This is a genomic window from Pseudoalteromonas sp. 10-33 (genome assembly GCF_001469195.1).
Classification (GTDB): Bacteria; Pseudomonadota; Gammaproteobacteria; order Enterobacterales; family Alteromonadaceae; genus Pseudoalteromonas.
Genome location: NZ_LOFI01000024.1, coordinates 230,686 through 335,229, shown reverse-complemented (window position 1 = coordinate 335,229; position 104,544 = coordinate 230,686). Strand labels below are relative to the sequence as shown.

Sequence of the window (104,544 nt, the reverse complement as noted above, 5' to 3'; positions counted from 1 at the left end):
GACATCGATAAGCCATTCATCATGCCTATCGAAGACGTTTTCTCAATCCAAGGTCGTGGTACAGTTGTAACTGGTCGTGTTGAAGCGGGTATCATCAACGTGAATGACGAAGTTGAAATCGTTGGTATCAAAGAGACTACTAAGTCGACTTGTACTGGTGTTGAAATGTTCCGTAAGCTTCTTGACGAAGGTCGTGCTGGTGAGAACATTGGTGCACTATTACGTGGTACTAAGCGTGAAGACGTTGAACGTGGTCAAGTACTAGCTAAGCCTGGTTCAATCAACCCACACACTACATTCACTTCAGAAGTATACGTACTTTCTAAAGATGAAGGTGGTCGTCATACTCCATTCTTCAAAGGTTACCGTCCACAGTTCTACTTCCGTACAACTGACGTAACAGGTGACGTACAGTTACCAGAAGGCGTAGAAATGGTAATGCCTGGTGATAACATCAAGATGACAGTAACTCTAATCGCACCAATCGCGATGGATGAAGGTCTTCGTTTTGCTATCCGTGAAGGTGGCCGTACTGTAGGTGCTGGTGTTGTAGCAACTATCGTAGAGTAATAATTAACGTTTAAGTTAATTAATACTAAAAAAACCCGAGCTTAGTCTCGGGTTTTTTAATGCCTGTAATTTGCCTCACGTGAAGGTGGAGCTTTTACCTCAGGCGTAGGTGCTTTGTAGCAACGTTCAATGAGTAATATTTAGCGTTTAAGCTTTTAATACCTGAACAAAAGTGATTAGTTTTCAGTTGTTTGACCCGGATAAATATGTGATCTTTAGTGCGTTTTAATAAACGAACTTACCTCGATTAAAAGCTCACAAAACTAGCCGCTTGATATGTGTATTTGATAAGGTAGGGTGTCACTTATTAGAGGGGTCTTCATGCTAAATAAACTAATATTTACTGCAAAAGAAGTTAGGGATAACGAGGCACTGGCTGCTAAAAATAGCCATTGTGAGTTATTTACCCTCATGCAGCGCGCTGGGAACGCTGTATTCAACGCTTGGCAAGACTTTAATGCACAGCATACGTTAGTTGTTGTAGGACATGGTAATAACGCTGGGGACGGTTATATTAGCGCGAGCCTAATTAAGCAAGCGGGTAAGCGAGTAACTTTGTGTGCCGTTAACCCTGAAAAAGCACTAACAGGAGATGCTGCAAAAGCGTTTAAGTTATGGCGTGATGAAGGCGGTGAAGTTAATGCTTATACGAGTGAGTTATTAAACCGAAGTGATTTAATTATAGATGCGATGCTAGGTACAGGGATCACAAGCTCGGTTCGCGATAATTTTGCTAAAATTATTAATGAAATTAGCGCCAGTAATAAACCTGTATTGAGTATAGATGTACCCTCAGGTATCAGCGCAGATACTGGCCAACCTTTAGGTATTGCTATACAAGCAAGTAAAACAATAACCTTTGTTGCTATTAAGCAGGGGCTAACAACGGCTATAGGTAAACAACATTGCGGGGAGTTAATATTTGACGATCTAAATATTGGACCTGCATTTTTTGAGCTCGCTACTTAAAGCGGCACACTTATAAATATTAAGAGCTTTAAAAAGCTTGGTGCGCGTAACCTAAATAGCCATAAAGGAACTCATGGTAAACTCCTCTGTGTAGGCGGCAATGAGGGAACGGCCGGTGCAATCCGATTAACCAGTGAAGCTGCACTTAGAGCAGGAGCGGGTATGGTAAAAGTATATACGCATTCAAGTTCTGTAGTACCTGTAAGCATTGGTAGGCCAGAATTGATGGTAAGCAGTGGCGACCTACAACAAGCGCTTGAATGGTCTAGTAGTGTGGTAATAGGGCCCGGCCTTGGGCAAAATAAATGGGCACAACACACGTTTGAAGAGGTCATATATTATTGCCAAACTAATAGCATACCACTGGTTATTGATGCCGATGCGCTAAATTTATTAGCTAAACAAACCTCATCTTACACGTTAAAGCAATGCGTACTTACACCACACCCAGGAGAAGCATCAAGGCTATTAAGTGTAACGACTCAGGAAATTGAATCTAATAGATTTGAAAATGCCCGACTGTGTGCAAAGCGCTATAATGCGACTTGCGTATTAAAAGGTGCAGGCACCTTAATTGATAATGCAGAAAACACGTGGGTGTGTGAAGACGGCAATCCGGCACTGGCCGTGGGTGGTAGTGGCGATGTACTAACTGGTATTATTGGTGCCTTACTGGCTCAAGGTTTAAATATTGATGAAGCCGCGCGCTATGGTGTAACACTGCACGCTAAAGCCGGTGATATCGCCAGTGAGCGAGACGGGCAGCGGGGTATGCTACCCTCCGATTTATTTAGCATAGTAAGACGGCTGTTAAACTGACTTTCATTAGATTAGTGTTTAGTCACTTTGCTTAAAAGCTTGGTCAGAATGAGATCTTTTTCTGCCTGAAGGAGTTTATCTTCCGTCGCTGCTTTTTCAATATTAGAAAACATCTCTAGGCGCTTTACTTTTTCATAGGCGAGCTCGCTTTTATTGAGCTCACTAACCAATACAGGTTTTACTACCCCAAAGTTAGGGTCCTCAATTTTATTAAAATCAAACTCTGCATCTAAATACTCACCGTAAGGTACGTTGTAAATAACAGCTATCCAGAGTTTTTTTTGATTTTCATCGCGAGAGTCTAACCAATGTGTTTTCGGAACTAAAATATCAGCCGAATAATAAATATCATCATAGAAAAAGTCACCATCAATTCTAAAGTAAGCGAGTGACTCTCCTTTATTGTCAGCCTGTTCTATTTCGGCCGTCAGTAATTCTTTTTTACTACCGCTTAACTCAACAAAATCTTCTTTGCTTATCCCTATATAAGGGTTTTTAAATTTTTTACGTTGCTGCATTTAGTAATTAACTTCATAAATTATTAATAATAAATGTACAGTGTTTCGCAAGTACTTGTCTATTGTTAGCTAATAAACGTAATCATTTATTCTATTTCTTCATCCGGCGGGTCGCCTGAGTCTTCTTTACGTTTTCTTTGCTCTTGTTTAGCTTTTTGAACATTTTCGTAGGTAGGTGGCGGAATAGGCATCAATGAGATAAACGGGAAAAACGCTAAAAATAGATATGCCCCTTTTGACATGCTTTTGCCCCACATTATCATTTTTAACAAAAGCCAAATAATTAAAAGCAGCAATGCCGATACTATGGTTACAAGCACCGTAAAAAAAGTAATTCCATTACTATTAAGTATGTCCATGGTGATGTTTTTTTTGCTTACACGTTATTACTACATGGTTGTAAATTAGACAATATCAATAACAAGTGTACTAAAAAGCAAAAACCCAGCAAAAGCTGGGTTTTTATATAAGCAAGGTGCTTAAACGGTGATGATTACATCATGCCGCCCATACCACCCATTCCGCCCATGCCACCCATATCAGGTGCACCAGCAGATTCATCTTTAGGGATTTCAGCAACCATAGCTTCGGTTGTGATCATTAGTCCCGCAATAGAACCTGCAAACTGTAGTGCAGAGCGCGTTACTTTAGTTGGATCTAAGATACCCATTTCAATCATGTCGTTGTATTCGCCAGTTGCTGCATTGTAACCGTAGTTACCTTCGCCGCCTTTAACTGCGTTAATAACAACAGATGCTTCATCACCAGCGTTAGTTACGATTTGACGAAGTGGGGCTTCCATTGCACGAAGTGCAACTTTAATACCGTGGTTTTGATCTTCGTTGTCGCCAAGTAGTTCAACTAGCTTGCTAGCTGCACGTACTAGGGCAACACCGCCACCAGGTACTACGCCTTCCTCAACCGCTGCGCGAGTTGCATGTAAAGCATCTTCAACACGGTCTTTTTTCTCTTTCATTTCAATTTCAGTCGCAGCGCCTACTTTAATTACTGCAACACCGCCGGCAAGTTTAGCCATACGCTCTTGTAGTTTTTCTTTATCGTAGTCTGATGTTGCTTCTTCAATTTGTGCTTTAATTTGAGCAACACGACCGGTAATGCCTTCTTCTTCGCCAGCACCATCGATAATAGTTGTATCGTCTTTAGTGATAACAACGCGCTTAGCTGTACCTAGGTCTTCAACCGTTGCTTTTTCAAGCTCAAGGCCAATTTCTTCTGAAATAACAGTACCGCCAGTTAATACAGCAATATCTTGTAACATTGCTTTACGACGGTCGCCAAAGCCAGGTGCTTTAACAGCTGATACTTTAACAATACCGCGCATGTTGTTCACTACTAATGTTGCAAGTGCTTCGCCTTCAAGGTCTTCTGCAATAATAAGTAGTGGCTTACTTGCTTTAGCAACGGCTTCAAGCGTTGGTAATAGCTCGCGGATGTTCGATATTTTTTTATCTACAAGTAGAATAAATGGGTTATCTAATTCAACGGCGCCTTTTTCAGCGTTGTTGATGAAGTAAGGAGATAGGTAACCACGGTCAAACTGCATGCCTTCTACAACATCTAGTTCGTTTTCAAGTGATTGGCCTTCTTCAACGGTAATAACACCTGTATTACGGCCTACTTTTTCCATTGCCTCTGCAATGATGTCGCCAATTTCTTTATCAGAGTTAGCTGAAATAGTACCTACTTGAGCGATAGCTTTAGTATCAGCACAAGGAACTGAAAGCGCTTTAAGTTCTGCAACAGCCGCAATGACTGCTTTGTCGATACCGCGCTTAAGATCCATTGGGTTCATGCCTGCAGCAACCGCTTTAAGGCCTTCATTAACAATAGATTGTGCAAGTACTGTAGCGGTAGTTGTACCATCGCCTGCTGCATCATTTGCTTTAGATGCAACTTCTTTAACCATTTGCGCGCCCATGTTTTCAAACTTGTCTTCAAGTTCGATTTCTTTTGCTACAGATACACCATCTTTGGTGATCACTGGAGAGCCAAACGATTTATCTAGTATAACGTTACGGCCTTTAGGACCTAATGTAACTTTTACTGCGTTTGCTAGGATGTTTACGCCCGTTAGCATTTTAGCGCGTGCGTCGCCTGCAAAAAGTACTTCTTTAGCTGCCATGTTTTAAATTCCTCTAAATTCTTAAATATGTGTTAAACGAAAAGTAGGCTTAGCCCACAATGCCTAAAATGTTGTCTTCACGCATGATCAGGTACTCTTGACCTTCGATCTTTTCAGTTTTCTCAACATATGAGCCAAATAACACAGTGTCACCGGCTTTTACTTCTAAGGCTCTAACGTCACCGTTATCTAAAATACGACCATTACCTACGGCTACGACTTCTCCGCGAGTTGATTTTTCAGCTGCAGAGCCAGTTAATACAATACCGCCAGCAGATTTTGTTTCTTCTTCTAGACGTTTAACGATTACGCGATCTTGTAAAGGACGAATGTTCATGTTTTTTAGTTCTCCTAACAGTTTCTGAACAGTACAGAAAAAAGCTTTTCTAATTTGCATTCATTAATGGGGGTAGAGTGAAAAATTCCAAGAGAAAAAATGATAATTTTTTAATCTTTTCGTTCAAACTCACCATCAATGGTTGTTGGTTGTTCGGTTTGATGTTGGTCACGCATTGAATGGGGTTGTTGAGTATAAGGTGAAGCGCCTTGTTGCATACCCGCACTCATTCGTACAGTTGCTTGACTTGCAAGGCCTGCAGCTAATTTATTACGAATTGCAGGGGTTAATAAAAGTAAGCCAAAAACGTCTGTCATAATGCCTGGCGTTAACAGTAGTACACCGGCAATAATAACGCATATTCCCGTAAATAATTCTTTAGCAGGCATTTGGCCTTGCGCCATTTGCGTTTGCGCATTTTGTAGTGCGCCCATGCCTTGTTGCTTAACCATTTTAGCGCCTAAAACTGCAGTAATAACAACCAATGCAATAGTCGCTACACCGCCTATTACGTCGCTGACTTGAATTAACAATGCGATTTCGATAATAGGAATGATAATAAACAACACAAATAAAAATCTAAACATAATGCTCTCTAAATAGGGTACTCGTAAGAGTTGATGAAATATAAGTGAGGGTTGATAGGTCTCTTTTCAAGTTTAATGAGTAGGTAGTGTCATTTAACTGGATTTCTACACATTGGCTTACCTATCAGATACTATGAAGCTAGACATCGTTCAACAAGTAAAGGTTCATAATGAATACACAATTTAAATTAATTTTTACTACCTGTAAAAACGAAGCTGAAGCACGCATGCTTGGCAAAGCCTTGGTAGAAAAAAAGCTGGCTGCGTGTGTAAATATTTTACCCGAAATGTCTTCTATTTATATGTGGGAAGGTGAGGTGAAAGAAATGACAGAAGTTAAAATGCTAGTGAAAACCAAAACAGAGAAAATGAACGATGTGTTTTTAACGATAAAAGCGATGCATAGTTACGAAGTACCCGAAATACAAGTTATTGACATAACAACCGGAAACTTAGCTTATTTTAATTGGATGGATGAGGTATTACATTAATGCGCTTTTTGTTTTTGCTATTAGTGACATTATTAATAGCCCCTGCGAAGGCTACACCAAATAATGTGCTTAACGATTTATTAGCGCCCACGCAGCAAACCTTTTTACCGGTAACACAAGCGTTTGAGTTTGACTTTGATCAGCAAGGCCGCACCTTGTTTATTGGGTGGGATATTGCGCCAGGTTACTATTTATATAAACAAAAAATAGAAATACTCGCTAAAGACGCCAGCATTGAAGTAGGAAACTTAGGTGATGGCGAAATTATCGAAGATGAATTTTTTGGTAAAACAGAGGTATTTTTTCAAAGCGTTAGTATTATCAGCAAACTGAGTAACGTCAATGAAGGCGCTGTAGTAAAGGTGCGTTATCAAGGCTGCGCTGAGGCTGGGCTATGTTACCCGCCAGAAGTTATCTCAATTCCATTAAGTGTTATTGCGGGCGAGCAATCGCAAAGTGCAGCACCGTCTAGTACCGCAAGCGCATTAACCTATTCAACATCGCAACCAGATGCCGCAGCACTCAAAAAAGACCTTACTTTTACAGAACAACTCGCTAGCCAAAGTTTAGCGATTAATTTATTGGTATTTTTTGCAGTGGGGGTTGGGCTTGCTTTTACGCCGTGTGTGTTCCCAATGTTTCCTATATTGTCGAGTTTAATTGCAGGGCAAAAAAACTTATCAACTAAAAAAGCCTTTGCACTTTCGTTCATATATATACAAGGTATGGCGGTAACTTATGCGGCGCTTGGATTAGTTGTTGCAGCATTAGGTGGGCAAGTACAGGGGTATATACAGCATCCCTACGTACTTATTAGCTTTAGCTTATTATTTGTATTACTGGCTATGTCGATGTTTGGGTGGTACGAAATAAAACTCCCTAGCAGCATGATGAGTAAGCTCACGCAGGTAAGTAATAATCAAAAAGGCGGCAATTATGTTGGCGTATTTTTGATGGGGGTATTATCTGGTTTAATTGCATCCCCTTGTACCACGGCGCCGCTATCAGCCGCTTTATTATACGTTGCGCAAAGTGGTGACTACTTAGTGGGCGGCTTGACGTTGTATGTATTGAGTTTAGGGATGGGGCTACCTTTATTATTGCTTGGTACATCGGGCGGTAAATTACTGCCTAAAGCGGGTGGTTGGATGGAGCAAGTTAAAACGTTATTTGGCTTTGTGATGTTGGTAGTTCCGCTAATATTATTAGAGCGCTTGGTCAGTGCCAACATTATATTACTTATGGCAGGTATATTGGCGTTAGCTGCTGCTTTGTACTTACACCATTGGCAAAGTAGTCAACAGCAAAGTAAATTAAAAACAGCGCTATGGTTCGCGGCCATGTTGTTGGTATTTACTGGCTTTAGCTTAGCTAAAGACTATTTTTGGCCTGTACAAATTCAAGCAAGTTCACAAAACAATGAGTTTAAACACGTTGCCAATTTAGCCGAGCTAAAAGTCGCGATTGCTGACGCAAATAAACAAGACCGACTTGTTATGGTCGACTTGTATGCCGACTGGTGTGTGGCATGTAAAGAGTTTGAACATTACACCTTTCCTGATGAAAGAGTGCAAAAAGAGTTTAGTCATTATCAGTTAATCCAAATCGATTTAACTGAAAGTGACAGCAAAACCATAGCGCTAATGGAAGAGTATGACGTATTCGGTTTACCGAGTATTTTATTTTTTAATACTCAAGGACAAGAGCTAAGTGCGTTGCGTGTGACGGGCTTTTTAAATGCTGACGATTTTGCTAAACATCTTGCTACAGTGCGTGCCAGCGCACAATAATAGTGCAATAAAGCCACTTAAGTTTACTAAGTGGCTTTGTTCTTCATACCTTTCAAAATGTACCCATAATAGTGATTGGACCAGTATTTTGCTGTTATTTACGTCGAAATCACTATAATACCCAGCTAACGTGAGAAAATGTTGCAATTTAGCTTTTTTATGCTTAGTTTAAAGTGAAAAAATAGCTGGCAATGGCTTAACTCATTACTTAGAGGGTATATCGCGTATTATGGCTGCAAAATTAAAGATTTTAGTTGTTAATGGTCCAAATTTAAACATGCTAGGAAAGCGCGAACCAGAAAAGTACGGTACGCAAACACTTAGCGAGATTATGAGCGAACTAACAGATACCGCTAATAGTCTGAATGTTGAACTTACGCACTTTCAAAGTAATGGTGAGCAAGCGCTCATAGAACGAATTCATAATGCTTGGCAAGTGGTTGATTTTATTATTATTAACCCCGCAGCATTTACGCATACAAGCGTTGCATTACGTGATGCATTGTTAAGTGTTGATATTCCGTTTTATGAGGTGCACTTGAGTAATGTGCACGCACGTGAAGCTTTTCGCCATCATTCTTATTTTTCAGATGTGGCACAAGGCGTTATATGTGGATTAGGTGCAATGGGTTACCACGCAGCATTAAATGCAGCAGTTAACCGGTCGCAAAACGCAATTTAATTTTAAAAATTAACACACTAACAAACTAACAGGCGGGTCGTGTAATGGATATTCGCAAGATAAAAAAACTGATCGAATTAGTAGAAGAATCGGGCATTGCTGAGCTAGAAATCACTGAAGGTGAAGAGTCAGTACGCATAAACCGTAATAACATGAGCGCGGGTCCAGCTTACCCACAATTTGCTCCACAACAATATGCACCAGCTCCTGCACAGCAGGCTCCAGCTCCAGCAGCACCTGTAGCAGTTGAAGCAGCACCTGCTGCACCAACGGGTCATCAGGTTAAATCACCTATGGTTGGCTCATTTTACTCAGCATCTTCTCCAGAAGCACCTGCTTACGTAGAAGTGGGCTCTAAAGTTAATGTAGGCGATACTTTATGTATCATTGAAGCCATGAAAATGATGAACCAAATTGAAGCTGATAAAGCGGGTACTGTACGCGCAATTTTAGCTGAAAACGGCGAGCCAATTGAATTTGACCAACCTCTATTCATCATTGACTAATAGCATAACGTAAAAGGCCAACTCTAATGTTAGATAAAGTAGTCATAGCAAACCGAGGTGAAATAGCACTTCGTATATTGCGCGCCTGCAAAGAGCTTGGGATCAAAACGGTTGCTGTTCATTCAACGGCGGATCGCGATCTTAAGCATGTATTGCTTGCAGATGAAACCATCTGTATTGGTAAGCCATCAGCAACAGAAAGTTATTTAGATATACCGCGCATTATTGCTGCGGCCGAAATAACTGATGCGGTAGCGATTCACCCAGGTTATGGTTTTCTTGCAGAAAACGCAGATTTTGCAGACCAAGTTGAGCAAAGTGGTTTTGTATTTATTGGGCCAAAAGGCGACACAATTCGCCTAATGGGCGATAAAGTATCTGCTATTGCCGCAATGCGTAAAGCTGGCGTTCCATGTGTACCAGGCTCTGATGGTCCTGTAACAGACGATAACGAACGCAACATGCAAATTGCTAAGCGCATTGGTTATCCGGTTATTATTAAAGCCGCTGGCGGCGGCGGTGGCCGTGGTATGCGTGTAGTGCGTAATGAAGCTGAATTAGTAAATTCAATTTCGTTAACGCAGCAAGAAGCTAAACAGTTTTTTGGTAATGGTATGGTTTACATGGAGAAATACCTTGAAAACCCACGTCATATCGAAGTACAAGTGCTAGCCGACGGACAAGGTAATGCGGTTCACTTAGGTGAGCGCGACTGTTCAATGCAGCGTCGTCATCAAAAGGTTGTTGAAGAGGCTCCTGCACCAGGCATAACAGCTGAAACACGTAAGTTTATTGGCGAGCGTTGTACACGTGCATGTATTGAAATTGGTTACCGCGGTGCGGGCACGTTTGAGTTTTTATACGAAAACGGCGAGTTTTATTTCATTGAAATGAATACCCGTATTCAAGTTGAGCACCCAGTAACAGAAATGGTTACAGGTATCGACTTGATCAAAGAGCAGCTAAAAATAGCAGCGGGTCAGCCATTATCGTTCACGCAAGACGACGTCGTTATTCGTGGTCATGCCATTGAGTGTCGAATTAATGCTGAAGACCCTGAAACGTTTATCCCGTCACCGGGTAAAATTACGCGTTTTCACCCAGCTGGTGGGTTAGGTATTCGATGGGACAGCCATATTTATGCTGACTACACAGTACCACCGCACTATGATTCGATGATTGGCAAGCTAATTACTTACGGCGAAAACCGTGATGTGGCTATTGCCCGTGCACGCAATGCACTAAACGAATTAGTAATCGATGGGATTAAAACAAACACGCCTTTGCATAAACGTATTCTTGCAGATGAGAATTTTCAAAATGGTGGAACTAATATTCACTACCTTGAGAAAAAGTTAGGTTTGTAATCTTCCTAAAATATAAAAACCGGCTTAGGCCGGTTTTTTTATGCCTGAAACTTCAATTTATCGCCATAAATAAATAATCTGGTATGATTAGCCAATATGCGCTTTTAAGTTAATTTTGAGGTAGTAATGACCCGTAGTTTTGAATCTCATTTAAATGATGAACTTGCAACTGTTGCAATGGGTAACCAAGTAGCAGCGATTATTGAGCAAGGTGCTGTGATTTATTTACATGGTGATTTAGGCGCTGGTAAAACAACGTTTACACGTGGTGTAGTGCAAGGCTTTGGCCATACAGGCAAAGTTAAGAGTCCAACTTATACACTGGTTGAACCTTACGAACTTGAGCGTGCTAACGTGTATCACTTTGACTTGTATCGTTTAGGTGATCCAGAAGAACTCGAATTTATGGGAATACGCGATTATTTTTCACCACAGGCTATTTGTGTTGTAGAGTGGCCGGAAAAGGGGGGGGAATTTATTCCTGTGCCTGATTTAGATATAACGCTAAGCTATGTCGGTGACGAGCGTAAGATTGTGTTCAAAAGTACCAGTGAACGTGGTGCAGCAATTGTCGATAAACTAAAAAAATAAATAATAAAATAGTGAAGGCAGTAATTATCAAATGAATCGAGGCGCAGTTAAACTCTCAGTTTCTCTTATGGTTTTTATCATGAGTTTTTCTTTGTGGGCACAAAACACGATAAATAGTGTGCGTGTGTGGCCATCTCCCGATAGTACACGCGTTGTATTTGATTTAGACGATAAACCCGATTTCAGTTATTTCATGCTAAAAAACCCAAGCCGCTTAGTAGTTGACCTAGAAAACACCAAAGAGCTTAAAGTACTACCCGGTGTGCCACCTAAGCACCAAATTGTTAGCAAATTACGTTACTCAAAGCCCAAAAATAAGCAAAGCGTTCGTTTAGTCTTTGAGCTAAGCGCACCCGTAAAACCAGTGCTATTTGCGCTTGCGCCTACTGGGCCATACAAAAATAGGCTTGTGGTTGATTTATATAATAAGAGTGAACCTAAGGTGGTTCCTTCACCTGCACAAAAAGCCGCTAAAAAACGCCAACTTAGCCAAGAGCGAGATATTGTAATTGCTATTGATGCAGGGCATGGCGGTGAAGATCCTGGCTCAATAGGGCCATCTGGTACATATGAAAAGACGATTACATTGCAAATTGCTAAACGTCTTGAACGAATGATCGACGCTGAACGAGGCATGATTTCGCGAATGGTACGAAGCGGCGATTACTTTGTAAAACTTAATACACGTACACATCGAGCTCGTCAGAAAAAAGCAGATTTTTTTGTATCTATTCATGCTGATGCATTTACAAGCCCAGGCCCTAATGGTGCATCCGTTTGGGTTTTATCACTGCGTAGAGCCAACTCTGAAACGGCCAAATGGATAGAGGATAAGGAAAAACACTCTGAGTTACTGGGAGGTGCGGCTGATGTAATCAAAGATGCCGCTAACGAGAAATACTTAGCGCAAGCATTGCTTGATATGTCGATGGATCATTCAATGAAAACCGGCTTAAACGTTGCCGAAGAAGTGGTTAAAGAACTTCGTAAAGTTGCTAAACTTCATAAAAAAGACCCGCAGCATGCTAGTTTGTCTGTACTTAAGTCGCCTGATATTCCGTCTATTTTGGTCGAAACTGGGTTTATATCTAACCCTCGAGAAGAAAAATTACTAAAAAGCCCAAATCATCAAGAGCGTTTAGCAAAAGCGATATTCACGTCCATTAAAAATTACTATTTGAAAAATCCACCGGATGATTCGTTGTTTGCAAAACTAAAATCGCAATACCCCACCAAACATAAAGTACGTCCGGGCGAGTCTTTAAGCATGTTGGCAAATCGCTATGGGGTGAGCATTAGTAAAATAAAAAAAGTAAATAAGCTGAGCTCAAACACGCTTTTTATTGGTCAAGAGCTCGACATACCGCAAAGTTAATCACATAAATCAGCATGCAGTTTGCTAGGAAATATCATGAATATTGAAATACTACCCGCTCGTTTAGCCAACCAAATTGCCGCAGGTGAAGTGGTTGAGCGCCCAGCGTCGGTAGTAAAAGAGCTTGTTGAAAATAGCCTTGATGCAGGTGCAACGCGTATTCAAATTGATATAGAGCGTGGCGGTCATAAGCTAATTCGTATACGTGATAATGGCTCTGGCATAGGTAAAGAAGAGCTCACACTGGCGCTTTCCCGTCATGCAACAAGCAAGCTAAAGTCACTTGATGATTTAGAAAATATTTGCTCACTGGGTTTTAGAGGCGAGGCATTGGCCTCAATTAGCTCAGTATCGCGATTAACACTCAGCTCCAAACCTAAAACTCAAGACGCTGCGTGGCAAGCATTTGCAGAGGGTCGTGATATGGCTGTACAAGTTAAGCCTATTGCCCATCCTGATGGTACAACGATTGAGGTGAAAGATTTATTTTTTAATACCCCTGCACGGCGTAAATTTTTACGTACCGAAAAAACAGAGTTTACCCATATAGATGAGCTTATTAAGCGCATAGCGCTGAGCCGGTTTGATGTATCGATTACGTTGACCCATAACGAAAAAGTAGTTAGGCAATACCGTGCAAAAACAGATCCCGCTCAAGCAATAACGCGTGTTGCACAAGTTGCAGGTAAAGCGTTTGCAGAGCAAGGGCTCCATATTCAATCTGGAGAAGCTGGTTTACAACTGCATGGCTGGGTTTTACCGGTTGGCTCAGCTAATACAACGCAGTACACGTATGTAAATAATCGTATGATGCGCGATAAGCTAATATTACACGCTATTCGTCAGGCGTTTGAAGAAGTGAGTGGGATACAAGAGTTACCTGGGTTTGTGATTTATATTGATATTGACCCACGCCAAGTTGATGTAAATGTGCACCCAGCAAAACACGAGGTACGTTTTCACCAAGGCCGTTTAGTTCACGACTTTATATTGCAAGCTATTAAGCAAGTTGTAGTGCCATTACAAGGTGAGTTTGACAATGAAGCAGTAATGACAACGGATGAGCATTTTCCTCCCTTTACTCATGCTGTGCATTCGTCAACATTTAAAGACGAAGCCAGTGGCAATTTCGACTATCCTAAGTCTCAGTTACAACCAAGTTATTCAGCTAGTTCGGGCTCATCAGGTGCTACTGGGGCTAAAAAGAGTGGTGGTGAGTACAGGGCTCCATCCAGTGCAAACCATCAAGACGTGAATGCGTTTTATCAGGGAGTGAGTGAACAACACGCAGCACACTTTGATGCGGTGGCGCAAACCGCTCAGCAAGATTCATTAGCACCTAAGCAAAGTACTATGAATAGGGTGTCTATTATTAGCCTGAATGATGGAAATTGCGTTTTTGGTGCCCAGCAGCAACTTTATTGCTCACATTTTAAATACGTCATGGTCGATGATTGGCATGAACAAATTAAGGAGCAGGGGAGCCTTGAAGGTAAAGCATTGTTATTGCCTGTACGGGTTAATTTATCAAAAGAGGATTGTTTACTAATAGAAGCACAGCAATCGTGGTTCACGCTGCTAGGTTTTGAATTAGTAATTGAAAAGCAATTTGTTATGGTTAAAAAATTGCCCTCATGCTTGTATTTACTTGATGTAAGTAATGCCATTGACGAACTGCTCAGTGCATGTAAAAAATCGCTTGAAAACATAGAGAGCTGGTTAAAATGGCAGGCTGAATGTATACCGCCGCGCTTTTATGCAAGCAATGTATTTATAACTCAACAAATGCGCTTACAAAATAATCCGGAAACTATTGAACGCTTGCGTGAAAAAGCAGTTAAAATAGAGCTAAGTCAGTATTTAGCGCAATTAAATTAGGGTGTTCGTGTTGAGTCAATTACCAGTTATATTTTTAATGGGTCCCACTGCTGCAGGTAAAACAGCATTGGCTATTTCTTTGTGTGAACACTTAAATACAGAGATAATCAGCGTCGATTCAGCATTAGTGTATAAAGGTATGGATATTGGCACTGCAAAACCTGATTCAGAAGAATTAGCTCGCGCTCCACATCATCTTATTGATCTGCTTGACCCGAGTGAAACGTATTCTGTTGCAGATTTTAGACGCGATGCTATAAAAAAAATTGATGAATTTCATCAACAAGGTAAAGTACCTGTATTAGTTGGAGGTACAATGTTGTACTTCAAAGCACTTATAGATGGTTTATCGCCTTTACCTGAGGCAAACCCGGCTATCAGGGCTCAACTTGAGTCAGAGGCTAGTGAGTTTGGCTGGCCACATTTGTACCAAGAACTAGTAAAGGTAGATCCACAAGCGGCACAAAAAATGAGTGAAAACGACTCGCAAAGAATTAACCGTGCGCTAGAGGTATATCGATTAACCGGTAAAACAATGACTGAACTGCAAAAGCAAAAGCAGCCGCCTTTACCGTATACTTTTCATCAATTTGCCATTGCGCCGCAAGAGCGAAGTGAATTACACCAGCGAATTGAAGAAAGGTTTAAAATAATGATAGATCAGGGGTTTGAAAATGAAGTTTCGGCCTTATATCTACGTAAAGATTTACACCACAATATGCCTTCTATTCGTTGTGTGGGCTATAGACAGATGTGGGATTACCTTGCGGGTGAAGTAAGTCATGATGAAATGGTATTTCGAGGTATTGCAGCAACTCGGCAATTGGCTAAGCGTCAATTAACCTGGTTGAGAAGTTGGCCTGATGTTACTTGGTTAACAACCGGCGATGAAGAAAACTTGCATCATGTAGTAAGTTCGCTAAGCTAGTAGTAGTTGGATATGATTTAGCTTTATTAAATGAGTTCAGCCACTTAATTATAATAACACCTAGAACGAAGGAAGAATAACATGGCAAAAGGCCAATCGTTACAAGACCCATTTTTGAATGCACTACGTCGTGAGCGCATTCCAGTATCAATCTTTTTGGTTAATGGCATAAAATTACAAGGTAAAATCCAGTCATTTGATCAATTTGTTATTTTACTTGAAAACACGGTAAACCAAATGGTTTACAAACACGCAATTTCAACAGTTGTACCTGCTCGCGCAGTCAACTTCCAAGGTGTTCAAGGGAGCGATGACACTGAAGAACCAGAAGCTGGAAACTTTTAATTAGGAGCGTAATGCTTGTTTGACCGCTATGAATCCGGCGAACAGGCAATTTTAGTTCATATCGACTTACCTAAAGAAGGAGATCGTGAAGATCTTCATGAATTAGAGATGTTGGTATCTTCTGCTGGTGTTAGTAGTTTGGCGGTTGTGCAAGGCAGCCGTCAAGCACCACATCCGAAACTATTCGTCGGTACCGGTAAAGCAGAAGAAATAGCTGAGATTGTCAAAATCCACAATGCAGATGTCGTTATTTTTAATCATCAACTCAGACCGTCACAAGAACGCAACTTAGAGCGCGTTTGTCAGTGCCGTGTGCTTGATAGAACGACCCTTATTCTTGATATTTTTGCCCAACGTGCACGTACCCATGAGGGTAAATTGCAGGTTGAATTGGCACAACTTCGTCATATGTCTACTCGGCTGATCCGAGGTTGGACTCACCTTGAGCGTCAAAAGGGTGGTATTGGTTTACGTGGGCCTGGTGAAACTCAATTAGAGACCGATAGGCGTTTATTGCGCGTACGTATTCAAAGTATTCGTGCACGACTACAAAAAGTGGCTGTCCAGCGTGAGCAGGGTAGACGCGCGCGTAATCGTAATGAAATTCCAACGGTATCGTTAGTTGGTTACACCAATGCGGGTAAATCTACATTATTTAATCGTATAACGGACTCTGAGGTATATGCTGCCGACCAGCTTTTCGCGACGCTTGATCCAACACTGCGTAAACTGGAGTTGGGTGATGTTGGTCAAGTGATTTTAGCTGATACCGTGGGCTTTATTCGTCATTTACCTCATGATTTAGTGGCTGCATTTAAAGCTACATTAACCGAAACACGTGAAGCCGATTTACAGCTACATGTAATAGATGCTGCTGATTCGCGAATTAAAGAAAATATTGAGCAAGTGCAATCGGTGCTTAAAGAGATTGAAGCCGATGACGTCCCGCAGCTATTAATTTATAATAAAATTGATGCGCTTGATAATGTTGCTCCGCGTATTGATCGAGATAGTGAAGGCCAACCTATAAGAGTATGGTTGTCTGCACAAACAGGTGAAGGGTGTGAATTACTAAGCGAAGCCATTAGTGAGTTGCTTGCTAAAAAAATGTTTAGTGAAACGCTTTTGCTAACTCCTTTATATGGGCGTTTAAGGGCTTCACTGTTTAGTTTAAATGCGGTGCATGAAGAGCGATTTGATGAACAAGGTAATTGGCTGCTAGATGTTAGGATGCCAATGGTTGAATGGAATCGCTTAATTAAAGAATTTGGCCCTGAAATTGTTGGTTTTATCAACTAAGACTAAAAATTGACGTTTAAATGTCGGTTTTTGTATGAGAAACGCGGTAGATTTGATAGATTTAACACAATTTCCTAATTTATTTAGATAACAATGGAGTATAGCTATGGCCTGGAATGAACCGGGTAATAATGGCAATGACAAAGATCCGTGGAGCAATAAAGGCGGACGTGATCAAGGCCCACCTGATTTAGACGAGGTGTTCCGTAAGTTTAGTAACAAGTTCGGCGGCTTATTTGGCGGTAAAAAATCCGGCAATGGAAGCGGTGGCGGACTTGGCGGAGCCGGTATTTCATTTATCCTCATTATCGCTGCCATTGTGTGGGCGTTAAGTGGTATTTACACGGTTAAAGAAGCCGAACGTGGTGTTGTTTTACAATTTGGTAAGTATGACCGAATTGCTGAACCAGGCCTGCGTTGGAAAATGACATTTATTGAAACGGTTATCCCAGTTGATATTGAAGCTGTTCGCTCATTGTCAGCGTCTGGTTTTATGCTTACTGAAGATGAAAACGTGGTAAGCGTTGAGTTTCAGGTGCAATACCGTGTTATTGACCCATACCTTTACAAGTTTAGCGTAACGAATGCTGATAGCAGTTTAGAAGAAGCGTTAGATAGTGCACTGCGTTATGTTGTTGGTCATGCAAAAATGGACCAAGTTTTAACCAACGGCCGTGAAGTGGTGCGTCAAAATACATGGGATGAGCTTAACAAGGTAATCGAACCATATAATCTTGGTTTAATTGTTACTGATGTTAACTTTAAAGATTCTCGTCCACCGACTGAAGTCAAAGATGCGTTTGATGATGCGATTGCAGCACAAGAAGATGAAGAACGTTTCATCCGTGAAGCAGAAGCATATGCGCGTGAAATTGAACCGCGTGCACGTGGTCAAGTAACACGTATGACGCAAGAAGCTGAAGGTTACCAAGAGCGCATTACATTAGAAGCACAAGGTGAGGTTGCTCGTTTTGAGAAACTATTACCGGAGTATCTAGCGGCTAAAGAAGTAACCCGCGAACGCTTATACATTGATGCAATGGAAGAAGTGTTAGGTAGTAGTTCTAAGGTGTTAGTTGATGTGAAGGGTGGTAATAACATGATGTACTTACCTCTTGATAAAATCATGGAAAAGCAAGGCACAGCAACACGTGTTGCACTACCAAGCTCAAGTGACATTCAAGACTTAAGAAACAAAGTAAATACATCACGTAATAGCACCGTTAATAGCAGCAATGACCGCTTTAACAACGATCGCTTTAACTAAGGGAGATAAGCATAATGAAAAATTTTAGTTTAGTAATATTACTAGTTGCCATTGTGATGTCTTTCTCGTCGGTATTTGTTGTACCTGAAGGGCAAAAAGCAATTGTGCTATTGTTTAGTAAAGTACAAAAAGATAACGATGATCAAGCGGTTGTTTATGGCCCGGGTCTGCATTTGAAAGTCCCATTTTTTAGCCAAGTACGTCGTATTGATGCGCGTATACAAACGCTAGATGGTACGCCGGATCGCTTTGTTACGAGTGAGAAAAAAGACTTAATTGTTGATTCGTTTGTTAAATGGCGCGTTAATGACTTTAGTGCTTTTTACCTGCGTGCCCGTGGCGATAAGCAATATGCTGAAACGCTACTTGAGCAAAAGGTTAATAATGGCCTTCGTACTAACTTTGGTACACGTACAATTCGTGAAATTGTATCGGGTGAGCGAAGTGAGCTTATGGAAGAGGCATTAGTTCAAGCATCTGAGAGTGCTCGCGAGTTAGGTATTGAGGTGCTTGATGTACGTGTTAAGCAAATTAACTTACCTCAAGAAGTAAGTAGTTCAATTTATCAACGTATGCGCGCTGAGCGTACTGCTGTTGCTAAAGAACACCGCTCTGAAGGTCAGGAAAAAGCAGAGACTATTCGTGCAAGCGTTGACCGTCGAGTAACGGTTATGCTTGCAGACGCTGAGCGTAATTCTCGTTCAGTGCGTGGTCAAGGTGATGCAGATGCTGCGGCTATTTATGCAAATGCGTATAACAAAGACCCAGAGTTTTTTAGCTTTGTACGTTCTTTAGAAGCGTATAAGAAAACATTTAAAGGTAAGCAAGATGTTATGGTACTTTCACCAGACAGTGACTTCTTCCAGTATATGAAAGGCGCTAAAGCGCAGTAGACTATATTTTTACTTTTAAAATATAAAGCCTCGCACATGCGGGGCTTTTTGTTAAATACAATCTAGAACTTTAAATCACTGTTATATATGTGGTTATTTACTCATATTTTAATTTAATAATTCTTCGCAGAAAAAATAAGCTGAACAGGGGTGATCTTTACTTGGGTTTTCTGGTAAAATCTCGTCCTAATTTTCTCTAAGTGAATTTACAATGGGTAAAAACGTTGTTGTATTAGGCACCCAATGGGGTGACGAAGGTAAGGGTAAGGTAGTTGACCTCCTTACGGACAAAGCATCTTTAGTAGTTCGTTATCAAGGTGGCCACAATGCAGGTCATACTTTAGTTATCGAAGGTAAAAAGACGGTTCTACACCTTATTCCATCGGGTGTATTACGTGACAATGTTAAATGTGTGATTGGTAATGGTGTTGTTTTATCACCAGAAGCGCTAATGAAAGAAATTGGCATGCTTGAAGAACGTGGCGTACCAGTACGCGAGCGTCTTTTGATAAGTGAAGCATGTCCGCTAATTTTGCCTTTCCATGTAGCATTAGATGTAGCCCGTGAAACTGCTCGTGGCGATAAGCCAATTGGTACAACTGGCCGTGGTATCGGTCCAGCGTACGAAGATAAAGTAGCACGTCGTGGTTTACGCGTAGGCGACTTATTTAATCCAGAATTATTTGCAGCTAAACTAAAAGAAGTACTTGAATACCATAACTTCACATTAGTTAATTACTACAAAGTAGATGCTGTCGATTTCCAAAAAACGTTTGATGATGCAATGGCTGTTGCAGATATCTTAAAAGCAATGGTTGTTGATGTAACTGAGCTTTTAGACCAAACACGTTTAGCAGGTGAGCACATTTTATTTGAAGGTGCGCAAGGTACATTACTTGATATTGATCATGGTACTTACCCTTACGTAACATCTTCAAACACGACAGCTGGTGGCGTTGCTACTGGTGCTGGTTTTGGTCCATTAAACCTTGATTATGTGTTAGGTATTATTAAAGCATACACAACACGTGTTGGTTCAGGTCCTTTCCCTACAGAGCTATACGATGGTCTTGATAAGCAAGATCCGGTTGGTAAGCACTTAGGTGATAAAGGCCATGAGTTTGGCGCAACAACAGGTCGACTTCGCCGTACTGGTTGGTTAGATGCTGTAGCAATGCGTCGTGCGGTTCAAATCAATAGTATTTCGGGTTTTTGTTTAACTAAGCTTGATGTTTTAGATGGCTTAGAAACACTTAAAATCTGTACTGGCTACCAGCTTGAAGATGGTACGGTTACAAACGTAACACCATTAGCTGCTGAAGGTTACGAGAAAGTAACACCAGTATATGAAGAAATGCCAGGTTGGTCTGAGAATACCGTAGGTGTAACTTCACTTGAAGGCTTACCAAAAGCTGCAATTGATTACATCAAACGTATTGAAGAAATCACAGGTGTTCCAATTGATATTATTTCTACCGGTCCAGATCGTGTAGAAACTATGGTACTTCGCAACCCATTTGCGTAATAACCTAAAATGTAAAAAAAGCTGCTTAATGCAGCTTTTTTTGTATCTAAAATTCACCTTGGAACGATCTTTGTATATTATTTGGTAAGATTATTTTTGCACGTGGTGAATATGCGTCTATTTTTAAGAAATTCAGTATTAGCTGTATCGTTAGTGCCAATATCTTTATTTATATCTTCCAATACGTTAGCGGATGAATCGCCTGCCGCAGTGCCGTTATACACTGAATCAGAGCTTATTGCGCTTATAAATAAAAATGCACATTTGCAGCGAGTAAAGGCAGATGATTGCCAGCTAGTTCAAGATATTGAAGCGCGAGCCAATAAAATGGCATTGCCTTCGTATCAGTTTTTATATGGCGACATGCTTGCTTATAACGTGTGTGTTGAGCGAAACGTAGAGCTAGGTGTGTATTATATGAGAAAGTCTGCTGAGCAAGGTTTAGCGGCAGCGCTTGAGCAGTTAGGTCGCTATTACGATACTGGAAGGTTAGTACAGCAAGATAAAGCAATGGCAATTACCTATTTACGCGAGGCTTCAGCGCAAGGTAATTTAAAAGCGCAGCTGCGATTAGTGAAGTTGTTTAATGATGGCTATGGTAGTCCACGCGATTTTGAAGATGCGTACCGCTGGTTATTTAATTCTATGGTGGCAGATAAAGCAACGCATAAGAAAATTGAAAGCGCCCTAACGAAGCTGGCGCAAAAAATGCCAAATAGTGTCGTAGAGCGTGCACGGTTACCTATGTAATAGCAATCTGCAGTAAACCTTAATTAAGCGTTACTGTAAATCTAACAAAACAAAAGCCCTAACATAATTAGGGCTTTTTTTGTGGACATTACTTTATTTAACTTTGTTCTTTGTCTTTAGGCTGTGGATCTTTTAACAACGACATTTTAGGTGGTTGCAACGCAACAATTCGCTCACCTTCTTGTGGTGGTTTTTCCATATTAATTGTAAATGGTGTTACTTTAGCTGGTGTATCGTCATCGCTGTCTTTATCCCCTTTAAGAATAAACAAAGGGATGGCCTCAGGGTTCATTTCTTGGTATTGCTCCCAACTAAACTCATCTGAAATACGTGTAGCACTTACTTTTCCGCCTTTAGCAATCACGCTGCTTAAACGAGCATATGAGCCTTCATCACCAAATAAAATTTGACGCGATAAAAAAGTTGCACTGTCTTTGTTGGCTTTAGCATGTGTTGTCGATGAGCGTAGCGAAAACACGTTTTTTTCATTGAGTAAATGAGAAAAGTATTGCACACCTAACGCATTATGGTGACGGTTTGGTGAAAGCGCTAAAACACTTCGAATAGTGGTGAGCGGTAAGTACCGTTCAGCGTGCTCTGATTGTGGGTTACCGTAGTAGCAAGGTAGGCCATCCATACGCGCCATTTTGCAGTTCTCCCAGGCTGGGTCTGAAAGGTGTACAGGAATATTTTGCTCTTTCAAACCACGTCCTATTGCACGTGACACATGGTTAGCCCCAATGATTAATATAGTATTAGGCGATGGTTGGCGCACACCGAGTAGCTTAGCCACAGGTATAGCCGTTAGGCTTTGTAGTACCACAGTGATAATAATAACGGTAAATATAAGCGGGACTATTTTTTCTGCATCGGCCACACCTGCTTCCATCATACTCAGCGCAAACACCGAGCCAACTGCTGCGGCTACAATACCCCTTGGTGCAATCCAGGCGAGCACTAAGCGAGATTTAATTGGCAGGTCTGTACCAAACGTTGAGATAGCAATACATAAAGGGCGTGCTACGAATAACACAATTGCTAAAAATATAAATACATCACTGTCTAACATCATTAAATCGGAAAGCTGTAGACGGGCTGCGAGTAAGATAAACAATGTTGAGATAAGTATCATCGACAAGTCTTCTTTAAACTCTAAAACAGAATCTATTTCTAAGTCGTCTTGATTAGCAAGCCAAATGCCAAACACAGTAACTGCCAGTAAACCTGACTCGTGGCTTAAGTAATTTGACACAGAAAAACTGATTAATACCAGCGCTAAAATACCAAATTTATGTAATTCAAACGGTAGCCACTCACGGCGCATTAATTGGGTTGTCACCCAGCCAGCTACAACACCTATTGTTAAGCCAACACCCACTGTTTTAACTAAGGCGATAACAGTATGGCTTAATACTTCTCCTTGCCCAACAAGCATGACAGCTTCAAAAACCAGTACAGCAAATAATGCTCCGATTGGGTCAATAACAATTCCTTCCCAGCGTAAAATGCGGTCTATGTCTTGAGTAGGGCGCATGGAATTTAATAACGGTGCTATTACTGTAGGGCCCGTTACAACCAAAACAGCGCCGAGCACCGCAGCAACTCGCCAATTGAGCTCAAGTAACCAATAAGCACTTAAACTAATAACAACACAGGTTGCAATCATACCAATGGAGCAAAGGTTTCTGACTACTTTACCAATCCCTTTTAGCTCTCTAAAGTGAAGAGTAAGAGCACCTTCAAATAAAATAACAGCAACACTCAATGACACAACTGGAAAAAGTAAGTCGCCTAAAAGTGCGTCAGGGTCTAAAACACCACTAAATGGCCCAAGTAACAGGCCAGTGAGCAATAAAAAAAGAATAGCGGGTACTCTAAATGCCCAGGCTACCCATTGGGCAAGCACAGAGCAAAGTGCGATACCGGCTATGTAAATTGCTGACATAGATTAAGAATTCCTTATTATGATTTTATTTAAAGTATAACGTTATTAATTGTTATTAAAGGGGTATACACGGGAAAATCAACTATTGCTAATTAATTTTAGCCGTTTATAAAATATTAGTACGTATTAATTATGGTTAGCGTATCTAAATATTTTATAAATTATCAATAATCGTTTCTATCTCATTGGTTTAAAATTGAAAATCTCTAATTTTAAATGTTTTATAATGTGGTCGTTTGAATTTTAGCCTTGATCTTACCCTCTTATTTAGCGTATTATACTTCGAGTTCGAATGATTAGGTATCTAATTAAATTGTTTAGAAAATAAATTCACCGTTAATATTACGGTCATATTTACTAGGTATAATCGTTATTTAGAAGCTAGTTTAGTATTAGAACATCAAAAATATAATTTATTCGATTACTTGATACGGTTTATCTCAGCTATATAAAGTTTGAGTTGAATTGATATCTTTCAATGTTTAATCCCCATCGTGGCGGTTAAATCTCGGTCCTATAGTCTTCACCCTATCTGTTGGTGTACCAGACTTTAGAGGCTCTATGTATGTTGTTAATAGAAAAGCCACCAAGGCTTTTTACAGCGATGCATAAACAACACTTTTTAAACTTTCTTATAGGCACTACTTTCATAGCAAGGTATCTGCTTTTTTATATCTGAGCTTAAATTTAAAACATTACTTTTAGATTTCGGCTTTCTTGTGTGCGTTTAAAAGTGTTGCCAAAAACACAAATTCGAAGCTGCATTTACGGGTAGCTATTTAGTTTAGCTCATTAACACTGAGCACAGATAAAATGGAAAGTAGAAGACTTATGCAAAAGTTAAATTGGCGACGCATTGTATTAAAAGTAGGTAGTGCACTAATTGCACCAGATCAAGATGGTTGTCGTTCTCGTTACATACTTACTATCGCACAGTTTATTGTTCGTTGTCGTGCTCGCGGCATTGAAGTAATTTTAGTTTCATCAGGTTCGGTTGCAGCGGGCTCGCATCTATTTCCATCAGACCAACCTCGTTCAGTTGTATTAAAAAAAGCAATGGCCGCTGCTGGTCAAACTGAAATGATTGCTATGTGGGACCGCTTTTTTGATTTTCCATCTGCTCAGCTTTTGCTAACTCATGGTGATTTGCGCGACCGAGAGCGTTACCAAAGTATTCGTGAAACCGTTTTTACATTATTAGAGCATGGTGTTTTGCCCATCATAAACGAAAATGATGCGGTAACTACCGATGATCTAAAGGTAGGTGACAACGATAATTTATCAGCAATGGTTGCAGCAGCCGCGGATGCAGACGCTTTACTGATTTTTTCAGACGTAGATGGTTTATACGATAAAAACCCAAATCTTCATGACGACGCTGTCTTATTACCTGAAATAAAATCAATTGATGATTCAATCTACGCCATGGCAGGATGTGCTACTAGCGCGGTAGGCACTGGCGGTATGAAAACTAAAATAGAAGCGGCAGAAAAAGCAACATCACACGGAATTGCAACGTATATAATTAACGGTTTTAAAGAAGAGACATTTAATCGATTATTAGAGGGTGACAACCCAGGCACGATATTTTTACCATACGAAAAACCAATGCAAGATTCGGTGCATTGGATGACACACACTGCGAATGAACAAGGTGAGGTTGTGGTAGATGGAACATTTGATGAATCAATCGAAGGTGAAACAGGCATAATTCGCGGCGATGAAATTGTTGAAGTGCATGGTGAGTTTGCAATTGGCGACACCATATTGGTTAGAAGTGAAGACGGTACGCGCTTGGCCAAAGCGACTGCAAATTACAGTAGTTGTTTGTTGAATTTTATTGCAGACAACGAACAAAGTGAATTTAGTGAAAAAATGCAGGACTCTATCGGTCCTGTTATTTCAGAAAAAGATATCGCATTATTGGAGAAGTCATGAGTTTAATTACGGATATTTCGCGTCAGGCAGCTAAAGCTGCAAACACACTTGCTTTACTCGACACCGAGACAAAAAACCAAGTATTAATAGAAATGGCTGCGGCATTAAGAGAGCAAAAAGCATTTATAATTCAAGAAAATGAAAGTGATTTAAGCGCTGCGCGCGACAACAATTTACCTGCGGCAATGGTTGATCGTTTAACACTGAACGATGAACGCATAGAGTCGATGGCTGAAGGCATCGAAGTAATAGTGAGCCTTGATGATCCAGTGGGTCAGCTTCGTGAAATCACCGAACGACCTAATGGCATAAAAATTCGTAAAATGCGTGTGCCACTTGGTGTTGTTTGTATGATTTATGAAGCACGTCCTAATGTGACAGCAGATGCTGGTGCATTGTGCTTTAAATCAGGTAATGGGGTCATTTTACGCGGTGGTAAAGAGGCGCTTAAAAGCTCACAAGCGATTGCCAGTGTGATGCACAGTGTACTTGAAAAGCACAACCTACCAGTTTCATTAATCTCAGTTATTCCAGATCCCGATCGTGCGCTTCTTATGGAGTTGATGCAGCAACGCGAGAGTATTGACTTAATCATTCCTCGCGGCGGTGAAGGTTTGATTAACTTTGTTACCGAAAACAGTACTATTCCTGTTATTCAGCATTACAAGGGCGTTTGTCACTTGTATGTCGATAAAGATGCTGATCTAGAGGTTGCGATTAATTTATTACTTAACGGTAAAACACAACGAACGGGTGTATGTAATGCACTTGAAGGCTTGGTTGTACACGAAGATATCGCCGATGAATTCTTAAACCTGTGTGCTGTAGTGCTTCGTCAGGAAGGTGTAAAGATCAACGCAGATAGTTTTGCGGCTAAATACTTTGATAATGCAACGGTGTTGGCTGACAATGAATTCGGTGAAGAATACCTTGATTTAGAGATTGCGATACGCGTAGTGCCTACATTTTCAGCCGCGGTTGAGCACATTGCGCAATTTGGCTCAAATCATACAGAAGTTATTTGTACTAAGAACCAAGCCGCAGCTGAGTTGTTTCAGCGCAGCGTAGATGCGTCAGTCGTAATGGTAAATGCATCATCTCGTTTTTCTGATGGTTCGCAGTTAGGATTAGGCGCAGAAATTGGCATTGCAACGTCTAAGCTTCATGCGTACGGTCCTATGGGACTTGAATCACTTACTACAGAAAAGTATTTAGTGAATGGCGAAGGTCAAGTTCGCGAATAAATTTTATATTAATTTAGCAAAAAGCCGAGCATAGCTCGGCTTTTTATTTTAATCGCAAAAATCATTTTAATTTAGCTAGCCAATCGTTTACTGGCTCAGGTTTATGCAAATGATAACCCTGTAGTATCACCTCCGGATATTCCTGCAGTAAATCGAAGTGCGATTGGTTTTCGACACCCTCTGCAACAACGTCTAATTCAAATAAACGTCCCAAACTCACGATCATATCTATTATTAGTTTGTCATTTTTATTTGTTGGCGCTTCGAGCACAAAAGAACGGTCTATTTTAAGCTCTTGAATTGGTAATTGCTTTAAATATGTGAGGCTTGAATAGCCAGTTCCAAAATCATCAATTGATACTTTTACACCCAATTTTTTGAGGTTATGCACAGCTTCAATAGCAGAGTCCATATTATTTAGTAGCGTACCTTCAATAATCTCTATAGTGAGTTGCGACGCAATAACATTATTAATTGTTAGCTGTTCAACTAAAAAGGCTAAAAAGCGTGGCTCATGGAAATGTCGACCACTTATGTTTATTGATAAACTTAAGTGAGGGTGCGTTTGATTAATCTTAGCTAATGTTTTTAAGGCATTTTCACATACCCAGCAATCTAAGTCATAAATAACGTCAGACTCTTCAGCAATAGAAATAAACTCACTGGGGCTAATAAAGCCTTTCGTTGTGTGTTTCCAACGAAGTAAAACCTCAGCTCCTTTTAAAATTTGATTACTATCATATTGGGACTGTAAATGAAGTGATAACTCGTTATAAGCGATTGCTTTACGTAGGTCTTGCTCAATTTCGAAACGTCTTTTTGCTTGTTCACCAAATGAGGTGTCAAAAAATGTAACTCGGTTACCCCCTTTCTCTTTTGCTTTATAGCAGGCAGCTTCACAGTTTCTGATAGTCTCAATAGCGCTTTCCCATTGCCCATGTTGCGGGAATATATACATACCAATACTTACTGTTAGGCTAACCTCTTGCAAATCAACAAAAAAAGGTAGTCTTACGGATGTAAGAATTTCTTGTGCTTTTTTCTCTGCAATAATTTGAGCCCTTGCTCTGCCAATGCCTTTATCTAGGACTGACAACGTTGCAAAGGCATCGCTTCCCAAGCGGGCAATAATATCACTATTATCAGTATTTTCATGGATACGCTTCGTTAGTTCTTTTAGGACATGGTCACCGGCTAGCAGGCCCATTCCATCATTAAACGAGTGAAACCCATCTACATCGATAATAAAAATATAGGCAAAATTTTTGTCAGTGGAACAGTTTTGTAATTGCTGCTCTAACTGCTTTAAGAAGCTGTTACGGTTAGGTAGGGCGGTTAATTCGTCATGCCAAGTTAAGTAATCTATTCGCTCCTGAGTCACTTTTAGGCTTGATATATCGCTAAACACACCGATGTAGTGATCGTTGGTATCGTGTTCATTTTTTACAAGGCTTAACGTTAGCAGCTCAGGATATAACTCACCACTTTTGCGTCGGGTAACTAACTCACCACTCCAGTAGCCGGCTTCACTTGCGTGTTGCCATACTTGTTCAAAGTTTATATTTGGCTGATTATTTTGTTTGATATCGTGAATATGCATATTTAACGAATCAGCTTCATCGTAACCCGTGATGCGGCAAAATGAAGGGTTAACCGCGATTATTTTGCCTGCACTGTTGGTTATCACAACACCGTCAGCTGTACTCGTTAGTGCATGAAAAAAGAGTTGATGTTTAGATGATAGTTGTTTTAATTCTTTTTCTCTAACATCGAGCTCCATCGCTAAAGATTCTATTTCAAGCAGCTTGTCATGTAGGTCAAAGTTTTTCTCTATTAATCGGTCTAGCATACCTTGTGCTGTGATGTGCGTTCGGATACGAGCCCTAACTAATGCTAATTTATAAGGCTTGTGAATATAGTCTATGGCCCCCATAGCAAAGCCTTTTTCTTCTGACTCTTCTTCTGTCAGTGCGGTAACAAATATAATGGGGATCCCTTTAGTGCTTGGTTTGCCCTTTAAAATATTACATACTTCATAACCATTCATTCCCGGCATCATTATGTCGAGTAAAATTAAATCTGGGCGGGTAGACTCTATAAAGGTTAGTGCCTGCTCCCCACCTGTCGATATTCGAACATCGTAGTCGGTTGAAAGCCCTTCTACCAAAATATGTAAGTTACTTGGTTCGTCATCAACAATTAGAATTAAAGGCTTTTGTCGCTGCGCTTTTTGTTCACTTTTATTTGTGGTGGAATAAGTTAAATGCACTATTAATCCTTTTTACATAGTATTTAAGTTCTGGATCACTCAATCATTAATGCTTTGTGTCTGCTTTATATCTTTCAATAATCGAAATTACAGACGGATAGTCGAAATTATTAATCGCTTCTATTAGTTTTGATAAGCCGTGTTCAGTATCATAACTATTTGCTTCTAAATGCCTTTTTAGGTCGCTTGGAATAGGACGAGACGCTAATGCTAGTGAGTGAATCTCATTTATCACTACCAGCTCATCTTCGAGATTGTGTCGTTTCGGCTCTATTTTTTCCAAATTGAGTGTCGCTAATAATTCTTTAATAGAAAAAAGCGTTGCTGCCAAATTTTCTTTTAATAAATCTATATTAAGCGAGTTTTCCTCAAGTAGTGCTTTTTCAGTCTCTAATGCACATTTTTGCAGCTTTTCTAGCCCTAATGTACCCGCTAACCCCTTCAGTGTATGCACCGTTCGCTTTAAAGTAGCAACATCATTATTGTTTATTAATAAATCAGCCTTCGCTGAAAAGTTATTATTACCATCTATAAACCGAGTAAGCAATGTCATGAGTAAGGTTTCATTGTTATCAACGTTTTGCTTTGCTTTTACTAAATTTATTGTTTGCAAATTATCTCTACTTTTTAGGTGTTTATCTAAGCTTTCGTAAAGCGCGTCAAATACAATGGGTTTAACCAAAAAGTCATCCATACCTGCATCAGCGGCTGCTTTTTTATCTCTGGGCTCTACAGCAGCACTTAAAGCAATAATAGGCATATTGTAACCTTTAGCTCTTAGTTGTTTAGTGGCTTCAAGGCCGTCCATATGGGGCATTTGTATATCCATAAATACAATGTCAAAGTGTTGAGCTGATACTTTATCTATAGCGTCTAGCCCATCGTTTGCAATTGTTGTATTAAGGTCAAATTTACCTAGCATTGCAGAGGTTATTTCTTGGTTAAGTTTGTTATCGTCCACAACAAGTGCTTTAAAATCAGTTAGTTTTGGCATGACTACCTTTGCAGGTAAAGGGTTATTTTTGCCAGCAGTGTTATTAATTAATTGCTGTTCTGCAATGGTGAATGGAAGAGTAAATAAAAACTCACTTCCTTTTCCAAGTTCGCTTTTTACTTGTATGTCACCACCTAATAATTTGGTTAGCTGTTTGCTAATCGTTAGGCCAAGCCCTGTGCCTCCGTACTTTCTTGTTGTACTTGAGTCGCCTTGAGCAAATGATTCAAACACCCTATCAGATTGGGCTTGCGTCATACCAATTCCGGTATCACTAATGCTAAAGCGCAACTGTACTTTGTTTTCTTTTTGAAAAATGACTTCTATGGTTAATGACACCTCACCCTTATCGGTAAACTTAATGGCATTACCAATGCAATTATTAATTATTTGATTTAGCTGTATAGGATCGCCCAACAGAGTCAAGTGTCTGTCGGCATGCACAACACAATTTAGAGCTAGTCCTTTTTGTTGTGCATTAATCGAAAATAAATCTTCAACGTTAGATACGATCGTATCGAGTGTAAAAGGAATTTTCTCAAGTTTGACGTTATCAGAATCGAGTTTTGAAAAGTCTAAAATATTGTTTAAAACTTGCAGCAGGCTTTGCGCACTAGAAAATGCTTTTTTAGCATATTGTTCCTGCTTTGCTGGCATATCGCTTGTTTGTAGCAGCTGAAGCATGCCCAATATTCCGTTCATAGGAGTGCGAAGTTCATGGCTCATATTGGCTACAAAATCTATTTTTGTTTTATTGGCTCTGTTTGTTTCTTCTATTGCACGTGTAAGGTCTGTATTCATTGCTGCCATTTTTACATTTAAAGCGCGTGTTTCATCAAGTAATTGCTTCGTTTCCTCACTTTTTAAATAAAGCGTATTTGCTGCTTTTAGCACAGATGCAATTTCGGTTAGCTTTGCATGCTTATTTTTTAGTTTAATCGGCTCACCTTCATTCATACTATTAAGTAACAGGGTAAGCTGTGAAATAGGCTTGATAACAAAGGTAAAAATAAAATAACAAAGGAGTAAAAGGATAATTAAAATTAAAAAGGTAAACAGGCTGCTTTGCTTAGTTTTTTTTGTTAATTCGTTATTAAACTGTAATTTAGCCAAGTTTAGCTTTTCTTCTTCAGCGCTTTTAATTTTATTAGTTAGGTATAAAAGTTCGTTTTCGATCCCTGTAAGCACTACATTTACAGAGTACGTATAACTGCGAGTTAGAAGTATTAGTTGGTTATGTGTTTTTTTTAAATTAATTGTTTTATCAAGCAAGGAGTCATTAATAGCTGACATACGGTTAATTTTTGTGTGCAAAAACTCTAGATTTTGCTTCACATTTTGAGCTTCATCAAAATTAGGTTTATAAAGGTAGCTGACAGCTGCATGCTTTAGGTTACTAATTGTTAGTAAAATATCATTGTAGAGAATTTTTTTATCTTCATTTGATAGTGACTCAAGTGCCATTACCTTTTTTTGTAGCTCTTCAATGGGCTGTTTAAATCCAGATGAGTATATTTGCTCGCGCTTTTGTCTGTTAATAACTACCTTTTCAAATGTTGTTTCATAGTTTTTTAGGTGCTCGCTGAGGCGGGTAAGCATATTTTTATATTCAGGGGTTTTGTCTAGCGTGTTTAATGTTAATTGCCCTAAATGAATATTTGCTTGTCCTAAATATGTTTTAAACTTTGCAATATTATTTTTATTAGCGTCATCAATAAATGAAACTGCATGACTTTGTATGGCGATGACATCTCTTTCCAGCTTCACGACAGCTTCACTTTTACTGATAGCATTGTTTTGAATGTTTTGCAGGCTGGTTAACGACTCTTGCAAGTGGTTAAATAAATAACTTTGTAAAAGAAGCAGTCCAGCTAGTACCGCTAAGGTCGCAATTATTTTTGATTTAATAGAACGCATTAGCGACTTATTAACTCATACCACTTTTGTAAACTGTAGTCGTAGGTTGGCATAACGGTATTCCATACTGCAACGTTACTGAAGCGTTTAGTATAGCTTCCACCATTTCTTTGCTCGCCTTTTCTTACAGCAATATTGCCATTTGTTTCGAGTAAATCAGTGTTTGCGGTTTTGCCGTCATACCAATAGTCCCATTCATCCTGTGAAAGTAGTGGTTTAGAGCGTTGTGGGTTACTTATGTAATAACCTTGACGAGCAATAAAAGCACCGGGCCAGCCAGATAACCACCAATTCATATAATCATAAGATGCGCCCTTTACACTATCATGGGTTTGTGACGACAAGCACATTACACCATGCCAGCCTCTGTAGCCTTCTTTAGGTGCTGCAAAGCGCACATTTATGCCTTGGCCATTTAGCGCAGATACCGCAGGAGAAAACATACTTTCAATATGAACGCGTTCATCTTTCATATACTGAACAGATTCAGGCACTGAGTTCCAATAACCGCTAAAGTGGCCTTGGCGTTTGAGCTCAAGTAGTACCTTAAATAAGTTATCCAATTCAATACGAGTCATTGCCCCTATATTGTTAATTTTCACAAGCCCTTTAGCTTTAGCAGCAAGCGCTAAGTCAAATAAACCAATGGTAGGCGCATTTACAATACCTACTTTTCCTCTGTGTTGCTCATCCAGTAACCATCCCCAACTTTCAGTTTCATAGGCAATTCCGGGTTTAATAAATTTAGTGTTATAACCAAAGGAGTCTACGTTGTGAACGTAGGGTAAAAAGCTTATTAAGTCGCTTTCTTGCTCACTGAGCGTGCCATCGGGTTGTACATTTAATATTTTAAAGGGAGCGTCGCCGGCGCCAATATTGGCGTTTTCTGACAGCTTACCTGTTTTTGTGAGGCTATTTATTTCGTTAAAATAGGTAAGGCGTTTTTTTTCTATGGGCTGTATAGAGCCTGCGTTCCACAATACATTAATACTGTTTGACCACTGTTCGTATAAATCAAATGAACTAGGGTCCATTGATGCTCTTTGTAAAACTGCGGCACTGCCAGCGGGCGTAAATTCAATATTAATGCCTAAATCACTCATGGCTTGCTTACGAATCGCATCTTGTAACGTTACATGCGTCCCTAGCACTCTTATAGTTGTTTTATTACGAGCAAATACATAAGGAGCGTGCGTTATTGCTCCTGCAGTTAAGCCTATAGCTGCAAGTTTTTTGAGTGTTGAGCGTTTTGGAGAGTCCATGATTAACCTAAGGCATTAATAGATATACAAGTATGTATAGCTAATAATTGATAAACACTCAAGCTAATAGAGATAGATAAAAAACAAAATAAAATTAATGAATTAGGGTATTTCGAAGTAAAGATTATATCTAAGAAAAGAGTAGGAAAGTGGTGGAGCTAAGCAGGATCGAACTGCTGACCTCCTGCGTGCAAGGCAGGCGCTCTCCCAGCTGAGCTATAGCCCCACATTCCTAGTTTATGTAAAACATAAACGCTTGGCTGCTGAGTTCCAAGCGGGACGAACTTTAAGTTTTTTTATAAATTTGGTCAAGTATTTTTTCGCTAATTTTCACTGTTTAGATAAATTTTTGATAGACTCGGCTTAATTACTCATTAAAACGACAGAAAATAATGAAAAAAAGTTTTTTTGCACTGGTAGTTTTACTTTCGGGGTGTGCGTCAAATGAAGAGCCGCCTTTTGAAATAAACAATAAACAGTTTTTTGAAAAACAAGACGAGCAAGGAAATAATGTATTTGCTTATGTTGTATCGGTTAAAGCTAAGCACCGTGAAAACTTTAACCTTGATCGTGGACGCAATAACAGGCCTTCTCGCAGTGAGGTTAAAGAATATATTGAGCAAGAACACTTTGAAGAGTCGAGTGTGTTAAAGCTTAAGTTAGAAGACAGGGCCGTTGAATTATTAAAGCAAGAGCTTAAAACGCGTGAGTATTGCGCTAACAAACATGAAATAACAGAGGTTCTATGGCGAGATCTCAGTGTGCAACTAAGAGGGCGCTGTTTGTAACTATGTTAGCGGACAAAACAAAGTTAGAGGCGTGTTTAGCGCATTTAGATATCAATTACGAGGTTATTGAACATCCACCTTTGCATACTAGTTTAGCAGCTGATGAATTATTGCTTGAACGTCCAGGTACACGCTTAAAAAATTTATTTTTGCGTGATAACGAAGGTAAACGTCATTTTTTAGTTATTACAGTTCATAATAAGCAGTTAGATCTAAAAGCGCTTTCAAAACAGCAAGGGTTGTCGCGTTTAGGGTTTGCTTCAAGCGAGCGTTTAGCAACCTATTTAAAAGTTGCGCCAGGGTGCGTATCAATGCTTGCGTTACTTAACGACAAACAAAGTGCGGTAACCGTATGGTTAGATCAAGATATTTGGTTTGGAGATCTATTTCATTGCCACCCATTTGAAAATACACAAACGTGGATTTTGAACAAACCAGACTTAGAAGCTTTTTTTGAATACACAGCACATCAACCGCGAGTTATGTTTTTACCGTCAAAGTGAGCCCAAATCACAAGCAATAATCCGCACAAACACATAATAAGCAGGGTTAGCATAAAGGGTGTTTGTCCGTATTTTTGGTATACCACACCTGGTAATAACGAGCCAATGGCACCTCCACTGTAGTAAAATGAAACATACCCTCCGTTTGTCACGCTTGGTGGTGCCTTACTTATTTTATTAACCAGTGGGGCTGCGGTTGAATGAATAATAAACATAGCCGCACAAAATAGCGTGAATGCAGTTAAAAAGACGCCAAGCTCGTGGCTCATGAGCACAACAATACTCAGGCTGTAAAAAATGAAGGTCGCCCCTAATACGTGCCAAGCTGAGGGTGCTTTTTTTAATAGCCAAGGCGTGGCAATAGAAGCCAAGGCTCCAATTAAATAGCCACTGTAAACCAAACCAATATCACGCGTGTTTGTAATTAAAAATGTAGCTTGCAGTATAAATGGCAAATAATTAAGTAAGGCTGCAAAACAAAAAAACATACAAAATACAGCGCCATAAACTTTTAAAACAGGGCCCTCCTTAAGTTGTTTGATGTAATCTAGAGGCGATTTTTGAGCGTGAGTACCAATGTTGTTGAATTTATGGGGCTTAATTAGCATAGCTAAATAAACAAGCATAAAAGCAATTAAGTAATAAAAGCTTTGCCAATGCCATAAGTCGCTAAATAGCGCAGCAAGTACCCTTCCAAAATAACCGCCTGCAATACTGCTGCCTATATAAAGAGTCATGTTTTTTTGAAGTGTATCAGCGGTGAAACTGATTCCTATAAAGCTGGTCATGGCGGTTAATGCTGCAGGAAGGGTAAGGCCTTGTAAAAATCGTACTAATAGTAAGAGCTCAAAACTTGGTACCCAAATAAATAGTAAGCAGCTAAAGCCCAGTACTATCATTGCAATACGAAGTATTTTTAAAGGATTTTGTTTGGCTAGAAACAGGCCATACACTAATGGTGCAATAGCTAAGGGCAGCATTGTTGCCGTCATTAAGCTGCCTGCTGTGGCAGGCGATACACCAAACTCACTAGCAAATAGGCCGAGTAGAGGCTGAGGGGCGTAAAGCACGAAAAATATAACAACAGAGCAAGCAAGTAGGTGAATTAAGCGCATTATTTGGCTTTTAGGTAACTAGTTGGCCTTTTTATTGTATTAAAAATCCCCCAGAATTGATAATTAAAAAGTACGCTGTTGTGCCATATCATGCTAAGTATAAAGGAGTTTATTAGATTAATGTCGATAGCGCTGTTATTTAAACTCGTAGGTGATTAAAATAACGCTAATACTAGTTTTTATTGGAACAATGCCATGGGTTCATTACAAGACCAATTGCTGCAAGCAGGGTTAACAACATCGCATAAAGCTAAAGTTGCTAAATCAGAAAAACGTAAGCAACAAAAAAAACAGAAAAAAGGGGCAACAAGTAACCCTAATGATCTGCAAAAGCATATTCAACAAACTAAGCTTGAGCAGCAAAAAAAGGCGGAAGAGTTAAACCAAGCCCGCCAAGTGACTTTAAAACAGCGTGAGCAAGAAGCGCGTGTTAAGCAAATTTTAGAACACAACAATCAAGATGCTATTCGTGGTGAGCGAACCTTTAATTTTACTTACGATAAAAAAGTAAAAAGTATTGAAGTGAATGAAAAAACTCAAAAAGCATTGTCGGGTGGTCGTTTAGCTATATGTGTTCTAGAGGGGCAGTTTTACGTATTAGAAGACGAGCCAGCACGTAAAGTGGCTGAAGTAGACGAAAAATACATTGTTTTTCATGTTGAACCTGAAAACAAGCCTAAAGATGAGGACGACCCATACGCAGATTTTGAGGTACCAGACGATTTAGTTTGGTAACAATCAATTAAGCGTCTGCTCATTTTTGTTTGCTAAACTAGTTTTAGGTAAATAGAAACGAGCTAGCAGTGCAGGGTTAAGTTGATCGTCTAGCATCGTTTCTAACGTATGCTTTTTATTTGATTATTGACTACAATCAATTGAACAGTTTTTTCTAACCGTCAAAAAGAAGAGTAAATACAATGAGCAAGATGAAAACACTACTACTAGGCGCGGGCATTAGCTTAGCCGCAAGTTTCTCGTTTAATGCAGCTGCCGCTGATGGTGCCGCATTATACACTGCAAAAAATTGTCAAACCTGTCATGGTGCAGATGGTAAAGCACCAATCATGGGTATGTATCCTAAACTTAATGGTCAAAACAAAGATTATTTAGTTGCACAAATGAAAGATATTAAGTCGGGTGCACGTAATAATGGTATGTCTATGGCTATGAAGGCAATGGTTGCTACCGTAACTGACGAAGAGTTTGAAGCTATTGCAGACTACTTATCTAAAGTAAAATAACTCAAAGTAGTTATTAACCCTTTAAAAAACAGCCACACAAACGTGTGGCTGTTTTTGTTTGTTGATTGCTATAAAACGCAGAGTGTTTTAGACTTCTAAACATCTATTCGCATTCATTATCTGCGTATTTTAAAAGGTTTATTATGTTTGATTTACCCCAACTTGATTTAAAAAATAAAGTGTCTGCTCAAGAGTGGCAACTACGTGTCGATCTTGCGGCATGTTACCGGCTAGTGGAGCATTTTCGTTGGGGAGATTTAATTTATACGCATTTATCGGCTCGTTTGCCCGGGACTGACCATTATCTAGTTAACGCTTTTGGGTTAACATTTGACGAAGTAACCGCGTCAAACTTAGTTAAGGTTGACCTAAACGGGAATATAATTGACGACACTCCCTTTAGCATTAATCCTGCTGGTTTTACTATTCACAGTGCAATACATGAAGTAAGAGAAGACGCGCATTGCGTTATTCATTTACACACCAAAGAAACCATTGCTGTGGCTACCCAAAAAAAGGGTTTATTGCCATTGAGCCAGTATTCAATGTTTTCGTTACCGTCGCTTTCATATCATGGTTACGAAGGCCTCGCAGTTAATGATGATGAGCGCAAAGTACTACAGGATGACTTAGGCTCAACTAATCATATGTTATTAGTTAACCATGGTGGTTTAACGGTAGGCCCGACTGTAGGCGATGCGTTTATGCGTTTTTACGACTTACAGCGCGCCTGCGAAATACAACTAGCGCTGCAAGCTAGCTCGCAAGAAGTTATTCCTGTACCTCAACCCATTATCGACAATATTTATAATCAAGCCAACGTGGTACACAGCGGCAGCACTGGAGGCCAGCTTGCTTGGCCTGCGATGCTACGAAAAGCATATCGGCTTGATCCCAGTTTTGCAAAATAACCCGAACAGGTTAATAAGGAATTTTTATGAAGGTAAATCGCGTAGAAGTATTTGATATTCACTGTCCAGAGCGTCCAGCGTGGACACCTGTATTTGTTCGCATCCATACTGATGAGGGCATTAGTGGTGTGGGTGAAGCTGGTCTTGCTTACGATTTAGGCCATAGCGCAGCCGCCGCCATGATCAAAGAAATGGCAGATGCCTTTTTAATTGGTCACGACCCGTTTCAAACAGAAAAGCTGTGGTCTCGTATGTTACGAGAAAGCTTTTGGGGTTTAGGTGGTGGACCCGTTGTGTACGCTGCAATGAGTGCTATTGATACCGCGCTTTGGGATATTAAAGGTAAAGCGCTTGGGTTACCGGTCTATCAATTACTGGGTGGTAAGGTTAACGATAAACTTCGTACTTATGCATCGCAACTGCAGTTTGACTGGGATAGCGAATTTAAAGCACTAGTACAGCCACAAGAGTATGCAGAGGCGGCATTAAAAGCCATAGCAGAGGGTTACGATGCAGTAAAAGTAGATCCAATTCAATACGATAAAGACGGTAATACGTATTACGATCGCACTAATATTATTTCACGCCCAGAAATGAAGTTATACCGCGCGCGTATGCAAGCTATTCGTGAAGCCGTGGGCGATGAAGTCGATATTATTTTTGAATGCCATAGTTTACCGGGTGCCACATCAGCTATTCAAATTGGTGAAATAGCCGAAGAATTTGATTGTATGTATTTTGAAGAGCCTGTGAACTACCTAAATCACTCGTTGCATGCCAAAGTAGCAGATAAAGTTAACGTACCCATTGCGGGCGGTGAGCGCTTGTACAACCGCTGGGGGGTTCGTCCTTATTTAGAAGATCAGAGTATTGACGTGCTTCAGCCAGATATAGGGTTATGTGGTGGTTTTACTGAAACTAAAAAAGTATGTGATTACGCCGATATTTTTGATGTACGTATTCAGGCGCACGTGTGTGGTGGACCTGTTGCGACAGCTGCATCGTTACACCTAGAAACCGCTATTCCTAACTTTTTGATTCATGAGCATCATACTTATGCGATTAAAAAGTGGAACCGTGAATTGTGTTTACAAGATCCACAACCTAAAAATGGTTTCTTTGAAGTGTCTGAGGAGCCGGGGTTAGGTATTGAGTTAAACGATGAAATTGTGATGCGTTCGCAACGTGTAGAAATAAAATAATAACTAAGCTTTGTCGCAATTTAAAAAGCCGGTAAGTGACTATTTACTTACCGGCTTTTTATTAGCAACATTAAGGTCATTCGTTAATTACGCACTCAACATCTTTGAGCTCTCGCGTGGCTTTGCTATCTACGTGGCGTATAAAGCATTGTTTATTTTTTATCATCAGTTCAAATTGGTCGGGCGGATTAAGCTGATGACTTTTTATAATGTTATTTTTGTTTAGATTCCCCAGCGTAACTACACTATTTTTTGTAAATACATCGTCAGCTAACGTTATGTTTTGCATATTCGTAATGGTACTAATTACTTTGTTAACCGCGCTTTGATTAGGTGCTAAAAGCAGCGCATGTTGTAATTTAGGGGTTGGTTCAGCGCGTTGCGACACACAGCCAGTTAATAAGGCGCACCAGGCTAAGCTCACAATGAATAATGTGTATTTCATAAAACCTACGCCATTTTAAGCATAATAGAATTTAAATATAACGACTTTTACTTACAATTGGTAGTAGTGCATTGCATTTGCGTAGCTGAGCTTATGCCATAGGCTATGGCTTTTACACAGCGCGTAATGCCGATGCCATAGGGCATTGTAATGAGTGTTTATTTGGCATACAGGAAAGTTACTAGCAAACATAATACGCTGCTCGCCAAAGTGTTGTAAAAGCCATTTAAAGCATGCTTCTTGCTGTGCTTGTGTCAGGCTTAATAACTCAAAGCCAGAAAATTTAATAGCAATGTTTTTATGTTGGGCGAGTAATTCAACGCTTTGTTGCCAAGAGGCTAAGTCATCAGGCAACCCTGCATGATTAAGAATAATTTGTAGATGAGGTAATTGCTTTGCACAGTGAGCAATATGATTAGCTACGCTAACGTTGTGTAGTTCAAATTGCGCTTCAAAATGCAGTTTATTTGTCGCTAATAAATCAAGATTATGAATACAACGAGGGCTTTTTAGCCTTATAGCATCATCGCCTTCGGTTATATCTCTAATGCCACATAGGCTCGAATGCGCCAGCGCATCGAGCGCGTCACTAAATTGCTCAGCAAGCGCATCTATTTGGTTAAAACTAATGGCTTTAAATGGCATTTCACTTAAATGCTTGCTTAGCCAATTAAGTTCATTGATAGGGGCCGAATTATCAAAGCCTGCTTCTATGTGTACAAGGCCTTTTAATTCAAAGTCTGTACTATTAATAAGCTTTTGTGCGCTAACAAGTTTTTTTATTTTGTCTAAATTGGGCCATGCTGGTGGGTTTTTGCCTTGTAACCAAGTGTACTGACCATCAAGTAAATTAAAAAAATGAACATGCGGGTCAATTATCTTGGTACTCATTGGGCTGTATAGCCGCCATCAATACTTTGTAAACTACCAGTAATAAAGCTTGCGTCGTCACTTGCTAAAAAACTCACAAGAGCGGCTACTTCATCGGCTTGGCCTAATCGGTTTAGCGGTTGCAGGCTGGCTTCTTCTGCCACTATATCGGCTTTGTTTGCACCACTTTTATCGCAGTAAGCGTCAATTGCGTTATGAAATAAAGGGGTTTCAATTGTGCCTGGGCACACTGCATTAGCACGAATGTTAAAGCGTGCGTAATCAAGTGCCGTGGTTTTTGCCATAGAGGCGAGAGCATGTTTAGTAAGGTTGTAGGCAAATGAATTTTGCTTAGCAATTAATGCTTGGTCAGACGCTATTAATATAATAGAACCCGCATTATTTGCTTTCATACAGGGTAGTACACTTTGTACAGCCGCGTAGGCACCTTTTACATTAAGCGCAAATAGCGCATCGAGCGTTTGCTCATCAGTGCTTTCTATATTTGCGCTTAGGTGTTTTCCAGCATTAGAAACCAGTACATCAATACGTTGAGATTGTTTATATACCGCTTTGATAGAGCGTCGAACAGCATCCACATCACTTACATCGCAATGATGAAAAACGCCCACATCGCTCGGTGTGATATCAAGGTTGTGAACCTCATAGCCACTACTTAGCAGGCGTTTTATTACCGCTAGGCCAATCCCTTTCGTTCCACCTGTTACAATTGCAACTTTTGACATACGGGTTCCTTTTTAGCTAATTAGTGAGCGTGGCCACAGCCGCCTTCAGCATGAACATGCCCATGCGAAATTTCTTCGCTAGTTGCTTCGCGTACCGATACAACTTCTACATCAAATGTCAGTGTTTTACCTGCAAATGGGTGATTTAGGTCACAATCGGCATTAAAACGACCTACTTTAACAATCGTCACCTGATGACGGCCTTGGTTAGACTGAACCATAGCAGTCATGCCTGGCTTCCATACTTTAACATCGCCTTGTAAGTGCTTAAGTGGAATACGTTGAATTAAGTCATCAACACGCTCACCATAAGATTCACTTGGCTCAAGCGTTACACTAAATTTTTCGCCAGCGTTTTTACCCTCAAGGGCTTTTTCTAAACCAGGTAACATACCTTCGCTGCCATGAATGTAGCTAAGTGGCGCATCATTTACACTACTTTCAATTTGTTCACCCGCTTCACTGAGTGTGTAGTGAAACTCTACTGCCGAATTTTTACTAATTTGCATGCTGTTCTCTTTAAAATAACTATGTTGGGGCGTGATTTTACGCGAAATAGATTGGTTTATAAACTTAACGTGGTTGATTTAGTGTTTTTTGCAAATCGTGTAGTAAATCTTGTTTGATTGGCTGCGCTTGTGGTTTTTCTGCTTGAGGGATATAAAGCACTAACTGACGGCCGGGTTTTAAAATGCTGGATGCCGACAGTTTATTCCATTTAGCCAAATCGCTATGTGGTACATCGTAAAGTTGGCTAATGCTCCACAGGCTATCACCGGTTTTTACGGTGTAGTCTATTTCTATGGTTGGGATAGCAATGTCTTCTTGGTGTTCTAAATAAGGGCTTATTTTGTAATCTATAGTTAAGGAGCTTGGTAGGGTTTTGGGTTGCCCAACCAGTAGCTTTTCGCCTACGCCAATAAAGTTGTTGGTTTTGTTATTGAGTTGTTTTAGCATTTTTACCGACATGCTAAAGCGTTTGGCAATAGCATAAAGTGTGTCGTTTTGTTTTACTCTGTATTCACCTGCAAAATTAGATTTAAAAAACTGACTTTTTAGTAATGCTTCTTGGCCTACTGGTAGCAATAAGGTATGTGGCCCGTTTGGCGAGCTTTGATTTTTTAAATACCCTTGGTTTATCGCATGCAGCTGCTTTGAACCAATACCTGACAGCTTGGCAATAACCGAAAAATCGAATTGCTGGCCTATATTCATTTGAGTGGTGAGTGGTTTATAGGCAAGTTTTGGCTGCTTCATGCCTTTTTGTGGGTGCTTAACTAAATAACTTAAAGCGAGCAATTTTGGCACGTAATCGGCGGTCTCTTTTGGCAAGCTTAGCGACCAAAAGTCAGTGCTTTTTCCTCGTTTAGTGTTTTTCTCTATGGCCCGTTTTACGCGTCCTTCACCGCTATTATAGGCTGCCAATGCATGTAGCCAATTGCCGTTAAAACGCTTATGTAAATAGCTCAAGTAATCAAGTGCCGCATCAGTAGAGGCTAATACATCTTGGCGACCGTCGTACCATTGATCTGACTTAATACCAAAGTGATATGCTGTCGCCCCTACAAGTTGCCATACCCCAACGGCTTGTTGCGATGAGGCAACTGTGGGCCTAAAGTCACTTTCTACAAAAGGTAGCAGTGCTATTTCCATGGGTAGGTTTCTTTGCTCTATTTTTTTTACTATGTGATATAGATAGGGTGCTGCACGCTTACTTACCGTGGTTAGGTATTTAGGCTGTTTTAAATACCACTTAATGCGTTTTTTTAAAGCCCGATTTTGATAAACCGTAAAGTGTAAGTTGTTAGCAATGTGCACCCATAAGTCAGTCGTTTTTGGTGGGCGCTTTTTTACAACTCTATTTTTGACCTTTAGTGGCGTGCTTTGTTCTTCAATAAGAAGTGCTTGTTGCTTTTGGGGGATCGGTTCATCTACGTTTTGGTGATTAGCGTAATCAGGCTCAAAATGTGTAAATATTTGAGGTGCCTCTGCCTGCTTTTGCTCAGTTGATTCACAACCAAACAAAAAAAGTACTAAAAAGCATAATATCAAACTGCGCATAGTGATCACTTGAATAAATTCCTTTTATTATTTTAACACAATCCGTTGTGTTGGGTTATTCCGAGCTTTTAGCGCGATTGAGTCCTGCTTGTAAAAAAAACTGGCTCGACTTTTGGTTTAATGTGTTTTGTTGATAAGGAGCAAGCACATTTTGTGGAAAAGATTCGATGAGTGCTTCACTTGTTAGGTTTTGATTACTTTTGACGTGCTCAGTCAGGGCATTTAAGAATGCGAGTGGTTGCTTAAGTTGTTGTTTATTTAGAGTATCACCATGGCCTGGTATAATGAGTGATAGCTTTTCATTACTTATGTATTGTTTAAGCAATGTTTGCCAGCTTTTAAGTTCACCGTGGCCTGGGTAAGGCAGCCAATCAACAATATCACCACCAATTAACGTGCTCCCATTGTTTGTAGTAATGGTTAAATCACCCGTAGTATGCGCTTTGTGTGGTGTGATATTTATCTCAAAGTTCCCTAAATTAAGCGTTTTACTTACTGCTAATGCTATTTTTGGTGGATTAAGCTTATATTCGCGCCAGCGAAAAAGTCGTGCTTTAGCCAGTTCTAGCTTTTCTCGCCATGCTGTTTGTTCTTCTTTGGGAATTGAAGCTAAACGCTGATAACTCAGTTCAATGCTTTTTTCATAGCTGTCGAGTTTATCTGTGTAGGCTTTTTGGTAGGTTTTAAAGTCTGCGCTCACTTGCTGGTGGGTAATAAGTTTGGCATTAGGATAAAAGTGTTGAATAACTGCCATGCCCAGTAAGTGATCGTCATGATAATGGGTTGCAACCAAATAACAAAGAGGCGTTTTAAGGCGTTTTTTTAGTTCAACAACAAGTTGTTCAACACCTGCAAAATTTCCACTGGTATCTACTAGTAAAGCGCATTCATCACCCTCAATTAATACTTGGTTAGAGTCGTAAAATCGTAGAGCGTCTTGTTGTTTTAAAAATTGGATGTTGTTGTTAATGGTTTGCCAGCTAATGGCTGCATTTGAATTGGCTGTGAAAAAAAGTAAACCTATTATTAGGAATATATATTTTAACGATGAGTGAATACCAGGTAAGGAGTACTTCATTAACTATCTCTTGCAGGCCAATTATTACCCTAATGATAAACAAAAAGCGCAGGTTGCGCTTTTTATTTTTTTTGTTTTGGGTCACTTGCCAAATGTTGACTCAGTTTATCAACAAGCTGGTCTTGATGTTGCTGCTCAACAGTTGCTTGTGTTTTTGCTTCAAGCAAATCGTGGCTTAAATTAAGTGCTGCCATAAGCAATGCTTTTTGATCGTTTCGAACGGTTGAACGCTGTTTCATTTGTTCAACTAAGTCGTTTAGATTTTTAGCTGCTGCTATCAATGCCTCTTCTTGTCCTTGCGGACAAGCAAATTGCTGCTCTTTACCTAGCAACTCAACAGTGACCCGCTGGTTTTGCAGCTCAGACATTAGCTAGCCTGTTGTGCGCTTTGTAATTTATCTAGTAAGCCAGATAACGTTGTGCTGGCATCTTTTTGCTTTTCTTCGTTTTCAAGCGCTTCTAGTTGTAAAAGTTCATTATCATCAGCGAGTTTACTATTTTGCTCTTTTAAGCTAGCAACATCAGTTTGTAATTGATTATTGCGTTCAATAAGTGAATCGATCAGTTGTTCGAGTTGTTGAAGAGTAGTGTTGTCCATAAGGCGCTCATATAACTGTAATTAATGTCTTGCAAATGTAAAGCAAAGTGCATTGATTTACTAGCATTTACGCCAGTTTTAGCTGATTTTTCTTCTTTGTTAAGGGATAATTCATACAACGTGCTTTTTTGTTCAGAAATGGTTCATTTAAGCGCCCCTTATCCGAGGCGTTATTGGACTTTGCGGATTGAAATTTGTTAAAACTAGGGGCTATTTAATCGTGGCGCGAGGTTTGTAACCCAGTGGACTCGATAACTGCTCCTGCGTTATTCTACTGAGTTACATTTATGCAAGAATAACCACACTATGTAGGTTCTACCTTGCCTGAAAATCCAATAGGCTGCTGCAAATTAAACCTTGAAAGGTTAACAGACCCTAGTGCAAGTTGCTAAAGCCCAGTGCTTATGGTTCACTTGCGATATTAAATTGCGTATGGCGAAAATAAAATAATGCTTAGTTACAGACACTCATTTCATGCGGGTAATCCGGCCGATGTTCTTAAACACCTTGTGTTGGCTCAGGTCCTTAAATATCAAACAATTAAAGATAAGCCGCTTGATTACATTGATACGCATTCTGGCGCCGGTTTTTTTGAACTTGCTGCAGCTGATGCCCAAAAAACGCAAGAATATCAAGACGGTATTGAAAAATTGTGGACTCACACAAGCCAGCATGAAGCACTTAACGAATACATTGAGCTAATTAAATCGTTCAATAATACGAGTGACCTCGATTTTTATCCGGGCTCGCCAAAAATTGCTGAACATTATTTACGCCGCCAAGATAAAGGCTGGTTTTTTGAATTGCACCCGCGAGACTTATTGCTTTTAGAGGATAATATGCAGGGTAAGCGTTCTATTCGAGTGCGCGGCGAAAACGGGTTTACCGGTTTAGTTGGGTTACTGCCACCTGCATCACGCAGGGCATGTGTATTAATCGACCCGCCATACGAAGTTAAAGATGATTATGAGTGCGTTGTAAAAACATTAGTTAGAGCGCATCAACGATTTGCAACGGGTACATACATGATTTGGTATCCGGTTGTTGACCGAGAGCGCATTAACAACATGGAGCAGGGTTTAATTGACTCCGGTATGCGAAATATTCAGTTATTCGAGTTGGGAACTGAGGCTGATACTGACGTCCATGGTATGACTGCATCCGGTATGATAGTGATTAATCCGCCATGGAAGCTTAAACAAACTATGGATGCGGTATTACCTGAGTTAGTTTCGTTACTAAGTAAACCAAGCGGCTTTTATAGGTGCGAGCAACTCGTTGACGAATAACGACTATTCATAAAAATGCCCAGCATTGCTGGGCATTTTTGTACTACTGTATTACTTTCGGTTAAAACCGAAAATAGTGTTAATGATTTTGCATTTACTTTTTTACAAATTTAGTAAGAATCACAATTCGCTGGCCATCAACTCGCCCTTCAATGTGCTCTGGGTTACTGGTTAAACCAATATTGCGTACCGCGGTGCCGCGTTTTGCTGTAAGACTACTGCCTTTTACATCCAAGTCTTTTATGAGTGTCACGGTATCGCCAGCTTGAAGAACCACGCCATTACTATCGATATGCTTAACGTCGTCATCTTCTGCAAGTGCTTTTTTAGCCCAAGCCAAGGTCTCTTCTTCAAGGTATATCATGTCTAGAGCGTCTTGTGCCCAACCGTTATCTGGCGCTAAGCGCGATAGCATTCTATAGGCAACAACTTGAACCGCAGGTGTTTGGCTCCACATGCTGTCGTTTAAACAGTGCCAATGCGTTGGAGTGATTTCGACGGTGTTTTCAATTTGTTCTTTGCATGTTTTGCAAGTGTAAATGCATTTGTCTGAATGTGTTTCGGTTACAGGTGGAACTTCATAAACAGATAAGTCATTGGTAGCTGTACACAATTCACACTGGTTATTGCTGCGTTCAATTAAGGCTTTTTCAATACTCATAGGACTACTTTTTTGGTGGGTTAATATTTTTGCATAGTATAACTCAGCGCACTGGGTGTGTGTTATAAATCCCTTAGTTTTGTATGGGTATATCTTGCATGTATTTTTTAGCTGCATTTGTTATGTAGCCGTTGCCATGTAGATTTTTTATTGTTTTATTAATAACCGGCAATAAGTGTTTGTGTTTACTCAATAAGCGAATTCTTAAAAAGCCATGAGAATATTGAGCACCAAAACCCATACTCAAATTTAGCTGTTGTGACCAATATAAGGCAGGTAGTTTACTTATAATGGCAACATCGACTCTTTTACGAACAAGCGCTTCCATGAGTTCTTTTTCTGAGGGGAAATCCACTCGATTAAATGAATCAGCACTATGGTAATAATACCCTAATACGGTGCCTACATTTTTACCTGTTAGATTTGAGATGTTTTTCCATTTGCTTGAGTTTTCGGGCAAGGTTACAAGCATTTCGGTGACCGTAATTAAAGGGTCTGAAAACACATACATGGTGTTATTGCGCTCGCTTTGGGGTAGCCAATTAAGCGAAATAACATCAAAGTCTATAATGCCTTCATTAAGATATTTGGTGATTCGTTTTGTAGGTAGAGGTTCGTGATAAGCAGATATGTTGGCATCAACAAGGACTTTTTCAATGATTTCAGGTAATACGCCAGGGTGATCTGGGTTATTTGTGTAATAAGGGTAGTGACTCCCAGATGAGCTAATATTGTATTTTAACGTATTCTGTTTTTCTGTTGCCAAAGTAGAAAGCGAGCATATTGCACAGCACGTTATTAGTAACCATTTCAAACTAGTCAAACTTCCTCCTTAGCTAAGAAATTTTTTACTAGTTTTATTTACTTTGCATAGTATTGCAACGATTAAGATATTTTTACTATACTTTTAGTATCCAACATAGATTAGACTCAAAGGAGTAAGCTTAATCTTATATAACCTTATAGGCGAATTATATTGAACGTGTCTGATACTCCATCGCTAACACCTACTTTGACACAATATGTTGCTCGGCAACCAATATTTAATGCCGAAAAAGCAGTGTTTGCTTACGAGCTACTTTACCGAAACTCAGCAAATAATGCGTTTCCTGTCGGTACGAGTGATGAGCACGCAACCAGCCGTTTGTTTTTTAATACTCTGATGCTGGTTGGCGCAGAAAAGCTCACTGCCCACCAACTTGCTTTTGTGAATCTTTCTACAGATGCCTTGTTAGATGAATTCCCTAAATTATTAAACCCAGAGCATACTGTCATTGAGATTGTAGAGCGTACGGTAAATATTGCAGCGGTTGCCAGTCGTATTAAAGCACTAAAAGCTCAGGGGTATGTATTTGCACTGGACGATTATGACGGCGATGAAAAATGGGAGCCTTTACTCGCCCTTGTTAGCTACATAAAAATTGAAGCTGAAGAGCCTATTATTAAAACTAACATGCGGGTTAAAAAGTTAAAACGTAGCTACCCTCATTGCAAAATAATTGTAGAGCGAATAGAAACCTACGATCAGTTTATAAACTTACGCGATGCAGGGTGTGATTATTTTCAGGGGTTCTTTTTTGCTCGCCCAGAAATGCTCACTTACAGTGGAGTCGACCCTTCAAAAGTTACCGTTTTCGAACTCCTTAAAGCAATAGCAAAAGAATCGATATGCTTTGAAGAAATTCATCAGCGTGTAGCGAAAGATGTAGGAATAACGGCGCGAATTTTACGTTTAGCAAATGCGCGCTCTGGTAATAGTAATTTAGTTATCACGTCTATATCGCAAGCTGTTGTTTATTTAGGTGAGGACGTAATTCGCCAATTTGTGCGCGTATTAGCTGTTAGCGATTTAGGAATAGATAAACCCACAGAGTTAACTAAATTTGCTCTTGTACGCGCTCGGTTAATGGAACTTATATTAACAGAAACAAACAAAAATTTATCTCAGCAAGGTTACTTGGTGGGGTTGTTTTCGATGCTTGATGCAATATTAGATATTGAGCTAGCAACTATTGTAAAAGAGTTTACGCTTGATAAAAGCATAACAGATGCTTTGCTAATGCAAACCGGTTTGTTGGGTGATTGTTTATTGCTTACAAAAGCGATTGAAACTAAAAATTGGCCAATGGTTGAAACACAACTTAAGCTGGTTAACCCAGAGATAGAAATAGAAAAAGTATACAGTTTTATATTAGAGTCAATGCTTTATAGTGATGATGTAATAGAAGTTATGAGCGAATAAGATGCGTAATTTTTTATCTGTTGTAAGTGTTGTTATTGCTTTATGTTTGTTATTTCCGGGTATTACAAAACCAGTGCTAACAATTGAGGGAAATATTGATAAATCAAAACTTGCCCAAGCGGGTATTGAAATGTTAGCAGAAGAAGGCGATGGCCGAACGCGCAGTATGCTAATGATGTTTTCAAACATGTTGGGGCTAGATAAGTTAGAAGGCGAGATTAGCGCCTATAGCAAAACGCAAAGTATTTACGGCACTATTAAAGACCTAGCAAATAATAATAATTTGCTTGTTGCTATCTTGGTTGGTCTTTTTTCAGTGGTGGTGCCAAGCCTAAAGTTATTATTACAGCTACTGTATTGCTGCTTACCAGTGAATGGACTTAAGCAAGTTTGTGGCAATATTGTGTGTGCGCTCAGCAAATGGAGTATGGTTGATGTATTTGTAATAGCATTAATTGTTACGTATTTAGCAGGCAATGCACACGCTAAAAGTGGTGAATTACTTGTTATGAATGCACAGTTTGGTGAAGGGTTTTGGTACTTTGGAGCCTATTGTCTATTTGCAGTTACTGCCAGCTATTTAATTAAAACTCAAACCAAACTACATAACACGCCCTAAATTATTTGTAGTCGTTTATAAGTTACTTTAAACTCTCTTTTTTTGATTGGGGTATCATTTTGCAACGCATGTACACTATTTTACTTACGCTTACTTTACTGCTCACGTTTGTGGGTCAGTCTTTTGCGTCTGTAGCAAGTGAATGTGAAATGCCTCATCAGTCTAATGCTCACGTTAATATGCATTTGGGTAATACCAGCGAAGGGAACAACAGCGCTCACCATACCATGATGCAAATGGATTGCTGCGATGACGAGGCGACGGCTCAAAACGAATGCAGTTGCCCCGTTAATGGCTGTGCCGCTAACTCAATGCTTAATGTTGATATTTTATTGGTGACTGCAGTTATTATTACTGAAAAAGTGAATACGCCCGAATTAAGTGCTCAAACAACCTCTCCCAAATCACTTTACCGCCCTCCTATGTTTGCTTAAATAGCAGGATAGGTGTGTCTAAATTTTATGAACCTCTAGCTGATTTTGACCCTTTGAAAACGTGATTAGTTTTCATATTCGGTGCGGCTGATATAAACACCTTTCTTGCCAATTTAAATTTTTATTAATTTTTAAATGGAGCAAGCGATGAATTACGCTTTGAAAATAAACGCAGTGCTATGTTGTTTGACTTTGTTCAGCGGTGCGGCGAATACCCAAGAAGAAAACACGAAAGGCGCAACGAATGAGTATAACTCACAGAAAGCGCTAAACTTATCTCACGCCCTTAGTTATGCACTTGAAAATGATCCGTGGCTATCTGCAAGCCGCCACCAAGAGCAAGCCGTTATGGCTCAGAGTATTATGGCGGGCACTTTACCCGACCCAACACTCACGTTTGGTCTGATGAACTTACCAACAAATGGTTATGCGTTTGATCAAGAAGGGATGACTCAATTTAAAGTAAGTGTAAGTCAAAAGTTTAGTCGCGGTGATAGCCTAGCACTCAAGCAAATGTCACTTTTGCAGTCATCGCAGCAATACCCATGGCAGCGAGCTGATAGGTTAGCTCAGGTAAAAGCGATAGTTACCGAGTTTTGGCTAAATGCTTATAGGGCACAGCGCAGTATTAACTTAATAGAGAAAGACAGAGAGTTATTTACTCAGCTTATTCAAATAACTGAGGCCAGCTACGCAAGTACACAGGGTAAGACACGCCAGCAAGATATTATTCGGGCTCAGTTAGAGCTTACCCGCTTAGAAGATAAGCTACTCACACTTGAGCAACAACTTCACAGCGCTAAAAATCGGCTTGCGCAATGGTTGCCCATAACAATGTTAGAAAAACCTTTAGATGGTAAATTTATAACCCCTCCCGCGCTTACTAATTTTAATACACTTGAATTTAGTCAACTTATACGATTACTTATGGCTCACCCAGCCATTGTAGCCATAGAGCAAAGTGTATTGGCCAAGCAAACACAAGTGCGCCTAGCTAAACAAAGCTACCAGCCACAGATAGGGATTAATGTGGGGTATGGCTATCGAGCAGACACACCAATGGGCCAATCAAGGGCCGACTTACTTTCAGTGGGGGTAAGCATTGATCTACCTTTGTTTACAGATAACAGGCAAGACCAACAAGTTAAATCGGCTATATCGATTGCGGAGGCGACTAAAACACAAAAAAGAGTCGCTTTGCAAAAACTCAAAGGTATGTATTTTAAAGAATATAGTCAGCTATCTCAGTTACAAAAGCGAAATACACTATATCAAAATACGTTATTAGTACAAATGGCTGAGCAATCACAAGCAACCTTAAATGCTTATACGCGTGATGACGGTGACTTTTCTGATGTGATGCAAGCACGTATTAGTGAGCTAAATGCCAAAATTGACGCACTTAATATTCAAGTAGATAAACACATTATTATTGCACGGCTAAATTATTATATAAGCAGCTTAGACTCCCAAGTTATGGGCGAACTAGTAGGGGATGCAGCCTGATGAACGCTAATTTAAAACTATTAATTGCCGCTGTTGTAGGTGCAGGCTTTTGGGCTGGTCTTACGCAAATTACATTTAATGAAAAACCGGCAACTACCGAAAAACACCCCTTGTATTGGGTTGCACCCATGGACAGTAATTATAGGCGTGACGCTCCAGGCCTCTCTCCTATGGGGATGGATTTAGTGCCTGTTTACGACGAAGCTAGCAATAGCGAAAGTGAAAAAAGGGCAGTTACTATTTCGCCTGTGGTAATTAATAATTTAGGGGTGAAAACCACAAAAGTGCAGTTAAAAGCACTGCAAACTAATATTAATACACTGGGATATGTGCAATATAACCAAGATGAAATGACGCATATTCATCCTCGTGTAGAAGGGTGGCTTGAAAATTTATACGTAAAAGCGCAAGGCGATAAAATCAGCGCAGGCGAACCTTTGTATACTTTGTACTCACCGCAGCTGGTTAATGCACAAGAAGAGTTTTTATTGGCAGTAAATAGAAATAACAATGTGCTAATTCGTGCTGCAAAAGCACGATTAGAGTCGTTAAATGTATCTGCTGAATTTATCGAGCGCTTACAAAAAAATAAGCAAATAATGCAAAATATTACCTTTTATGCGCGTCAAAGTGGAATTGTTGATGAGCTGAATGTGCGAGAAGGTTTTTATGTAAAGCCAGGTACGTCAATGATGAGCATTGCTCAACTTGATGAGGTATGGGTAGAAGCTGAAATATTTGAGCGCCAATCGTCGCTTATTAGTGTTGGCTTGCCGGTAACCATGACTCTTGATTATTTAAAGGGAAAAGAATGGCAAGGGCAGGTCGATTATATTTATCCTGCGCTCGATGCTCAAAATAGAACACTTCGGGTCAGACTCCGGTTTAAAAATAAAGACCTTAAGCTAAAACCGAATATGTTTGCCCAGGTAGTTATTCATACAAAGGTGAGTAAGCCTCAGCTTGTAGTACCAAAAGAAGCTGTAATTCGTACGCAACATCAAAACCGCGTAGTTGTCGCATTAGGTGAAGGGCGCTTTAAATCTGTTGAAGTACAAGTAGGGCAAACAAACCTTAATGAAACGGTTATTTTGTCAGGTGTGATGGCAAACGAGAGTGTGGTCACATCTGCACAATTTTTAATAGATTCTGAGTCGAGCAAACGCTCAGACTTTAAGCGAATGGAGATGTCAGCAGCTCATGCTAGTAACGATGTTGCCTCTCAAAGTGCAACTGTAAATGGCGTTATAAATGCAATAGATGCACCAACTCGAGTTGTAAATATTAGCCGCGAAGCTATTCAAAAATGGAACCGAGGTCCAGCAACAATGAACTTTGTATTAGCACCGCATATAGAGGTTAACTCTCTTGTGAAAGGCCAAACCATTAATTTCACATTTAGCATTATAAATGATGATTTTGTGATCACCGCTTTAAACAATGTTGAAATAATGGATCACTCCTCAATGCAACATATGATGGACGAGGAAGTAAAATGATTGCTGCTGTTATTCGCTGGTCTGTCTATAACCGGTTATTTATATTATTGCTTACATTAATTTTAGTGGGTGGTGGTGTGTTTGCCGTTAAAAATACGGCAGTAGATGCCTTGCCCGATTTATCGGATGTGCAAGTTATTGTAAAAACATCGTATCCGGGGCAAGCACCCCAAGTGGTACAAGACCAAGTAACCTTTGTGCTTACTACTGCAATGTTATCGGTACCAGGGGCAAAAACGGTAAGAGGTTTTTCATTTTTTGGCGACTCGTATGTTTATATTATTTTTGACGACAGCACTGATTTATATTGGGCGCGTAGCCGAGTGCAAGAATACCTAACACAAGCTGCAAACCGTCTGCCTGAAGGCGCAACGCCAGAACTTGGACCCGATGCATCGGGCGTAGGTTGGATTTATTTATATGCATTGGTTGATAAAACAAATAAGCATGACATAAGTCAGCTAAGAAGCTTACAAGATTGGTTTTTAAAATTTGAATTACAAACCGTACCGGGTGTTTCTGAGGTTGCCTCTGTAGGGGGAATGGTTAAGCAGTATCAAGTAAATGTCGATCCTACTAAGTTACGTGCTTACGGCATTCCGTTGAGCCTCATTCAAACTGCAATAGAGCAAGGAAACCAAGAGACTGGCGCCTCTGTTATTGAAATGGCCGAAGCGGAATACATGGTTACCAGCACAGGTTACATTAAAAGTGTTGCCGATTTAGAGGCTATTCCATTAGGTACTAATGCAAACGGTACCGCTTTGCAGTTACGCGATGTCGCAAATATTCGACTTGGTCCCCAGATGCGCCGTGGCGTAAGTGATCTTAACGGTGAAGGCGAAGCTACCGGTGGCATTGTTGTTATGCGCTATGGTGAAAATGCACAAAAAACCATTGAACTGGTTAAGGCCAAGCTCGAATCGCTCAAAAAGGGACTGCCCGAGGGCGTTGAGATTATTCCCGTTTACGATCGCTCAAACTTAATTAACAACGCAATAAATAATCTGACTAGCAAACTTGTTGAAGAACTTCTTGTTGTAGCGCTTGTGTGTGTTGTGTTTTTGTTTCATATACGCTCATCTTTGGTGGCTATTATTACTTTACCGCTGGGTATATTAACGGCGTTTATTGTAATGTATTGGCAAGGAATTAACGCTAACATTATGTCTTTGGGCGGTATTGCGATTGCCATAGGGGCAATGACCGATGGCGCCATAGTTATGATTGAAAATATGCATAAGCATATGGAAAAAACACCACTGACTGATCAAAACCGTTGGCAAGTCGTTATTAAAGCGACAAGCGAAGTAGGTCCTGCGCTGTTTTTTAGTTTATTAATTATTACCGTCAGTTTTTTGCCTGTCTTTATTTTAGAGGCGCAAGAAGGGCGAATGTTTTCACCTCTCGCTTACACTAAAACTTATGCTATGGCGGCCTCAGCAGGGTTAGCGATCACCTTAGTGCCTGTATTGATGGGCTATTTTATAAGAGGCAAAGTAATACCTGAAAATAAAAATCCCGTTAACCGTTTGCTTGTAGCGGCTTATCGCCCTTTGCTCAGCTGGGTGCTTAATTACCCAAAAACAACGTTAATATTTGCTTTAATTATGACCATGATTGGCTTTTACCCGCTGAACAAAATAGGTAGCGAGTTTATTCCACCACTTGATGAGGGGGATTTAATGTATATGCCCACTACATACCCCAGTATATCAATAGCTAAAGCTCGAGAGGTTTTGCAGCAAACAGATAAATTAATCGCAACCGTGCCGGAGGTTAAAACCGTATTTGGTAAAGTCGGAAGAGCCGAAACTGCCACCGATCCGGCCCCACTGACAATGATTGAAACGTTTATTCAACTCAAACCCAAAGACGAATGGCGAGAGGGAATGACACTTGAAAAACTCAAAGCCGAACTTGATGCATTAGTTACGTTTCCTGGTTTAACTAATGCGTGGGTTATGCCGATTAAAACACGCATAGACATGTTGGCAACCGGTATTAAAACCCCTGTAGGTATTAAAGTGGCAGGTCCGCAGTTAAGTGAAATCCAAAAAATTGGCGAGCAAATAGAAACACTACTTGCTGATATTGAAGGAACCGTCTCTGTTTATTCTGAACGAGTTGCAAGTGGACGTTACGTAAAAATTAATATAAATCGCGAAAAAGCAGCGCGTTATAATTTAAACATAAGCAATATACAGCAAGTTATAGCAACGGCAGTTGGCGGTAAAAATGTAACACAAACAATAGAGGGGCAGGCTCGTTATTCGGTTAACTTGCGTTATCCGCAAGTTTTTAGAGATTCACCTGAAGCCCTTATGTTATTGCCCATTGTGACGCCACAAGGACAGCATATTGCACTTGGAGATGTCGCTAATGTATTTATTGAAAATGGTCCGTCTGGCATTAAAAGTGAAAATGCACGTTTAAATGGTTGGGTTTATATTGATATAGATGGCGTAGACATTGGTCGCTATGTTGAAAGCGCGAGAGCCGTGCTAAATGAACGTTTGATACTGCCATCGGGATATTCTATTTCATGGGCTGGGCAGTATGAATATATGCAACGTGCAAAAGAGAAGCTCACCTACGTAGTGCCTCTCACCTTGGCCATTATTGTTGTGCTGCTCTATCTTAATTTTAAAAGCTTTGCTGAGGTAACTATTATTATGTGCACACTGCCATTGGCTATGATAGGGGGTGTATGGCTCATGTACCTTGAAGGCTTTAACTTTTCAGTCGCCGTAGGGGTCGGTTTTATTGCTCTGGCCGGTGTCGCGGTAGAGATTGGGGTGATTATGCTGGTTTACTTAAATCAGGCATATCAAAACATGTGCTTAACAGCTAAGCGAGCTGATAAACCACTTTCGTTAGCTCAGTTACAGCAAGCAATTATTGAAGGTGCCGGCTTACGTGTTCGCCCTGTAATGATGACGGTGGCTACTATTGTTATTGGTTTATTACCTGTGCTTTATGGAACGGGTACCGGTAGTGAAGTAATGAGCCGAATTGCAGCGCCTATGGTGGGGGGAATGGCGAGCGCGATATTGTTGACCTTATTGGTTATTCCTGCGGCTTACTTATTATGGAGAAAAAAGGCCATTAAGTAACAGTGATAGGGTAATGATTTATCATTGCCCTATAAAAATTACTTATCGTTTGTAAGTTATTCTACTAATTTACATTTTAATCTATCTATAAGTTTTAACTTATTGTTTTAAAATGCTTTTTTGTTGGCATGATTCAAGCAACCTGTAACTTATCAGTTAACTAAGTAAGGAATGCACATGCAAGTTAAAACAATTAAAGAGGTATACGACTGGACCGTATTATTTCATACGCAAATGGCGGCTAATTTTCATAGCGTTAAACCAATACTTGATGAGCGTAATGCCATGCTGGTGGATTATTACCTTAATTACGAAAAAAAACTCGCTGAAGATTTAGTGGGTTTCAAAGCGATTACCGAAATTAACACGCTCGACACATTTTGCTATGAGTACTTTGCCAGCAACCCCGAACTTATTACGTTTAACGATATCAGCAAAGATAAACAGTTAGATGAAAAAGCAATTCAAAATTACTTATCGGGCCAGCATCAAAAAGTGATTGCGCTTTACGGTTACCTGCTTGAACGTGCAGAAACGGAACATGCTCAAGAGAAGCTAGCGCAGCTACTAGAGCTTGAAAAGCAAGGGCTTAAACAAATGATGCAAAGTACAAATCGTCATATGGATATGTAGTTACATCAGGGGAAGTAAAAACAAGCAGGGTATAAATGCCCTGCCATACACTTTTTTAAATTCTATTATGAGCAGTTAAGACTTATTCCGACCTTTTTTAAATAACGTTGTTCTAGTGCTAAGTCAGCGTGCAGCAACGTATGTTCTTGCAAATAGTTATCATGAAACTTAATGAAAAGCCCCGTGCTATTGGCGCTAATATCCATATTAGGCTGCTGGCTTGTTTGTCGCTTTTGATTAAATAAAATGGCTAATCGCAAAATAGTAACAAGCTTAGTGACATGTTGCTGTGCGATAGTTGTAAACTCTGGTAGTTCATCTAATTTAATTTTTTTACGGTAAAATCGAATTAGCGAGCTTAATATGAGCTGTTCCTGCTGAGTAAAACCAGGAAGTTGACTGTTTGCCACAATATAGGCACTGTGCTTATTAATTCCTGAAGAGTTTATAGATAACCCAATCTCATGTAATTTTGCCGCCCAGGTTAAAAGCGCTGTGTCGTCATTATCATTAAGTTGCCATGCCTTACCAACTCGCTCGTAAATCCAAAGTGCAGTGTTTGCAACCCGCAAAGCATGCGGTTTATCAACTGTATATCGTTCACTTAAGTTATTAATTGTGTTGCTACGTATATCTTTATCAGCCAGCTTCTGCTGCATTTCGTGAAGTAATCCCTCTCTTAAAGAGAAATCACTATACGTAAGTTCGCCAATCGAAAATTCTTTAAAGACAGCAATAAGAATGGCAAGCCCTCCACATAGGCTTTGCTGACGCTCAGGGGTTAACCCTTCAATACAGATATTATCGATGTGTTTAGCGGCAATACATTGTTGTTTAAGAGTAAGTAAATCCTCAATATTTATAAATGCTTGTTGTGGATTTTGTGCATTCACCATGGTTAATATTGACTTTATAGTGCCCGACGTACCAATTACATTTTGCCAGCCCTCGCGAATGTAGTTAGCATAAATAACTTCGATTTCTTGTTCTGCTTTTGTTTCAGCTCGATTAAAGCGCTTGGCTGTAATAGCTCCATCACTAAAAAATTGTTTTGTGTAGCTAACACAACCCATATTTCGACTAGTAAGCAGTTTATGCTTAAAGTGTTTGCCAATAATAAGTTCGGTACTGCCTCCGCCAATATCGATAATAAGGCGGTTTTCTTCATTATGAATATAATGAGCCACACCCTGATAAATAAGCCTAGCTTCTTCTTGCCCGGGGATCACGTCAATATGAAATGGAAAAACGTTACTTGCTTGGGTTAAAAAGGCATGAATATTTTTGGCGCGCCTAAAAGTGTAAGTCGCAGCTACTTTTACATTACTAGAAGGAAAGTCTTCAAGTGTATTTGCAAACTGTTTAAGTACACGTAGCGCACGGTCTATCGCATCTTGGTTTAGCCTTAATTTATCGTCTAGGCCATCAGCTAAATAAACACGTTGTTTCTCTTTATGCAAAATTTGCAATGTGCCATCCACTTCGCGCGCAACGACCAAGTGAAAGCTATTCGAACCTAGATCGACGGCCGCTATTGATGGATGATTATTCATTATTATAGTTACTTTCCCATTTTTTTAGGTGGTCGTAAATTGCAATCTGTGAGCGAATTTTTCTTCTGTTACCGCGCCTAACATAGGTGTTTTTTTGCTCGCTATCGATTAGCCGAGCTTTGGTACGGTCTTTAAATTGTAGCTCTAAAATATCGATAATGAGTTGTTTTAATTTATCATTTAAAATTGGCACGCCTACTTCAACACGTTGATCAAGGTTACGTGTCATCCAATCGGCAGACGAAATATATACTTTATCGTCACCGTTATTACCAAACACCATGACTCTAGGGTGCTCTAAAAAGCGATCAACAATACTGATCACCTTTATGTTTTCGCTGAAGCGAGGCACCCCAGATATTAATGAGCACATACCGCGTACAATAATTCGAATCTTTACACCACGACGACCAGCATAATAAAGCTTATCTACAAGTTGCTTATCAACTAAGTTATTTACTTTAATTGTAATTCTTCCTGCAAAACCATCTTCAACATGCTTTATTTCTTTATCAATCAGATCAAGTAATGTGTCACGGGCATTGACAGGGGAGATCATTAAATATTCAAAATTAAAGGGTTTATAGCTGCTTTCTATAAATTTAAATACGCTATCGCACTCTTCACAAATGCCGTTATGCTTAGTGAAAAGGCTAAAGTCGGTATAAATTTTAGCTGTTTTTTCATGAAAGTTTCCGGTACCAATATGAGCATATTTAACTATTTTGTTTTTTTCTTTACGGTGAATAACACACAGTTTGCTATGTACTTTTAGTGCAGGTATACCAAAAATAACTTTTATTCCCGCGCTGCTCAGTACTTTAGCCCATTCAATATTGTTCTGTTCATCAAAGCGTGCTTTGAGCTCAACCATTACAGTGACGCTTTTATCGTTTTTAGCGGCATTAATGAGTAAAGAAATAAGCCTAGATTTGCTCGCAACACGATAAATATTTACTTTTATTTGCGTCACCATAGGATCAAATGCGGCTTGGCGAACATATTCTAATAAATGATTAAACGTGTGGTATGGGTAGTAAAGTAATATATCCTGCTCGCTTATTGCGTCAAATACACTGCTATGTTTATTAAAAGCAGTACTTTGTATCGCTGGGAGTGGTTTGTTTTCAAGGTATTGGCGACCGACATTAGGAAAAGCAATAAAATCTCTAAAGTTGCGGTAGCGACCTGCAGGTATCAACGCATCATGATGACTCACATTTAAACGTTTTTTCATCACTTTTAACATACTTTCGGGCATGCTTTCGTCGTAAACAAGGCGTACAGGCTCTGCATAAATACGTTGCTTGAGTCCTTTTGACATTTTATCGAGCAGGCCTTCTTCTAGTTCGTCGTCTAAGTTGTATTCGGCATCTCTGGTGAGTTTTATTGCATGACCTTGAATTTTATCAAAATGAAAAAAGTTACTAAAAACATCATTTAAAAAGTAAGAAATAACATCATCAAGCATGACAATAGTTTTACGGCGACGTGTTTTTTCAGGCGGTAATATAATAAAACGAGGAACACGGTCTGTGGGTACTTCAAGCATAGCGTAGTGGCTTTTTTCGTCACTCATTTCAATAAACAAGTAGGTCATGGTGTCGTTTATGTAATCGGAGTAATCTTTATTTTCATTAAGTAAAATAGGCGATATATGCTGTAAAACTGTGTCATGAAAATACGTTTTGAGCCAATTGAGGTGAAATTCTGTTAATTTTTCGGGGCGGTCAACATGGATATTATGAGTGGTTAAATCGTTTAAAATTTGTTGATGTATTAGGTTAAATTTTTTGCCTAGTTGCAACACTTTTTGCTGAATTTGACTTAATAAAGCTTCGTCTTCTTCAAAGTTAGCATCGGGGAGTTTGTTTAATAAAATACGGCGTTTAACATCGGCAACACGCACTCTAAAAAATTCATCAAGGTTATTAGAAAATATCCCTAAAAAGCGCATGCGTTCAATTATTGGATTGTTTTTGTCTTTAGCTTCTTGCAGTACGCGCTCGTTAAATGACAGCCAACTAAGCTCTTTGGCAAAGTATTCAATAGTTTGAGTGTGTTCTATGTGGGCATTCATCGTATATTCCATTATCTAACGCTAAATAAAATATAGAACAATTTAATGACATTAAAATGACATGCGTGTCACTTGTATGACACGCAATATAAGAATTACGCTTCTTCTGTATCTACTATCAAATCGCTGGTTATCGATTCAAGCGCATCAATAACTTCGTCTTTATCCATTCCGTTAGGTAAGGTGACAGTTGCAACAGCGCTAAAAATAGGGACTCCCCAGTTGGGAGCGCTTTGTTGTCTTGAATTTAAATGAGTAATGCTTGCCCCTTTGTGTCGTATTACGCTTGCGAGTTCTTGGATAATGCCAGGGCGATCGTTCCCTGTGATAACTAAATTGATTTGTTCACGTGGTGAAGGTTCGATTTCAGTATTGCCAGCTTCAATACGTACTTCAAGTTTTGGTAAAGCGCTCAGCGCATTTTGCAGTTCCTGAAAATGCTCTTCGGCAACTTCTAACTTAATAATGCCTGCAAAATGACCTAATAAATGGCTAAGATTACTACATAACCAGTTGCCATGATTTTTTAAAACTACCGATGAAATATCTTCTACTAAGCCTGGACGATCCTTTCCTAAAATAGTTATTACCAACTGCTTCATAAATTGTGCCTCTCTTTAGCCTGAAGAATGTAAATGCGTAGGCATTAAACTATGTTTTGATGCTGCCGCGCTCTTATAAATTTATGATTTTATTGTACTAATGATTAATTTAACGTGAATGAAAAAGGTAAGCGTATTCCTTAATTTACCATTTGAGTATTAACCTCGTTAAATGCTTTGTCCAATTATTTTTGTTATTTAGTTTCTTTGTTAAGCACCTTATTTTCATATTAATTAATACAATAATATATGCCACCTTAGATATACCTTTAATTAAAGTGCTTATTATGACCGTTGTAACATTACTGTCATCTTGATGAAATATAATTTATGGAACGTTAAGATTTAAAGGTGTTTTGATGACTTCCAATCCGAATAAACCGTCTTTTAATACGGATCGAAGCCGTCTATTTAAAGACAGGTTTGCCAAATTTGGCATAACCGCCGGTGGAGTAATGGTATTAATAGCGCTGTTGTTAATATTTTTCTACCTTCTTTATGTAGTACAGCCAATTTTTGAGTCGGCTAAAGTTGAAAAGCGCAACAGTTTCACTGTAAGTAACGCAGATCAAATAGTTGGCTTAGGTGTTGAAGAGCAAACCGAAGTTGCTTATTTACTTAGCCAGCAAGGCCAAGTTGATTTTTACAATGTAGAAAAAGCACGTTTTGGTAAAAAACTCAAAACACTTAATGTTGCCCTTCCAAGTGAAGTAACAAGCTTTGCAACTAGCGCACCGTTTCAAGGCCAATACGCATATGGTTTAGAAAACGGCACTGTGATGGTGGTTGTACCTAAGTTTTTAGTTACCTTTCCAAATAACGAACGTAAATTAACGCCCCGAGTTGATTACCCGCTTGGTGAAATGGCGTTAGAAGTTGACGCTCAAGGCGCTGCAATTAAACGTTTTGCGTTTACTCACTATGAAGATAAAACGGCGGTCGTTGCATTAACCGCAGATAAGCGTGTTTTATTTAGCAGTTTTGTTGCCGAAGAAAACATGTTTACGGGTGAAGTTGAGTGGGTTGTTGAGAGAACAGAGCTTGATATTGAAGGCCGTGTAGATGAGCTTTTAATTTCGCCAGATACAACACGTACGTTTATTCGTTCAGCTAATCAAATTTACGTTTATGACACGCGCGACCCAAGTGAAGTAGAGCAAATTCAATTATTATCAGCTAATGAAGAAAGCGCTAATATAGTGTCGGCTCAGTTACTAGCGGGTGCAAACTCATTAATGCTTGCTAACGATAACGGTGAAGTATCGCAGTGGTTTGAAGTAAACACAGATACTGGCCGTGAATTTCAAAAAATTCGTGCGTTTGAAACAACCAAACAAAGTAAATTAAATATATTTACAGAATTTTATCGTCGTACTTTTTTCACTACCAGTAGTAACGGTGAGCTAGGTGTTTACTACACAACAAGCGAAGCTAAGTTGTGGCAAGGTAAAGTAAGTGAAGGCGAAATTAAACACTTTGCAATTGCACCGCGCTCAAATGCAGCGTTAATTTTAGCGGATGGCAAGCTAACGGTATTAGAAGTTCACAACGAACACCCTGAAGTAACTTGGTCTGCGTTATGGCAAGAAGTATGGTACGAAGGTTACCCAGAGCCTGCATATATTTGGCAGTCAACATCAGCAAGTGATGACTTTGAATCTAAATTTTCGCTTGTGCCTATTTCGTTCGGTACAATTAAAGCGGCTTTTTACGCCATGTTATTTGCAGTACCTATTGCGATTTCGTCGGCCATTTACACTGCGTACTTTATGTCGAGTGGATTACGTAAAGTTGTAAAGCCAACCGTTGAAATAATGGAAGCACTTCCTACTGTTATTTTAGGCTTTTTAGCTGGTCTTTGGTTAGCACCATTAATTGAAGAACACTTACCTGCAATTGTTGGCTTACTCATTTTATTACCTATTGGTATTTTAGGTTCAGCACTTGCTTGGACAAAATTACCAGCGAGTATTCGCCATAAAATACCAGAAGGCTCTCATTCAATTATTTTGATTCCTGTTGTATTAGTGGTTGGTTGGTTTTCGTTCGCAATGAGCGAAACAGTAGAACTGTGGATGTTTGACGGGAATGTACGTCAGTATCTAACAAACGAGTTAGGCATGACATTTGACCAACGTAATTCATTGGTGGTCGGTATAGCAATGGGTTTTGCAGTGGTGCCTACTATTTTCTCTATTGCGGAAGACGCTGTATTTAGCGTACCTAAGCACTTATCAAATGGTTCACTAGCATTGGGTGCAACTCAATGGCAAACACTCGTGCGTGTTGTTTTGTTAACTGCAAGCCCTGGTATATTTTCTGCGGTAATGATGGGCCTTGGCCGTGCAGTGGGCGAAACCATGATTGTACTCATGGCAACAGGTAACACACCAATTATGGACTGGAGTATTTTCCAAGGCATGAGAACGCTGGCGGCTAATATTGCGGTAGAAATGCCTGAATCAGAAGTAGGTAGCTCGCATTACAGAATATTGTTTTTAGCAGCCTTTGTACTATTCATATTCACCTTTGTATTTAACACGTTAGCTGAGTTTGTTCGTCAGCAGTTACGTGAAAAATACAGCTCAATGTAAGTGGAGAGACACGACATGGTAAAGCAGTGGTTTAAGTCTGGTTCTCCTTGGATTTGGATGACCGGCGGTGCAGTGAGCATCAGCTTGATTTCGGTTTTAGGTATATTAGCAATGATAGCCTGGAAGGGATTGAGTTTTTTCTGGCCTTCTCAAGTTGTACAGTTTGAGCTTGAAGGCTCAATTGCAAAGCAAACCGTTATTGGTGAAGTTTACGACCGTGAACTCGTACCTAAAGAGCGTTTGGCTGCAATAGGTGTTGATGTTTCAGCATTTGATAAAGAAGAATTTGAACGCTTACTTATTAAAACAGGTAACCGTGAATACGTAGATTTAGATTTTCGTTGGATACTTGAAACCGACATAAAAGCAAAGTCTACACCCGCTACGCTTGCAGTATTTGAACGTAGCAAAAATGGTAACTTTTACGGCTATGTAGAAAGTGTATTTAAAGATGGTAAACCAGTAGAGGGTGATAAGGTTGATGCTTTATATGACCTTGTTGAGCGTGCTGTAGATTTAAACGATGAAGCATTAGATTTACAAAATGGCGATATAGGTCATATTAACTATGAACTTGAGCGTCTACGTTTAAAAGAGAAAAGCTACCTACTTGATAATCAGTTAACAGATGAGCGTGTTGCAGAGCTTGCAAAAATGCGTGCAGAATTACGTGCAGAGTACGGCGAACTTGAAAAAGAGTTATTTGCACTGCGTAAACAGGCTAAGCGCGACCATGTTACGGTAAAAGATATGCGCGGCGAAATAGTCACGATCCCAATGTATCAAGTACTGGATGTGTGGTTTCCGAACGACATGGGCTTTTTTGCAAAGCTAGGTCATTACTTTGGTCAATTAGGCAAGTTTGTATCTGACGATCCACGCGAAGCAAATACTGAAGGGGGCGTATTCCCTGCCATATTTGGTACTGTATTTATGGTTATGTTGATGGCCGTGATAGTTACGCCGTTTGGTGTTGTTGCTGCTATTTACTTGCACGAATACGCGGCTAAAAATGCGGTCACAAAAATGATTCGTATCGCGGTAATCAACTTAGCGGGTGTACCTTCCATTGTTTATGGTGTATTCGGTTTAGGCTTTTTTGTATACATGCTTGGTGGCAGTATTGACCAGTTGTTTTACCCAGAGTCTTCACCAACGCCAGTATTTGGCACACCGGGTGTAATGTGGTCTGCATTAACATTGGCAATACTAACGTTACCCGTGGTTATTGTATCTACGGAAGAAGGTTTATCACGTATTCCAAGCACTGTGCGTGACGGTTCGTTGGCATTGGGTGCAACTAAAGTTGAAACCCTATGGCGTATTGTAATTCCAATGGCAAGCCCTGCAATTATGACGGGTTTAATACTGGCTGTTGCACGTGCAGCAGGCGAAGTTGCGCCACTGATGTTGGTAGGTGTTGTTAAAATGGCACCCACGTTACCACTAGACGGCAACTTTCCGTATTTTCACTTAGACAGAAAGTTCATGCACTTAGGCTTTCATATTTACGATGTTGGCTTCCAAAGCCCGAATGTTGAAGCGGCACGTCCGCTGGTATATGCAACGGCATTTTTACTTGTGTCGGTTATCATTACACTCAATATAACGGCCATTGGTATACGTAACCATTTACGTGAAAAATTCAGATCGCTTGAACACTAATTAGTAAAGATTTAATAGGTAACAAACATGATTACAGTCGCTCCAAAAGTAAACCAAGCCAATTTGGGCATGAAGTTAGATTTAGACAATTTAACAGACGAGCAAAAAGCGTTAGAGATTAAAGATCTCGATCTTTACTACGGTGATAAACAAGCGCTTAGTAAAGTTAATATGAACATTCCAAAAGGCCAAGTAACGGCGTTTATCGGCCCATCTGGTTGTGGTAAATCAACATTACTGCGTTGTATTAACCGAATGAATGACTTAGTTGATATTTGTCGAATTGAAGGTGAAATACTCCTTCATGGGCAAAATATTTACGATAAAAATGTAGATGTTGCGGCGCTTCGCCGTAACGTGGGAATGGTGTTTCAGCGTCCAAATCCATTTCCAAAATCGATTTATGAAAACGTAGTCTATGGTCTACGCTTACAGGGCATTAAAGAAAAGCGTAAGTTAGACGAAGTAGTAGAGCAGTCATTACGTGGCGCAGCTTTATGGGATGAAGTAAAAGATAGATTACACGACAGTGCCTTTGGTTTATCAGGCGGTCAGCAACAGCGTTTAGTAATTGCTCGTTCTATTGCGATAGAGCCTGAGGTTTTATTGTTAGATGAACCAACGTCGGCACTTGATCCAATTTCTACTTTAGTTATTGAAGAGTTAATTAACGATTTAAAGAACAAATTTACCGTTGTTATTGTTACGCATAACATGCAACAAGCAGCGCGTGTATCTGACCAAACAGCCTTTATGTACATGGGTGAGCTGATTGAGTACTCAGATACAAATACCTTATTTACAACACCAACGAAGAAAAAGACTGAAGATTATATTACAGGTCGTTACGGCTAAATAATTAACAGTACTGTGTTGTACAAGATTTAGAGAGAAGGTAATTATGGAACATAATATTAATAAGCATATTTCTGGCCGCTTTAATCAAGAGCTTGAAAATGTTCGTAACCATGTACTAAGCATGGGTGGATTAGTTGAACAGCAACTAAGTAGTGCACTTGATGCGGTAAGCACAAACGATGCAGAACTTGCAGAAAAAGTGCGTCAAAACGACTACAAAGTTAATGCCATGGAAGTGAGTATTGACGAAGAATGTACGCGTATTATTGCGCGTCGCCAGCCCGCGGCAAGCGATTTACGTTTGGTGATTGCTATTGCAAAAACCATTGCTGACTTAGAGCGTATTGGTGATGAAGCTGAGCGTATTGCAAAAGTGGCTCTTGATTCCTTCACTAAAGATCAACAAGATTTGTTGGTGAATATTGAAAATATGGGTCGTCAGGTTCTAAAAATGTTGCATGATGTACTTGATGCGTTTGCGCGCATGGATGTGCAACGCGCATTTGAAGTACACAAAGAAGATGCTAAAGTTGATCGTGAATATGAAGCAATAACACGTCAAATTATGACGTACATGATGGAAGATCCACGTTCAATTCCAAAAATTATGGATTTAGTTTGGTCAGTGCGTTCATTAGAGCGAATTGGTGACCGCTGTCAGAACATTGCCGAGTACATTATCTACTTTGTAAATGGCAAAGATATTCGCCATATATCACAGGAAGATATTGAAAAATCGCTTTAAAGTTCATTAGCGCATTTTTAACAAAGCGGCTATAAGCCGCTTTGTTTATTTAGCTATAAGTTAAATAATAAAAACCGTTCACAATTGTTGTGAATACTGTAAAATCGCATGCTGCACGCATGTAATTTGATTAAAGGGTCAGTTATGCCTACAAACGCGTTTTTAGGAGTTTTTGCAAAATCTCCTTTCAAACCAATGGAAGATCACATCAAAAAAGTTCATCAAGCGAGTAAAGCTTTGATACCTTTTTTTAATCACGTTTTTAAAGAAGAGTGGACACAAGCAGAAGAGCTTCGTATCACTATTCGTAATTTAGAGCGTGAAGCCGATGACATGAAAAGAGACATACGTTTACAGTTACCACGCGGTTTATTTATGCCGGTAGAACGTACAGATCTGCTCGAATTAGTAACTCAACAAGACAAAATTGCAAATAAAGCAAAAGACATTGCTGGACGTGTAATCGGTCGTGAAATGACCATACCAGCAGTCATGCAAGCTGATTTCTTGGCTTACTTAACTCGTTGTGTGGATGCAACTAAACAAGCATCTAAAGCAATAAACGAGTTAGAAGAGCTATTAGAAACAGGCTTTAAAGGTCGCGAAGTGACCTTAGTAGAAAAAATGCTCGTTGAATTGGATGCAATCGAACAAGACACGGATGACATGCAAATTAAAGTACGCCGCCAACTACGTGATGTAGAAGGTGAGCTAAACCCAATTGATGTAATGTTTTTATACAAAATTATTGAATGGGTTGGCGAGCTTGCAGATATTGCAGAGCGCGTAGGATCACGTCTTGAGCTGATGTTAGCTCGTTAATTTAAAATCAGTTCAAACACGAAAGATTAAGGTTATACAATGGATATGATTGCATCTTACGGCACGGTATTAGTTTTAATTGCCGCGGCTGTTGGTTTTTTCATGGCTTATGGTATTGGCGCGAACGATGTTGCGAACGCCATGGGTACATCTGTAGGTTCAAAAGCATTAACAATTAAACAAGCTATTTTAATAGCCATGGTTTTTGAGTTTGCTGGTGCTTATTTAGCAGGGGGTGAAGTTACATCAACTATTCGTAAAGGAATAATTGATGCTGCACCGTTTGCAAACATCCCAGAACTGATGGTACTAGGTATGATTGCCGCATTATTTGCCGCGGGTTCATGGCTATTAATCGCTTCATTCTTAGGTTGGCCAGTATCAACAACTCACTCTATTATTGGTGCAATCATTGGTTTTGCGCTAGTTGCAGTGGGTACAGAAGCAATTCAGTGGAATAAAGTAGGCGGTATTGTGGGAAGCTGGATCATTACACCAGCGATATCCGGCTTTATTGCGTACCTAATATTCATGAGCGCACAAAAGCTTATATTTGATACTGATGCACCATTAAAGAACGCTAAGCGCTACGTACCAATCTACATGGGTTTAGCCGGTTTTATCATGGCTTTAGTTACAATAAAAAAAGGTTTAAAGCACGTTGGTATTAACCTAGGTTCTGTTGAAGGCTACGCGCTTTCAATTGGTGTTGCAGTGGTTGTTGCCATTATTGGTAAAATTGCTATCTCTCGCTTAAGCATCGACCCTAAAGCTGACAAGCAAATGCAATTTAATAACGTAGAAAAAGTGTTTGCGGTATTAATGGTATTAACGGCTTGTTGTATGGCATTTGCTCACGGGTCTAACGACGTTGCTAATGCAATTGGTCCACTAGCTGCTGTTGTAAACATTGTTGAAAACAATGGTGAAATTGCTAAGAAAGCCGCGATTGCTTGGTGGATTCTTCCTCTAGGTGGTTTTGGTATTGTTGCAGGTCTTGCTATTTTAGGTAAAAAAGTAATTAAAACAATTGGTGAAGGCATTACACATTTAACGCCTAGCCGTGGTTTTGCTGCAGAACTTGCCGCTGCCTCTACTGTTGTTATTGCATCAGGAACTGGTATGCCAATATCTACTACTCAAACCTTAGTGGGGGCGGTATTAGGTGTAGGTATGGCGCGTGGTATTGGTGCACTTAACATGAGCGTTATCAGAAACATTGTAGTTTCTTGGGTAATAACGTTGCCAGTTGGTGCTGCCCTTGCTATTGTTATCTTCTACGTACTGAGAACCGCATTTGGGGTTTAACAAAAAAGTACTAAAAGACTTTTAGCTTGAAAAGATCTCAATGCCCTAGGTATTGGGGTCTTTTTATTTGTGGAAAGAAAAAATGACCAATCTTCCGAGTATTAAGCAGCTTCAGTATTTACTTGCTGTTCATCAGCATCAACACTTTGGCCGCGCAGCCAGTGCCTGTTTTATTGGCCAGTCGACACTAAGCAGTGCCATTCAAAACCTTGAAGAAACGCTAGGTTGTCAACTTATTGAGCGTGAAAACCGAAGCCTTATGTTTACAAGCATAGGTGAAGAGGTTGTTGAGCGTTCACGAAAAATAATTAATGACACTATCAGCCTAAAAGAGCTTACAAAAAGTTTTTTAACGCCGCTTAGCGGGAAATTAACCGTTGGTGTGATCCCGACTATTGCTAGCTTTATTGCTGCGCCTTTGTATCATTTTTGCCAGCAAACTTTTTGTGAATTAGAATTGGTATTAATTGAAGATACCAGCGATAAGTTATTGGATAAGTTAGAGCATGGACACATTGATTTAGCATTATTGGCACTACCGTATGCAACCGATAAGTTTCATACTCAAATTTTAGCGAAAGATCATTTTAGTCTGGTGCACCATAAAGATTATATGCCAGCAAAGGGTGTTGAAGACTTTAATTTATTACCAGATGCCAGTGTGTTTTTGTTAGAGCGAGAGCACTGTATGACGGGTCACGCGCTGAGTGCGTGCCATTTAAACCGCTCTAGTTGTATTAACCCATTTGAAGCGGCAAGCTTGCATACGTTACTCAGTATGGTTGAACACCAGCTCGGGGTGACCTTTTTACCACAAATGGCAATTAATGCCGGTATTTTAGATAATAAACAGATGGTAGCCACGCCTTCACAAAGCGATGCCTATCGCGATATTGGTATTCTCTGGCGAAAAACAACAGGACGTATTCGCGATTTTAAATTGTTTAGCCAGCAGCTTGAGGTGTTTTTACAGCACCAATGTAGTTTAAACTTTAATGAGCCAGACAAATAAATTTAACCGCTATTAAAAAAGTTAAAGCAGCCTACAATGGCTGCTTTTGACGTTGAACGTGGCTTTCAAATGGTTCCAGTTCAGGTAAAAAAAGTAAGTAAATCCATACCACTACATTAAAGTAGGGGATGCACCCTAATACAGTAAACACCTTAACGGGGTAACCTTTTAAACTTGCATACCTGTAACATTGGTAAGCAATAATAAAGTGAATGATCAGTAATAATATAACTAGTTGCGCCATACCTTCCTCCCTAAAACCCTTGTAGCTTAAAATTAACGATGTGTTGCTAGTGGGTAATGTCATGTTTATACAGTGTAATCCTTTAAATTACATGACATCCTCTTTATCTGATAAAGAAAGTATAGGCAAGAAAGAAGATAATGGAAGAAAAAAGTGACGTGAAATTGTTCGAATTGGTTAGTTTTAATCTAGGCTACTGTTGGTAAATACTTTTATTTTGATAAATTTTTTCAAGCTCATCATTTATTTTTTCAACGGGCACTGGGCGAGCAATAAAGTAACCTTGCCCGTAGTCCACACCAATATCTTTTAAAGTAGAAAATATTTCTTTATTTTCAACATACTCTGCAACAGAGTACTTATCAAGTGAGCGGCTAATATCGTTAATTGCTTTTACTAAAGCAAGGTCAATAGGGTCATTAAGCATGTCGCGAACAAACGAGCCATCTATTTTTACATGTTGAGCAGGCAGCTGTTTTAGGTAACTAAAAGTACTAAAGCCGGTCCCAAAATCGTCTATTGAAAAGTGGCAACCTAAAGAGTTGAGTTTTTCAATCATCTTACGTGTAGCTTGTATGTTATTTATGCTTGCTGATTCGGTGATCTCAAAAATTATCCGAGTGGCGGGAACATTATACTTTTCAAGGTTTGACTCAATTAATGGTAGCAGTCGCTCATCTAAGAATGATTGCGCAGATAGATTAATAGCAACTTGGCTAAGTTGAGGGTATTTTGCAACACTTTCAATCGCATTTCTAATTACGCACTGATCCATTAAAAAAGTGTCGTTCAGCATTTCTAGTGACGGAATAAACTGATTAGGGTAAATGAGAGTGCCTTTAAGTTTTAACCGCAATAGCGCCTCAAAGTACGCAACTTTTTCTGCTTTAAAATCCCATATAGGCTGGTAATGTAATTCAATATTATTTTGTTGAAGTGCCTGGCGGATTTCGTGCCCCCACTCAAGACCTGTTTGAAGCGTGTTGTTTTGCGCATCTTCTTTTGAGTAGCAATGGACTAAATTACGGCCTAAGTTTTTTGCAATATACAAAGCAATATCAGCTTGCTTTAAGCACTCATTTGGGTCGTTATTATTTACTGTGATTTGCGTTAAGCCGATAGAGCAGCTTATTGTGTAGCTTTGCTCTTTAGACTTAAAGGTATGCTGCTCTATGGCACTACAAACACCTTCTGCAATAAGGTGCGCATCAAGTAGGTTCATATTTTTTAGAATGACGGCAAATTCATCGCCACCAATACGACACACTAGATGTTCTTTTTCAATGTTGTCTTTAAACAGCTGTGCCACATCTTTTAAGACCAGGTCGCCTTGATGATGGCCTTGGCTATCATTAATAATTTTAAAATGATCAAGGTCAATGTAAATCAAGGCATGCTCAACATCGCTGTGAGTATGTTTGGGTTTACAAATACGACTTAGCTCTTGGTCAAAGTGGTATCGGTTGTGTAGGCCAGTTAATGGATCATGTAGCGCAAGGTGGCGTAATTGAAGTTCGGCTTGCTTACGTTCGTGAATGTTATCAATAGTGACAGTGATCGTTGCATTATTACGTCTGTTTTTAATTAGCTGCAACCGACATTCAACCCAAATTTGGCCCCCCTTTTTATGTTGGAGTTTTATTTCTATTTGTTGATGATCGGTTCCACCTTCGAGTATATCGTCGATGGTTGCTTTTAGCTTTATTTGGCATTCGCCAGTATAAAATTGAGTAAGGCTTTTTTGTAGGCTCGATTTAACGCCAAATCCACTTAAGGTTTCCCAAGCTGGGTTTATAAAGCGAATTTTTCCTAACTGGTCGAGCTCAAGTACAACAGTATTAAGGTGCAATAATATGCGCTGATGGGCTGAAAACAGTTCTTTATACCTTACTTCGCTTACGCTTAACTGCTCTACTTTTTGTGCAAATTCAGCGTAGCTCACCATAAAGTCTTCTCGGCGAGCGGCATGATCACATACTTTATTTAAAAATGAAGGTTCGTAAGGTGCGCGAATAAAATCGGTTACGCCCGATAACAATAGCTGCTCGGCATAGTCTGCATCAGCATTATCTATAATAGTTACAATAGCTTGCTTAGGGTTGTGCTGTAAAATATTTTCAACGAGTAAGCTAGATTCATCGGCTTTTTCTTGCGTGGTATCAAGTAACACAATAGAGAATTTTTGCTGATTGTATTGGTTAAGTGCTGCTTTACACGTTGTAACATGTGTAATAGCAAAGTTGAGTTTTAGTTCTTCACTTATAGACTCAACTTTATTGGCATGGGGCTCTAGCAAAAGGAGGTTGAGTCGACTGCTTTTTTCTAAATGTGTAGATAAAACATTAGCCAAAACTTGCGGTAGCATGTCTTGGTTTTCGAAAGGTAAAACAGCATCGATTCCATAACTACGGGCGGTTGTTTCTGCAATTCGTTCGCAGTAAGTCGGTGGCATAAGCAAAATAGGGGTGTTTTTAGGGGTTTTTAATAGCCCGGAGCGAATCATACGAGAAAAACGCCAACCGTCTATTTTCCCCACATTCAGCCCCGTGATAATAATATCAACGGGTTGTTGCTTTAGAGTTTTAAGGGCTTCCTGGCTATCGTTTGCTTCAATAAAGCTAAATACGTCAAGCTTTTTTAAAGTATCTTTAATTACCCTGCGCTCAGCACGGCTTGCATTTAAAATTAGCAAATTTAATTGTTCTGCCACGCAGGAGGTCCTAAAAATCGTAACTTACTACCATTCCTAAGGGTAATGAGTTTTGTTAGCAAGAACAAGTAGATTTGAATAATCACTTTGAATAGAAGGACGCTTAGGTTTACAGAAGTTGAGCTGGCTTCTTGAGCTTAATTGACGATAGATATACACTTGGCGCGATTTTTAATGATGTGGATTACCAACTATGCGCGTAGCTGACTTTAGTTTTGACTTACCCGATGAATTAATTGCTCGCTTTCCAAAAAAAGATCGTACGAGCAGCCGCTTATTAAGCCTTGATGGTCCAACAGGGGAGATAAGCCATAAAGTATTTAGTGATATTCTTGAGCTAGTTAACGAAAACGACTTACTCATCTTTAATAATACGCGAGTAATACCTGCGCGTATGTTTGGTCAAAAAGCATCAGGCGGTAAGGTTGAGGTCCTTGTAGAACGAGTATTGGATGAACACCGTGTACTTGCTCATGTCCGTGCAAGTAAATCATTAAAACCAGGTAATGAGGTTATTTTAGAAGGCAAAGCTAAAGCCACGATGATTGCCCGTCACGATACTTTATTTGAACTTGAATTTGATCACAGCAAAAATGTACTCGATACACTTAACGATATTGGTCACATGCCATTACCGCCTTATATCGATCGACCAGATAATGAAGCTGATCGCGAACGGTATCAAACAGTCTACGGTGAAAAGCCTGGGGCTGTGGCAGCGCCTACAGCAGGCTTACACTTTGACGAGTCGCTTATGGCTACGCTTAAAAATAAAGGTGTAAAAATGGCGTTCGTTACGTTACACGTAGGTGCAGGCACATTTCAGCCCGTGCGTGTAGAAACGATTGACGAACACGTAATGCATTCAGAATATATTGAAGTTCCACAAGATGTGGTAGACGCCGTTGCACAAACTAAAGCAAATGGCGGGCGTGTTATCGCTGTTGGCACCACATCAATGCGTTCACTAGAGTCGGCTGCCAAAATACATGGCGGCAAGCTAGATACTTACTTTGGCGATACAGATATCTTTATTTTTCCGGGTTACCAATTTAACGTCGTCGATGCCATGGTTACTAATTTCCATTTACCTGAGTCAACGTTGATTATGTTAGTGAGTGCGTTTAGCGGACAAGACAATATTATGGGTGCTTATAACACTGCAATAGAACAAAAATATCGCTTTTTTAGTTATGGCGATGCTATGTTTTTAACACGTAAATAGCGCTGTTTTATTTATTATTAAATAAAAGTAACACTCAACCCCAGCATACTTGCTGGGGTTTTTAGTTGTAGATGATTATCACGAGCGAATTTACCGCAGCTAATAGTATTAGCAGTGCAAAAAGGGTAGAATCGAGCGGTTAAATTATAGCTTGTTGGACTGTTTTTCCGACATTGAGGATGATATGAAATTTGAATTAGACCGCACCGACGGTAAAGCGCGCCGCGGCCGCTTGATTTTTGACCGTGGTGTAATAGAAACGCCCGCATTTATGCCTGTAGGTACTTACGGTACTGTTAAAGGTATGACACCTGACGAAGTAAAAGCAACAGGTGCACAAATTTGTTTAGGTAATACCTTTCACTTAATGCTTCGCCCTGGTACTGAAATTATTAAGCAGCACGGCGACTTACACGACTTTATGAATTGGGATTTCCCAATTTTAACTGACTCAGGCGGTTTCCAAGTATTTAGCCTTGGCGCAATGCGTAAAATTACCGAAGAAGGTGTTTTATTTCAATCACCAGTAAATGGTGATCAAATAATGATGTCGCCAGAAAAGTCAATGGAAGTACAACGTGATTTAGGTTCGGATATTGTAATGATATTTGACGAATGTACGCCGTATCCAGCAACTGAAAAAGAAGCTAAAGATTCAATGGAGCTGTCTCTTCGTTGGGCAAAACGCTCAAAAGAAGGTCACGGCGATAACCCATCTGCGTTATTTGGTATTATTCAAGGTGGCATGTACCCAGAATTACGTGCACAATCGCAAGCTGGTCTAGAAGAAATTGGCTTTGATGGTTATGCGTTAGGTGGTTTATCAGTTGGTGAACCTAAAAACGAAATGATGAATATTCTTGATCATTGTGCGTACAAAATGCCTGAAGATAAACCACGATACTTAATGGGTGTGGGTAAACCAGAAGACTTAGTTGAATCGGTACGTCGCGGCATAGATATGTTTGACTGTGTTATGCCAACGCGCAATGCGCGTAACGGTCACTTATTTATTACTACGGGTATTATTAAAATCCGTAACGCTGTGCATAAAACAGATACCGGTCCACTTGACCCTGACTGTGATTGCCATACGTGTAAAAATTACTCGCGCGCTTATTTACATCACCTTGATAAATGTAACGAAATTTTAGGTGCACGACTAAACACAATACATAACTTACGTTACTATCAACGTGTTATGGAAGGCCTGCGCAATGCAATTAGCGAAGGTAAACTAGAAGAATTTGTAAAAGATTTTTACGCTCGCCGCGGCCAAGACGTGCCAGAGCTTGCAGATATAAAAAATTAAACTTTAAATTTAAAGAGGAAGTATTATGAGTTTATTTATTTCAAACGCACACGCATCAGTTGGCGCTCCTGCAGCCGGTGGCGGTATGGAAATGCTAATTATGTTAGCTATTTTCGGTTTAGTTTTTTACTTTTTAATTTACCGCCCACAAGCTAAGCGCGTTAAAGAGCATAAAGGCTTAATGAATGCGATGGCTAAAGGCGATGAAGTACTAACCCAAGGTGGTTTAGTTGGTAAGATTGTTAAAATTGCTGAAGATAAAGATTTCATCGTTATCTCTTTAAATGAGCAAGCAGAAGTGACAGTACAAAAAGCATCTGTATCTGCTGTATTGCCTAAAGGCACAATGAAGTCGCTATAAAAATAATAAGGACGACCCCGTGTTAAACAAGTTTCCAGTGTGGAAGTATTTACTTGTCTTAGCTGTGGTTGCCATTGGCCTTTTATATGCTTCTCCAAACTTGTATGGCCGTGATCCGGCTATACAAGTTTCGGGTGCTAAAGGTGCTGATGTTGATCTCAGTGTTGTAGACAAAGTAAATGAAACCCTTAAAAAACATAACGTAGCGGTTAAATCAACCAAGCTTGAAGGCGGGCAAATACTTGTTCGTTTCAAAAATGTTGAAGAACAATTAAAAGCGTAAGACTTATTGCGTGACTCGCTAAGTGACGATTACATTTCAGCCATTAATATGGCGCCTGCTCAACCTCTTTGGTTAAAATCCCTTGGCGGAAACCCAATGAAGCTAGGTCTAGATTTAAGTGGTGGCGTACATTTCACCATGGAAATCGACATGGCAACAGCGGTTGATAACCAGCTTGAGCAAATGGAACAAGATTTCCGAAGCGATCTGCGTGAAGAAAAACTTCGCTATCGCAGCGTTCGTCGTGTAGCCGGCTCTGACCGCATGCGTGTTGAAATGCGTAACGAAGAAGATAAAGACGCCGCAGAGCGCTTTTTAGAATCTCGTTATCCACTTAACGTATACATTGATGACAGCAGTAACGATAATGCATTTTTTGCCACCATGAGTGAGCAAAAGCTAAAAGAGATTCGTGATTACGCCATCAAGCAAAACGAAACAATTATTCGTAACCGTATTAATCAAATTGGTGTTGCAGAGCCCAACGTACAACGCCAAGGTGCTGAACGTATTATCGTGCAATTACCAGGTGTGCAAGATACCGCTCGTGCTAAAGAAATTTTAGGCGCGACAGCAACGCTTGAATTTCGTGAAGTAGACGAAAATGCTGATCCAAGCGCAGCAGCTCAAGGCCGTATCCCTGCGGGTACTGAAATGATCATGAGCCGCGATGGCTACCCTGTAGTACTTAAAAAACGTATTATTCTTGAAGGTAGCCATATCACTGGCGCGCAATCTGGCGCAGATGAATACCAACGCCCACAAGTTAGTATTTCACTCGACAGCAAAGGGGGTTCAAAAATGAATGCCTTTACTAAGCGTGCAATTGGCAAACGTATGGCAACGGTATTTATTGAATACAAACCATCAGGTAAAAAAGACGAAAACGGTAAAGCACTTCCACCTATTAAGGTAGAAGAAGTTATTAACGTGGCAACAATTCAAGCTCGTTTAGATCGCTCTTTTCGTATTACCGGTATCGATAACCCAGCTGAAGCGCATAACTTAAGTTTACTGCTTCGTGCAGGTGCACTTGTTGCACCAATTCAAATTGTTGAAGAGCGTACAGTGGGGCCAAGCTTAGGCCAAGAAAACATTGAAGCAGGTATGACCGCGGTTGCGCTCGGCTTTGCGTTTGTACTTGCCTTTATGCTTATTTACTACAAGGGCTTTGGTTTAGTAGCTAACTTAGCGCTTGCTGCTAACTTAGTGCTTATTGTTGGAATAATGTCACTTATTCCGGGTGCTACGTTAACCCTACCGGGTATTGCAGGTATTGTACTTACAGTCGGTATGGCGGTTGACGCTAACGTACTTATTTTTGAACGTATTCGTGAAGAGCTAGCCGATGGTCGTAGCCCGCAACAAGCCGTTCATTTTGGTTACGATAGCGCATTTAGCACTATATTTGATGCCAATATCACTACGCTAATTGCGGCAATTATATTGTTTGCTGTGGGCACAGGCCCAATTGCAGGCTTTGCGGTTACATTGGCTATTGGTATTTTAACTTCAATGTTTACAGCCATTGTTGGTACCCGAGCGGTGATCAACTTATTTATTGGTGGTAAACGCATTGATAAACTTTCTATTTAAGGAGCAGACATGCAAATTTTAAGTTTGGGTAGTAGAACCCTTCGTTTCATGTCTCTTCGAAAAGTAGCAATGGGCTTTTCTACGCTATTAATTGTAGCGTCGATAGTTTCAATGTTCACGAAGGGCTTGAATTTTGGTCTTGATTTTACTGGCGGCACCGCGGTAGAAGTGGGGTTTTCTCAGCCGGCAGACCTTAAAAAAGTGCGTAATGTATTAGCTGAGAATGGGTTTGCTGATGCGTCAGTGCAATTATTTGGTTCAAGCCAAGATATATTAGTGCGTTTAGCTCCACGTGGTAGCGACGTAAAAGCAGAAGTGATTGGTAACCAAGTAATTGATGCACTAAAAAAAGCGGACGACAGCGTAGTAATGCGCCGTATTGAGTTTGTTGGCCCAAGTGTCGGTGAAGACTTAAAAGAGCAGGGTGGCCTAGCCATGTTAACTGCACTTATTTGTATCTTAATCTACGTTGCATTTCGTTTTGAATGGCGATTTGCTGTTGGTGCTGTAGGCGCGCTATTACACGATGTAATTATTACGTTAGGTTTGTTTTCAATTTTGGGTTTAGAGTTCGATTTAACTATATTAGCGGCAATATTGGCGGTAATCGGTTACTCACTCAACGATACTATTGTTGTATCTGACCGTATTCGTGAAAACTTCCGTAAAGTACGCATCGACGATACCGTTGAAATTATCGATATTTCACTCACGCAAACACTTAACCGTACTCTTGTTACATCAATCACCACTATTTTGGTATTGATTGCATTGTTTGTATGGGGCGGACAAACTATTCATGGTTTTGCTACCGCATTATTGTTTGGTGTATTTATTGGTACGTATTCATCTGTATATGTTGCAAGCTCAGTTGCGCTTGCAATGGGTGTAAGTAAAGAAGATTTAATACCAGAAGTAATAGAAAAAGAAGGTGCAGATCAAGATCCAATGGCAATGCCATAATCTTAAATGCATTAAAAAAACCGCTCAATGAGCGGTTTTTTGTTGCCCGAAATATAAGAATTTGAAATAAATATGTCATACACAGTTGCTATTTTATTGCTCTAATCAAAATGATAATTGAGCCCAGTAGTGACCCTTCAACGACAAGCCTTAGAGGCTATTTTATATAGCGGAGAAGTAACCACGTTATTTCAGCCTATTTTAGATATATCTGGTCAGCTCATTCTTGGTTATGAGGCACTTAGTCGCGGTCCTCAAAGTAGCCCATTAGAAATGCCCAACACGTTATTTAAAGCTGCGCATCAAGAAGGCCTTATTTCTGAGTTAGAGCTGCTGTGCCGCTCAAAAGCAATAGAAAACTTTGTTAAGCTAAATCTGCAAGGTAAGCTTTTTTTAAATGTAAGCCCAAAAACGTTACTCGATCCTTGCCACCCAAAAGGCGAAACACGACACCTAACCGAGCATTTTGGTTTAGCGACTAATCGTGTTGTTATAGAAGTAACAGAGCAAGACAAAGTAGATAACGACGACTTATTAATTAAAACCATTGCTCATTACCGAGAACTGGGTTTTACCATTGCGATTGATGATTTAGGGGCTGGCTACTCTGGCTTGAAACAGTGGTCGGCACTGCGTCCCGACTATGTAAAAATAGACCGCTATTTTATCGATCATTGCGATCAGAGTGAGGTTAAAAAGGAGTTTTTAAAATCAATTATTGTTTTAGCTAAAGCAACAAACACCTTAGTAATTGCCGAAGGCATAGAGCGCTCTGAGGAGCTCGCACTGGTTGAAAGTTTAGGCATTAATAATGTACAAGGTTTTTTATTTGAACGACCGAACTTGCAACCAAGTCGTGATTTTAGCTCTGCTCAAATACAAGCACTTACATTTAAATTATGTGATCAGTTTGACCAGTCAATGGCCATTGGCGCGCTAAGCCAACCACAAAAGGCCATAGCAAGTGATACCCGTTGCAAAAATGCGCATTTACTTTTTGAGCAAGACAAAGCCATTATTAGCATACCTGTAATTAATCAACAGGGGCGGCCTGTTGGCTTATTACATAAAGACCAACTTACCGAGGTGTTTGCAGCACCCTACGGTCATGCCCTTTATGATAAGCGCCCTGTTATAGAGTTAATGGATAAACAACCCCTAATTGTTGATGAAGACCAAAAGCTAGATACGGTGAGTAAGCAAATAACTGAGCAAGACTTCGATATTAGGCGCCATATTGTTATTACTAGAGATAGCAATTATTTAGGGCTCGCGCCTCTTAGAGACATTTTAAAACACATAACAGAAGAAAAAATTCGCCACGCACAGCACGCTAATCCGCTAACAATGCTGCCAGGCAATGTCGCTATTAACGAGGCTATAGAGCAAAGGTTACGCAATAAAAATAAATTTCACCTAGCTTATATTGATCTGAATCACTTTAAACAGTTTAACGATCTTTATGGCTACGCTAGTGGCGACAGTGTCATTAAATTATTGGCTGATGTAACAGTGCAAGCCTGTGTAAATAGTGCTAACTTTGTAGGGCATATTGGTGGTGACGATTTTATGGTTGTTTTTGATCAAAATGATGCGGTAAGTATTTGCAATCGTATTATTGAACAGTTTGAATATCGTTCTCGTACCTTTTTTACGCCCGACCATATAGCCAGTAAAGGTTATTGGGCTACAAATCGTGAAGGTGAAAAGCAGTTTGTACCGTTACTTACCTTATCAATAGGATTAGTTGAACCCGATTTACAGCAGTGTAAAAATAGCCATCAGGTTGCAGCATTAGCAACGGATGCAAAGAAAGAAGCCAAACGATTTCGTCATAGCTATCTTTTTACATGCAAGCGAAGGCGCCCAGCGCCTGCAGTAGTGCGATTAGCAACTGGTAAAAAGGTAATTTACTAATAGGTGATCATGATGTTGCCATTAAAGTGTATCGTATGCGTAGTTAGCTTGTTGATTGGAAATGCTGTAGCAAGCGAAGTAAATAGTGTAAAAATTCCGAAAGATCAACATGCGCATTTTGCTCGTGATGATTACCTCCATGATATGCTAACCAAGGCATTGATAAGAGCCCAATATCCTGCCGAAATAGAACTTGTTGATGTACACCCGCATCAGCAGCGTAACTTAATGTCACTTGATGACGGCTCCCTTGATTTATATTGGAGCATGAGTAGCCCTGAACGAGAGTCATTGGCAACCGCCATCAAAATCCCATTGTTTAAAGGTTATATAGGTAAAAGAGCGCTAGTTACAAATAAAGACAATTTAGATAAATTTAAAGACATAAAAACGCTTGAGCAATTATCAAAGCTTAGTTCGGTACAGGGGCACGACTGGCCTGATATGCGCATATTGGTTAATAACGGTTTAAACGTGAGGCCATTATCAAACCTAAAAGCCATGTTTGCGCTTACTAGCCAAGGCCGCATAGATTATTTTCCGCGCTCATTTATTGAGGTAAATTCTGAGCTTTTAGAGCCACAGCATAAAAATTTACGTGTTGTGCCTAATTTATATATTAGCTACCCAACAGCGTTGTATTATTTTGTTTCTAAGGATAAGCCCGAATTAGCGAAAGCGGTTGAGCAGGGAATAAAAATAATGCAGCAAAATGGCGAGTTTGATGCGCTATTTTATGAATACTTTGCAACAGATTTAAACTCCCTTCCTTATACAAAAGGGGAAACTATTGAAATTAAATTGGTAAACCCTTACTTTTAAAAACAAAAAAGGAGCCTAGGCTCCTTTTTTAGTTGTACCAATTATATTGGTAAAAGCAATTTATTAGCGAAGTAACGACTCAGTTAACACTGGACGAATTTCACGAATAATAGCTTGAGTCAGTTTTGGTGCACCACAAATGATATTGCCACTGTGGTTATAGTTATTACCACCAGCAAAATCGACAACCATACCACCCGCTTCTTTAACCATTAGCTCGCCTGCAGCAGAGTGCCAAGGTTTTAAGCCAATTTCAAAAAAACCATCAACACGACCAGCTGCAACATACGCCATGTCTAATGCAGAACAACCTGCGCGACGAATATCAGCAGTGTGAACAAATAACGCTTTAAACGCTTCAGTGTATGCATCTGTATGTTGTTTATGCTTATAAGGGAAGCCCGTTGCTAAAACTGTACCAGCAAGAACGGTTGTTTTGCTTACGCGTAAACGTTTGCTGTTAAGTTGTGCGCCTTGACCTTTAGATGCAGTGAAAAGCTCACCACGGATTGGATCATAAATAACGGCTTGGTCTAAACGGCCTTTAACTTTAAGTGCAATAGAGATTGCGTAATGTGGGATACCTTTGATGAAGTTTGTTGTTCCATCGATAGGATCTACAATCCATTGGTAATCATCATCCTTGCCTTTGTGTTCACCTAGTTCTTCGCCCACAACAGAGTGAGTAGGGTAAGACTGTAAAATAGTGTCACGGATTACGGCTTCGGCTTCTTTATCAATATTAGTTACTAAGTCGTTAGCGCCTTTTTGTTGCACTTCAACTTTTGATAAGTCTTCGCTAGCGCGAAGTAAAATTTTGCCTGCGTTACGCGCAGCGCGAACCGCAATGTTTAACATTGGATGCATGGAGTTACCTTTGGGTTGTAAAAGAACGTTTGTATATTTCAGCCGGCGTATTTTAGCGACTTTTGACATAAAGTAAACAATAAACCCTAAATACTTGTGGGTGTTTTTTGTACAGCTTTGAAAGTATTGCACATTTAATTTAAATCATCGCGTATCTGCTCTATTACATATAAAAACTATAAAAAAGCACTTTACCTAAAGTTAGCTTGAGGTTTTATGATGCGTTTAAATTAACTAACAAGGACACAGTATGTATTTAGAACACGTAAACTTAGTTGTTAAAAACATCGATACCATGATTCGTTTTTACCAAGCTATTTTCCCGCATTGGGTAATACGAAGCGAAGGGCGGGGTGACTGGTACGGAAAACCAAGGCGTTGGGTCCACTTTGGTGACGACACGCAATACATAGCAATGAGCGATCATGGTGAGGGTGAAAACAGAGTGCTTTCAGGGCATCAAGTTGGGTTTGCTCACTTTGCTTACGTGACGGCTAATTTAGATAAAACGGTGTCTCGTTTAAATAAAGCGGGTTTTGCAGCATATAAGCACGGTACTAAAAATCCATTTAGAAAAAACATCTACTTCAGAGACCCTTCGGGTTTTGAGGTTGAGTTTGTAGAGTACTTGTCCGATGTTCCTGCTGAGCGAAATAATGATTTATAAGCCTGCAATGATAATATGGCTGCTAAAAAGCAGCCATATTAAAGCAAATACGGTTGTACTTATTTGTTAATTACCCCTAGCTGTGCCTTTAAATCGTTTGCAAAGCTAATAAACTTTTCTTTTATGGTACGCTTTACCTTTACTTCAACCGACCCTAATATCGCTTTGCCTTCAATATGAATGGTAGGGCCTTGGCGCTTATTTAATGTGACTGATTTGTTTTCTAGTGTGCTTAAAATACAAAACATTTTAGATACTACATTAACATGCTCGGGTACATAAATTTCGTCGCTACCAAAAATACAATTAACATGAATTGTCACGTTTTGATGTGTAAATATAGCGTCGGTGAAATCGAGTACCACAGAGCCCATATAATTATTTAGGTAAATATTTTTAGGCACTACCCATTGTCCGCTTCGCTCGTTTGAACCCAAAATACTGCGCAGTGTAATGTCGTCATCGCTATTTTGTTGAGCACTGTAATTAGGCGTAAACTGCGATTGCTTTTCAGCTTTGTATTGCTTGTCGGTATTAAGTGTTAAGTCTTCTATTAACGTAAGCAGCACAGAATTGTCTTTGGCGTCCATTGCTTTGTCTAATCGTCTTTCAAATGCCTCAACCGATATAACGCCATGGCTATAGTTATAAATTAACTGATCAATCACTTGTTCGCGTACTTGCTCTATTGGGCGGTCTTCAACTTTTACAGACATGGGGCATTCCTTAATTGTATTTGCAATTAGTTAACTAGTTAGCAAACCGTATACCAAAATTAATTTTGTTTATTATCAATAATTTAATTTTTAAAGGCTTTTTGTTTAGTTGTTATATTAACGATACATTAACCAAAATAGCAATAATCTAGTAATTTTCACACTTTGAGAAAGTTTTACTCACTTGCCTGTAAATAGGGGAAATACGTTAAACCTATAAGAGTCTATGTTTTTCGTTAAGTTTATGATTTTGAATGGTAAATAAAGTTGGCTTGATGTTCGCATTAGTTAAAGTGTCTTTAATCAAAAGGAGAAAGATTATGAAAACATTTAACAAATCTATTATCGCCGCGTTAGTTCTTGGTACAACAGCAATGGGTGCACAAGCAAACAGCTGGGAAAACGAAAGTAAAGATGCTTGGATTGATGGCAAGGCAGAAACTGTACTTCTAATGAACACAGACCTAAACAACTTTGACATAAACACTGATGTAACAAATGGCAAGGTAGTACTTACAGGTAAAGTTGATAGCGAAGTAGAGAAAGAGCTAGCAGAAGAGCTTGTACTTAGTCTAGATGGCGTCATGGACGTTGAAAACAGCCTAACCGTTGTTAAAAATATGAGCGCTAAACATACAGATTCTAAAATGATGGATGATGATAACGACCTAACGGACGCTAAAATCACCACCGTTATTACAACACGTTTCCTATTTGATTCAGAAGTAGGTGGAACCGATATTGATGTAGATACCGATAATGGTGTTGTTACACTAAACGGCTCGGTGGAATCATCGGCGGAAAAGCAATTAGCAATCGAAATTGCTAAAAATGCTGAAGACGTTCGTGATGTGGTAGATAACTTATCTATCGTAGCTGAATAACGTTATACTCAAAGCCCAGCATTGCTGGGCTTTTTGTTTTTAACTGTTTGAAGGAGCTAAATAATGGATATCATTCGCATAATACTGTCTGTTTTGCTACCACCACTGGGTGTTTTTTTACAAGTGGGCTTAGGTATGCATTTTTGGATTAATATTTTATTAACGCTATTGGGTTACTTCCCTGGGTTAATACATGCAATTTATATTATTGCTAAAAAATAATGCGTAGCTGAGCTATGTTTACGCCAGATGTAAGTAAATATTGCTCAGCGCATTCTATTAATAAATATTATTTTTAATCATTTTTACTTTATTTCCCTAAAACTCCCCAAATTTACCCATTCACACTCTTTAAAAGATTACAATTTAAGCAGTTAGCTTATTGATTGTTAAAATAAAGGTTTTTGGTAGTGACAAGCCCTAAAAAAGTTTTTATACTGCAACCCGCTTTAGTCGCTCTGTGGCTAAACGCTTCAAAAATTAACTGCCTTGCAGTTATATAAAGTTGGCCCCTTAGCTCAGTTGGTTAGAGCACACGACTCATAATCGTTAGGTCCCCAGTTCGAGTCTGGGAGGGGCCACCACTTTTCAAACCTTCTAAGTATATTCCAGTAAATATCAATTTATTACACACTCAAAACGCTAATTTCTATATTATTTGTGTTGCTTAACTCATATCTTGATTCTTAATTAATCTATTAACTTTCTTATTGCAATCAATAATATAGGCGTGTATTTTATTGGGTACAACAATGTGTTGTTTAAATATATCTAAAAGGAAGTACCATGAAAATGAATAAAGTCGCTCTTTTACTATTGAGTTCAGTTTTTGCCACCCCAGCTGCATTTGCAGAAACACCTCACTTTAATTATGTGTCTGGCGGTTACTTAAATGCAGATCTTGATGGCGATGATGCAAATGGTTGGACGCTTGATGGTAGTAAATTACTAGGCGATAATTTTTTTGTGTCTGGTCAATATAAGACTGTAGGCGACTCAGAAGATGGTTTAGATGTAGATCTTAACTGGTTGAGCGCAGGCGTAGGTTACCGTACTGCAATGAGTGAAAGCACTGATTTTTATGGTTTAGTAACGTATGAAAACATAGAAACTGAAGTATCGTACAGCGGTAGTGATTTTTCGGATGATGAAAATGGCTATGGATTATCTATGGGTGTTAGATCGATGTTAACTGATAGCATCGAAATTGATGGCCGCTTAGGTTACATTGATATTGCAGATGACAGTGAAACAGCTATTACGTTAGGTGCTCGTTATTATATAAATACAAACTTTTCTGTAGGTACCAGCTACACCACAATAGATGATTTAGATTATATTAGCTTAACAGCACGTTACAGCTTTTAATCACCAGCAGTTAATTGAGCGCACTAAGAGGTGCGCTTAATTGTTTACGTTGCTTTAGGCAATTAGCACTTCCTAATTTATTTGATAGGTTTCATTACTACGAATGTAAATAGTTGCTGGGATATTGCTTTTGTTTTCAAGCGAGTGAATGAATTTTCCCGCAGATTCTATATAGCTGCCTGCACTTAGGTTTTGTAAGTTACCTTTTGAGCTGTATTGCACACTGCCTGCAATTATTACTGCACGAAACTCATTTGCATTTGTGCTAATTTCCCCCTTAAAACCGGCTGGTAGTTTTATCATTGAGCCATAGCTTGCATCTTTATTTCCCCACAGAAACGTTGTTTGTACTGCGTTAGCATTAATATTATTTATGTCGCTTTTGTTTAACCAAACCAGGTTGTCTTTATGAAAGTTTAATGGGCGTTCGCCATTATCAAACTGTTTGTTTGTAGGTTTTACTAAATAAGGACCAGAATCTATTTCTAGGTAAATTAGATTTATAGTGCCATTAGCTGCAGTAGTGTGGTTTTCACCGTCGGGCTGTGTCCAAAATGATCCTGTTGGCATTCACATTTTTTCAGCTGTGGGGTCGTCATTGTGCATTTGACCTTCAATTACGATACCTCGGTAAGTAATGTTATGAATGTGCGGCGGAGACTCAAACCCTTTTTTAAAGCGTACTAGCATACCTGTTGGAGTGTCTGCAGTACGATCGCCCCACAAATCAGCTGCAACAGGACTTTGTTCGCCTCTTAATGGGTTTAAGTAGCCCCAATTTACTTTGTTGGCAGGTATTACTTTTGATACGTGTTCGTCTGCAAAAATAGGTGCAGATATAAGCGAAGTTGTGAGTATTAAAGCTGATAAAACAATTTTATATTTCATAAATAGTTTCCTTTGCGTTGATATACAGACACAATAGCGAGTGTTTTTCATTCGATAAATAGGCCAATGTTTAATACACTTTCGTTAAAACGTGGATAATAGTTTTATTAACCTGTTAAATTTTATGAAAAGGCACGTATGAAAATTGCAGATTTACGCGTATTGCTAAAAGTTGCACAGCTTCAGTCAATAACAGCGGCGGCGCATTAATTAGATATGAGCTCGTCGGCAGCCAGCGTCTCTATTAAACGAATAGAGCAGGCCCTTGGTACACAATTGTTTGTTCGCACTACTAGGAAAATAAGATTAACCGCTGAAGGCGAACGTTACTTGCCATTATGCGAACAGGCTCTTGGGCTGCTAATGCAAGGGCAAGCAGCTATTAACGAAAAGCAGGAGTGTATTACAGGCGAGGTGCGTATGGCGGTGTCGTCTGAAATGGGACGTAATTTAATGCGTGTTTTGCTCAATGATATTATGAATGCCCATAGCTCTATAACATTGAGGTTGCATGCAAGTGATAGCCGTGCCGATTTTTATCGTGATGGGGTTGATGTTGCACTAAGGGCAATGAAAAAAGGCGTGGCCCAGGATCTTAACTTATATGGGTTTAAAATTTGTAATATTGCACACGTGGTGTGTGCTTCACCTAGTTACTTAAAACTCAATGGCGAGCCGTGCGTGCCGAGCGACTTAAGCGAGCATAATGCATTACTTTATAAACTTTACGAAGTAGTGCATGCTGATTGGGAATTTTATGATAGTACGCAGCAATACAAAGTTAAAATGAACAGTGATAGAGCTGTAAACGATGGTGATATTGTAAGGCGCTGGTGTATTGATGGTGCCGGGATCGCTAAAAAGTCAGCTATTGATGTGGCAGACGATTTGCTTAGCGGCAAGCTCAAACGAATAATTCCCAATTATAAAGTCCCGTTAACAGAAATGTGGCTAGTGCTTCCGAGCCGGCAATTTATTTCGCCTGCAATAAGGCTTATTCGCGATGAGTTAAAAAGTAAAATAATGGCGCTTAGGGCATCGCTATTGGCAAAGCATATTCTAGTGAAGATGAGTGGCCTTGTGACGATTAGCACAAGGCCGTACTTGTGTTAGTTTTTACGGTAAATCTCGTGATCCATGTCGTAAATATTAACGCTTAAACTGTCAGATTCCCTGCAATAGGTTTTTAAACACGCAAGTAGGTGCTCACTTAACATTTGCTTTTGCTCTACTGTTCGCCCTGCCATAATATGCGCCTGTACATGTATAAACCCTTCTTTGCCTACACCTAACTGATACTGCTGATACGCAACTGCGCGAGTTTTAATAGTTTCTAAATCAAATAAACCGCTTTCGAATGTACAGTTATGAATTTTTTCAACCAGTACTTGAGGTAATACAGGGAGGTCTTCTGAGTGCTCAATAATAATGTGCGGCATGTGGGGGGTTCCTATTGGTTACGGCATTAAGCGTGTCGTTAATTGTAACAAATACACGAGGACTCGCTAAACCCCATACGGCTAAAATGTTTGTTTTAAACTAATTTAGTTGTGCTGATTTTTGATGTTAGTATAAAAACACACAGGTGAACCCAAGCTTATTGAAATAAGCGTATAAAAACCGAGTTTAAGTTAAGGATGAATATGAAACTTCAGCAAAAAATTAAACGTTTTGCCCTGCTTATGGGCGCAGTGGTTACGCTAAGTGCCTGCTCTGATGATGTTGCGTCAGTGAGTTTAGGTTTGTTTACTACAAAAGATGTGGTGGTGAACTCGCAGCAAGATCCGATTATTAAAGGCGTAACGTGTCACATCAGTCATGTTGAGGCCGACTTAGACTTTTCTGATCCGTCAGACATGTCGATTGCGTGTCGTCAAACAGGGCCTATCACTGCGGAGCAATTACAAGAAATTGATCGTAGTAAGTCTGGTGAGGTGGTGTTTAAGTCATCAAAAAGTATTTTATTTAAATCGTTAAAAGTGCGTCGAATATACGATGCAAAAACGCGTACTTTATTGTACTTGTCGTATTCAACAAAAGAGTCGAGCGGCAGCCATCACCATGCGTTATCAACTGTACCGCTATATAACACAAAGGCGTGGCAATGGGCACAAGAACAAGAATAACTAAATTAAGAGCATACTATGTTAGCGTTATTTAAATCAGCGCCCTTGTTAGAGCAACAAGAGCAACAATGGCTTATTGATACTTTTATTTGGGCTGTCGAAAATTTTGATGCTGAGTTTTTTACCAAACACACACAAATAATATTGCCTACAGGGCAATACTTTCCTGATTCGGTATCAAGTATTGAGCAAATGGCCACAAGCGTATTTAAACGAGTCACTTCTTATGCGGGAATGAGCGCATGGCCAATTCAATTAGTTGCGCCTCAGCAATTGCAACCGCAAGTGTTTCCACGTTTTGAGTTTAGTAGTGCAATTCGTGGTGAGGGCTGTCAGTTAATTGTGCCGCCGAGCCATGCTATTAATATTTCGTTTAACCCTAATCAAATAAATCAGCCGCAAGATTTAGTAGCCAGCTTTGCTGGAACTCTGGCTACAATTATGATTCATCATGTTGGTGTATTACCCCCAGGTGGAAAAGAATTTTTACCTCAAGCAGCTGATGCGCTTGCCTGCTTTTTAGGGTTTGGTGTAATGATGAGCAATACGGTGTATCAGTTTAAAGGCGGATGTGGCTCTTGTTATAACCCGTACGCAAACCGTGAAGCACAATTGAGCGAAACACATACGGTATTTATGCATGCATTGGTTTGCTACTTTAAAAAAGACACCCTCTCTAAAAAGCACTTAAAGCCCCATTTACGAAGCCAGTTTAAAAAAGCGCAAAAAGAAATTAAAGCCCTAGTGAGTGAATCGGCTAATCCTTTATTACTGGCGTATGCACCTAACTAGCAAGGACGCGTGTGGACTATTTAGATGAATTTTTATTAATTGTGATTGCTCACTTTTTTGCTGTTGCGAGCCCAGGTCCTGATTTTGCTGTTGTGCTTAAGCAAAGTGTACAACAAGGTAGGCGAAACGCATTATGGACGAGTGCAGGTGTTGGCGGCGCTATTTTGTTACACATCGCTTATTGTGTATTAGGTGTGGCGCTTATTTTATCTCAATCGCCCAGCTTATTTATGGCACTTAAGTATGTTGCAGGCGCTTATTTGACTTACCTTGGCATACAAGCATTAAGAGCCGCTAAGCCGAGTGAATCATCAACCGATAATATTGAAAACAAACAAGCCCCTGAAGAGTCTATTTGGGTTGCTTTTAGGCGTGGTTTTTTCACTAATGCACTAAATCCAAAAGCAACGTTATTTTTTATGTCGTTATTTACCTTGGTGATAAGCCAAACAACGCCACTGAGTATACAAATTGGTTACGGTATTTATATGGCGCTTGCCACATGGGCATGGTTTTCTGCGCTCTCGTTGGTACTTTCTAAAGCCTATGTTCGTGGTTTCTTTCAACAACACGGCTACTGGTTTGACCGAGGTATTGGCGTTATTTTAATTGCTTTGGCTATTCGCGTTGTTATTTAATTTATGCAATACAAGTAGGAGTAAATATGCCCTTATATAATTTTTCGTTTGGATCTAACATGTCGTCTAATCGTTTGTTGGCACGTTTGCCAAATGCTAAACGTATTGGTACAGCAGTGCTTAAAGGGTATGAGTTGACCTTTGATATGGTTTTTTCTGATGGCTCAGGTAAATGCAGCATTCAAAAAGCTGATAAAGCTGATAAAGCGGATGCCCTAGTATACGGTGTAGTATATGAAATTAACGCTGACGAAAAAGTCACTTTAGATGCAATAGAAGGCCCTGGTTACGATTGTGTAGATATAACGGTTGAGCTGTTAACCGGGGAAATTATTGATACTCATTGTTATATTGCTAATACTCATGACGAGAGTATTTTACCCTACGATTGGTACGTTAAACACGTTCATCGCGGAGCACTTGAAGCGGGCGTACCAAAGGCTTACAGTGATGCCATACTTAATCGCCCACAAAAGAGCGATCCTAATAAAGAACGCGCAGCAATAGAATTTGCAGTGCATCAATAATAAAAGGACTGATATGAAACTGACCAAATTAGCGGCTTTTGCACTACTAGCCAGTACTACTTTTAGCAGTTGGGCACAGGTTGACACCAACAAAATAGAAGATGTAATTAAAACCTCTATGGCACGCTTTGATGTACCAGGAATGGCGGTTGCGATTGTTGAAAATAACGAGGTTGTGCTAGCAAAGGGGTTCGGTACGGCAAACCTAAATACAAAGGCTGAAGTAAATAAAGATACGTTATTTGGTATAGCATCAAATACAAAAGCATTTACCAGTGCCGCGTTAGCTAAATTAGTCGATGAGGGGAAATTACGCTGGGACGACCGCGTAATAGACCATTTACCCGAATTCAGGTTATACGACTCATATGTAACCCGTGAAATGCGAGTTCGTGATTTATTAAGCCACCGCAGTGGCTTAGGGCTTGGGCAAGGCGACTTAATGATATGGCCAAGCACAGATAAATCAGTCGATGATATTCTATCGGGGTTAAAATATTTAAAACCAGCGAGCAGTTTTCGTAGTAGGTACGCATATAACAACCTAATGTTTGTGACTGCGGGTGAAGTTGTAGCGCGTGTATCTGGAATGAGTTGGAACGATTACGTTGAAAAACATATTTTACAGCCGCTAAAAATGACCAATTCACGCGCAGGTTTTTCGCGTATTCCAAAAAGTAACAAAAACTGGGCAATAGGGCATATTCCAATGGAGGGGAGCCTGCATCCATTTTTTGTAAATTACTTAGAAGATTTTAGAGGAGCAGGCGCTATCGCATCCAGTGTAAGCGATATGAGTCAATGGCTACTAACTCAACTCGCTGGTGGCAAAATGCCCAATGGCGAGCAATTGTTTAGTGAAAAACAACAAGCGCAAATGTGGCACCCACATATAACCTCTATGGCGTCTAAAAGTGCCTTTGAGGCATATAATCAACAGTTTAGAGGCTATGGGTTAGGTTGGAGTATAGAGGACTACCACGGGTTTAAAAAACTAGGCCACGGTGGTGGTATTTTAGGGATGGTGTCGCAAGTCACTTTGCTTCCAGAAAAAAAGCTCGGTATTGTTATTTTGTCTAACCAGCAAGCATTTAGTGCCTTAAGTGCAGTTACACACGAAGTACTTGAGGATGTGCTCAATCTAGAGGACAAAGATTGGGTCGAAGATTTGGCCAAAAAGCATTTTGAAGGCAAACAAAATGCGTACGCTAATGCTACACCATCTGCACCTGCGGATTATCAGCCACAGTTACCTAATATTAATTACACGGGCACATTAAATGATGACTGGTATGGCGATGTTATTATTGAAGAGCTAGATGGTAAGTTACGAATTGATTTTACTCATACAAAGCGTTTAAAAGGGGAGCTTGAGCACTACACTGGCAACACATTTATTGTTAAGTGGGATGAAAAGCTACTTGAGGCCGATGCGTTTATACATTTTGAAATGAGCACTGCAAACCGTGTAAAGCGTGCGAGCATGCAGGCGGTTTCAACAGCGGTTACCGACTTTAGTTTTGACTTTAGAAATCTAAATTTAAAAACCAAATGATTAACGCTCGGGTTATATAGTTATACACCAAAGTCGCAAAGCCACCGTTAGGTGGCTTTGTTATATTAAACGCTCATATTCGTTTGCTTAGGAGCATTTTATGCGTACTGCAGTTATTTCACACCCTCATTGCCGTAAACATAAAATGATAGACGACCACCCAGAGTGCCCCGAGCGCTTAGATGCAATTACCGACCGGTTACTCGCCAGTGGCGTCGATGTGGGGCTAAAGCATTTACAAGCCCCTAAAGCTCAGCGAGAACATTATTTATTAGCGCACGATGAGTCGCTTGTAAACTTAGTTGAGCGCTTAATTCCTCAAAAGGGGTTAAATAGCCTCGATGGCGATACATGGCTTTGCCCTGACTCACTTAAAGCGATTGAGCGCGCTGTTGGTGCCGGGCTGTTAGCTGTAGATGAAATACTAGCAGATAAGCTAGATGCCGCTTTTTGCTCTGTACGTCCGCCAGGGCATCATGCAAATAAAAACACATCATCTGGATTTTGCGTATTTAACAACTTAGCTATTGCTGTTAAGTATGCCCAAAGCAAAGGAGTTAAACGAATTGCGATTGCTGATTTTGATGTGCACCATGGCAATGGAACCCAAGATATTTTTATTGATGATGAAAGTGTATTGCTTTGCTCGTTATTTCAATACCCGTTTTACCCAAATACAGCTGTAAAAAACAATAGCCATATTGTTAATTCGCCGTTACCCATTGCCAGTAATGGCGACGATTTAAAAGAGGTGTTTAATACTCAATGGTTAGAAAAATTAAAGGCTTTTAAGCCCGAGTTGTTATTTATAAGTGCAGGTTTTGACGCACATGTAGAAGATGACATGGCAAGTCTGAACTTTGTAGAAGACGATTATATTTGGTTAACTGAACAGCTATGCAAAGTTGCAAAAGAAAACGGCTGTAGCGGGATTGTATCGTATCTGGAAGGAGGCTATGCGCTATCAGCATTGGGGAGAAGTGCTGTAGCGCATATTAAAGTGCTTAGCGAGCAATAGTGATTAACACTGTGTTTAAAGCCCGAGTAAATCAAATGCCTGTGAAGTAGTTAGCGTTTTAATTTTACCTAGACAACAATGCCCTTCATTTAATAAATGAGCAGTAACAAGCTGTGCTAGCTGTTCTTCAGTTAAGGCTGAGCAAAGTTGACCATGCAAGTTAAGGTATTCACCTTGTTTATTAAGCACTCTCACATCGTTCAGCTCACTTGATGTAATGCCATGTAAGCACTCATTTTGCTCCTGCTGGTTGTGTGCTATTTCAAGCTCATTATAGATAACCATTAACTGTGGAAAGCTGTTTAACATAGTTAGCCTACGGTTACTTCGTATGAAGTAAATTTTCGTATATTAATAACGCCGTTATCAAATATTAAATATTGGCCTTTAATACCTTGTAAAATACCGCTTACAACGGGGTTTTTATCAAAGTTAAATGAGCTGATTTTGGTTGGGTATTCAGTGACTGGAAAGTTTAAATCAACCACGTCTTCATCTAATTGCTCTATGGCTGTTGCGCCAAATAGCTCACTAAGCTCGTTTAATTTTTCGCTAATTTGCGGAATAAGTTCAGCGGCAGCGGCTTTGAGATCTATAGCTTCGTTCTGACCTTTAAGCATATTACGCCAGTTAGTTTTATCGGCAATAAACTCGGCTAATGCAACTTCTACCAAGCCCGACTGCAAGCGTGTTTGCACTTTAAATATAGGTAAAGCCTGAGTGGCGCCTTGATCAACCCAACGCGTAGGAATTTGTGTATGGCGTGTGATTCCCACCTTTAAGCCTGAGGTATTAGCTAAATACACATAATGTGGGATCATACAGTTTTCTTCGCCCCACTGTGGCTCTCTGCATGTGCCTTGATCGTAATGGCAAGTTTCTGGTTTCATGATGCACATATCGCAGCTAGCCAGCTTACGCATACACACAAAACAATGGCCTTGAGAGTAACTTTTTTTGGTTTTTTTACCGCAGTTAGCGCACAAAATAGTGCCGCTAAAAGTAAGCGTTAGCTCTTTACCTATAAAGGCATTTAAATCAACTAGCTCATCACCAACAGGAAGATGATATTGAACGGGTTCTGTTAAACTCGATTTTAATTTACGCAGTGTGCCTTGCATCTTTACATAGCCCCTAAAGATGTTTAAAAAGAAGAGTCTAACATTTTTAAACTGTATTGGCTTTTTAAGAAGTTAATGTACTCAGGATAAGGTAATGCTTTAGCGTATAAATAGCCTTGTGCGCGGTCTGCATTCATTTGTTTTAATAGCTGGTGGATCTCTTGGGTTTCAACACCTTCTACAGTAATTGATAAATTAAGCTGGTGCGCCATATCAATTGATGTTTGCACTATAACTTGGTGAGCTGGATTATTGACTAAGTCAAAAACGAATGACTTGTCTATTTTTAGTTCGCTAAAATGGTAATTAACAAGGTAGCTCAGTGATGCGTAACCTGTACCAAAGTCATCCAGTACAACTTTTATGCCCAAAGCTGATAATTCATCAACTAATTTAATAAGCACGTTTTGGCTTTCTACAAAAGCAGATTCAGTTAATTCAAACTTAAGTAAGTGAGCGGGAGCCTGATGCTTAATTAATATATTTTCTATTTTTTCAGCTAAGTTATTAATGGCTAAGTTTTTAGCACTTAAGTTAACACTAATTGTGTGCTCTTTATGGCCGCTGTTTATTAGCTCTACAATATCTTTACAAGCTTGTTCAATAACCCATAAGGTGAGCTCGTTAATTATGCCTGTATGTTCAGCCAAAGTTATAAGCTCTTCAATCGAAATATTATTATAGGTTGGGTCAGGCCAGCGAAGAAGTGCTTCAGCTCCTGTGACTTGATTATTGACTAAATTTATTTGTGGCTGGTAATACAGGGCAAGCTGGTTTGTTTTGATCGCTTTTTGCAAATGAGCTGCCAAACTAACATCCATTATTATGTTGTTATTAACCGCAGACGACGCAACGCGATCTACACGCCCTTTTGCATCTTTTAAAGCTAAATAACCGCGCTTTAACCAGTATTCAAAATCATTACTTTGGTTTGCACTACTAATGCCTATTGTGTAATTGAGCTGCAGACTTAAACCTTTAATTTCATATTGCTTAGGGAGGTTACTAATTACTTTTGCAAGCACCGTTTTGAGTATGTCTGAGTTTTGAGTTTTAGTTGAAATACAAGCAAATACACCACTGTTTAAATCAGCAAGACGAGGACTGTTATTTAAATCGGTTTCAAGATTTGCAAACTCTCTTTCATGCATTAATTCATTTTCTAGTCGCTCAGCAATATGCTTTATGAGGGTATAACCTTGGGTTGATGTAATGATGGTATTAAGCGAATTAAAATGACATATTTTAATTAGGCACAAAGTGGTAGAGCGGTTTTGGCTTTGCAGTGCCATAAATGCTTGTTTGAGCTTAGAGCTATTGAGCAACTTAGTTTGCTGAGTGTGGGTAGCATGATATAAAGCACGTTCTCGTTGATAGCGTACGCGATCTGCCAGCGCCATAGCCATTAATACAATTTCACATAAAATTGCCACCAAAAAGGCATGGCGAGAGGTAAAACTGTAATCAATAACGCCTGTGAGCTCTAGTGGTTGTATTAATGCACCTAAAATGAGTGGCACCCACGAAAAAACGTAAAATTTAGCCCATCTAAAACCACTACGTAGCTTTTTATAAATTAATATAGAGCATGCAACATATAATAGCGCTAATACGCAAAAGAAGAGTGGCGCAGCGATGTTTTCAGGAATAAAAAAACTAGCTACCCCCAAAATAAACATAAGATAAAGCAAGGCTTTACTCATTGTGTATCGCCAGCACTTATCTTTATGGTAGCGTAAAAACATAGTACAAAAGGCGAGAGTAAAAAACGAAACTGCGTAATTACTCACAATGACTTTGTGATGAAAAAATAGTTGCCACTCTAAAGGCCAGAGGTAAAAACCAAACCCAAGCACAATACCCATTAGTATTAGTGCGCTAATTATGTAACCAATATAAACAAGGTAAACACGGTCTTTTATGCCAAAATAGAGTACTAGGTTGTACAGAGCAGCCATGAGTAATACGCCAGCAAATATTCCCCAAATACCTGTTTGAGAACGCATGAGATCTAAAAATTCTTTATCGCGGTATAAATTGATAGGTGTTTTACTAATGCCCACAGTGTCTATTTTTATAACGAGCCGTTGGGTTGATTTTTGCTCCATTAAAAAGTTTATATGGGGAACGCTGTATTGAAACAAAGTGAGCTTTTTTTCTCTATCACCCAACTTATAAGTTTGCAGTATCTGGTTGTTTTCATCTAAGCGATAAATTGTGAGGTGATCAGCCATTGGGTTATCGAAATGAGCAACTACCTTTTGATTTTTTTGGCTCTTGTTTTCTAAATCAAGAAATAACCAATAATTTTGCTGGGTAAAACTCCAAGGAATTTCTGAAAAGTGAGCGTAAGTAAGTAGATCTGGTTGCGTGATAATGTCATCGAATGTTTTGTTTTTAGTTTTATCGATGTAGTAAGCATGATCGAGGTACATTGGTGACGTTTTATCAATAGTGTAACGAGTAGGCACTACAAGGTTTGAAGCCAATGTATTGATAATAAAAAATATAAATATCAAAATGGCAACGGCAAGTGAATGATAACGTAAAGTTCTAAGTTCCAATGTAAGCTTACTTTTTAAAAACTTTTATTTAGTGTAGCACTAAAAAAGCGCAGGCGAACTGCGCTTTTTTAGTTAAATTAACTGGTTATACCAATCAATTATTACTAACTTACTGCTCACGGGCAATAGCACGATAAGCAATATCAGTACGGTATTCCATGCCGTCCCAGCTAATTCCTTTAATAAGCTCATAAGCACGTGCTTGTGCCTCAGTTACGGTATTACCTAGCGCAGTTGCACATAAAACGCGTCCGCCTGCGGTAACAACATTTTCGCCATCTTGCTTAGTGCCAGCATGAAATACTTTTTCATCAGCAGGGTAGTTAACTTTAAGGCCCGAAATAGCATCACCTTTAGGGTAGTCACCCGGATAGCCTTTAGATGCAAGTACAACGCCTACTGCTGCGCGTGGGTCAAACTCAATGGTGGTTTTATCAAGCTCTTCACGATTAGCCGCTTCGATCAGCTCAACTAAATCTGATTGTAAACGTAGCATCATAGGTTGTGTTTCAGGGTCGCCAAAACGACAGTTGTACTCAATGACTTTAGGTGTTCCTGAGCTATCTATCATTAAACCCGCGTATAAAAAACCTGTGTACGGGTGGCCTTCGCTTGCCATGCCTTCTACTGTAGGGGTGATTACTTCATCCATTATGCGTTGGTGGATTTCGTTTGTCACCACTGGCGCAGGAGAGTAGGCACCCATGCCGCCAGTATTTGGACCGGCATCGCCATTATAAGCACGCTTATGATCTTGGCTTGTTGCAAACGGAAGGACGTTTTTACCATCTACCATCACAATGAAAGACGCCTCTTCGCCATCCAAAAACTCTTCAATTACTACGCGACTTCCCGCATCACCAAAAGCATTGCCCGCTAGCATATCGCGAATAGCGTCTTCTGCTTCGCGTTCGTCCATTGCAACAATAACCCCTTTGCCTGCAGCTAAGCCATCGGCTTTAATTACAATTGGCGCGCCTTTTTCTTTTAAATACGCAAGGGCAGGGTCTATTTGTTCAAATGTTTGGTAGTCGCCAGTAGGAATATTGTGGCGTGCTAAAAAATCTTTCGTGAATGACTTCGAACCTTCAAGCTGGGCAGCACCCGCTGTTGGACCAAATATAGCCATATTATGTTCACGAAATTTATCCACAACACCCAATACTAACGGTACTTCAGGCCCTACAATGGTAAGTTCTACATTATTTTGCTGAGCAAAGTTTAATAACCCATCTAAATCTTCAACGTTAATTGCAACATTTTCGAGTTTAGGTTCAAGGGCTGTACCCGCATTACCTGGAGCTACAAATACCGTGTTTACTTTTGTGTTTTGAGCGGCTTTGAACGCAAGTGCGTGTTCGCGGCCGCCGCTGCCAATGACTAATACATTCATGGCGTACTATTCCTATTTAAAGCGGTTTTTTAAATTTAAGCGTCATACGGTCGCTTTCACCAATAGCTTTATATTTTTCAGCGTCTTGTTCGCCAAGTCTTAAGCTAGGTGGTAGCGTCCACACCCCTTTAGGATGATCGGCTGTATCTTTTGGATTAGCATTAATTTCACTAGTTGCTGCTAGCTCAAATCCTGCTTGCTTTGCAAGGTCAACCACGTAGCTCTGTTTCATATAACCTGATGTTTTCTGATCGTCGTCAGCACGGTTTTCAGCTAAACGATGCTCAACTACACCCAATGTACCACCTGGTTTTAGTGCTTTATAAAACGCTTTAAATGCGCTTAATGCACCGTCTGTATCTTTACCCATGTACCAGTTATGCACATTGCGGAAGGTAAGTACCATATCGGCAGATTCTGCAGGTGCAATATCTAGGTGGGTTAAAGGGGCAAACTCTGTAATTTTAACATTACTAAAGCGTTCGTCTTCAGCTACTTTTTGTTTAAACGCCGCTAATGAACGTTGATAGTAACCAACCGATGAGTCGCTAGGGAAATGAGCAGCGTAGTATAAGCCTTGCTCTTTCAATGCTGGCGCTAAAATTTCACTGTACCAACCACCGCCTGGCGCAATTTCAACAACGGTCATTGACGGTTTAAAGCCAAAAAATGCCAATGTTTGCTCAGGGTGGCGATATTCATCACGAGCACTATTTTTAGCGCTTCGCTCGCTTGCTTTTATTGCGTGGCTTAGGCTTGATTCATGGTTATGGCTTAATGCCATTGTTGAAGTAAGTGCTAGGCTAGCAACAAGTAGAGACTTTAGTGCAAATTTCATCGTTTGTTCCTTCACATTAAAATTAGGAGTTAGAATAATCAGAATACGTGAATTGCTTGCAAACAAAAAGGGTTAAACGTTGAGCTTAACCCTTTTTGTGATTAGTGGCGAAAGTGACGCATGCCAGTGAAGACCATGGCCATGCCTGCTTCGTCAGCTGCGGCAATAACTTCTTCATCGCGCATTGAGCCACCTGGTTGAATTACGGCAGTAATCCCTGCTTCTGCAGCAGCGTCTATGCCATCGCGGAATGGGAAAAACGCATCCGACGCCATAACAGAGCCTGGGACTTCTAGGTTTTCATCAGCAGCTTTGATACCTGCAATTTTTGCAGAGTAAACACGGCTCATTTGACCTGCGCCTACGCCAATGGTCATACCGTCACGGGCATAAACAATCGCGTTTGATTTAACAAATTTAGCGACTTTCCAACAAAATAGTAAATCTTTAAGTTCTTGCTCAGAAGGTTGACGCTTAGAGACGACTTTTAAGTCGCTTTGGGTAACCATACCTAAATCACGGTCCTGAACTAGTACACCGCCATTTACACGTTTAATGTCGTGACCGGTTGCTTTACCACTCCACTGCCCGCACTCTAATAAACGCACATTCTTTTTCGCTTCAACAATTTTTGCCGCTTCGCTCGAAACGCTTGGTGCAATAATTACTTCAACAAATTGGCGGTCAACAATAGCTTGTGCTGTTTGCGCATCAAGCTCACGGTTAAAGGCAATAATTCCGCCAAACGCTGATGTTGGGTCTGTTTTAAATGCACGCTCGTAAGCTGCAAGAATGTTTTCACCAATCGATACGCCACACGGGTTTGCATGTTTTACAATGACACACGCTGGTACATCAAATTCTTTAACACACTCAAGCGCTGCATCGGTGTCTGCAATGTTATTAAACGAAAGCGCTTTACCTTGTAGCTGAGTTGCTGTTGCCACTGACGCTTCACTTACATCGTTTTCAACGTAAAAAGCAGCGTCTTGATGTGAGTTCTCACCGTATCGCATGTCTTGCTTTTTAGTAAACTGCATATTAATAGTGCGAGGGAATTTAGTATCTTCAGCAGCTTCTTCGGTGTAATCAGGCACCATTTTACCAAAGTAGTTGGCAATCATGCCATCGTACTGTGCTGTATGCTCATAAGCGGCAATAGCTAAATCGAAACGTGTTTTATACGTTGTTGAGCCACTGTTGTTTTGCATTTCACTAATAACACGGTCGTAGTCGCTCGCGTTTACCACAATTGTTACGTCTTTATGGTTTTTAGCTGCTGCGCGAACCATTGTAGGACCGCCAATATCAATATTTTCAATGGCATCTTCAAGGCTGCAGTTTTCTTGAGCGACGGTATTCGCAAAGGGGTATAAGTTAACTACAACTATGTCGATTGCAGAAATGTTGTTATCTGCCATTACATCTTCATCTTGTCCGCGACGGGCTAAAATGCCGCCGTGAATTTTAGGGTGAAGGGTTTTTACGCGGCCATCCATGATTTCAGGGTGACCGGTGTGATCTGAAACTTCAGTCACTTTTATGCCGTTATCAGCAAGGAGTTTACACGTACCGCCAGTTGATAATATATCAACGCCTTGCGCTTCTAGTGCGCGTGCAAATTCAACAATACCGGTTTTATCAGACACACTTAATAGTGCGCGACGAATGGGACGATGAGTATCCATTGTAGTTTGATTTCCTCAGTTAATGAGCTAGCTTAGAAGCGGGCATTTTAACTGATTACGACTCAAAAAACGACTTATAAAGCGCCAATAAGCGTGAGCATTTTGCAACATCTCTACTAAATTGTACGCATAAAAAAAGCACCCTAAGGTGCTTTTTTAATAATCAGCTGTGATTTATCACAGCCAGCATATTAGTTCATGCCGTATTTTTTAAGCTTTTTACGTAAAGTACCACGGTTGATACCTAGTAAAATAGCTGCACGAGTTTGGTTACCACGTGTGTATGTCATTACTTCTTCAAGTAATGGCGCTTCTAGCTCTGAAAGAACAAGGTCGTATACGTCTTGCACATCTTGACCGTTAAGCTGTTTTAAGTAGTGGTGAACAGCTTTTTTTACTGCATCACGCAATGGCTGCGGTTTCTCGTGTGACTGAACATGAGGGTTTGTGATAAATGGAGAAGTCACGTTTTGTTCGAACATTATAAAGTCTCTTTCTTTCTTAGTTAGCTGCTAGTGTTTTAAAGTATTGCTCTAATGCGACGACCTGTGCTTGTGGGTTGTCGAGCGCATTAAATACTCGCCTAAACTGACCATCACTGTCATGGGTTTGCAAATACCAAGATACATGTTTGCGAGCAATTCTCGCGCCCATTGGTTCACCGTAAAACGCATGGAGGTTTGTTAAATGCTCCATTAAAATACTGCGCACCTCTTCAATAGCAGGTGGCTGCATGTGTTCACCAGTTCGCAAATAGTGGTCTATCTCCCTAAATATCCAAGGGCGACCTTGGGCGGCTCGGCCAATCATAATGGCATCTGCACCCGTATAGTCTAAAACCTGTCTTGCTTTTTCTGGTGAAGTTATATCACCATTTGCAACAACAGGAATCGACACTGAACGCTTTATATCCCTAATCGTGGCGTACTCTGCTTCACCTTTATACATACATGCGCGTGTTCGCCCATGTACAGCCAGTGATGCAATGCCATAACGTTCAGCTATTCTCGCAATCTCTACACCATTACGGTTATCCGGATCCCATCCAGTACGGATTTTAAGTGTCACAGGTATATCAACAGCATTAACGACTGCATCAATAATCTCTTCCACGAGTTCAGGAAACTGTAATAAGGCAGAGCCTGCGAGTTTCTTGTTCACTTTTTTTGCTGGGCACCCCATATTTATATCTATGATTTGTGCACCGTTAGCAACATTGAATTGTGCGGCCTGCGCCATAAGCTCAGGATCAGCTCCTGCAATTTGCACCGCGCGTATACCCGACTCACCGCTGTGATCCATACGGTTCATCGACTTTTCAGTTTTCCAAACCTTTGGGTTTGACGATAACATTTCAGACACAGCAAGCCCGGCGCCTAAACGACGGCAGAGTTGTCTAAATGGTCTGTCTGTAATGCCGGCCATAGGCGCAACAATTACATTATTCTCAAGTTGGTATTTACCGATACGCACTGTATTCAATAGGCCTCTTTTCAAGGGGCGCTAAGTTTACGGCTTTTTTGACAAAAATCAAAGGCTATAAATTGAACAAAAGTGACTTTTTTTTGCTCTTTTCGTATTGACATTTGATAACCGTATGACGAAAGGGTTTATTTGGATGAAATTTGAACGAATGATGTTTTTATAATAAATAATGTTTATTTTTTATTTTGTAAAAAAATAGTAAAGCCTGTTAAATACAGGCTTTACATACGACTTTTGAGTTAATACTCTAAAATTGTTAATGTACGTGATTAGCTATTTTTTGTACCGCTAACACGGGTCCAATCACCTTCAACGGCAATATCATCTAGCTCAATAAAGGGGGCATAGATATCAGCTACTGACTGGGCTTGCTCTTCTAATATACCCGACATGGCAATTTTACCACCGGGTTTTAACAACCCTAAAATTACCTTGTGCAGTTCGCGTAGCGGTTGAGCTAAAATATTGGCAACAACAATATCGGCAGTAAACTCAGGTTGATTTTCCGGAAGGTATACTTCTAACTTGTCTGCAACGCCATTTCTATTTGCGTTATCAAGGCTTGCTTCGAGTGCTTGTGGATCAATATCAATCCCAATCATGCGCTCAGCACCAAGTTTAATAGCAGCAATACCTAGAATGCCTGAGCCACATCCAAAATCGACTACGGTTTTACCGGTTAGGTCTTGGCTTTCTAGCCATTTTAGACACAAAGCAGTTGTTGCGTGCGTGCCTGTGCCAAATGCAAGGCCTGGATCAAGCAATACGTTAACAGCTTCTGGGTCTGGAATATCGCGCCAGCTAGGACAAATCCATAGCTTCTCGCCAAATTGAATAGGGTGGAAGTTATCCATCCACTCACGTTCCCAATCTTTATCTTCGAGCTGCTCAATTTTGTATATGAGTGATTCGTTTATTTCATCATGGCGCTTTAATAATGCAATCACTTCGTTCAAATCGTGATTAGCTTCGAATAGACCAATTACGGTGGTGTCTGCCCAAAACTCTACAGTGCCAATTTTAGGCTCGTAAATAGGGGTGTCTTTAGCATCTATAAAAGTAACAGACGCACTGCCTGATTCCATTAATAGGTCGCTTACTGCATCTGCCGTTGCAGCATTGGCATTGATACGGATTTGGATCCAAGCCATGATTTTTTCCTTTAAATAGAAAAAAGGCCGCTACAGCGGCCTTTTTAGTTTTTACATAGCGCTAAATTATTTAGCGTCTAAAAAGCTTTTCAGTAAATCTGAGCGAGAAGGGTGGCGTAATTTACGCAGCGCTTTCGCTTCTATTTGACGAATACGCTCACGTGTTACGTCAAATTGCTTACCTACTTCTTCTAAAGTGTGGTCGGTATTCATATCAATACCAAAACGCATACGAAGTACTTTTGCTTCACGCGCTGTAAGTCCAGCTAGTACATCGTTAGTTGCGCCACGAAGCGACTCCATTGTTGCCGAATCGATTGGCGAATCAATGGTGGTATCTTCAATAAAGTCACCTAAGTGCGAATCTTCATCATCACCAATGGGTGTTTCCATCGAAATTGGCTCTTTAGCAATTTTAAGTACCTTACGGATTTTATCCTCAGGCATCATCATGCGTTCTGCTAATTCTTCTGGATTTGGCTCACGACCCATTTCTTGTAACATTTGACGAGAGATGCGATTAAGTTTATTAATCGTTTCGATCATATGTACCGGGATACGGATAGTTCTTGCTTGGTCAGCAATAGAGCGAGTAATAGCCTGGCGTATCCACCACGTAGCATAAGTAGAGAACTTATAACCACGGCGGTATTCAAACTTATCTACTGCTTTCATCAAGCCAATGTTACCTTCTTGGATTAAATCTAAGAATTGTAAGCCACGGTTTGTGTATTTTTTAGCAATTGAAATTACAAGACGTAAGTTTGCTTCAACCATTTCTTTTTTCGCACGGCGGGCCTTTGCTTCACCAATGCTCATTCGACGGTTAA

General features: G+C 39.9%; 93 protein-coding genes, 2 tRNA genes and 4 pseudogenes (1 of these 99 only partly in view). 59 read left to right on the top strand and 40 right to left on the bottom strand.

What is annotated here, in order from left to right:
• A partial coding sequence (locus tag ATS76_RS13945) for an EF-Tu/IF-2/RF-3 family GTPase (protein WP_268795541.1) occupies positions 1-570 on the top strand: 570 nt, incomplete at its 5' end.
• A 321-nt stretch (positions 571-891) separates the two neighbouring features.
• Positions 892-2,358, top strand: a pseudogene (locus ATS76_RS13940) (NAD(P)H-hydrate dehydratase).
• A gap of 11 nt (positions 2,359-2,369) precedes the next feature.
• Here ATS76_RS13940 and ATS76_RS13935 read toward each other — a convergent pair.
• From ATS76_RS13935 to ATS76_RS13915, 5 genes are all read right to left on the bottom strand, one after another.
• Entirely contained in the window at positions 2,370-2,876 is a 507-nt protein-coding gene (locus tag ATS76_RS13935; protein ID WP_058552599.1) for a hypothetical protein, read from the bottom strand.
• Positions 2,877-2,962: 86 nt separating this feature from the next.
• Positions 2,963-3,118, bottom strand: a complete 156-nt coding sequence (locus tag ATS76_RS19315) for a hypothetical protein (protein WP_201023508.1) — start codon at positions 3,116-3,118, stop codon at positions 2,963-2,965.
• Positions 3,119-3,369: 251 nt separating this feature from the next.
• A complete protein-coding gene (gene groL / locus ATS76_RS13925) occupies positions 3,370-5,019 on the bottom strand; it encodes a chaperonin GroEL (RefSeq protein ID WP_058552597.1) in 1,650 nt (549 codons plus the stop codon).
• Positions 5,020-5,068: 49 nt separating this feature from the next.
• The gene (locus ATS76_RS13920) at positions 5,069-5,356 is read right to left on the bottom strand and encodes a co-chaperone GroES (protein WP_006791252.1); all 288 of its coding nucleotides are present in this window, start codon (positions 5,354-5,356) and stop codon (positions 5,069-5,071) included.
• A gap of 110 nt (positions 5,357-5,466) precedes the next feature.
• Positions 5,467-5,943 (bottom strand): FxsA family protein, encoded by a 477-nt coding sequence (locus ATS76_RS13915; RefSeq protein ID WP_058403830.1) that lies wholly within the window; start codon positions 5,941-5,943, stop codon positions 5,467-5,469.
• A gap of 170 nt (positions 5,944-6,113) precedes the next feature.
• On the opposite strand from ATS76_RS13915, the gene cutA reads away from it, so the two are divergent.
• The 15 genes from cutA to ATS76_RS13840 all read left to right on the top strand — a co-directional run bounded on the left by cutA (position 6,114) and on the right by ATS76_RS13840 (position 21,630).
• A complete protein-coding gene (cutA, locus tag ATS76_RS13910; RefSeq protein ID WP_058403829.1) occupies positions 6,114-6,434 on the top strand; it encodes a divalent-cation tolerance protein CutA in 321 nt (106 codons plus the stop codon).
• Complete coding sequence (locus ATS76_RS13905) at positions 6,434-8,224, top strand: protein-disulfide reductase DsbD (RefSeq protein ID WP_058552596.1); 1,791 nt, start codon at positions 6,434-6,436, stop codon at positions 8,222-8,224. The genes cutA and ATS76_RS13905 overlap by 1 nt, the downstream gene beginning before the upstream one ends.
• A gap of 229 nt (positions 8,225-8,453) precedes the next feature.
• Positions 8,454-8,906 (top strand): type II 3-dehydroquinate dehydratase, encoded by a 453-nt coding sequence (aroQ, locus tag ATS76_RS13900; RefSeq protein WP_058552595.1) that lies wholly within the window; start codon positions 8,454-8,456, stop codon positions 8,904-8,906.
• A 44-nt stretch (positions 8,907-8,950) separates the two neighbouring features.
• On the top strand, positions 8,951-9,412 hold the full coding sequence (gene accB, locus ATS76_RS13895; RefSeq protein ID WP_058552594.1) for an acetyl-CoA carboxylase biotin carboxyl carrier protein: 462 nt from the start codon (positions 8,951-8,953) through the stop codon (positions 9,410-9,412).
• Between the two features lie 26 nt (positions 9,413-9,438).
• Entirely contained in the window at positions 9,439-10,779 is a 1,341-nt protein-coding gene (accC, locus tag ATS76_RS13890) for an acetyl-CoA carboxylase biotin carboxylase subunit (protein WP_058403826.1), read from the top strand.
• 126 nt (positions 10,780-10,905) lie between these two features.
• The gene (gene tsaE, locus ATS76_RS13885; RefSeq protein ID WP_058552593.1) at positions 10,906-11,370 is read left to right on the top strand and encodes a tRNA (adenosine(37)-N6)-threonylcarbamoyltransferase complex ATPase subunit type 1 TsaE; all 465 of its coding nucleotides are present in this window, start codon (positions 10,906-10,908) and stop codon (positions 11,368-11,370) included.
• Positions 11,371-11,449: 79 nt separating this feature from the next.
• Entirely contained in the window at positions 11,450-12,745 is a 1,296-nt protein-coding gene (locus tag ATS76_RS13880; protein ID WP_442960106.1) for an N-acetylmuramoyl-L-alanine amidase, read from the top strand.
• 36 nt (positions 12,746-12,781) lie between these two features.
• Complete coding sequence (gene mutL, locus ATS76_RS13875; protein ID WP_058552591.1) at positions 12,782-14,623, top strand: DNA mismatch repair endonuclease MutL; 1,842 nt, start codon at positions 12,782-12,784, stop codon at positions 14,621-14,623.
• A gap of 10 nt (positions 14,624-14,633) precedes the next feature.
• Positions 14,634-15,551, top strand: coding sequence for a tRNA (adenosine(37)-N6)-dimethylallyltransferase MiaA (miaA, locus tag ATS76_RS13870; protein WP_058552606.1), 918 nt, complete (start codon positions 14,634-14,636; stop codon positions 15,549-15,551).
• An 81-nt stretch (positions 15,552-15,632) separates the two neighbouring features.
• The gene (hfq, locus tag ATS76_RS13865; protein ID WP_006791241.1) at positions 15,633-15,896 is read left to right on the top strand and encodes an RNA chaperone Hfq; all 264 of its coding nucleotides are present in this window, start codon (positions 15,633-15,635) and stop codon (positions 15,894-15,896) included.
• A 15-nt stretch (positions 15,897-15,911) separates the two neighbouring features.
• The gene (gene hflX, locus ATS76_RS13860) at positions 15,912-17,195 is read left to right on the top strand and encodes a ribosome rescue GTPase HflX (RefSeq protein WP_006791240.1); all 1,284 of its coding nucleotides are present in this window, start codon (positions 15,912-15,914) and stop codon (positions 17,193-17,195) included.
• 106 nt (positions 17,196-17,301) lie between these two features.
• Positions 17,302-18,462: an FtsH protease activity modulator HflK gene (gene hflK, locus ATS76_RS13855; protein ID WP_058552590.1), complete on the top strand. Its 1,161-nt coding sequence runs from the start codon at positions 17,302-17,304 to the stop codon at positions 18,460-18,462.
• Between the two features lie 14 nt (positions 18,463-18,476).
• Positions 18,477-19,355 carry a protease modulator HflC gene (gene hflC / locus ATS76_RS13850; RefSeq protein WP_058403820.1) on the top strand — a complete coding sequence of 293 codons (879 nt, stop codon included), beginning with the start codon at positions 18,477-18,479 and terminating at the stop codon, positions 19,353-19,355.
• 211 nt (positions 19,356-19,566) lie between these two features.
• Entirely contained in the window at positions 19,567-20,880 is a 1,314-nt protein-coding gene (locus ATS76_RS13845; RefSeq protein WP_008128387.1) for an adenylosuccinate synthase, read from the top strand.
• 111 nt (positions 20,881-20,991) lie between these two features.
• Positions 20,992-21,630: a tetratricopeptide repeat protein gene (locus tag ATS76_RS13840; RefSeq protein ID WP_058552589.1), complete on the top strand. Its 639-nt coding sequence runs from the start codon at positions 20,992-20,994 to the stop codon at positions 21,628-21,630.
• Positions 21,631-21,727: 97 nt separating this feature from the next.
• Here the strand turns inward: ATS76_RS13840 and ATS76_RS13835 are convergent, their stop codons facing one another.
• Positions 21,728-23,575 (bottom strand): cation:proton antiporter, encoded by a 1,848-nt coding sequence (locus ATS76_RS13835; protein WP_058552588.1) that lies wholly within the window; start codon positions 23,573-23,575, stop codon positions 21,728-21,730.
• Between the two features lie 831 nt (positions 23,576-24,406).
• Here ATS76_RS13835 and proB point away from each other — a divergent pair.
• The gene (gene proB / locus ATS76_RS13830) at positions 24,407-25,513 is read left to right on the top strand and encodes a glutamate 5-kinase (protein WP_006791232.1); all 1,107 of its coding nucleotides are present in this window, start codon (positions 24,407-24,409) and stop codon (positions 25,511-25,513) included.
• A complete protein-coding gene (locus ATS76_RS13825) occupies positions 25,510-26,757 on the top strand; it encodes a glutamate-5-semialdehyde dehydrogenase (protein ID WP_058552587.1) in 1,248 nt (415 codons plus the stop codon). Before proB ends, ATS76_RS13825 begins: the two co-directional genes overlap by 4 nt.
• A 61-nt stretch (positions 26,758-26,818) precedes the next feature.
• On the opposite strand, the gene ATS76_RS13820 is transcribed toward ATS76_RS13825, so the two are convergent.
• The 4 genes from ATS76_RS13820 to ATS76_RS13805 form a co-directional block, all read right to left on the bottom strand.
• Positions 26,819-29,026 carry a two-component system response regulator gene (locus ATS76_RS13820; protein WP_058552586.1) on the bottom strand — a complete coding sequence of 736 codons (2,208 nt, stop codon included), beginning with the start codon at positions 29,024-29,026 and terminating at the stop codon, positions 26,819-26,821.
• Positions 29,027-29,072: 46 nt separating this feature from the next.
• Complete coding sequence (locus ATS76_RS13815) at positions 29,073-31,937, bottom strand: ATP-binding protein (protein ID WP_058552585.1); 2,865 nt, start codon at positions 31,935-31,937, stop codon at positions 29,073-29,075.
• On the bottom strand, positions 31,937-33,199 hold the full coding sequence (locus tag ATS76_RS13810; protein ID WP_058552584.1) for an ABC transporter substrate-binding protein: 1,263 nt from the start codon (positions 33,197-33,199) through the stop codon (positions 31,937-31,939). The genes ATS76_RS13815 and ATS76_RS13810 overlap by 1 nt, the downstream gene beginning before the upstream one ends.
• A 150-nt stretch (positions 33,200-33,349) precedes the next feature.
• Positions 33,350-33,425 (bottom strand) — tRNA-Ala (locus ATS76_RS13805).
• A gap of 166 nt (positions 33,426-33,591) precedes the next feature.
• On the opposite strand from ATS76_RS13805, the gene ATS76_RS13800 reads away from it, so the two are divergent.
• A complete protein-coding gene (locus ATS76_RS13800) occupies positions 33,592-33,987 on the top strand; it encodes a hypothetical protein (protein ID WP_058552583.1) in 396 nt (131 codons plus the stop codon).
• 2 nt (positions 33,988-33,989) lie between these two features.
• Positions 33,990-34,490 (top strand): prolyl-tRNA synthetase associated domain-containing protein, encoded by a 501-nt coding sequence (locus tag ATS76_RS13795; RefSeq protein ID WP_058552582.1) that lies wholly within the window; start codon positions 33,990-33,992, stop codon positions 34,488-34,490.
• On the opposite strand, the gene ATS76_RS13790 is transcribed toward ATS76_RS13795, so the two are convergent.
• On the bottom strand, positions 34,457-35,605 hold the full coding sequence (locus tag ATS76_RS13790; protein WP_058552581.1) for an MFS transporter: 1,149 nt from the start codon (positions 35,603-35,605) through the stop codon (positions 34,457-34,459). The two genes, ATS76_RS13795 and ATS76_RS13790, sit on opposite strands and share 34 nt — an antisense overlap.
• 195 nt (positions 35,606-35,800) lie before the next feature.
• Here ATS76_RS13790 and ATS76_RS13785 point away from each other — a divergent pair, with 195 nt between their 5' ends.
• The 4 genes from ATS76_RS13785 to ATS76_RS13770 all read left to right on the top strand — a co-directional run bounded on the left by ATS76_RS13785 (position 35,801) and on the right by ATS76_RS13770 (position 38,959).
• Complete coding sequence (locus tag ATS76_RS13785) at positions 35,801-36,340, top strand: DUF2058 domain-containing protein (protein WP_058403810.1); 540 nt, start codon at positions 35,801-35,803, stop codon at positions 36,338-36,340.
• 182 nt (positions 36,341-36,522) lie between these two features.
• On the top strand, positions 36,523-36,846 hold the full coding sequence (locus ATS76_RS13780) for a c-type cytochrome (protein ID WP_058403809.1): 324 nt from the start codon (positions 36,523-36,525) through the stop codon (positions 36,844-36,846).
• 143 nt (positions 36,847-36,989) lie between these two features.
• Positions 36,990-37,757, top strand: coding sequence for a class II aldolase/adducin family protein (locus tag ATS76_RS13775; protein ID WP_058552580.1), 768 nt, complete (start codon positions 36,990-36,992; stop codon positions 37,755-37,757).
• 26 nt (positions 37,758-37,783) lie between these two features.
• Positions 37,784-38,959, top strand: coding sequence for a mandelate racemase/muconate lactonizing enzyme family protein (locus ATS76_RS13770; RefSeq protein WP_010556678.1), 1,176 nt, complete (start codon positions 37,784-37,786; stop codon positions 38,957-38,959).
• A 76-nt stretch (positions 38,960-39,035) separates the two neighbouring features.
• Here ATS76_RS13770 and ATS76_RS13765 read toward each other — a convergent pair whose 3' ends face one another.
• From ATS76_RS13765 to zapB, 8 genes are all read right to left on the bottom strand, one after another.
• Positions 39,036-39,404, bottom strand: coding sequence for a hypothetical protein (locus tag ATS76_RS13765; protein WP_058552579.1), 369 nt, complete (start codon positions 39,402-39,404; stop codon positions 39,036-39,038).
• A 51-nt stretch (positions 39,405-39,455) separates the two neighbouring features.
• The gene (locus ATS76_RS13760; protein ID WP_058552578.1) at positions 39,456-40,295 is read right to left on the bottom strand and encodes an amidohydrolase family protein; all 840 of its coding nucleotides are present in this window, start codon (positions 40,293-40,295) and stop codon (positions 39,456-39,458) included.
• Positions 40,292-41,020 carry an SDR family NAD(P)-dependent oxidoreductase gene (locus tag ATS76_RS13755; protein WP_058552577.1) on the bottom strand — a complete coding sequence of 243 codons (729 nt, stop codon included), beginning with the start codon at positions 41,018-41,020 and terminating at the stop codon, positions 40,292-40,294. The genes ATS76_RS13760 and ATS76_RS13755 overlap by 4 nt, the downstream gene beginning before the upstream one ends.
• Before the next feature lie 20 nt (positions 41,021-41,040).
• Positions 41,041-41,529 (bottom strand): FKBP-type peptidyl-prolyl cis-trans isomerase, encoded by a 489-nt coding sequence (locus tag ATS76_RS13750; RefSeq protein ID WP_058552576.1) that lies wholly within the window; start codon positions 41,527-41,529, stop codon positions 41,041-41,043.
• Between the two features lie 64 nt (positions 41,530-41,593).
• A complete protein-coding gene (locus ATS76_RS13745; protein WP_058552575.1) occupies positions 41,594-43,081 on the bottom strand; it encodes a LysM peptidoglycan-binding domain-containing protein in 1,488 nt (495 codons plus the stop codon).
• 55 nt (positions 43,082-43,136) lie between these two features.
• Complete coding sequence (locus ATS76_RS13740; protein ID WP_058552574.1) at positions 43,137-44,159, bottom strand: MBL fold metallo-hydrolase; 1,023 nt, start codon at positions 44,157-44,159, stop codon at positions 43,137-43,139.
• Positions 44,160-44,221: 62 nt separating this feature from the next.
• Positions 44,222-44,527 (bottom strand): cell division protein ZapA, encoded by a 306-nt coding sequence (locus ATS76_RS13735; RefSeq protein WP_058403801.1) that lies wholly within the window; start codon positions 44,525-44,527, stop codon positions 44,222-44,224.
• Positions 44,527-44,757, bottom strand: coding sequence for a cell division protein ZapB (gene zapB, locus ATS76_RS13730; protein WP_058403800.1), 231 nt, complete (start codon positions 44,755-44,757; stop codon positions 44,527-44,529). The genes ATS76_RS13735 and zapB overlap by 1 nt, the downstream gene beginning before the upstream one ends.
• 449 nt (positions 44,758-45,206) lie before the next feature.
• Between zapB and ATS76_RS13725 the strand changes: the two genes are divergently transcribed.
• Positions 45,207-46,046: a 23S rRNA (adenine(2030)-N(6))-methyltransferase RlmJ gene (locus ATS76_RS13725; RefSeq protein ID WP_058552573.1), complete on the top strand. Its 840-nt coding sequence runs from the start codon at positions 45,207-45,209 to the stop codon at positions 46,044-46,046.
• A gap of 94 nt (positions 46,047-46,140) precedes the next feature.
• Here the strand turns inward: ATS76_RS13725 and ATS76_RS13720 are convergent, their stop codons facing one another.
• Together ATS76_RS13720 and ATS76_RS13715 are read right to left on the bottom strand one after the other, a co-directional pair.
• Positions 46,141-46,707 carry a PhnA domain-containing protein gene (locus ATS76_RS13720; protein WP_058552572.1) on the bottom strand — a complete coding sequence of 189 codons (567 nt, stop codon included), beginning with the start codon at positions 46,705-46,707 and terminating at the stop codon, positions 46,141-46,143.
• Positions 46,708-46,780: 73 nt separating this feature from the next.
• The gene (locus ATS76_RS13715) at positions 46,781-47,530 is read right to left on the bottom strand and encodes a substrate-binding periplasmic protein (RefSeq protein WP_058552571.1); all 750 of its coding nucleotides are present in this window, start codon (positions 47,528-47,530) and stop codon (positions 46,781-46,783) included.
• A gap of 153 nt (positions 47,531-47,683) precedes the next feature.
• Here ATS76_RS13715 and ATS76_RS13710 point away from each other — a divergent pair, with 153 nt between their 5' ends.
• The 7 genes from ATS76_RS13710 (at position 47,684) to ATS76_RS13680 (ending at position 56,756) form a co-directional block, all read left to right on the top strand.
• A complete protein-coding gene (locus tag ATS76_RS13710) occupies positions 47,684-48,949 on the top strand; it encodes an EAL and HDOD domain-containing protein (RefSeq protein WP_058552570.1) in 1,266 nt (421 codons plus the stop codon).
• A 1-nt stretch (position 48,950) separates the two neighbouring features.
• Entirely contained in the window at positions 48,951-49,568 is a 618-nt protein-coding gene (locus ATS76_RS13705) for a paraquat-inducible protein A (RefSeq protein ID WP_058552569.1), read from the top strand.
• A gap of 68 nt (positions 49,569-49,636) precedes the next feature.
• A complete protein-coding gene (locus ATS76_RS13700) occupies positions 49,637-50,002 on the top strand; it encodes a hypothetical protein (protein ID WP_235590937.1) in 366 nt (121 codons plus the stop codon).
• Between the two features lie 147 nt (positions 50,003-50,149).
• Complete coding sequence (locus tag ATS76_RS13695) at positions 50,150-51,508, top strand: TolC family protein (protein ID WP_058552567.1); 1,359 nt, start codon at positions 50,150-50,152, stop codon at positions 51,506-51,508.
• Entirely contained in the window at positions 51,508-53,007 is a 1,500-nt protein-coding gene (locus tag ATS76_RS13690; RefSeq protein ID WP_058552566.1) for an efflux RND transporter periplasmic adaptor subunit, read from the top strand. The genes ATS76_RS13695 and ATS76_RS13690 overlap by 1 nt, the downstream gene beginning before the upstream one ends.
• The gene (locus ATS76_RS13685) at positions 53,004-56,123 is read left to right on the top strand and encodes an efflux RND transporter permease subunit (protein ID WP_058552565.1); all 3,120 of its coding nucleotides are present in this window, start codon (positions 53,004-53,006) and stop codon (positions 56,121-56,123) included. Before ATS76_RS13690 ends, ATS76_RS13685 begins: the two co-directional genes overlap by 4 nt.
• A 177-nt stretch (positions 56,124-56,300) precedes the next feature.
• Positions 56,301-56,756 carry a hypothetical protein gene (locus tag ATS76_RS13680; protein ID WP_058552564.1) on the top strand — a complete coding sequence of 152 codons (456 nt, stop codon included), beginning with the start codon at positions 56,301-56,303 and terminating at the stop codon, positions 56,754-56,756.
• A 65-nt stretch (positions 56,757-56,821) separates the two neighbouring features.
• Here ATS76_RS13680 and ATS76_RS13675 read toward each other — a convergent pair whose 3' ends face one another.
• From ATS76_RS13675 to ATS76_RS13665, 3 genes are all read right to left on the bottom strand, one after another.
• Positions 56,822-58,309: a Ppx/GppA phosphatase family protein gene (locus tag ATS76_RS13675; RefSeq protein ID WP_058552563.1), complete on the bottom strand. Its 1,488-nt coding sequence runs from the start codon at positions 58,307-58,309 to the stop codon at positions 56,822-56,824.
• Positions 58,302-60,389 (bottom strand): polyphosphate kinase 1, encoded by a 2,088-nt coding sequence (gene ppk1, locus ATS76_RS13670; RefSeq protein ID WP_058403788.1) that lies wholly within the window; start codon positions 60,387-60,389, stop codon positions 58,302-58,304. The genes ATS76_RS13675 and ppk1 overlap by 8 nt, the downstream gene beginning before the upstream one ends.
• Positions 60,390-60,484: 95 nt before the next feature.
• The gene (locus ATS76_RS13665) at positions 60,485-60,991 is read right to left on the bottom strand and encodes a glycine cleavage system protein R (protein ID WP_058552562.1); all 507 of its coding nucleotides are present in this window, start codon (positions 60,989-60,991) and stop codon (positions 60,485-60,487) included.
• A 359-nt stretch (positions 60,992-61,350) separates the two neighbouring features.
• Here ATS76_RS13665 and ATS76_RS13660 point away from each other — a divergent pair, with 359 nt between their 5' ends.
• The 7 genes from ATS76_RS13660 (at position 61,351) to ATS76_RS13630 (ending at position 69,995) form a co-directional block, all read left to right on the top strand.
• Positions 61,351-63,585, top strand: coding sequence for an ABC transporter permease subunit (locus ATS76_RS13660; RefSeq protein ID WP_058552561.1), 2,235 nt, complete (start codon positions 61,351-61,353; stop codon positions 63,583-63,585).
• Between the two features lie 15 nt (positions 63,586-63,600).
• Positions 63,601-65,250 carry a phosphate ABC transporter permease PstA gene (gene pstA / locus ATS76_RS13655; protein ID WP_058552560.1) on the top strand — a complete coding sequence of 550 codons (1,650 nt, stop codon included), beginning with the start codon at positions 63,601-63,603 and terminating at the stop codon, positions 65,248-65,250.
• A gap of 27 nt (positions 65,251-65,277) precedes the next feature.
• Positions 65,278-66,105 (top strand): phosphate ABC transporter ATP-binding protein PstB, encoded by an 828-nt coding sequence (gene pstB, locus ATS76_RS13650; RefSeq protein ID WP_006791197.1) that lies wholly within the window; start codon positions 65,278-65,280, stop codon positions 66,103-66,105.
• Positions 66,106-66,151: 46 nt separating this feature from the next.
• Positions 66,152-66,853: a phosphate signaling complex protein PhoU gene (gene phoU / locus ATS76_RS13645; RefSeq protein WP_058403784.1), complete on the top strand. Its 702-nt coding sequence runs from the start codon at positions 66,152-66,154 to the stop codon at positions 66,851-66,853.
• A 144-nt stretch (positions 66,854-66,997) separates the two neighbouring features.
• Positions 66,998-67,675: a TIGR00153 family protein gene (locus tag ATS76_RS13640; protein ID WP_058552559.1), complete on the top strand. Its 678-nt coding sequence runs from the start codon at positions 66,998-67,000 to the stop codon at positions 67,673-67,675.
• Between the two features lie 39 nt (positions 67,676-67,714).
• A complete protein-coding gene (locus ATS76_RS13635) occupies positions 67,715-68,983 on the top strand; it encodes an inorganic phosphate transporter (protein WP_058552558.1) in 1,269 nt (422 codons plus the stop codon).
• Between the two features lie 82 nt (positions 68,984-69,065).
• Entirely contained in the window at positions 69,066-69,995 is a 930-nt protein-coding gene (locus tag ATS76_RS13630; protein WP_058403782.1) for a hydrogen peroxide-inducible genes activator, read from the top strand.
• A gap of 31 nt (positions 69,996-70,026) precedes the next feature.
• Here the strand turns inward: ATS76_RS13630 and ATS76_RS13625 are convergent, their stop codons facing one another.
• Both ATS76_RS13625 and ATS76_RS13620 read right to left on the bottom strand, forming a co-directional pair.
• The gene (locus tag ATS76_RS13625; RefSeq protein WP_058552605.1) at positions 70,027-70,239 is read right to left on the bottom strand and encodes a hypothetical protein; all 213 of its coding nucleotides are present in this window, start codon (positions 70,237-70,239) and stop codon (positions 70,027-70,029) included.
• Positions 70,240-70,432: 193 nt separating this feature from the next.
• Complete coding sequence (locus tag ATS76_RS13620; RefSeq protein ID WP_058552557.1) at positions 70,433-72,949, bottom strand: EAL domain-containing protein; 2,517 nt, start codon at positions 72,947-72,949, stop codon at positions 70,433-70,435.
• A gap of 193 nt (positions 72,950-73,142) precedes the next feature.
• Here ATS76_RS13620 and queA point away from each other — a divergent pair, with 193 nt between their 5' ends.
• The 7 genes and pseudogenes from queA to ATS76_RS13585 all read left to right on the top strand — a co-directional run bounded on the left by queA (position 73,143) and on the right by ATS76_RS13585 (position 81,428).
• The gene (gene queA, locus ATS76_RS13615; RefSeq protein ID WP_058552556.1) at positions 73,143-74,174 is read left to right on the top strand and encodes a tRNA preQ1(34) S-adenosylmethionine ribosyltransferase-isomerase QueA; all 1,032 of its coding nucleotides are present in this window, start codon (positions 73,143-73,145) and stop codon (positions 74,172-74,174) included.
• A gap of 184 nt (positions 74,175-74,358) precedes the next feature.
• Positions 74,359-75,486 (top strand): tRNA guanosine(34) transglycosylase Tgt, encoded by a 1,128-nt coding sequence (gene tgt, locus ATS76_RS13610; protein WP_058403779.1) that lies wholly within the window; start codon positions 74,359-74,361, stop codon positions 75,484-75,486.
• A gap of 25 nt (positions 75,487-75,511) precedes the next feature.
• On the top strand, positions 75,512-75,847 hold the full coding sequence (gene yajC / locus ATS76_RS13605; RefSeq protein ID WP_058552555.1) for a preprotein translocase subunit YajC: 336 nt from the start codon (positions 75,512-75,514) through the stop codon (positions 75,845-75,847).
• 19 nt (positions 75,848-75,866) lie between these two features.
• Positions 75,867-77,726, top strand: a pseudogene (secD, locus tag ATS76_RS13600) (protein translocase subunit SecD).
• Between the two features lie 9 nt (positions 77,727-77,735).
• Entirely contained in the window at positions 77,736-78,689 is a 954-nt protein-coding gene (gene secF / locus ATS76_RS13595) for a protein translocase subunit SecF (protein ID WP_058403777.1), read from the top strand.
• Between the two features lie 129 nt (positions 78,690-78,818).
• Positions 78,819-80,606 (top strand): bifunctional diguanylate cyclase/phosphodiesterase, encoded by a 1,788-nt coding sequence (locus ATS76_RS13590; protein ID WP_058552554.1) that lies wholly within the window; start codon positions 78,819-78,821, stop codon positions 80,604-80,606.
• A gap of 12 nt (positions 80,607-80,618) precedes the next feature.
• Positions 80,619-81,428: a substrate-binding periplasmic protein gene (locus tag ATS76_RS13585; protein ID WP_058552553.1), complete on the top strand. Its 810-nt coding sequence runs from the start codon at positions 80,619-80,621 to the stop codon at positions 81,426-81,428.
• Between the two features lie 63 nt (positions 81,429-81,491).
• Here the strand turns inward: ATS76_RS13585 and suhB are convergent, their stop codons facing one another.
• On the bottom strand, positions 81,492-82,295 hold the full coding sequence (suhB, locus tag ATS76_RS13580; protein ID WP_058552552.1) for an inositol-1-monophosphatase: 804 nt from the start codon (positions 82,293-82,295) through the stop codon (positions 81,492-81,494).
• Positions 82,296-82,545: 250 nt separating this feature from the next.
• On the opposite strand from suhB, the gene ATS76_RS13575 reads away from it, so the two are divergent.
• Complete coding sequence (locus ATS76_RS13575; protein WP_058552551.1) at positions 82,546-82,962, top strand: VOC family protein; 417 nt, start codon at positions 82,546-82,548, stop codon at positions 82,960-82,962.
• 59 nt (positions 82,963-83,021) lie between these two features.
• On the opposite strand, the gene ATS76_RS13570 is transcribed toward ATS76_RS13575, so the two are convergent.
• The gene (locus tag ATS76_RS13570) at positions 83,022-83,678 is read right to left on the bottom strand and encodes a LiaF domain-containing protein (protein WP_058552550.1); all 657 of its coding nucleotides are present in this window, start codon (positions 83,676-83,678) and stop codon (positions 83,022-83,024) included.
• Positions 83,679-83,998: 320 nt separating this feature from the next.
• Here ATS76_RS13570 and ATS76_RS13565 point away from each other — a divergent pair, with 320 nt between their 5' ends.
• The 4 genes from ATS76_RS13565 (at position 83,999) to ATS76_RS13555 (ending at position 85,930) form a co-directional block, all read left to right on the top strand.
• Positions 83,999-84,562 carry a BON domain-containing protein gene (locus tag ATS76_RS13565; protein ID WP_006791180.1) on the top strand — a complete coding sequence of 188 codons (564 nt, stop codon included), beginning with the start codon at positions 83,999-84,001 and terminating at the stop codon, positions 84,560-84,562.
• A 63-nt stretch (positions 84,563-84,625) separates the two neighbouring features.
• Positions 84,626-84,784, top strand: a complete 159-nt coding sequence (locus ATS76_RS19100; RefSeq protein ID WP_006791179.1) for a YqaE/Pmp3 family membrane protein — start codon at positions 84,626-84,628, stop codon at positions 84,782-84,784.
• Between the two features lie 285 nt (positions 84,785-85,069).
• Positions 85,070-85,146, top strand: a tRNA-Ile gene (locus tag ATS76_RS13560).
• Positions 85,147-85,348: 202 nt separating this feature from the next.
• A complete protein-coding gene (locus ATS76_RS13555) occupies positions 85,349-85,930 on the top strand; it encodes a porin family protein (protein WP_058552549.1) in 582 nt (193 codons plus the stop codon).
• A 72-nt stretch (positions 85,931-86,002) separates the two neighbouring features.
• Here ATS76_RS13555 and ATS76_RS13550 read toward each other — a convergent pair.
• A pseudogene (locus tag ATS76_RS13550) lies at positions 86,003-86,818 on the bottom strand (DUF4437 domain-containing protein).
• A 138-nt stretch (positions 86,819-86,956) separates the two neighbouring features.
• Between ATS76_RS13550 and ATS76_RS13545 the strand changes: the two are divergent.
• Positions 86,957-87,909 (top strand): annotated as a pseudogene (locus ATS76_RS13545) (LysR family transcriptional regulator).
• 18 nt (positions 87,910-87,927) lie between these two features.
• Here the strand turns inward: ATS76_RS13545 and ATS76_RS13540 are convergent.
• Positions 87,928-88,257 carry a 5-carboxymethyl-2-hydroxymuconate Delta-isomerase gene (locus ATS76_RS13540; RefSeq protein ID WP_058552548.1) on the bottom strand — a complete coding sequence of 110 codons (330 nt, stop codon included), beginning with the start codon at positions 88,255-88,257 and terminating at the stop codon, positions 87,928-87,930.
• A gap of 204 nt (positions 88,258-88,461) precedes the next feature.
• Between ATS76_RS13540 and ATS76_RS13535 the strand changes: the two genes are divergently transcribed.
• From ATS76_RS13535 to ATS76_RS13510, 6 genes are all read left to right on the top strand, one after another.
• Positions 88,462-88,944: a CreA family protein gene (locus ATS76_RS13535; protein WP_058552547.1), complete on the top strand. Its 483-nt coding sequence runs from the start codon at positions 88,462-88,464 to the stop codon at positions 88,942-88,944.
• Positions 88,945-88,962: 18 nt separating this feature from the next.
• Positions 88,963-89,736, top strand: coding sequence for a hypothetical protein (locus ATS76_RS13530; RefSeq protein WP_058552546.1), 774 nt, complete (start codon positions 88,963-88,965; stop codon positions 89,734-89,736).
• An 11-nt stretch (positions 89,737-89,747) separates the two neighbouring features.
• The gene (locus ATS76_RS13525; protein WP_058552545.1) at positions 89,748-90,374 is read left to right on the top strand and encodes a LysE family translocator; all 627 of its coding nucleotides are present in this window, start codon (positions 89,748-89,750) and stop codon (positions 90,372-90,374) included.
• A gap of 26 nt (positions 90,375-90,400) precedes the next feature.
• Positions 90,401-90,901, top strand: coding sequence for a gamma-glutamylcyclotransferase family protein (locus ATS76_RS13520; RefSeq protein ID WP_058552544.1), 501 nt, complete (start codon positions 90,401-90,403; stop codon positions 90,899-90,901).
• 13 nt (positions 90,902-90,914) lie between these two features.
• Entirely contained in the window at positions 90,915-92,456 is a 1,542-nt protein-coding gene (locus tag ATS76_RS13515) for a serine hydrolase (RefSeq protein WP_058552543.1), read from the top strand.
• A 100-nt stretch (positions 92,457-92,556) separates the two neighbouring features.
• Entirely contained in the window at positions 92,557-93,474 is a 918-nt protein-coding gene (locus ATS76_RS13510; protein WP_058552542.1) for a histone deacetylase family protein, read from the top strand.
• A 15-nt stretch (positions 93,475-93,489) separates the two neighbouring features.
• Here ATS76_RS13510 and ATS76_RS13505 read toward each other — a convergent pair whose 3' ends face one another.
• The 10 genes from ATS76_RS13505 to rpoD all read right to left on the bottom strand — a co-directional run.
• A complete protein-coding gene (locus ATS76_RS13505; protein ID WP_058552541.1) occupies positions 93,490-93,783 on the bottom strand; it encodes a hypothetical protein in 294 nt (97 codons plus the stop codon).
• 2 nt (positions 93,784-93,785) lie between these two features.
• The gene (locus ATS76_RS13500) at positions 93,786-94,595 is read right to left on the bottom strand and encodes a DUF2797 domain-containing protein (RefSeq protein WP_058552540.1); all 810 of its coding nucleotides are present in this window, start codon (positions 94,593-94,595) and stop codon (positions 93,786-93,788) included.
• Between the two features lie 23 nt (positions 94,596-94,618).
• Positions 94,619-97,159, bottom strand: coding sequence for an EAL domain-containing protein (locus ATS76_RS13495; RefSeq protein WP_058552539.1), 2,541 nt, complete (start codon positions 97,157-97,159; stop codon positions 94,619-94,621).
• A gap of 109 nt (positions 97,160-97,268) precedes the next feature.
• Positions 97,269-98,552 (bottom strand): phosphoribosylamine--glycine ligase, encoded by a 1,284-nt coding sequence (gene purD / locus ATS76_RS13490; protein WP_058552538.1) that lies wholly within the window; start codon positions 98,550-98,552, stop codon positions 97,269-97,271.
• Between the two features lie 16 nt (positions 98,553-98,568).
• Positions 98,569-99,390, bottom strand: coding sequence for a class I SAM-dependent methyltransferase (locus tag ATS76_RS13485; RefSeq protein WP_058403755.1), 822 nt, complete (start codon positions 99,388-99,390; stop codon positions 98,569-98,571).
• A gap of 101 nt (positions 99,391-99,491) precedes the next feature.
• Positions 99,492-101,078: a bifunctional phosphoribosylaminoimidazolecarboxamide formyltransferase/IMP cyclohydrolase gene (purH, locus tag ATS76_RS13480; protein ID WP_058552537.1), complete on the bottom strand. Its 1,587-nt coding sequence runs from the start codon at positions 101,076-101,078 to the stop codon at positions 99,492-99,494.
• A 191-nt stretch (positions 101,079-101,269) separates the two neighbouring features.
• Complete coding sequence (gene fis / locus ATS76_RS13475; protein ID WP_002957804.1) at positions 101,270-101,560, bottom strand: DNA-binding transcriptional regulator Fis; 291 nt, start codon at positions 101,558-101,560, stop codon at positions 101,270-101,272.
• Between the two features lie 19 nt (positions 101,561-101,579).
• Positions 101,580-102,551, bottom strand: coding sequence for a tRNA dihydrouridine synthase DusB (gene dusB, locus ATS76_RS13470; RefSeq protein ID WP_201020856.1), 972 nt, complete (start codon positions 102,549-102,551; stop codon positions 101,580-101,582).
• 281 nt (positions 102,552-102,832) lie between these two features.
• Positions 102,833-103,714, bottom strand: coding sequence for a 50S ribosomal protein L11 methyltransferase (gene prmA / locus ATS76_RS13465; RefSeq protein ID WP_058552536.1), 882 nt, complete (start codon positions 103,712-103,714; stop codon positions 102,833-102,835).
• A 66-nt stretch (positions 103,715-103,780) separates the two neighbouring features.
• Positions 103,781-104,544 carry the end of an RNA polymerase sigma factor RpoD gene (gene rpoD, locus ATS76_RS13460; protein ID WP_058552535.1) on the bottom strand. It continues 1,081 nt past the right edge of the window, so the window shows 764 of its 1,845 coding nt (coding positions 1,082-1,845); the start codon falls outside the window, past its right edge; its stop codon occupies positions 103,781-103,783.

What these genes read in the sequence shown, in the direction of transcription:
- ATS76_RS13935 (WP_058552599.1), bottom strand. Translation starts at nt 2,876, where the DNA reads ATGCAGCAACGTAAAAAATTTAAAAACCCTTATATAGGGATAAGCAAA.
- ATS76_RS19315 (WP_201023508.1), bottom strand. Translation starts at nt 3,118, where the DNA reads ATGTCAAAAGGGGCATATCTATTTTTAGCGTTTTTCCCGTTTATCTCA.
- groL (WP_058552597.1), bottom strand. Translation starts at nt 5,019, where the DNA reads ATGGCAGCTAAAGAAGTACTTTTTGCAGGCGACGCACGCGCTAAAATG.
- ATS76_RS13920 (WP_006791252.1), bottom strand. Translation starts at nt 5,356, where the DNA reads ATGAACATTCGTCCTTTACAAGATCGCGTAATCGTTAAACGTCTAGAA.
- ATS76_RS13915 (WP_058403830.1), bottom strand. Translation starts at nt 5,943, where the DNA reads ATGTTTAGATTTTTATTTGTGTTGTTTATTATCATTCCTATTATCGAA.
- cutA (WP_058403829.1), top strand. Translation starts at nt 6,114, where the DNA reads ATGAATACACAATTTAAATTAATTTTTACTACCTGTAAAAACGAAGCT.
- ATS76_RS13905 (WP_058552596.1), top strand. Translation starts at nt 6,434, where the DNA reads ATGCGCTTTTTGTTTTTGCTATTAGTGACATTATTAATAGCCCCTGCG.
- aroQ (WP_058552595.1), top strand. Translation starts at nt 8,454, where the DNA reads ATGGCTGCAAAATTAAAGATTTTAGTTGTTAATGGTCCAAATTTAAAC.
- accB (WP_058552594.1), top strand. Translation starts at nt 8,951, where the DNA reads ATGGATATTCGCAAGATAAAAAAACTGATCGAATTAGTAGAAGAATCG.
- accC (WP_058403826.1), top strand. Translation starts at nt 9,439, where the DNA reads ATGTTAGATAAAGTAGTCATAGCAAACCGAGGTGAAATAGCACTTCGT.
- tsaE (WP_058552593.1), top strand. Translation starts at nt 10,906, where the DNA reads ATGACCCGTAGTTTTGAATCTCATTTAAATGATGAACTTGCAACTGTT.
- ATS76_RS13880 (WP_442960106.1), top strand. Translation starts at nt 11,450, where the DNA reads ATGAGTTTTTCTTTGTGGGCACAAAACACGATAAATAGTGTGCGTGTG.
- mutL (WP_058552591.1), top strand. Translation starts at nt 12,782, where the DNA reads ATGAATATTGAAATACTACCCGCTCGTTTAGCCAACCAAATTGCCGCA.
- hfq (WP_006791241.1), top strand. Translation starts at nt 15,633, where the DNA reads ATGGCAAAAGGCCAATCGTTACAAGACCCATTTTTGAATGCACTACGT.
- hflK (WP_058552590.1), top strand. Translation starts at nt 17,302, where the DNA reads ATGGCCTGGAATGAACCGGGTAATAATGGCAATGACAAAGATCCGTGG.
- hflC (WP_058403820.1), top strand. Translation starts at nt 18,477, where the DNA reads ATGAAAAATTTTAGTTTAGTAATATTACTAGTTGCCATTGTGATGTCT.
- ATS76_RS13845 (WP_008128387.1), top strand. Translation starts at nt 19,567, where the DNA reads ATGGGTAAAAACGTTGTTGTATTAGGCACCCAATGGGGTGACGAAGGT.
- ATS76_RS13840 (WP_058552589.1), top strand. Translation starts at nt 20,992, where the DNA reads ATGCGTCTATTTTTAAGAAATTCAGTATTAGCTGTATCGTTAGTGCCA.
- ATS76_RS13835 (WP_058552588.1), bottom strand. Translation starts at nt 23,575, where the DNA reads ATGTCAGCAATTTACATAGCCGGTATCGCACTTTGCTCTGTGCTTGCC.
- proB (WP_006791232.1), top strand. Translation starts at nt 24,407, where the DNA reads ATGCAAAAGTTAAATTGGCGACGCATTGTATTAAAAGTAGGTAGTGCA.
- ATS76_RS13825 (WP_058552587.1), top strand. Translation starts at nt 25,510, where the DNA reads ATGAGTTTAATTACGGATATTTCGCGTCAGGCAGCTAAAGCTGCAAAC.
- ATS76_RS13815 (WP_058552585.1), bottom strand. Translation starts at nt 31,937, where the DNA reads ATGCGTTCTATTAAATCAAAAATAATTGCGACCTTAGCGGTACTAGCT.
- ATS76_RS13810 (WP_058552584.1), bottom strand. Translation starts at nt 33,199, where the DNA reads ATGGACTCTCCAAAACGCTCAACACTCAAAAAACTTGCAGCTATAGGC.
- ATS76_RS13800 (WP_058552583.1), top strand. Translation starts at nt 33,592, where the DNA reads ATGAAAAAAAGTTTTTTTGCACTGGTAGTTTTACTTTCGGGGTGTGCG.
- ATS76_RS13795 (WP_058552582.1), top strand. Translation starts at nt 33,990, where the DNA reads ATGTTAGCGGACAAAACAAAGTTAGAGGCGTGTTTAGCGCATTTAGAT.
- ATS76_RS13790 (WP_058552581.1), bottom strand. Translation starts at nt 35,605, where the DNA reads ATGCGCTTAATTCACCTACTTGCTTGCTCTGTTGTTATATTTTTCGTG.
- ATS76_RS13785 (WP_058403810.1), top strand. Translation starts at nt 35,801, where the DNA reads ATGGGTTCATTACAAGACCAATTGCTGCAAGCAGGGTTAACAACATCG.
- ATS76_RS13780 (WP_058403809.1), top strand. Translation starts at nt 36,523, where the DNA reads ATGAGCAAGATGAAAACACTACTACTAGGCGCGGGCATTAGCTTAGCC.
- ATS76_RS13775 (WP_058552580.1), top strand. Translation starts at nt 36,990, where the DNA reads ATGTTTGATTTACCCCAACTTGATTTAAAAAATAAAGTGTCTGCTCAA.
- ATS76_RS13770 (WP_010556678.1), top strand. Translation starts at nt 37,784, where the DNA reads ATGAAGGTAAATCGCGTAGAAGTATTTGATATTCACTGTCCAGAGCGT.
- ATS76_RS13765 (WP_058552579.1), bottom strand. Translation starts at nt 39,404, where the DNA reads ATGAAATACACATTATTCATTGTGAGCTTAGCCTGGTGCGCCTTATTA.
- ATS76_RS13760 (WP_058552578.1), bottom strand. Translation starts at nt 40,295, where the DNA reads ATGAGTACCAAGATAATTGACCCGCATGTTCATTTTTTTAATTTACTT.
- ATS76_RS13755 (WP_058552577.1), bottom strand. Translation starts at nt 41,020, where the DNA reads ATGTCAAAAGTTGCAATTGTAACAGGTGGAACGAAAGGGATTGGCCTA.
- ATS76_RS13750 (WP_058552576.1), bottom strand. Translation starts at nt 41,529, where the DNA reads ATGCAAATTAGTAAAAATTCGGCAGTAGAGTTTCACTACACACTCAGT.
- ATS76_RS13745 (WP_058552575.1), bottom strand. Translation starts at nt 43,081, where the DNA reads ATGCGCAGTTTGATATTATGCTTTTTAGTACTTTTTTTGTTTGGTTGT.
- ATS76_RS13740 (WP_058552574.1), bottom strand. Translation starts at nt 44,159, where the DNA reads ATGAAGTACTCCTTACCTGGTATTCACTCATCGTTAAAATATATATTC.
- ATS76_RS13735 (WP_058403801.1), bottom strand. Translation starts at nt 44,527, where the DNA reads ATGTCTGAGCTGCAAAACCAGCGGGTCACTGTTGAGTTGCTAGGTAAA.
- zapB (WP_058403800.1), bottom strand. Translation starts at nt 44,757, where the DNA reads ATGGACAACACTACTCTTCAACAACTCGAACAACTGATCGATTCACTT.
- ATS76_RS13725 (WP_058552573.1), top strand. Translation starts at nt 45,207, where the DNA reads ATGCTTAGTTACAGACACTCATTTCATGCGGGTAATCCGGCCGATGTT.
- ATS76_RS13720 (WP_058552572.1), bottom strand. Translation starts at nt 46,707, where the DNA reads ATGAGTATTGAAAAAGCCTTAATTGAACGCAGCAATAACCAGTGTGAA.
- ATS76_RS13705 (WP_058552569.1), top strand. Translation starts at nt 48,951, where the DNA reads ATGCGTAATTTTTTATCTGTTGTAAGTGTTGTTATTGCTTTATGTTTG.
- ATS76_RS13700 (WP_235590937.1), top strand. Translation starts at nt 49,637, where the DNA reads ATGTACACTATTTTACTTACGCTTACTTTACTGCTCACGTTTGTGGGT.
- ATS76_RS13695 (WP_058552567.1), top strand. Translation starts at nt 50,150, where the DNA reads ATGAATTACGCTTTGAAAATAAACGCAGTGCTATGTTGTTTGACTTTG.
- ATS76_RS13690 (WP_058552566.1), top strand. Translation starts at nt 51,508, where the DNA reads ATGAACGCTAATTTAAAACTATTAATTGCCGCTGTTGTAGGTGCAGGC.
- ATS76_RS13685 (WP_058552565.1), top strand. Translation starts at nt 53,004, where the DNA reads ATGATTGCTGCTGTTATTCGCTGGTCTGTCTATAACCGGTTATTTATA.
- ATS76_RS13680 (WP_058552564.1), top strand. Translation starts at nt 56,301, where the DNA reads ATGCAAGTTAAAACAATTAAAGAGGTATACGACTGGACCGTATTATTT.
- ATS76_RS13675 (WP_058552563.1), bottom strand. Translation starts at nt 58,309, where the DNA reads ATGAATAATCATCCATCAATAGCGGCCGTCGATCTAGGTTCGAATAGC.
- ppk1 (WP_058403788.1), bottom strand. Translation starts at nt 60,389, where the DNA reads ATGAATGCCCACATAGAACACACTCAAACTATTGAATACTTTGCCAAA.
- ATS76_RS13665 (WP_058552562.1), bottom strand. Translation starts at nt 60,991, where the DNA reads ATGAAGCAGTTGGTAATAACTATTTTAGGAAAGGATCGTCCAGGCTTA.
- ATS76_RS13660 (WP_058552561.1), top strand. Translation starts at nt 61,351, where the DNA reads ATGACTTCCAATCCGAATAAACCGTCTTTTAATACGGATCGAAGCCGT.
- pstA (WP_058552560.1), top strand. Translation starts at nt 63,601, where the DNA reads ATGGTAAAGCAGTGGTTTAAGTCTGGTTCTCCTTGGATTTGGATGACC.
- pstB (WP_006791197.1), top strand. Translation starts at nt 65,278, where the DNA reads ATGATTACAGTCGCTCCAAAAGTAAACCAAGCCAATTTGGGCATGAAG.
- phoU (WP_058403784.1), top strand. Translation starts at nt 66,152, where the DNA reads ATGGAACATAATATTAATAAGCATATTTCTGGCCGCTTTAATCAAGAG.
- ATS76_RS13640 (WP_058552559.1), top strand. Translation starts at nt 66,998, where the DNA reads ATGCCTACAAACGCGTTTTTAGGAGTTTTTGCAAAATCTCCTTTCAAA.
- ATS76_RS13635 (WP_058552558.1), top strand. Translation starts at nt 67,715, where the DNA reads ATGGATATGATTGCATCTTACGGCACGGTATTAGTTTTAATTGCCGCG.
- ATS76_RS13630 (WP_058403782.1), top strand. Translation starts at nt 69,066, where the DNA reads ATGACCAATCTTCCGAGTATTAAGCAGCTTCAGTATTTACTTGCTGTT.
- ATS76_RS13625 (WP_058552605.1), bottom strand. Translation starts at nt 70,239, where the DNA reads ATGGCGCAACTAGTTATATTATTACTGATCATTCACTTTATTATTGCT.
- queA (WP_058552556.1), top strand. Translation starts at nt 73,143, where the DNA reads ATGCGCGTAGCTGACTTTAGTTTTGACTTACCCGATGAATTAATTGCT.
- tgt (WP_058403779.1), top strand. Translation starts at nt 74,359, where the DNA reads ATGAAATTTGAATTAGACCGCACCGACGGTAAAGCGCGCCGCGGCCGC.
- yajC (WP_058552555.1), top strand. Translation starts at nt 75,512, where the DNA reads ATGAGTTTATTTATTTCAAACGCACACGCATCAGTTGGCGCTCCTGCA.
- secF (WP_058403777.1), top strand. Translation starts at nt 77,736, where the DNA reads ATGCAAATTTTAAGTTTGGGTAGTAGAACCCTTCGTTTCATGTCTCTT.
- ATS76_RS13585 (WP_058552553.1), top strand. Translation starts at nt 80,619, where the DNA reads ATGTTGCCATTAAAGTGTATCGTATGCGTAGTTAGCTTGTTGATTGGA.
- suhB (WP_058552552.1), bottom strand. Translation starts at nt 82,295, where the DNA reads ATGCATCCAATGTTAAACATTGCGGTTCGCGCTGCGCGTAACGCAGGC.
- ATS76_RS13575 (WP_058552551.1), top strand. Translation starts at nt 82,546, where the DNA reads ATGTATTTAGAACACGTAAACTTAGTTGTTAAAAACATCGATACCATG.
- ATS76_RS13570 (WP_058552550.1), bottom strand. Translation starts at nt 83,678, where the DNA reads ATGTCTGTAAAAGTTGAAGACCGCCCAATAGAGCAAGTACGCGAACAA.
- ATS76_RS13565 (WP_006791180.1), top strand. Translation starts at nt 83,999, where the DNA reads ATGAAAACATTTAACAAATCTATTATCGCCGCGTTAGTTCTTGGTACA.
- ATS76_RS19100 (WP_006791179.1), top strand. Translation starts at nt 84,626, where the DNA reads ATGGATATCATTCGCATAATACTGTCTGTTTTGCTACCACCACTGGGT.
- ATS76_RS13555 (WP_058552549.1), top strand. Translation starts at nt 85,349, where the DNA reads ATGAAAATGAATAAAGTCGCTCTTTTACTATTGAGTTCAGTTTTTGCC.
- ATS76_RS13540 (WP_058552548.1), bottom strand. Translation starts at nt 88,257, where the DNA reads ATGCCGCACATTATTATTGAGCACTCAGAAGACCTCCCTGTATTACCT.
- ATS76_RS13535 (WP_058552547.1), top strand. Translation starts at nt 88,462, where the DNA reads ATGAAACTTCAGCAAAAAATTAAACGTTTTGCCCTGCTTATGGGCGCA.
- ATS76_RS13530 (WP_058552546.1), top strand. Translation starts at nt 88,963, where the DNA reads ATGTTAGCGTTATTTAAATCAGCGCCCTTGTTAGAGCAACAAGAGCAA.
- ATS76_RS13520 (WP_058552544.1), top strand. Translation starts at nt 90,401, where the DNA reads ATGCCCTTATATAATTTTTCGTTTGGATCTAACATGTCGTCTAATCGT.
- ATS76_RS13515 (WP_058552543.1), top strand. Translation starts at nt 90,915, where the DNA reads ATGAAACTGACCAAATTAGCGGCTTTTGCACTACTAGCCAGTACTACT.
- ATS76_RS13510 (WP_058552542.1), top strand. Translation starts at nt 92,557, where the DNA reads ATGCGTACTGCAGTTATTTCACACCCTCATTGCCGTAAACATAAAATG.
- ATS76_RS13505 (WP_058552541.1), bottom strand. Translation starts at nt 93,783, where the DNA reads ATGTTAAACAGCTTTCCACAGTTAATGGTTATCTATAATGAGCTTGAA.
- ATS76_RS13500 (WP_058552540.1), bottom strand. Translation starts at nt 94,595, where the DNA reads ATGCAAGGCACACTGCGTAAATTAAAATCGAGTTTAACAGAACCCGTT.
- purD (WP_058552538.1), bottom strand. Translation starts at nt 98,552, where the DNA reads ATGAATGTATTAGTCATTGGCAGCGGCGGCCGCGAACACGCACTTGCG.
- ATS76_RS13485 (WP_058403755.1), bottom strand. Translation starts at nt 99,390, where the DNA reads ATGAAATTTGCACTAAAGTCTCTACTTGTTGCTAGCCTAGCACTTACT.
- purH (WP_058552537.1), bottom strand. Translation starts at nt 101,078, where the DNA reads ATGGATACTCATCGTCCCATTCGTCGCGCACTATTAAGTGTGTCTGAT.
- fis (WP_002957804.1), bottom strand. Translation starts at nt 101,560, where the DNA reads ATGTTCGAACAAAACGTGACTTCTCCATTTATCACAAACCCTCATGTT.
- prmA (WP_058552536.1), bottom strand. Translation starts at nt 103,714, where the DNA reads ATGGCTTGGATCCAAATCCGTATCAATGCCAATGCTGCAACGGCAGAT.